Consider the following 110,858-nt stretch of genomic DNA (forward strand, 5'->3'; position numbering starts at 1 on the left):
AGACCATCGACATGACCCAGACCGAGCTGGATTTCCAGCCTGGGGATGCGGACAAGGCGGGTGGACATGACAAGACCGAAGGCCAGCAGAGCGGTGGCGATACCGCCCAGGAGGCCCAGAAGGCGCAGGAACAGTCCAACACCCTGGCCAAGGCACTGGCGGAGCAGATGCAGGCCCAGATCCAGGATGGGGCCATCGAGATAGAGGCGCTGGGTCAGCAGATCATCATTCGCATTCGTGAGAAAGCGGCGTTCCCGGCGGGATCCGCCTTCCTGCAACCCCAGTTCTGGCCGGTGATCCGCAAGGTGGCTGCGCTGCTCAAGGATGTGCCGGGGGAGATCACCGTCTCCGGCCACACCGACAATGTGGCCACCGAGGACGAGTTGTTCCAGTCCAACTGGGAGCTTTCATCCCAGCGGGCGGTGGCGGTTGCCCACCAGATGATCAAGGTGCCCGGTTTTGACGGCAACCGTCTGGTGGTGCAAGGGATGGCGGATTCCCAGCCGCTGGTGCCCAACAACAGCCCGGAGAATCGGCGCATGAACCGACGTGTCGAGATCGCCATCATGCAGGGCAAACCAACGGTGTCGGCTCCGCTTGGCGTCTCGGAATCCAAGTAATGCTGGCCCAAAGCGGGATCCCGCTCGCAGGGGCTGACATGGATTTTGTGGCGGCTTCATATTAAGATGCCCCATCCGAACCGACAGCTGCGGCTCTCTTTTGATTGCCGCAGCTTCTCTTTATAAAGCAACCCAGGTTTCGACTATGAATCATACTCCGATGACTGTTCGCGGCGCTGAAAAGCTGCGTCAAGAGCTCGATTATCTCAAGACCGAGCTGCGTCCCCAGATTATCGAAGCGATTGCTGATGCCCGTGAACATGGCGATCTGAAAGAAAATGCCGAATACCATGCCGCCCGCGAGCAGCAGGGTTTCTGTGAAGGCCGCATTCAGGAAATCGAAGGCAAGCTCTCCAATGCCCAGATTATCGATGTCACCAAGATTGCCAACAATGGCCGCGTCATCTTCGGCGCAACCGTGACCCTGCTCAAAAGTGAAACGGAAGAGGAAGTGGTCTACCGCATCGTGGGAGACGACGAGGCGGACATCAAGCAGAACATGATCTCTGTGAACTCCCCCATTGCCCGTGCCCTGATCGGCAAGGAAGTGGATGACGTTGCCATCGTCAAGACGCCGGGTGGCGATGTGGAGTACGAGATCCTGGAAGTTGCCTATCTCTGATTGAACGTCGGGGAAAGAGACAGGGGAGCCGGGCTCCCCTGTTGTCTTTAGTCACCCTGATAGGCCTGGACGAAGGCGTCCTGGTGGCGCTGGAAGAGCCAGTCCCGCAATTGTTCCTGATCCTCCTTGCCCAGCCGGAACTGGACGGCCCAGTCATGGTGATGTTGATTGGCATCCACGTGCCTGACGAGGGTGCCTGTCATGGCCAAGGGAGGGAGATCCTCGATGCGAAGGTATCCGCCAAGTGGATCTCCCTTGGCAAAGGAGTCCGGTAAGCCGGCCACGATGAGACCGCCAAGGGAGAGGCTGTATACCTCGTACTCCGCGTCTTCGGTGCAGAGCACGGCCTTTTCGTCGAGTCGCCAGGCGCGCAGATGGGGCGAACCCAGCTCGGTAATGGTCGGTGCGGCGATGCGCAGCTCGGCGTGGCCCTCCTCTGCCTGGGTGCAGTGGAGCGGGAAACGCAATTGGTAGCCGGCGATGCGGGCTTCGAGTGTCAGAGGCTTGGCTCGCTGCAACAGGCTTTGGAGAGGAAGGGGCAGGGTGCCGCGCAGGTATTGGCTGGTGGCAATGTCTTCATCGTTTCCCAGGTCCCGCAGCATGGCCAGTTCTTCATCGGTGAGGAGCTGATGCTTGTCCATAGTGGGTGTCCACGGCTATTCATCGCAGGTTAAGGGCCTGGCAACTATTTTGGCAAGCGACTTGGGAAGAAGGGAAATGAAGGAAAGAGCGAATGCTCTTTCCTGTTACTTGCGCGGCAACTGGATCTTGGGCTCTTTGGCCTGACGGTAGATGGTCAGTACATGGCCCATGCTCTGTACCTTGATGGCGCCGGTCTCGCGAACGATGGCATCCATCACCAGCTGTTTCATCTCACGATCTTCAGACGCAACCTTAACCTTGATCAGCTCGTGGTGGTTCAGGGCCAGATCGATCTCGGCCAGCACCCCTTCGGTCAGACCGTGTTGTCCCAGCAGGACGACCGGCTTCAGACTGTGGGCCAGGCCCTTGAGGTACTGTTTCTGTTTATTGTTGAGAATCATGGCAATTTCTTCATAAGTCAGGGTTGAAAGGGGCGTATTCTACCCCCACTTAGCCCTTAATACTAATAACCCTTGTGGTTTTTTAAAGTCGACAATCATGACCCAGAAAAAACGTTCCCCCAGTTCAACCCGCTGGTTAAAAGAACATTTCGACGACCAATACGTCAAGAAAGCCCAGAAGTTGGGACTGCGCTCTCGCGCCGTTTTCAAGATCGACGAGATCCAGGGCAAAGACCGGCTGCTCAAGCCGGGGATGACGGTAGTGGACCTGGGGGCTGCTCCCGGTGGCTGGTCCCAATTTGCTATCGACCAGGTCGGTGACAAGGGGCGCGTCATTGCGTGTGATATTTTGCCGATGGATTCCATTGCCGGTGTCGATTTCCTGCAAGGGGACTTTCGGGAGGAAACTGTACTCGGCGCCTTGCTGGAGCGAGTCGGCCCCGACAAGGTGGATGTCGTCATGTCCGACATGGCGCCCAACATGAGCGGTACCCAGCAGGTGGATCAAGCCCGTGCCATGTACCTGGTGGAACTGGCGCTGGACATGTGCAATCAGGTCCTGAGCAGTAATGGCAGTTTTGTAGTCAAGGTGTTCCAGGGGGAAGGGTTTGATGCCTATCTCAATGAAATACGTAGACTTTTCTCTGTCGTCAAGATTCGAAAACCAGACTCGTCCCGTGCCCGTTCACGAGAAGTCTACATTGTGGCTACCGGTTTTAAACTGTAGTACCCTAACCCTCATCGTTAACTGTCAGTCTGCGAGGTCATTGATTTGAGTGACATGGCGAAAAACCTAATCCTGTGGCTGGTCATCGCCGTCGTGCTGATGTCGGTGTTCAATAGCTTCAGCCCCAGCGATACCACCAGTCGCCAGCTGGACTATTCCAGCTTCGTGAAAGAAGTGACCCAGGAGCAGATCCGTGAAGTGCGGATGGATGGCAAGGTCATCAATGGCGTCAAGCGCACCGGTGAACGTTTCACCACCATCATTCCTGCGCCGGATCCCCAACTGCTCAACGACATGCTCAACCATAACGTCAAGGTGATGGGTGAGAAGCCGGAAGAACCATCTCTGATCACGTCCATCTTCATCTCCTGGTTCCCGATGCTGTTGCTGATCGGTGTCTGGGTCTTCTTCATGCGTCAGATGCAGGGCGGCGGCGGCAAGGGTGCCATGTCGTTCGGCAAGAGCAAGGCTCGCCTGATGAGCGAAGATCAGATCAAGACTACCTTCGCCGACGTAGCCGGTTGTGACGAGGCAAAGGAAGAGGTCAAGGAGCTGGTCGACTATCTGCGTGACCCGACCAAATTCCAGAAGCTGGGTGGCAAGATCCCGACCGGCGTCCTGTTGGTAGGTCCTCCCGGTACTGGTAAGACCCTGCTGGCCAAAGCCATTGCAGGCGAGGCCAAGGTGCCGTTCTTCACCATTTCAGGTTCGGACTTCGTGGAAATGTTCGTGGGTGTCGGTGCCTCCCGGGTGCGTGACATGTTCGAACAGGCCAAAAAATCCTCCCCCTGCATCATCTTCATCGATGAGATCGATGCGGTCGGTCGCCAGCGTGGCGCCGGTCTGGGAGGTGGTCACGATGAACGTGAGCAGACCCTGAACCAGATGTTGGTTGAAATGGATGGTTTTGAAGGCAATGAGGGCATCATCGTCATCGCCGCCACCAACCGTCCCGACGTACTGGATCCTGCGCTGCTGCGTCCGGGTCGTTTCGACCGTCAGGTCGTGGTCGGCTTGCCGGATGTTCGCGGTCGTGAGCAGATCTTGAAAGTGCATATGCGCAAGGTACCGCTGGCGGATGATGTCAATCCGGCGCTGATTGCCCGTGGTACCCCTGGTTTCTCCGGTGCCGATCTGGCCAACCTGGTGAACGAGGCTGCCCTCTTCTCTGCTCGCGAGAGCCGCCGAGTGGTCTCCATGCTGGAGTTCGAAAAGGCGAAGGACAAGATCATGATGGGGGCGGAACGTCGCTCCATGGTGATGAAAGAGTCCGAGAAGGAGATGACGGCCTATCACGAAGCGGGTCACGCCATCATTGGTCGCGTGGTGCCGGATCATGACCCTGTCTACAAGGTCTCCATCATTCCGCGCGGCCGTGCGCTGGGTGTGACCATGTACCTGCCGGAGCAGGACCGCTGGAGCCACTCCAAGCAGCATCTTGAGTCCATGATCTCCAGCCTGTATGGCGGTCGTCTGGCGGAAGAGTTGATCTACGGTGCCGAGAAGGTATCGACCGGTGCATCCAACGACATCGAACGTGCGACCGACATCGCCCGCAAGATGGTCACTCAGTGGGGTATGTCCGAGCGTCTCGGCCCCATGCTCTACGCAGAAGAGGATGGTGAAGTCTTCCTCGGCCGCAGCATGGCCAAGGCCAAGCACATGTCTGACGATACCGCCCGCATTATCGATGCAGAGGTCAAGCAGGTCATCGATCGCAACTATGATCGTGCCAAGCAGATCCTGCTGGACAACATGGATGTGCTGCACACCATGAAAGATGCATTGATGAAGTACGAGACCATCGATGCCAAGCAGATCGATGATCTGATGGCGCGTCGCGAGGTCCGTGCTCCCAGCAACTGGCATGATGAGCACGGTGACACCCCGCAAGGTGGTGCCAGCGTGAACAACGGGCCGGAGGCCACGGCGCCGGCTGAAGAGGGCAGTGCACCTCTGAGTGACATCGACAAGGCGAACGATGTCCCGGCCAAATAAGTTGCCATGATACAAACCCCGGGCTTGCCCGGGGTTTTTCTTTGCACGAAGAGTTTGCCGCTCTTGTTGGAGGTAGTTGAAGCAATGCAGTTAATCAGCAAGGGACGTCCCCTTTCTCTCGACCGTCCCCATGTCATGGGCATTCTCAATGTGACGCCGGACTCCTTTTCAGATGGTGGCCGCTTCAAGCAGATCGATCTGGCGTTGAGTCATGCCCGCGACATGGTGGCCGATGGGGCCACCCTTATCGATATAGGTGGCGAGTCGACCCGCCCGGGCGCCCCCGACGTGAGCGAGCAGGAGGAGCTGGACAGGGTCATCCCCGTGGTGGAGCGCATGGTCGCCGAGCTGGATGTGATGATCTCCCTCGATACCTCCAAGGCGATTGTCATGCGGGAGGGCTGTGCTGCCGGTGGTCACCTCATCAACGATGTCCGCGCCCTGCAAGAGCCGGGAGCGCTGGGCGCGGCGGCCGAGGCTGGCGTACCGGTATGCCTCATGCACATGCAGGGGCAGCCCCGTACCATGCAGGTGGAGCCGCACTATGACGATCTGGTGGGGGAGGTGAGAGCCTTCTTTGACGAGCGGATTGCCGCTTGTCTGGGGGCCGGTATCCCGCGTGAGCATCTGGTACTGGATCCAGGCTATGGCTTTGGCAAGACGCTGGCGCACAACTATCAGCTGCTGGCACAGCAGGCGTCACTGCTCGATTACCAACTTCCGCTCTTGGTGGGCATGTCACGAAAGTCTATGATAGGCAACCTGCTTGACCGCCCGGTAGCCGAGCGGTTGGCTGGTAGTCTGGCCTGTGCCCTGATCGGGTTGCAACATGGCGCCAGGATCATCCGGGTGCACGACGTGCGGGCCACCATGGATGTCTTGCGTACAGGCTGGATGACCATGACGGGACAAGATTTCATATCCAAATAGAAAAACGAGAAACAGACAATGACCAGAAAGTACTTCGGCACCGACGGCGTGCGCGGCAAAGTGGGTGAATACCCGATCACCCCGGATTTCGTCATGAAACTGGGCTGGGCCGCCGGCAAGGTGCTCTCCAAGAAAGGGACCAAGAAGGTGCTGATCGGCAAGGATACCCGTATCTCCGGTTACATGCTGGAGTCGGCACTGGAGGCGGGGCTCTCCGCCGCCGGTCTCAAAGCCATATTGATGGGACCCATGCCCACCCCGGCGGTTGCCTACCTGACTCGCACCTTCCGTGCCGAAGCCGGCATCGTCATCAGTGCATCCCACAACCCCTATTACGACAACGGCATCAAGTTCTTCTCCGCCGACGGCACCAAGCTGCCCGATGATGTCGAGCTGGCCATCGAAGCCGAGCTCGACAACGAACTCAAGTGCGTGGAGTCCGCGGAGCTTGGCAAGGCGCAGCGCATCGATGATGCGGCTGGTCGCTACATCGAATTCTGCAAGAGCACCTTCCCCTCCAATCTGAGCCTGGAAGGGCTGAAAATGGTGGTGGATTGCGGTCATGGTGCCACCTACCACATCGCCCCTTCCGTCTTCCGCGAGCTGGGTGCCGAAGTCATCGCCATCGGCTGCAGCCCGGATGGGCTCAACATCAATGACGGCGTCGGTTCCACCGCACCGGAGGCGCTGGCCGCCAAGGTCCAGGAATGCAAGGCAGATCTCGGCGTCGCCTTCGACGGTGACGGCGACCGTCTGGTGATGGTGGACAGCACTGGTTACATCATCGACGGGGATGAGATCCTCTACATCATCGCCCGGGATGCCCTGCGCCATGGCCGCCTCAAGGGCGGAGTGGTGGGCACCCTGATGGCCAACATGGGGCTGGAGCTTGCACTTCAGACCCTGGGCATCCCCTTTGCCCGTGCCAAGGTGGGTGACCGCTACGTGCTTGAGATGATGAACGAGAAGGGCTGGCGCATCGGGGGCGAAAACTCCGGTCATATCATCTGCCTGGATCAGACCACCACGGGGGATGGTATCGTCGCCGCCCTGCAGGTGCTGACGGCCATGCGCAGTGCCGAGATGCCGCTGGCCAAATTGCGTTCGGGCATGAGCAAGTTCCCGCAAGTGCTGGTCAATGTGCGCTTCGCCGAAGGCAAGGATCCGCTGACCTCCGGTGCCGTTCAGCAGGAAGTGGCGGCAGTGGAGCAGGAACTGGCCGGCCGTGGCCGGGTGCTGCTGCGCAAATCTGGCACCGAGCCCCTGATCCGGGTCATGGTCGAAGGTGAACACGAACAGCAGGTGCGCGATATGGCAGAGCGCATCGCCAAACAGGTCGAATCGGCGTTTTAATGAACAACCAAGGCGGCTTTTTAGTCGCCTTGGTTGTATCTTGTTCAAGCGATTCGAAAATTTGAAAATAGCACTTGTCAGCTGAGCATCCTCTGGATATTATCAGCCCCGCTTTCGCAAGGGAGTTGCCGATGGGACATCGCAAGCCGTTTGTAGCAGCCAACTGGAAGTTACACGGTAGTAGGTCGCAGTTAGAGCAGTTTACGAGTCAGTGCACAGAGTGCATTGATGAAGACGTAGATGTGGTCTTGTGTCCATCCCATGTGCATCTCGGTTTCACGGCCGAACTGCTCGGTGAGCATGGAAGAGTGAAGCTGGGGGCTCAGAACGTGAGCCAGCACAGACAAGGCGCTTATACGGGTGAAATCTCGTGTGAGATGCTGGTCGAGGCAGGTTGCCGATATGTACTTGTTGGCCATTCCGAGCGCAGGCGTCTCTTTGGTGAGACCAGTTTCATCGTCGCAGAGAAGTTTGCGGCAGTCAGAGCAGCAGGTCTGATACCCATACTTTGTCTGGGTGAGTCAGGAGCGGCGAGGCAGGCAAGACGAACCTTTGAGGTGATTGCCGAGGAACTGGATATCGTCATAGAGAAAAATGGCGCGATGGCTTTCGATAATGCTATCATCGCCTACGAGCCAATCTGGGCTGTAGGTACAGGTAAATGCGCCACACCCGAGCAGGCACAAGAGGTTCATTCCTTTATTCGCGGTCGCTTGGCGGAGGATACTCCGGTAATAGGTGAGAAAGTTAGAATCATCTATGGTGGGAGCGTGACACCGGCCAATGCAAAAGATTTGTTTGCGCAGCCCGATATCGATGGCGGTCTGATAGGCAGAGCAAGTCTTGATGGCGATGCGTTTTTAGGAATAGTTGAAGCGGCAAAGGGTGCAAGTTAAATGTACGAGATTCTTTTGGTCGTTTATCTGCTGGTATCGCTGGCTCTGATTGGTCTGGTGATGATTCAGCAAGGTAAAGGGGCTGATATGGGCGCCTCCTTCGGCGCAGGGGCATCGAATACTGTATTCGGCTCCGGTGGTTCAGGCAGCTTCCTGACCCGCACAACAGCGATTTTGGCTACTCTGTTTTTCTTGATTAGTCTGGTTCTGGGTTCCATGTCCAGCAACAAGGTCAAACAGGGTAGTGAATGGGAAAATCTGCAACAGACTCAACAAGTTGAGCAGAGCAAAGCGCCAGTGAAGAAAGATACTGACGTTCCCGAATAAGAGTTTTGCCGTGGTGGTGGAATTGGTAGACACGCTATCTTGAGGGGGTAGTGCTCTAGGGTGTGCGGGTTCGAGTCCCGCCCACGGCACCAATTAAGCAGTGAACCCGGGTAACCGGGATGTTATAGCCGCTGAGTCTTGTCTCACGAGAGTGAAGTGGCTATAATCTCGCACGATTTCGGACGCGGGGTGGAGCAGCATGGTAGCTCGTCGGGCTCATAACCCGAAGGTCGTCGGTTCAAATCCGGCCCCCGCAACCAAATTTCACGCATTTCCTACGCTCAGGAAGGCGGTCGCTGCGAGGCGACAATCAGGGTAAAGCGCCAAGCCCCGATTTGACATCGGGGCTTTTTGTTATGTGCAATTTACTCTGAATCTATTTCTATCTGGGCTATATGCCCTTTTTTCGTTTTTCGGAGGGTGACTTTGGCTACGTTGGAACAACGTTTGACCGATCTGCTCGAGGCTCCGGTCGTTGCCTTGGGTTTTGAACTGTGGGGTATCGAGTTTATCCGTGCGGGTAAGCACTCGACCTTGCGCGTTTTCATCGACTCGGAGCAAGGCGTGACGGTGGAAGACTGTGCCGAGGTGAGCCGCCAGGTCGGCGCCATCATGGATGTCGAAGATCCCATCACCGAGGAGTACTACCTTGAGGTGTCTTCCCCGGGTCTGGATCGTCCACTGTTCAAGGTCGCCCAGTTCGAAAAATACGTTGGCCAGGAGGCGGCGGTAACGCTTCGGATGGCAACAAACAACCGCCGCAAGTTCAAAGGCGTAATCAAAGCCGTGCAGGGGGACATGATCACTCTGACGGTAGATGGTAAGGACGAGGTGTTGGCTTTCACCAATATCCAAAAAGCGAACATAGTGCCGAACTTTGGTTAACGAGGCTATCGGATATGAATAAAGAGATTTTGCTGGTCGTTGACGCTGTGTCCAACGAGAAGGCTGTCCCCCGCGAGAAGATTTTCCAGGCTCTGGAGACTGCGCTGGCGACTGCGACCAAGAAAAAATACGAAGGCGAGATTGAAGTGCGTGTCGAGATCGATCGCAAGACCGGTGACTATGACACCTATCGCCGTTGGGTCGTGGTGGCCGATCAGGCTTCCATGGAGAACCCGTACGGGGAAATCACTCTCGAAGCCGCTCAGATCGAGCAGCCGGATATCCAGATCGGCGACTATGTTGAAGACCAGATTGACTCTGTGACCTTCGACCGTATCACCACCCAGACCGCCAAGCAGGTCATCGTGCAGAAAGTGCGCGAGGCTGAGCGTTCCCAGGTCGTTGACCAGTTCAAGGACAAGGAAGGCACCATCATCAGCGGCGTGGTCAAGAAGAGCAACCGCGACAACGTGATCCTGGATCTGGGCAGCAATGCCGAAGCCGTGATCTTCCGTGACGACATGCTGCCCCGTGAGACCTTCCGTCCCGGCGACCGTATCCGTGGCCTGCTCTACGCCGTGCGTCCGGAAGCCCGTGGTTCCCAGCTGTTCGTCAGCCGCTCCAGCCCGGACTTCCTGAAAGAGCTGTTCCGCATCGAAGTGCCGGAAATCGGCGAAGAGATGATCGAAATCATGGGCGCCGCCCGTGATCCGGGTTCCCGCGCCAAGATCGCGGTCAAGACCAACGATCGTCGTATCGACCCGATCGGTGCCTGTATCGGCATGCGTGGTGCCCGCGTTCAGGCCGTCTCCGCCGAGCTGAGCGGTGAGCGTGCCGACATCGTGCTGTACGATGACAACCCGGCCCAATACGTGATCAACGCCATGGCGCCAGCCGATGTGGCTTCCATCATCGTTGATGAAGACAACCACACCATGGACATCGCCGTGGAAGCCGCCAACCTGGCCCAGGCCATCGGCCGCAACGGTCAGAACGTGCGTCTGGCCTCCCAGCTGACCGGTTGGGAACTGAACGTGATGACCGTCGAGGACATGCGTGCCAAGCACCAGGCCGAGAACGACCGCATCCTGACGCTGTTCACCAGCACCCTCGATATCGACGACGATTTCGCCGGCCTGCTGATGGAAGAGGGCTTCTCCACTCTGGAAGAGATCGCCTTCGTCCCGGTCAACGAGCTGCTGGCCATCGACGGTCTGGATGAAGACATGGTCGAAGAGCTGCGCAAGCGTGCCAAGGATGCCCTGACAACCAAGGCCCTGGCCAAAGAAGAATCCTTTGAAGGCGTCGAGCCTTCCGAAGAACTGCTCAATCTCTCCGGCCTCGGCCGTGAAATGGCCTATGCCCTGGCCGCTCGCGGTGTCGGCACCCTGGAAGATTTGGCAGAGCAAGGTATCGATGACCTTGCCGACATCGAAGAGTTGACCGCCGAGAAGGCTGGTGAGCTCATTATGGCTGCTCGCAATATCTGTTGGTTCGGAGAAGAGCAGTCTGAATAAGGTCAAACGGAGGAAAATGAATGGCAGAAGTATCAGTTAAGCAACTTGCCACTGACATCGACACGCCGGTTGATCGTCTTCTCCAGCAGTTTGTCGATGCCGGCATCGTGAAGAGCAAGGCCGACGACATGGTCAGCGAGTCTGAGAAACAGACTCTGCTGGCACATCTGAAGAAACAGCATGGAGGTGACGAGGTCACCGCACCTGCTCGCATGACCTTGCAGCGCAAGACCAAGAGCACTCTGAGTGTTCAGGGGACTGGTGGCAAGAACAAGGAAGTGCAGGTAGAAGTGCGCAAGTCTCGCACCTATGTAAGACGCTCGGCGCTGGAAGATGAACAGCGCCAGGCGGAAGCCGAGGAAACAGCGCGTTTGGAAGCAGAAGAAAAAGCTCGTCGCGAGGCCGAAGAGAAGGCCCGCCTCGACGCTGAAGAGAAGGCTCGCCGTGAGGCTGAGCAGGCTCGTCGTGAAGCTGAGGAAAAGGCGCGGATCGAGGCACAACAGAAGGCTCGACAGGCTCAACAGCCCGCCAAAGCAGCCGGTAGCACAGCTCAGCAAGAGGCAGAAAAGATGGCCAAGCGCGAAGCAGAAGAACTGAAGCGCCAACAGGAACAGACAGCTTTGCAAAAAGCTGAAGAACTCGCCGCGAAGAAAGCCGAAGAGGCTCGCATCATGGCGGAACAGAATGCGGCCCGCTGGGCTGAAGAAGAAGCGGCTCGCGCCAAAGAGAGCAGCGATTACCATCTGACCACCAACAAGCACGCGCAAGCGGCCGAAGATGAGTTGGATCGTAAGGAAGAGACCAGCCGTCGCACGGCTGCCGCTGCCAAGGCGCCGAAGAAAGTCGGCCGTCGCGAAGACGACCGCAATGACCGCAACTCCCGCGATCCGCGTGCCCGCAAAGGCAAGCGTGGCAAGATGGCCATGCCGAACGCCATGAAACACGGCTTCAACAAGCCGGCTGCCGTGGTCAACCGTGACGTCGTCATCGGCGAGACCATCACAGTGGCGGAGCTCGCCAACAAGATGGCCGTCAAGGGCGTTGAAGTCATCAAGGTGATGATGAAGATGGGTGCCATGGCCACCATCAACCAGGTGATCGACCAGGAGACCGCTCAGCTGGTCGCCGAGGAGATGGGTCACAAGGTAGTGCTGCGCCGTGAGAACGAGCTGGAAGAGGCGGTACTTAGCGATCGTGACGAGACCTCCGAAGCCAAGCCGCGTGCGCCGGTCGTGACCATCATGGGTCACGTCGACCACGGCAAGACCTCGCTGCTGGACTATATCCGTAAAGCCAAGGTCGCCGCGGGCGAAGCCGGTGGCATTACCCAGCACATCGGTGCGTACCACGTCCAGACCGACAGCGGGATGATCACCTTCCTGGATACCCCGGGTCACGCGGCGTTTACCTCCATGCGTGCTCGTGGTGCCAAGGCGACCGACATCGTTGTTCTGGTTGTTGCAGCTGACGACGGCGTGATGCCGCAAACCATCGAAGCCATCCAGCACGCCAAGGCGGCCGGTGTGCCGCTGGTTGTTGCGGTGAACAAGATCGACAAGCCTGAAGCGGATCCGGATCGCGTCAAGACCGAGCTGGCCCGTTACAACGTCATGTCCGAAGACTGGGGTGGCGATTGCCAGTTCGTGCACGTCTCCGCCAAGTCTGGCGAAGGCATCGACGACCTGCTGGAAGCCATCCTGATCCAGGCCGAAGTCCTGGAGCTGAAAGCGGTGGTTGACGGCATGGCCAACGGCGTCGTGATCGAATCCTTCCTGGATAAAGGTCGTGGTCCGGTTGCCACCGTGCTGGTACAGGAAGGTACTCTGCGTCAGGGCGACATCGTTCTGTGTGGTCTTGAGTACGGCCGGGTTCGCGCCATGCGTGACGAACTGGGTCGTGAGATCAAGGAAGCAGGTCCCTCTCTGCCAGTGGAAATTCTGGGTCTGTCCGGCGTTCCCTCTGCCGGTGACGAAGCCACGGTCGTGCGTGACGAGAAGAAAGCCCGTGAAGTGGCGCTCTACCGTCAGGGCAAGTTCCGCGAAGTCAAGCTGGCTCGCCAGCAGAAGGCCAAGCTGGAAAACATGTTCGCCAACATGACCGAGGGCGAAGTGTCCGAAGTGAACGTGGTGATCAAGGCCGATGTACAAGGCTCTGTGGAAGCGATCTGCGATGCGCTGGTCAAACTCTCCACCGACGAAGTGAAGGTGAAGATCGTGGGTTCCGGCGTAGGTGGCATCACCGAAACCGACGCGACCCTGGCCGCGGCTTCCAGCGCCATCCTGGTGGGCTTCAACGTCCGTGCCGACGCTTCTGCGCGCAAGGTCATCGAATCCGAGAGCCTGGATCTGCGTTACTACTCCGTCATCTATGACCTGATCGACGAAGTGAAGCAGGCCATGAGCGGCAAGCTGGCTCCTGAGTATCGTCAGGAGATCATCGGTCTGGCTGAAGTGCGTAGCGTCTTCAAGTCGCCGAAGTTCGGCGCCGTTGCCGGCTGTATGGTTACCGAAGGTGTGGTCAAGCGTTCCAACCGCATTCGCGTTCTGCGTGACAACGTGGTTATCTATGAAGGCGAGCTGGAATCCCTGCGCCGCTTCAAGGATGACGTCAACGAAGTTCGCAACGGCTACGAGTGTGGTATCGCGGTCAAGAACTACAACGACGTGCGTGAAGGCGACCAGATCGAGGTGTACGAGACCGTTGAAATCCAGCGGACTCTGTAAGCCGAGCGTTAGACAAAATAGGGGGCCGCGGCCCCCTTTTATCGCAGGATAGAATATGGCCAGAGAATTCAGCCGGACCCGTCGGGTCGGGCAGCAGATCCAGCGTGAAATCGCGCTGATCCTGCAGCGCGAGGTGAAAGACCCGCGCATCGGCATGGTGACCGTCTCCGACGTGGAGGTCTCCAAGGACCTCAACTATGCCAAGGTTTATGTCACCTTCTTGCAACTGGAGAATGACGCCGAGCGCATCAAGGAAGGGCTCAAGGGCTTGACCGAGGCTGCCGGTTACATCCGCAGCCTGCTGGGCAGCGCCATGCGTCTGCGGGTGGTGCCCGAGCTGCGTTTCTACTACGACCAGACCCTGGTCGAGGGGATGCGCCTCTCCAACCTGGTGACCAACACTGTGCGTGAAGACAAGCGTCGCATGACTGAAGCCGGTCGTGACGAAGAGCAATCCGCACCGGATGACACGACTGAGGATAACGCCTGAGATGTCTCGTAGACGTCGTTTCAAAGGCCGTGACGTACACGGCATCCTGCTGCTGGACAAACCGACCGGCCTGACTTCCAACGATGTGTTGCAGAAGGTCAAGCGGATCTACAACGCCGCCAAGGCTGGCCATACCGGCGCCCTGGACCCCCTGGCCACCGGCATGTTGCCGATCTGCCTCGGGGAGGCCACCAAGTTCTCCCAGTATCTGCTGGAAGCGGACAAGCGCTATGAGGTGACCGCCAAGCTGGGCGAGCGCACCAATACCAGCGACTCCGACGGCGAGGTGGTCTCCACCCGCCCGGTGAACGTGGCCGTGGGTACCCTGATCGAGGCGCTGGACCAGTTCCGCGGCCCCATCATGCAGGTGCCGTCCATGTACTCCGCCCTCAAGCACAATGGCCGCCCGCTCTACGAATATGCCCGTGAAGGGATCGAGATCGAGCGGGAAGCCCGTCCCATCACCATCTTCGAACTCAAGCTGCTCGGCTTCGAGGGGGACGAGGTGAAGCTGGAAGTGCATTGCAGCAAGGGTACCTATATCCGCTCCTTGGTGGACGATCTGGGGGAAGTGCTGGGCTGTGGCGCTCACGTCACCCAGTTGCGTCGCACCCAGGTGGCGAGCTACCCCTACGAGCGGATGCTGACCCTGGAGCAGCTCGAGTGTATCTTCGAGCAGGCCAAGGCCGAAAGCATTCCGCCACGGGAGCAGTTGGATCCCCTGCTGCTGCCGATGGACACCGCCGTGGCCTCTCTGCCCGAGGTGAACATGCTGGTCGCCGTGGCCGCCTATGTGAACCAGGGTCAGGCCGTGCAGGTGGCAGGTAGCCCCCAAAGCGGCCAGGTCCGCATGACGGTTGGCCCGGAGCGCGAATTCATCGGAGTTGGCGAGATCGATGACGAGGGGCGCGTGGCGCCCAAGCGTCTTGTTCGCTACCACGACGAGGAGTGATCCTCAGGCGGTATCGGTCTGTCACGCGTCTTTCCCGTTGCGAAAAGGGGCGGGGACGATTATGATACCGCCCTCATTTCACGGCTGAATTAGAGATTGGCTGTGAACCTTTAAACACTCTACTGGAGTAATACCATGTCTCTAAATGCTGAGATCAAAGCTCAAATCGTTGCCGACAACGCTCGTGGCGCCAACGACACCGGTTCCCCCGAAGTGCAAGTTGCCCTGCTGACTGCCCAGATCAACCATCTGCAAGGTCACTTCAAGGAGCACGCCAAGGATCACCACGGTCGTCGCGGTCTGCTGCGCATGGTTTCCCAGCGTCGTAAGCTGCTGGACTACCTGAAGCGTAAAGACGTTCAGCGTTACGCTGCTCTGATCGCCAAGCTGGGTCTGCGTCGTTAATCGACCATCAGATTTCGCAAAAAAGGGGAACCGCGAGGTTCCCCTTTTTTATTGCCCGTTTCAAACAGGATGCAGGCCGTTGCCTGCCTCACAGAATTGACGTCCGCGCTTACCTTTTGATGCGAATCAAGTATACTTGCACGCGAATTTAAAGCGCCAAATTGTTAAAAGGAAATTCACGTGAATCCTATTGTAAAGTCATTCCAGTACGGTCAACACACCGTCACACTGGAAACCGGTGTGATGGCCCGTCAAGCCACTGCGGCCGTCATGGTCAGCATGGACGATACCTGTGTCTTCGTGACCGTCGTTGGCAAGAAAGAGGCCGATCACGGCCGTGATTTCTTCCCGCTGACCGTCAACTATCAGGAGCGTACCTATGCTGCTGGTCGTATCCCGGGTGGTTTCTTCCGTCGTGAAGGCCGTCCGAGCGAGGGTGAGACCCTCATCTCCCGTCTGATCGACCGTCCCATCCGTCCGCTGTTCCCGGAAGGCTTCCTCAATGAGGTTCAGGTGGTTGCCACCGTCATGTCCGTGAACCCGGCCGTTTCTCCCGACATCGTTGCCATGATCGGTGCCTCCGCGGCCCTGGCCATCTCCGGCATCCCGTTCGGCGGCCCGATCGGTGCAGCCCGCGTGGGTTACATGAACGGCCAGTACGTGCTGAACCCGACCACCACCGAACTGCCCCAGAGCGATCTGGATCTGGTGGTTGCCGGTACTGCCAATGCGGTGCTGATGGTGGAATCCGAAGCGGCCATCCTCTCCGAAGAGGTGATGCTGGGCGCCGTGGTCTACGGTCACGAGCAGATGCAGACCGTGATCAACGCCATCAATGAATTCGCTGCCGACGTCGGTACCAAGCCCTGGGACTGGACCCCGCCTGCCGTCAACGAAGCGCTGAAAGCCAGAGTTGCCGAACTGGCCACCGCTGAGCTGGGTGAAGCCTACCGTATCACCGAGAAGGCTGTTCGTTACGAAACCATCGCTGCCATCAAGGGCCGCGTGGTCGAGCAAGTCATCGCATCCGGCGTGGAAGAAGATGCCAAGAAGATCGGCGAAGAGTTCCACAGCCTGGAGAGCCGCATCGTCCGTGGTCGCGTCGTACGTGGTGAGCCGCGTATCGACGGTCGCGATCCGGAAATGATCCGCGCCCTCTCCGTCGGTACCGGCATCCTGCCCCGTGCCCACGGTTCTGCCCTGTTCACCCGTGGTGAAACCCAGGCCATCGTGGTGGCCACTCTGGGTACCGAGCGTGACGCCCAGAACATCGACGAGCTGACCGGCAACCGCGCCGATCGCTTCATGCTGCACTACAACTTCCCGCCCTACTGCGTCGGCGAGACCGGCATGATGGGCAGCCCGAAGCGTCGTGAGATCGGTCACGGTCGTCTGGCCAAGCGCGGCGTTGCTGCCGTGATGCCGAGCGCCGCCGAGTTCCCGTACGTGGTGCGCGTAGTCTCTGAAATCACCGAATCCAACGGTTCCTCCTCCATGGCGTCTGTCTGTGGTTCCTCCCTGGCGCTGATGGATGCCGGTGTGCCGATCAAGGCCTCCGTTGCCGGTATCGCTATGGGTCTGGTGAAGGAAGAAGAAGGTTTCGTCGTGCTGTCCGACATCCTGGGTGACGAAGATCACCTGGGCGACATGGACTTCAAGGTAGCCGGTACCAGCGAAGGTGTGACCGCGCTGCAGATGGACATCAAGATCGAAGGCATCACCAAAGAGATCATGGAGATTGCGCTGAAGCAAGCTCGTGGCGCTCGTCTGCACATCCTGAAGGTGATGGACGAAGCTATCCAGGCTCCCCGTGCCCAGATCTCCGATTTCGCACCGCGCATCCACACCATCAAGATCAATCCTGAGAAGATCAAGGACGTGATCGGCAAGGGTGGTTCCGTGATCCGTGCCCTGACCGAAGAGACCGGCACCAACATCGAGCTGGATGATGACGGTACCGTTCGCATCTCCGCCGTGGCCAACGAAGCCGCCATGGAAGCGATCCGCCGCATCGAGGCCATCACCGCCGAGATCGAAGTGAACCGCATCTACGAAGGCAAGGTCGTGCGCCTGGCTGACTTCGGCGCCTTCGTCAACATCCTGCCGGGTAAAGACGGTCTGGTGCACATCTCCCAGATCACTGATGCCCGCGTGCAGAACGTGGCAGACTTCCTGAAAATCGGCGACGTGGTGAAGGTGAAGGTACTGGAAGTGGACCGTCAGGGCCGTGTGCGTCTCTCCATCAAGGAAGCGAACGCACCGACAGAAGCGGCTGCTGCTCCTGCTGCCGTTGCTGTCGAAGAGCCAGCTGCCGAATAAGGCTGCCGTATGTGAAAGAGCCGACCCTTGGGTCGGCTTTTTTGTGCCTGTCGCCCGGCATGGCGCAGATTGTCTCCTTGTTCCTTTTGGCGCCCCTTGATATAAGGGACGACCCCGCTTCGTTGGCAAAAGGAATTGCAGCATGTCATGGGCCTACCTCAGGCAGTTTCCTTCCCTGGTCTGGATCGTCATCCTGGGCACTTTCATGGTGCGTACCACCTTCTTCATGGTCTGGCCCTTTCTCTCCATCCTGCTCTACCGTGACTACGGACTTTCGGCGACCCTGATAGGCCTGATCCTGGGGGCCACGGCGGCGCTTTCCACTCTCGTCAGCTTCTATGGCGGCTGGCTCTCGGACAAATGGGGGCGGCGCAACATCCTGCTGTTCGGCTGCCTGGTTTCCGCCGCCAGCGTGGCCCTGCTCGGCCTCTCCCACCAGGTGGGCTGGCTGGCACTCGGAGTGATCGGCAGCGGACTCTCCTACGGGCTCATCGACTCACCGGGCAAGGCACTGATGGCCGACAATCTGGCCGAGCCCAAAGCCCGTGAGCTGGCGCTGCACCTGCGTTATTTCCTGCTCAACCTAGGGGCGGCCATCGGTCCTCTGCTCGGCGTCACCTATGGCCTGAGCGCGCGTCAGGAGACCTTCCTGTTGCTCAGTGCCAGCTATCTGCTGCTTGGCATCGTCTTTGTCATCGGGTTCAGGCTGGCAGGTTGCCACACCAGCCAGGCGGCCGGGCCCGGCATGCGCGCCGTGCTGCGGGTGCTCTGGCAGGACAGGGGGTTTCTGCTGCTGATCATGGCCAATCTGCTGCTGATGCTGGTCTATGCACAGTTCGAGTCGCCCCTCATCCAGTATCTGACCCGCGCGGGGACGCCGGAGGTGGAGCGGCTCATCGGCTGGCTGGTGACGACCAACGCGCTGACCATAGTGATGCTGCAGTTCCCCCTGCTGCACCTGACTGCCCGCTGGTCCACGCGGCGCAAGCTGCAACTCGGGGTGGCGCTCTTTCTCGGCGCCCAGTTGCAGTTTGCGCTGGGGGATACCGCCATCTGGTGGCACTGGATAGTGGCGGTGATCCTCCTGAGCGTCGGGGAGTGCATCCTCTTCCCCTTGCTCAATGTGCTGATCGATCAGATGGCGCCTGGTCATTTGAAGGGGAGCTATTTCGGGGCGGCCTCCATCTCCGGACTCGGGGTGGCCATGGGGGCCTTGCTGGGAGGCTGGGTGCTGGCCCACTGGGGCGGGAGCTGGCTTTATGCCCTGATGGCGCTGCTCTGCCTGGTGATCCTGATGCTCTATGGTCTGAGTACCCGGACCTCGCGCACTGCGCTGGTCCGGGTCGGGCCCTGACGGCTAGAAGGTCAGCACCTTGTCGGCGGCCAGAGTCCATTGAGCCAGCAAGAGGAGGGTGCTTATCTCTATGCCCTCGACAAGGGGTAGCGGGGTGATGCCGCGCGCATCGGTGCAACTCTTGCAAAGCCGGATCCGGGTGCCCTGAGCCAGCAGTATCTCCAGCATCTGGCGCAGGTTGTAGCCCTCGGCCGGAGCCTGCCCGGCCAGAGCAGCAGTGACGGCATCCGACATCAGGAAGAGGTTGAGGTCTACCTTCCCCTCCTCTTTGAGGGCGATGCCGAGGCGCAGGGCATTGAACAGGGACTCGCTGCCATAGGGGGCGCCGTTGGCAATGATGAGAATGTGTTGGGTCATGTGGCTCTCCTGATTGAAAGGGCCATTGTAGCCTCGGCGAAAGCGGCCCGGCATGATGCAGAGCACACTCTGTCGTAGCCCGGCCCCGTGTGTCTTGACCTCACACAGGGAGTCAGGTCTCATGGACGGCCATCCAGTATGACAGAACAAAGAGGTTGTTATGTGGAAGAGCGCCGGAATAGGCTTATTGTTGTTGGCCGGACAAGCCTATGGTAGTGAAAACATCGGCTGCAAGGCCAGAGAGCAGGCCGTGACGGATCAGCTTGCGTTCGCCAGGGCGCACAACAACCAGGAGCAGGTCGCCGGCCTTGAGCGGGCACTGCGCAATCTGGAGGCCCATTGTACCGATGCCGGGCTCCTTGAGGAGCAGCAACGCAAGGTGGTCAAGCAGAGGGAAGAAGTGGAAGAGCGGCTGGCCGAGTTGCAGAGCGCACGGGTATCGGGCAAGCCGGACAAGATTGCCAAGAAGCAGTCCAAGCTGGAGGAGTCCCAGGCCGAGTTGCTGGAAGCCCAGCGCGAACTCGAGGCGCTGCAAAAACTGGTCAAACCCTGAGGGAAGGGCAGCGCAATAGAAAAAGCCGGGCATGCCCGGCTTTTTCTATTTTTGGATAATGCACTCCGCGCGTGTCAGACGCGGACTGCCTGTGCATCCGCACGAATTTCTCCATCAACTGATCTTCGGTTTCCACCCTATGGACGGGATCCCGGAGGATGCCGTCCATGGGGCGCAGACGCTGATGCAGGTGCTACAGCTACTGCATGTGCATCCGCACGAATTTCTCCATCAGCTGATCTTCGGTTTCCACCTTATGGACGGGATCCCGGAGGATGCCGTCCATAGGGCGCAGATGCTGATACAGGCTTACTGCCTGTGCTTCCGCACGAACTTTTCCATCAACTGATCTTCGGTTTCCACCCTATGGACGGGATCCCGGAGGATGCCGCACATGGGGCACAGACGCTGATGCAGGCGTTACTGCCTGTGCATCCGCACGAATTTCTCCATCAGCTGATCTTCGGTCTCCACATGGGCGGGATCCCAGATGATGCAATCGATGGGGCAGACGCTGATGCAGGTCGGCTTCTCATAGTGGCCGACGCATTCGGTGCAGCGATCCGGGTCTATCTCGTAGATCTTGCTCCCCAGGGTGATGGCCTGGTTCGGACACTCCGGATCGCACATGTCACAGTTGATGCACTTGTCGGTGATGAGCAGTGCCATCTCAGGCCGCCGAGTGAGGTTGACGGGTATCCTCTCGCTCGCCGAGATTGCGCAGCAGGATGCCGTAATTCACGTCGATCTCCTTGGGAACCGGCACGTAGACCACGTGGCCGTTACCCGGTGCGGTGTCGATTAGCTCGCCCTTGCGGTTCTGCATCTGCTCCAGGTTGAAGCTGAGGTTGCCCTGGGGGGTCATCAGCTCCAGGCTGTTGCCCAGCAGGAACTTGTTCTTCACCTCGACTTCGACCATGTCACCGTTTCGACCGGTGATCTCGCCGACGAACTGCTGGGTGTCGGAGACGGAGTAACCGTAGTCGTAGTTCTGGTATTCGCTGTGGTTGTGACGGCGCAGGAAGCCCTCGGTGTAGCCGCGGTGGGCCAGGTTCTCGAGGGTGCCCATCAGTGTCGGATCGAACGGACGGCCAGCCACCGCATCGTCGATGGCCTTGCGATAGACCTGGGCGGTACGGGCGCAATAGTAGAAGGACTTGGTGCGGCCTTCGATTTTCAGGGAATGAACGCCCATTTTGGTCAGGCGCTCGACGTGCTCGACGGCGCGCAGATCCTTGGAGTTCATGATGTAGGTGCCGTGCTCGTCTTCAAACGCGGTCATGAACTCGCCCGGGCGGTTGGACTCTTCCAGCAGCACCAGGGCATCGGTCGGCTTGCCTGCGCCCAGGGTCGGATCCACCTTTTGCACGGCGATGGGCTCCTGGCGGTGGACGATCTGGCCCACGTCATCTTCCTTGCCCTCGTGCACCTTGTACTCCCAGCGGCAGGAGTTGGTGCAGGTACCCTGGTTGGGGTCACGCTTGTTGATGTAGCCGGAGAGCAGGCAGCGGCCGGAGTAGGCCATGCACAGCGCCCCGTGGACGAAGACTTCCAGTTCCATCTCTGGCACCTGCATGCGGATCTCCTCGATCTCGTCGAGAGACAGCTCGCGGGAGAGGATGGCACGGGTCAGGCCCATCTGATGCCAGAACTTCACCGTGGCCCAGTTGACCGCGTTGGCCTGCACCGAGAGGTGGATAGGCATGTCGGGGAAGGCTTCGCGCATCATCATGATGAGGCCGGGGTCTGACATGATGAGTGCATCCGGCTTCATATCCACCACGGGGCGCATGTCGCGGATGAAGGTCTTGAGCTTGGAGTTGTGGGGCTGGATGTTGGCCACCACATAGAACTGCTTGCCGAGGGCATGGGCCTCGTTGATGCCGAGCTGCAGATTCTCGTGATCGAATTCGTTGTTGCGTACCCGCAGGCTGTAGCGCGGCTGGCCCGCATAGACGGCGTCTGCGCCATAGGCATAGGCGTAGCGCATGTTCTTGAGGGTCCCGGCAGGGGAGAGCAATTCTGGTCTGAACATGTTGGACTCTTTTATCTGATTGCAAATCAGGACGGCGCCACCTGATGGCGTCGTGTGGGTTCATCGGTGGCGCGACCGTCTTCGACGCACGGCCATCCGATGGGGGTACATCGGAGCAGGAGGTGACTCGATACTCCGGATATACGGGGTGCGAGATTGTACTCGTGACCGCCTCGTCATGCAATTTGGGACGGCCTTGACATGCCTGCGCCATGTTCATTTTACGCTCAGACTGGGGTTGCTAGAGTGCAAGGGGTGAAAGATGCCCCAGAGTTGGCAGTGAAATGGATCTTTTCGGCGAAAAAGACCATCTCCAAGTTGAAATTTTGCCCTGCTCGGGAAAGAATGCGCGCTCGGTTGTTGGTCCCCGGTGACGGGCCCACAAGAGACCGATGATGAGCAGGGCAAAGGCCCACAGGAACAGGAAACCATACAGGAATTTTATGAATCCCCTTCGCATTGCCGCTTCGGCTCTTTTATGTACGCTGGCGCTGGTCAGCCAGCAGGCCGCCGCCGTTGAATACCAGCTGCCTGCAGCCAACAGCCGCCTGATCGGTGAGAACCAGGAATACGTGGTGCCCGCAGACAACCGTCCGCTGGAGCAGATCGCCTCCGACTTCCAGCTGGGTCTGACCAACATCATGGAAGCCAACCCCGGCGTCGACCCCTACCTGCCCAAGGCGGGCAGCACGCTGATCATTCCCCATCAGCTGATCCTGCCCAACGCTCCCCGCGAAGGGATCGTCATCAACGTGGCGGAGATGCGTCTCTACTACTACCCGAAGGGCAAGAACGTGGTGCATGTGCTGCCCATCGGCATCGGCCAGCTCGGGGTCAACACCCCGGAGAACTGGATCACCAAGGTTGAGCGCAAGCGTGCCAACCCGACTTGGACCCCGACCGAGAATATCCGTCGCCGCTACGCCGCCCAGGGCAAGACCCTGCCCGCGGTCTGGCCGGCCGGCCCGGACAACCCCATGGGCCTGCACGCGCTCTACATCGGCAACCTGTACGCCATCCACGGCACCAACGCCACCTTCGGCATCGGTTTGCGGGTGAGCAGCGGCTGCGTTCGCCTGCGCGCCGACGATATCAAGTACCTGTTCGATCACGTGCCGGTCGGCACCCGCGTCCAGTTCGTCAACCAGCCGGTCAAGACCACGGTCGAGCCGGATGGCGGTCGCTACATGGAAGTGCACGAGCCGCTGTCGCGCACCGAGGAAGAGTTCAACTCCACCGCCTCCGTGCCGCTGCCCATGACCCCGGCTACCACCCGCTTCATCGCCCACGCTGACAGCGATTCCAACGTGGTCAAGCAGGTGCTGGAACAGCGTACCGGCATCCCGACCCGCCTCAATCCAGAGGCGTAATGGCCGGCAAGTGCAGTTAAACAACAACGGCGACCATCAGGTCGCCGTTGTTGTTTCTGCATATCCGGACGTCAGCTGGCTGGCGGAGCATAGAGGGCCAGCCAGTTGCCTTCGGTATCTTCGATGATGACCCGGGAGCCATGACCGCTGCCGATGCTGTGCAGAGGCTCCAGCACCCGCCCGCCGAGCCGGGGGACCAGCAGCTCCGCCTCCTGCAGCCTGTCACCGAGGGAGAGATAGATGAGGGGACCGGCACCGCCGGGCTGGTGATATTTGTCCATGGGGCCGAGACAGGCCGCCGCGTTGCTGCCGTCGTGGCGCAGCATGGCAAAGCGCATGGTCTCTTCCTGGATGGGGGTGACCTGCACATCGAGCAGGGCCGAGTAAAAGTCCATGGCGCGATCCAGATCCCGTGTCGGAATGTCGGCCCAGACCAGGGTGTTGTCCATCGTCGTATTCTCCAGAGTTCCCGGCCAACGCGGTCGGTGGCTCTTTGAGGTTAGAAGTGGCGGTCGGGGGGCGCCATGGATAAAAAAGCGGCGCCTAATGGCGCCGCTTTAAGGGGGGAAGAGCCGAGTAAGGCTCCCCCTCTTATTTGCCGGCAATGCTGAGCCCGCCAAAGCGGATCAGCGGGGCATAGAAGTCCTTGCCATCGTCGTGGTGCAGCTGGTTGCCGATCGCTTCCAGCTCCCCGAGCAGGCGATAGAAGTTGCCCGCCACCGTGATGCCGCGTACCGGCGCCACGCGCTCGCCATTTCGGCAGAGGAAGCCGGAGGCGCCGAACGAGAAGTCGCCGCTCACCGCATCGGCCCCGGAGTGCAGGCCGTCCAGCTTGACCAGCTCCAGGTACTCACCGCTTTGTACCTCGGCCTCGCCGTGGGGGCCGAGCCCGAACACCAGGTGACGAGGGGCCACGTCCAGGGCACTGCGGGCACTGCGGGCGGCTGCACCGTTGCTCGTCACGCCGAAGTGACGGGCGGTGGCGCTGTTGTGCAGCAGGGTCTTGAGCTCCCCCTCGCCGATGAGCAGGAGATCCGAAGTGGCGGCCCCTTCGCCGTCAAACGCCTTGATCTTCATGCCCCCCGGCATATAGGCACGACTCTCCAGGGTGAGCCAGCGAGAAGCCACGCTTTGGCCCAGCTTGTCGCGCCAGGGGTTGATCCCCTGCTGGGCCCACTTGCCAGACAGGGCGGACTGGAAGCAGCCAAACAGGCTGGCAAAGCAGTGGGTGCTGAAGATGACGCTGTAGCGACCGCTCGGCATCGCCTCACCCATCAGCAGGCCATCGGCCACGGCGTGGATCTGGTGGATGAGAGGCTGGCTCTCCAACTCGTCGAAGCGCCGTGCGTACTGTCCCTGGTAGTGCATGGACTGGCGGCCCTCCCGCTCGATGAGAGCGGAGCTGTGGCAGCCGACGCTGAATTCCTGATGTTCGCAGAGGCTGCCCTGGCTGTTGGCAAACCAGAGGCGGCTCTCCCCCTCGAAGAAGCCGTTGTAGGGGGCGCCGGTCACGTCCGGCAGGGCCAGCATGTCGGACTCGAGGCGCAGGGTCAGGGCGATCTTCTCTTCCACCGCCGTGGTGTCGGCCTGATGTATCTCGGCGCAGTCGGTGATGAGCCTGCTCTGCTGCACTGTGATGCGCTGATCCGGGTCCACCTTGGCGAAGCGGCTCGCATCGAGCGCATCCTGCACCATGGCGTCCAGGGCCGACGCGTCGAGGGACTCGGAATAGGCGATGCCGACCCGGCCTTCCTTGATGAGGCGAATGCCGATCTGTTGGCTGCTGGTGACCTTGTATTCACTGAGTTCGCCCTTGTCGGCCTTGAGGGAGAAGGCTTTCTCCTGATTGGCGATGACGTCAGCCTCGGCACCCAGATCGGCGACCTGGTCCAGCAGACGGGCAAGCAGTTGGTTCATGTCGAGTTGGCTCATCAGGCGTTCCCTCCGACCAGGATATTGTCAACCTTGAGCGGCGGCTGGCCGACCGAGGCTGGAATGGATCCGGAGACCGAGCCGCACATGCCGGCGGAGAGGGCCAGATCGCGCCCCACCATGGAGATCTCCTTCAATACCTGCGGGCCGGTGCCGATCAGGGTGGCCGACTTGAGGGGCCGGGTGATCCTGCCCCCCTCGATGAGGTAGGCCTCCTGCACGTTGAAGTTGAACTCGCCGGTACCGGGCTGCACAGAGCCACCCCCCATCCGCTTGGCATAGATGCCGTGTTCCACGGTTGCCAGCATGTCGTCGAGGCTGTAGTTGCCCGGTTCTATATAGGTGTTGCGCATGCGGGAGGCGGGGGCGAACTTGTAGGATTCCCGGCGCCCGGAACCGGTGCGGGCGTAGCCGGTGCGAAGGGCCCCCATTCTGTCCACCAGGAAGCCGGTCAGCACGCCGTCCTTGATGAGCTGGGTGTGCTGGGTCGCCATCCCCTCGTCATCGACGTTGATGGAGCCCCAGGCGTTGCCCTGCAAGCCCTCGTCCACCGCGCTGACCGCGGGGTTGGCGATGAGCTGGCCCATCTTGTCGTGGAACACTGATGCCTTCTTGGCCACCGAGGTGGTCTCCAGCAGGTGACCGCACGCCTCGTGGAAGATGACGCCGCCAAAGCCGCTCTCCATGATGACCGGCAGCTTGCCGCTCGGGCAGGGGGCGGCTCCCAGCTTCACCAGTGCCTGGCGGGTGGCGGTGAGAGCCAGCTCGCGGGGATCGATGCTCTCGGCATGCTCCCATCCCTTCATGGCACCGGGGGCTTCATAGCCTACACTCTGCTCGCCCCCGTCCAGGGCGATGGTCTGGGCCATGATGCGGTTGTAGTGGCGGCGATCGCTCACCTGGGCCCCTTCGCTGTTGAAGATCTCCACCTCCTGCTCCCAGCCGAGCACGTTGCCCGAGAACTGGCTCACCTTGTCGCTCTCGGCGCGGGCCGCAGCGTCCATGGCATGCAGGTAGGCGATCTTCTGCTCCAGCAGCTTGTCGGCCGACAGCGGCAGAGCGATCGGGTTGCGGTCGGTCAGGCGGGTGAAGTCAAAGGCGGTGGCGGTGACCACGGGGTCACGCCTGTCCTTGGCCGCCAGCAGGGTAACGATACGCAAGAGCTCGTTGCGATCGGCCAGGTTGGTGTAGCCGTAGAGCACCTTGTGGCCGTAGCACAGGCGAACGCCGATACCGAAGTCGAGACCACCGCTGATGTTCTCTATCTGGCTGGAGAGCAGGCTGAGCTGGCTGCGGCGCTTGCGCTCCACAAACAGCTCGGCGAAGTCGGCACCCAGCGCCAGCGCGTGATCGAGCACGTCGCGGGCGATGGCGGGGGCCAACAGGGAGAATGAAGTCATAGAATATCCTTTTCTGGTCTGTCCGTTTGCTTCCGACACCCGGCGTTGTGTTGTTATGGGGGGTCGACCTCATTGTTGCAGACCAGAAGCAAAAAGTCGCTATAGCGTCAGCCGATGATACCAAACGAGAAAATCGGTGCGATTTATGCGCCCGGCAGCCCGAGCGCAGGCTACCGGCAGGGGAGGTTGGCGCCTCTCATGGCGCTCGCTTGATATCTGGTTGACCCACGGCTCGATACGGGGTCGATCTGGTCGTCCATTGGTTGGCGTCGTCGAACATCCAGGCTATCAGGGTCAGAGCAGTTCGTGGATCTCGCTCAGGATCTGGTCGACCCACTGCTCGATGCGGGGTCGGTCTGGTCGTCCATTGGCTGGCGTCGTCGAACATCCAGGCGATCAGGATCAGAGCAGTTCGTGGATCTCGCTCAGGATCTGGTCGACCCACTGCTCGATGCGGGACTCGGTCTGGTCGTACTGGTTGGCGTCATCGAGGGCCAGCCCGACGAAGTGACGGCCATCGTCGATGAGCGCCTTGGAGGCGTCAAACTCGTACCCCTCGTTGGGCCAGTAGCCCACCAGCTTGACCCCCTTGGGGACCAGCTGATCGTGCAGCAGGCCGAGGGCATCCTGATACCACTCCCCATAGCCCAGCTGATCGCCCATGCCAAACAGGGCGATGATGCGTCCCTCCAGATGCAGGTCGGCGATGTCTTCCCAGCGGGATTCCCAGTCCTCCTGCAGCTCGCCGAAGTCCCAGGTGGAGATGCCCAGGATCAGGATGTCGTACTCCTGCATGCGGGCGAGGGGCACATCCTTGATGTTGTGGAGATCGACCAGCTCGGGGCCGATGAGGGCGCGGATCTTCTCGGCGGCCATCTCGGTGTAGCAGGTGGTGGAGCCATAAAACAAACCTATCTTCATCGCTCTTCTCTTGATCGCAGTCGGCAAGGGGCGTGACCGGCACAGCGGCGCCCGGGGGGAGGGCGCCAGTCTAGCAGATTGCGCCGGGCTCTTCACCGCCTGAGGGGATGTGCAGCCTTGCCTTGCGGCCCGGGTGGGTCGGCACGTTACAATGGCGACCTGTTTCCCTGAGCGCGGCGCACCATGAGCAAAGCAGAATCCCATCCCCTGATCGAGCCGTTTCTCGACGCCCTCTGGCTGGAGCGGGGGCTTTCCGACAACACGGTCAGCTCCTATCGCACCGACCTGGAAAAATTTGCCCTCTGGCTCGATGAACAAGGCGGTTCCCTGCTGCTGGCGGGGCTGGATGACATCCAGCACTACCTCGCCTGGCGGGTGGACCACCAGTTCGCGGCCAGCAGCACGGCCCGTTTCCTCTCGGCCCTGCGCCGCTTCTACCAGTACCTCAATCGCGAGAAGCTGCGCAGCGACGATCCCACCGTGCTGCTGGAGGGGCCAAAGCTCCCCAAGAAGCTGCCATCGGATCTGAGCGAAGCCGAGGTGGAGGCGCTGCTGCAAGCCCCCCTGGTGGACGATCCGCTGGAGCTGCGGGACAAGGCGATGCTCGAGCTGCTCTACGCCACCGGGCTGCGGGTGTCCGAGCTGGTGGGGCTGACCGCCGAACACGTCAGCCTGCGCCAGGGGCTGGTGCGGGTGGTGGGCAAGGGCAACAAGGAGCGCCTGGTGCCCATGGGGGAGGAAGCAGTGCACTGGCTGGAGCGCTACTACCGGGAGGGGCGCACCCTGCTGCTGGGTGGCACCAGCTCGGACGTGGTGTTCCCCTCCAAGCGGGCCCGGATGATGACCCGCCAGACCTTCTGGCACCGCATCAAGCTCTATGCCCTGAGAGCCGGCATCAGGGGGGAGCTCTCCCCCCACACCCTGCGTCACGCCTTCGCCACCCACCTGCTCAATCACGGCGCCGATCTGCGAGTGGTGCAGATGCTGCTGGGCCACGCGGATCTCTCCACCACCCAGATCTATACCCACGTGGCCAACGAGCGGCTCAAGGCACTGCACGGCCAGCACCACCCCAGAGCCTGATCGCCTCACCGGCCTTGCAACAAAAAACCGCCCGAAGGCGGTTTTTTTCAGCACACGACAGGGAGGAAACGGTTATTTCCCCTGCTGGGATTTCAGCAAGTCGCGGATCTCGGTCAGCAGCTCCTGATCCTTGGTGGGGCCGGCCGGGGCAGCGGCTTCCTCTTCCTGCTTCTTCTTCAGGGTGTTGATGGCCTTGAGCCCCATGAAGATGGCGAAGGAGATGATCAGGAAGTCGATACAGGTCTGGATGAACTTGCCGTAGGCGATGACCACGGCAGGGGCATCCCCTTCGGCGGCCTTCAGGGTCACGGCGAGATCGCTGAAATCCACGCCCCCCAGGATCAGCCCGATGGGGGGCATGATCACGTCTCCCACGAAGGAGGAGACAATCTTGCCAAAGGCGGCACCTATGATGATACCGACAGCCATGTCGATCACATTGCCCCTGGATGCAAAGGCCTTGAACTCTTGAATCAGACTCATTTTTCCCCCTAGAAATGGACGACGTGCCACCTGAGCGCACGTCGATTTGAATAATAAAACATCAGCAAAACAGAGGGATGACTAAAGATGTCTCCCGTCGTCCTGATTAGCTTGCGGGGCTCAAGCCCGATTGGCAACCTGTCATCCCGTGATTTTTTCTTGCGGACGTTATTAATCGATCACTAATTAAGGTCTTTGGGAGAGGGAATTGTCTGGGTTACCTTATGAGACCCTTCAATCATGCCAAGTGAATGAGCTGATGCGATATTTACTGCTGGGAATGATGCTGCTGTGCGCTTTTGCGGCCAGCGCGGGGATGGACCCCCATGTGTTGAAACAGACCATAGAGCAGCGCCTCGGTGTGCAGGTCTACCTGGTGGACGAGACCCCCATGCCGGGCCTCTATCTGCTGGGCACGGCCCAGGGACTGCTCTACAGCGATGCCAGGGGAGACTATGTGCTGCAGGGCTCCATGCTGGATCTGGCCCACGACATGAGAAACCTCACCCGGCTCAGCCAGCAGCAGCAACGCAGGCTGGCGCTCTCCCAGATAGGGGAGGCCCGGCTCTGGCTCAAGGCCACCCCTGAACGCCACCGCCTCACCCTGTTTACCGATCTCGCCTGCGGTCCTTGCCGCATCGCGCTGGAGGAGTTGCCCCGCTTGCAGGCGAGGGGCGTGAGCGTGCAACTGCTGCCTGCGCCTGTCGCCGCCTCGGATCAGGCTAGCTGGTGCGATCCCGGGCTGCTGCGCGAACTCAACTTCAGCGATCGTTTGCCTGAGAGCGGCTGTAATGCGATCCTTGCCCATCATATCGGCCTGAGCCAATGGCTCGGGATCAAGGCGTCACCGAGCTGGGTCCTGCCCAATGGCGACCTGGTGCGTGGTTACCAGAGCCCCGAACAACTGCTCAAGATACTGGATCACATCAATGCCCCTGCAAATCCGTCGTCGTCCGCGAGTTGATGATTCCCATCTGCCCGCCACCCTGCACCCGCTGCTTCGCCAGATCTTCGCCAGCCGCGGGGTAGAAGACCCTGCCCTGCTGGAGCGCAGCGCCAACCAGCTGCTGCCGCCCCAGCGCCTGTTCGGCATGGCGCAGGCGGTACCGCTGCTGGCCGAGGCGCTGACGGGGCAAAAACGCATTCTCATCGTCGGTGACTTTGACTGCGACGGCGCCACCAGCTCGGCGCTGTGCGTGCTGGCCCTGCGCGCCATGGGCGGCCGCCACATCGATTTTCTGGTGCCCAACCGCTTCGAGTTCGGTTATGGCCTCACCCCGGAGATCGTCGAGCTGGCGGTGGCCCGCGGCGCCGAGTTCCTGATCACGGTGGACAACGGCATCTCCAGCATCGCCGGGGTGGCGGCGGCCAAGGCGGCCGGTATGCAGGTACTGGTTACCGATCACCATTTGCCGGGCCTGGAGCTGCCTGACGCCGACGCGATAGTGAACCCCAACCAGCATGGCTGCGACTTCCCCTCCAAGTCGCTTGCCGGGGTCGGGGTCGCCTTCTATCTGATGGCGGCCCTCAACACCCATCTGCGCCAGAGCGGCTGGTATGAGCGTCAGGGGCTGCGCGCCCCCAACGTGGCGGATTACCTGGATCTGGTGGCCCTCGGCACCGTGGCCGACGTGGTAGCGCTCGATGGCAACAACCGCATCCTGGTTCATCAGGGTTTGCAGCGGATCCGGGCCGGCCGTTGTCGCCCCGGCATCCAGGCGCTGGTGGATGTGTCGGGCCGCGACGGTCGTCGCCTGTGCGCTGCCGATCTCGGCTTTGCGCTGGGGCCGCGCCTCAACGCGGTGGGCCGGCTCGATGACATGTCCCTCGGGGTCGCCTGTCTGCTCTGTGACGACATCAACCTGGCGCGCCAGTTCGCTTCCGAAATGGACAGCCTCAACCAGGAGCGCAAGGAGATCGAGCAGGGGATGCAGCAGGAGGCGCTCGCCACTTTGGAGCAGATCCGTTTTCGTGACGGCGAGGTGCCCTCCGGCATCGTGCTGCACCGGGACGAGTGGCATCAGGGGGTGGTGGGGCTGGTGGCCTCCAAGGTGAAGGAGAAGTACTACCGCCCGGTCATCGCCTTTGCCGAGAGCAGCGAGACCGAGCTCAAGGGCTCCGGGCGCTCCATCCCGGGGGTGCACCTGCGCGATGCGCTGGAACTGCTCGATACCCGCCACCCCGGCTTGATGGGCAAGTTTGGCGGCCACGCCATGGCGGCCGGGTTGACCCTGCCCAAGGCCAATATCGAGGCCTTCGGGCGGGCTTTTGAGGCGGTCATCGGCGAGCTGGTGACCCCTGAGCTCTTGACCGGGGTGCTGCTCACCGACGGCGAACTGCTGCCGGACGAGCTCACCCTCGAGCTGGCGGAGCTTATTCGCGCCTCCGGCCCCTGGGGTCAGGCCTTCCCCGAGCCGCTGTTTGACGGCGAGTTCGTGCTGGTGCAGCAGCGGCTGGTGGGGGAGAAGCACCTCAAGATGATGCTGACAACCGATTCCGGCCACGCGGTGGATGCCATCGCCTTTGGCGTCGACTTGCAGCGCTGGCCCGATGCCTCGGTGAAGCGGGTGCGGCTGGTCTACCGGCTCGACGTCAACGAGTGGCGCGGCAACCGCAGCGTGCAGTTGCTGGTGGAGCATCTGGAAGCTGCCGGCCTCTGATTCCCGCGAGTCTCTCTTGCTGCCGATGACGGCCACCTCAGGGTGGCCGTTTTTTTATGGTGTGAACCCGGATGTGGTCGTTGACCCGTCTATTGCTTCACAGTTTAAGCTTCCCTTCATCGGGTCACGGACCCCTCAGCGAGTGGTTGTCATGAAAATATCCGAACTGGCCCGGCGCTGCGGCCTGGCCCGCTCCACCCTGCTCTATTACGAGAAACTGGGGGTGATTGCGGGCACGAGGGGCGCCAACGGCTATCGCCACTACGACGATGACGATCTGCAGCGGCTGCGGATGGTACAGGCCCTGCAGGCCGGTGGCCTCAGCCTCAAGCAGTGCCTCGCCTGTCTGGCGGGCGAGCTGGAGCAGGCGACACTGGAAGCCCGGGTCAGGGAGCTGGATGAAGAGCTGGCGCGGATGCAACGCGCCCGGGATCTGCTGGCGGATCTCGCCGGTTTGCGTGCGCACTCCGGCGACGAGTTCAAGGCCTGGCAGCGGCAACTGCAGCATCAAGCCCCGCAGGCCTACTTTGCCTGGGTGATGAAGCAGGGATTCAGTGAAAAAGCGCGTTACCACCTGCAGTGGCTCAGCAAAGACATGAACGAACATGAGCGCTACATCCGGGATTTCAAGCTGCTGCTGGACGGCATGAGCTATTGGGGGCCGGGCGATAGCCTCTTCACACAGCAGCAGTTTGCCGCGCTGCCCAGCCAGCCTCGCCGGATCCTCGACATGGGCTGCGGGCGCGGCGCCGCCACCCTGGCGCTGGCACAGGTGACGGACGCCACCATCGTAGCCATCGATCTGGACGAGGAGGCGCTGGCCGCCGTGGCGAGATCGGCCAGCGCGGCTGGCTTTGAGCAGGTCACTACCCTGTGCGCCAACATGGCGGCGCTGCCGGCAGACCTTGCCCCCGCCGATCTCATCTGGGCCGAGGGGAGTGCCTACACCATCGGGGTGGCCAACGCCTTGCAGGCATGGCGGCCGTACCTTGCCGGCCCTGCTGCCTACCTAGTGCTGAGCGACCTGGTGTGGCTGACTGACACGCCCCCAGAGGAGGCGCTGGCGTTCTGGCAGCGAGATTATCCCGCCATGCAGACCCTGGCGGGCCTGCTCAAAACGGTGCAGGAGGCGGGTTATCGCTGTCTGTGGCATACCCCGTTGCCGCAAAGGGCCTGGGACAACTATCTGGACCCCATCGAGCGCAATCTGGCGCGCCACCGTGCCGAGCTGGGGGATAGCCCCGCCTGGCAGGATCTGAGCCGGGAAGTGGCCATCCACCGCCAATACCTGGGCAGCTACGGTTATGTGATCTGCTGCCTGCAGACAGTCTGATCAGGCCATCCATTGCAAGATAACAAACGGAGAAAACTTATGAACATCATCATTCGGTCCGAAACAGGCGCCGATCACGACGCCATTGAAGCGCTGACCGTGGCCGCGTTCCTCAATGCCCCCCATACCGATCACAACGAGCAGCTGATCGTGCGTGACCTGCGCCAGGCCGGGGCACTCAGCCTGTCGCTGGTGGCGGAGCAGGCGGGACGGGTGGTCGGCCACCTCTGCTTCTCGCCGGTCACCATCAGCGATGGCTGCCCGCACTGGTATGGTCTTGGTCCCATTTCGGTCTCTCCTGCGCTGCACGGCAAGGGGCTGGGGTCACGGCTGATGGAGGTGGGTCTGGCCGAGCTCAAGGGGATGGGGGCGGCCGGCTGCATGGTGCTGGGGGATCCCGGCTTCTACGGCCGTTTCGGTTTCGTGCCCGAGCCGGGGTTGACGCTGCCCGGCGTGCCGCCCGAGTACTTCATGACACGCTCGTTCGGCGCTGCCATGCCCAGTGGTGAAGTGTGCTACCACCAGGCCTTCCAGCAGGGGTGAGCCCTCACCTTGAGGAAGACGCAAGTCGCTTTCTCAAGGTGGTGCAACCTTGTCGGTTTTAGGGAATGAGGCGGTGTTTAATATCAACCTTTCTGATATCTCATGGTGGAAAATGCAATAAGTGACGGTATTGTGATATATTCCACCTGTAATTTTTCTTGACGGACAGCCCCCTTGTCATCCTCTCGCCGCCCCTCGTCATGGCCGATGGTGCTTGCCATCGCCTGCCTTCTCTGGCTTGCCGCTGCGGCGGCGGCAGGGGTCGTTGCAACACCGGGAATGGAGACGCAAGGGCAGGAGCGGCCGATGCTGTTCCATGAGCCAGCTAACCCGGGGCTTGCCGACAACGTCAGCCTGCCGCCCGCTTCCCAGTGGCGGCTCGGTTTCGAGCAGGGACGGCGACTGGAAGGGGCCGCTCATGCCGAGCTCTACCAGATGCTGCTGGCCTGGTTCCAGCACGAGATCCTCGGCCTGCTCTGTGGCCTGCTGTTCTTCCTGCCCCTCATCTACCTCAGGCAGCGGCCCGACTACTTCGGCGCTCTGCACACACGGCGGCTTCGCTGCCACCACCTGCAATATCGCTTCTGCCAGGGCGACTAGGTTCACCAGCCGGGCGCCCGCCCGTTTGAACCCCGTCATTGAGTACCGCTGACCGGGCTGCTCGGCAGTCTGGCGGCTGCCGTGGTCATTACCGGGTGCTGCGCCAGCTCTCTCTGTAAACGTCATCTTCGCGACTGGCCGTTGGCCGGGCGCGGACGTGCTCTTATTGCAACCAAGTGGTGAACTCATTCATGGACTATTACGTCAATCTCTTCATCCAGTCGATCTTTGTGGAAAACCTGGCGCTGGCCTTCTTCCTTGGCATGTGCACCTTTCTGGCCGTCTCGAAAAACATCAACACCGCCTTCGGTTTGGGCATGACGGTGCTGGCGGTCATGGTGATCGCCATCCCCCTCAACAACCTGATCTACCGCCATATCCTGCGTCCCGAGAGTACCTTCCTCGGCGAGTTTGATCTGAGCTTTCTCGATTTCATCGTCTATATCGGGGTGCTGGCGGCGCTGGTGCAGGTGATGGAGATGGTGCTCGACAAACATTTCCCGGCGCTCTATCACGCGCTCGGCATCTATCTGCCGCTGCTGACGGTGCATTGCGCCATCTTCGGCGGGGTGATGTTCATGGCCCAGCGGGATTACGACTTCATCGAATCCGTGGTGTACGGGGCGGGCTCAGGGCTGGGCTGGCTGCTGGCCATCGTCGCCATCGCCGGTCTGCGCCAGAAGATGAAGTATTCGGATGTGCCAGAGGGGCTGCGCGGTATCGGCATCACCTTCATCGTGGCGGGGCTGATGTCTCTCGGCTTCATGTCTTTTTCCGGCATCTCGCTCTGAGCCATGGGCCGGGTGGTGGCCCAATGAAGGTGCTCAATCCAGACGCTTTGCCATGTTGTAGCCCGTGATGGTGAAGCCCAGTGCCTGATAGAGCGCCAGTGCCCTCGGGTTGTCATGGGCCACCCTCAGCTTGATCTGGTGGATGCCTAGGGGGGCGAGCTGCGCTTCCAAGGCGGCCATGGTTGCCTTGCCGAGGCCGCGACCACGATGGGGCGGTGTCACATAGAAGTCGTAGATGAAGGTGGTGCCGGCGGCGGCGTCGATGGCGTGCCAGAGATAGCCCAGAGGCTCGCCCGGCGCGTTCGAGGCTTCAGGTACCATGGCGAGCAGGTGATGACCCGGGGTGGCGGCACCCAGTGGCAGGAGCTGCTGCAACGAGGCGTCGGCCTGACGGTGGGCGTCAGGCAGCGCCATCCCGTGGTTGCTGGCAAGATCCTGGGCGTAATCCTCGATGAAGTAGTCGCGATAGGCGGGAAAGTCTGCGTCACGCAGGGGGATCAGGCGAACGGTGAGAGTCGGCATCCGGCACAGCACTCCAGAGAAGGGGAGTGGCCACGTTACGCCAGAACGGCGCCAATCACAAAGGGACAACCGCTGCCTGCGAGGTGACGGCGATAAAAAAAAGAGCGCCCAGAGGCGCTCTTTTTTCTGCCAGCAGGAAAAGAGGCTTATTTGACCTCTTCCCCCTTGGCTTGCAGGTCTGCGTGGTAGGAGGAACGCACGAAGGGACCGCAGGCGGCGTGGCTGAAGCCGAGATCCATGGCCACATCCTTGAGTTCGTCGAACTCTGCGGGCGGCACATAACGCTTCACCGGCAGGTGGTGGCGGCTCGGTTGCAGGTACTGGCCCAGGGTCAGCATGTTGACGCCGTGCTCGCGCAAGTCCTTGAGTACCTGCACGATCTCTTCGTTGGTTTCGCCCAGACCCATCATGACGCCGGACTTGGTCGGCACGTGGGGGTGCATCTCCTTGATGCGGCGCAGCAGCTCCAGGGACCACTTGTAGTCGGCACCCGGCCGGGCGACCCGGTACATGCGCGGGGCGGTTTCCAGGTTGTGGTTGAACACGTCAGGCGGGGTCTCGCGGAACACTTCCAGCGCCTGCTCCATCCGGCCACGGAAGTCCGGGGTCAGGATCTCGATGCGGGTCTGGGGGCTGTGCTCGCGGATTTGCTTGATGCAGTCGGCGAAGTGCTGGGCACCGCCGTCCCGCAGATCGTCGCGGTCCACCGAGGTGATCACCACGTACTTGAGGTTCATCTCCTTGATGGTGAGTGCCAGCTTCTTCGGTTCCTCCGGATCCAGCGGCAACGGACGGCCGTGGGCCACGTCGCAGAAGGGGCATCGGCGGGTACAGATGGCGCCCATGATCATGAAGGTCGCGGTGCCGTGGTTGAAGCACTCCGCCAGGTTGGGGCAGGAAGCCTCTTCACACACAGAGTGCAGCTTGTTTTTGCGCAGGGTGCTCTTGATGTGCTCGATCTTCTGGCTCGACGGCGGCAGCTTGATCCGCATCCACTCCGGCTTGCGCAGCACTTCCTCGTTGGGATCCGGCATGAATTTCACCGGGATCAGGGCCATCTTGTCGCCATCGCGCAGCTTGACGCCCGGCTCCATACGAACGGGTTTGCTCATGATTCACTCTCGGTGTTTGTTATTGTCTGGTTGACGGTCACCAGGGGCCTTGCGGCTCCCTCGTGACCACGGGGCATGGGGTTGCTCATGCCGCCTCTTCGGTATTCGTGATCTCTTGGTAGCCAATCAGGCGGGCCAGCTCCGTCACCAGCAGGGACTGTGCCTCGGCGACGCTCTGCGGGCCGCCCAGGGCGCTGGTCTGGGTCATGGCCATGCCCGCATAGCCGCACGGATTGATGCGCAGGAAGGGAGTCATGTCCATGTTGACGTTGAGGGCCAACCCGTGGAACGAGCACCCCTTGCGAATGCGCAAACCCAGGGACGCCAGCTTGGCTTCCATACCCAGATCGCTCTTCACGTAGACGCCCGGGGCATCGGCCTTGGCGTAGGCCTCGATATTGCTTTTGGCGAGCGTGTTGATGATGGCGGTTTCGAGGCAGGTCACCAGCTCCCGTACAGAGAGCTTGCTGCGGCGCACATCCACCAGAACGTAGAGCACCAGCTGGCCCGGGCCGTGATAGGTCACCTGGCCGCCGCGATCACTCTGCACCACCGGGATGTTGCCGGGGGCGAGCAGGTGTTCGGCCTTGCCGGCCTGACCCTGGGTGTAGACGGGGTCATGCTCCACCACCCAGAACTCGTCCGGGGTGTCGGTGGTGCGATTGTCGGTGAACGCCTTCATGGCGTCCCACACCGGCTGGTAGGGGCGACGGCCCAGCTGTCTGACGAGCAGTTGGCCGGCTGACGGTTGTGGCTCGGCGGGCGTTTCGAGTGACATCTTTCCTCACTGGCGGCGCGGTGTCGGTACGGTCGCCGCTGCGACCGGGCGGCAAATAATCAGTCGCCCCGGTGGCGGGGCGAGAGAGGCAACTTACAGGACGTAACGAACCAGCTCGATCTTGCCAAGGGCGGTATACATGGCCTCGATGTGTTCCTTGCTCTGGGCGGTGACCGTCACCCGTACCGAGTGATAGTTGCCCTTGGAGCTCGGTTGAACGGTCGGGCTGTAGGTGCCGGGAGCATGTTGCTGCAGCACTTCCACCACCATGTCGGGCAGGGCGGGATCGGCCACGCCAAGCACCTTGAACGGGAACTTGCAGGGGAACTCCAGCAGTTCATCAAACTTGGTATTCATCTACTTCACCTTTCTGGGTCGCCGGGAAGCGACGTCATCTTTACGTCTTTGAGGGCCGCCGAAACGGTCCCCTCATCTGCCCCCAGGGGGCAGTTCCCAGTCTATATGGGCATGAGCCGCCTCGGGATCAAGACCCGGCGGTGCGGCAAGACGTGGAAATGCTGCTTTTTACCACAAATCGTCAGTCGGCGGAACCTGCAGATTACAGGGTTATTGACTGGACAGACCGCAAAAGACAGCAGCGGCGCCTGTTGGCGCCGCTGCTTGAGGAAGGGTCTGTTACTTGAACCAGCTGGAGACCAGCATCACCAGGTAATCCCACAGGCGGCTCATCAGGCCACCTTCCTGCACCTCTTCCAGGGCAACCAGGGGAACCTGCTTGATCTCCTTGTCCCCTTGCTTGAGGTACACGGTACCGACGCGCTGGCCCTTGGCCAGGGGCGCCTTCAGCTCGCTCTCCAGCTGGAAGTCCGCCTTGAGGTTGTTGCCCTGGCCACGGGTGACCAGCACGGAGACGTCTTTGTCGACCCCCAGCTTCACTTCAGACTTGTCGCCCATCCAGATCTTCTGGGTGACCAGTTCGGTGCCCGCCTTGTAGGGGGTCAGGCTCTGGAAGAAGCGGAAGCCGTAGGTGAGCAGCTTCTTGCTCTCGGCGGCGCGGGAAGCCTCGCTGTTGGCCCCCATGACCACGGCGATCAGGCGCATGCCTTCGTTGTTGGTGGCGGAAGAGACCAGGTTGTAGCCGACCTGGCTGACGTGACCGGTCTTGATGCCGTCAACCTGCAGGGATTGGTCCCACAGCAGGCGGTTGCGGTTGTGCTGGGTGATGCCGTTGAACACGAAGGACTTCTGGGAGTAGATCTTGTACTCCTCCGGCTGATCGTGGATCAGGGCCTGACCCAGGCGGGCCATGTCGCGGGCGGTACTGTAGTGGCCCTCTTCATCCAGGCCGTGGGGGTTCTTGAACTGGGAGTCCCTCATGCCGAGCTTGGCGGCCCAGGCGTTCATCAGGCTGGCGAAGGAGTCGGTGCTGCCTGCCAGGTGCTCGGCCATGGCGACGCAGGCGTCGTTGCCGGACTGGATGATGATGCCCTTGTTGAGATCATCGACGGAGACTTGCTTGCCCACCTCGATGAACATCTTGGAGGAGTCGGAGTAGTTTTTGGACCAGGCGTTCTGGCTGATGGTCACCATGTCGGTGCCCTTGATGTTCCCCTTGTGCAGCTCGTCGCCGACGATGTAGGAGGTCATCATCTTGGTCAGGCTGGCGGGGGGCAGACGCTCGTCGGCGTTCTGCTCGGCCAGCACCTGGCCGGAGAAGTAGTCGATCAGGATGTGGGCCTTGGCGGAGATTTCGGGCGCGGCAGGCACCACCATGGGGGCGCTGTTCAAAGTGGGGACCGGCTGGGCACTCGGCAGGGCCGAATCCGGGGTCGGAACAGGCTGGTTGGCCTGAGCGGTGGCGCTTAACAGGGAGGCCAGAATAACGGAGCGGGCAAATTTGGACATCTTGAAATTCCTGGTGCCTGGATGGGATGTACCCAAGTTGAAAAAAAGCGGGCCCCACTATACCAGATGTGCGTGTCGGTCATAGTCCGAGATGCGACCTGGACGGGATTTTATGGGATGGTCCCCGACCTCGCGTCGTATCCCGGCGCGAGGTCGTGGCGGGTATCAGGGCACGATGAAGGCCTGCTCCAACCCACCCTGGCGTATCTGCTCGAGCAGGGGGGCCTGCTTGTCGCTGGCCACGGGTCCGAGCAGGACGCGGAAGACGGCGCCATGTGCCACCACCTGGTACGGCACGCCATAGCGCTGGGTCATCACCTTGCCCATGGCCTCGGCCCGCGCCTGCGAGCCGCTGGCGAGCACCTGGATCATCTTGCCCTGGGTCGCACCGGCCTTGGGGGTGGAGACGGTGGTGGTTGCCGTGGCGGCAGGAGCAGGAGCAGGGGCGGCCTTGGCCGGTGCCGTGGGGGCCGGCGTCTCGTTCACGAAGGAATTGGCGGCTGGCGCCGCAGGCTCCATGGGCGTCATCGGGGTCATGGGCACCATCTCCACCATCTGATCCGGCTGATCGGTGATGAGTTCGAGGCGCACCCGGGCCTCACCCCCTTCCACCATCTCCAGCTGCGCGGCGGCGGCGTGGGAGAGATCGATGAGGCGATCGCTGCCGAAGGGACCGCGATCATTGACGCGTACTATGGTCTCCAGACCGTTGTCCAGATTGGTGACCCGCACGTAGCTTGGCAGGGGCAGGTTGCGGTGGGCGGCGCTGAACAGGGTGCTGTCCTGCACGTCGCCGTTGGCAGTCTTGTTGCCGTCCAGATCCCGGGAGAGCCAGCTGGCAGTGCCTTCCTCGCTGTAGTGCTTGATGTCGCGCCACACCTCAAACTTCTGCTTGCCGATCCAGTAGTCCCGGTTGCCGCTCTCGCTCATGGGTTCGGGGCGGGGAATGGCGCCGGTCGCCTGGGGGATCTCGATGACCTGGGGCTTCTCCTGGGGGACGGGCTCCGGGGGCAGCGGCTGGGGTTCGGGTTGGCTGCTACAGGCGGCCAGCAACAAGGTCAGGCTGAGGGGAAGAAGTTTGTGGCTGTAATGCATAAGCGTCCTGGATTGCTTGACTGAGTTGATGCACCGCCATCGCATAGAGAGGGCTGCGATTGTAGCGGGTGATCACGTAAAAATTGTGGCGCGCGACCCAGTATTCCGGTCCTTCGGCCTGCTCCATCGCCAGCAGTTTTACCGGCGTCTCGGGTGACGGCGGTGTGGCGACTTCAATGCCCGCTGCGGCCAGCTCTGCCCAGCTGTGTCTTAGCTCGGGCTCGGGTGCAAGCAGGGTACCTACTGGCGCCAATCCGATCAAGGCGGGCTCCACCACCGGCTCGCCCCAGCGCCAGTGGTGCAGGGCGAAGTAGTTGGCCACGCTGCCGATGGCATCTGCCGGGTTGGCGAAGAGATCCCGCTTGCCGTCTCCGTCGAAGTCGACCGCGTAGTGGCGGTAGCTGGAGGGCATGAACTGGCCCATGCCCATGGCGCCGGCATAGGAGCCCTTGAGTGTGGTGAGCGGCCACTTCTCTTCCCGAGCAAGCAGCACCAGCTGGGCAAACTCCTTGGCGAAGAAATCCGCCCGTTCGGGGTAGTGGAATCCCAGGGTGTAAAGGCTGTCGAGCACCGGGTGGCGGCCCATCTGTCGACCGTAAAAGGTCTCGATGCCGATGATGGCGACGATGAGGGAGGCGGGGACCTGGTAGGTCTGCTCGGCTCGTGCCAGGGTGGCGGCATGGCGCTGCCAGAATCCCACTCCGTCCCGGATGCGCTCCGGGGTGACGAACAGCGGCCTGTAGCGGTGCCAGGGCTTGGCTTCCCAGGGGCGGCGGATGGTGTCCAGCACCTCCTGGCGCAGGCTGGCCTGGGCGGCGGCGGCCTGCAACTCTGCCAGCGGCACCTGCTGCTGCTCGGCCAGCAGGCTGAGCCGGGCCGGCGAGACGGCAGCACCCGCCGTCAGGGTGCACAGAGATAGAGCCAGCCAGCCGAGCCGCATCAGGCGAGCAGCCGCCTGTGGGTCTGGATGGACATCAGAACGCCGAAGCCCGCCATCAGGGTCACCATGGAGGTGCCGCCGTAGCTCACCAGTGGCAGGGGAACCCCTACCACCGGCAGGATGCCGCTTACCATGCCCATGTTGACGAACACATAGACGAAGAAGGTCAGGGTCAGGGCGCCCCCCAGCAGGCGTTCGAAGCTGTTCTGGGCCTGCATGGAGATAAACAGGCAGCGGCTGATGATGTAGAGGTAGATGACCAGCAAGAGGGCCACTCCCACCAGACCGAACTCCTCGCTGAAGACGGCGAAAATGAAGTCGGTGTGGCGCTCTGGCAGGAATTCGAGCTGGGACTGGGTGCCTTGCAGCCACCCCTTGCCGAACACGCCGCCGGAGCCGATCGCAATCTTGGACTGGATGATGTGATAGCCGCGACCGAGCGGGTCCTTCTCCGGGTCCAGCAGCATCAGCACCCGCTGGCGCTGGTAGTCGTGCATCAGGAAGAACCAGAGTACCGGCATGAAGGCGCAGATGAGCAAGACCGCGAGCCCGATGAGCCACCAGCTGATCCCCGCCAGGAAGATGACGAAGAAGCCGGAAGCGGCCACCAGGATGGAGGTGCCGAGATCGGGTTGGGCCGCGATCAGCAGGGTGGGCAGCAGCACCATCACCAGGGCGATCATCACATGGCTGAACTTCGGCGGCAGGGAGTGCCGGCTGAGCCAGGCGGCCACCATGATGGGCATGGAGAGTTTCATCACCTCGGAGGGCTGGAACTTCATGAAGCCGAGATCGAGCCAGCGCTGGGCCCCCTTGCCGATATGGCCGAACACGTCCACCGCGATGAGCAGCAGCACCACCACCGCAAACAGGGGCACCGACCAGCGGGCATAGAGGGAGGGCGGCAGCTGGGCCATGCCGATCATCAGACCGAAGGCCAGGGCGCCGCGCACCAGTTGGCGCACGATGGAGTCGAGATCCTGCCCCGAGGCGGAGTAGAGCACCACCATGGAGAGGGCCATCAGGGTCAGCAGGCCGAGCAGCAGCGGCAGGTCGATGTGCAGCTTGTACCAGATGCTCTGCTGGCGGGCAGAATTACTCATTGGGAAACGACCTCACTCGGTTGGGACGGCTTTTCCGGTGCCGGTGGCAACTGGGGTTCCGGCGGCAGCAGATAGGCATCCAGCATGTGGCGGGCGACCGGTGCCGCCATGGCGCTGCCGCCCCCGGCGTTTTCCAGCACCAGGGCGACCACCGCCTTGGGTGCCTCGAAGGGGGCGAAGGCGACGAACAGGGCGTTGTCGCGGTGCTCCACCTTGGTGGTGGCCGCGTTGTAGACCTGGTTCTCCTTGAGGCCCACCACCTGGGCGGTACCGGACTTGCCCGCCGCCTTGTAGGGGGTATTGGCGAAGGCGCGGCGCCCCGTCCCTTCGTGGCCGTTGATGACGCGCCACATGCCGTCCTTGGCCACCTGCCAGTAGGTATCGCTCTTGGCGGCGATGGCCACGTTCGGGTTGATGGGGGCGTTGACCACGCCATCGGAGGAGGCGGTGCTCTTGAGCAGGTGCGGCGTCACGTCGTGACCGTTCTGGGTCAGGATGCTGATGGCCTTGGCGAGCTGGATCGGGGTGGCGCTCCAGTAGCCCTGGCCGATGCCGATGGAGATGGTGTCCCCCTGGTACCAGGGTTGACGCCAGCGGGCCATCTTCCAGTCCCGGGAGGGCATGACGCCCCGGGTCTCTTCATAGAGGTCCACGCCGCTGTACTGGCCGAAGCCGAACTTGGTCATGTAGCTGTTGATCTTGTCGATGCCGACCCGGTAGGCGAGATCGTAGAAATAGGTATCCGCCGAGACCTCGATGGCGCGATAGACGTCGAGCCAGCCGTGGCCCCAGCGGCGCCAGTCCCGGAACTTCTTGGTGGTGCCCGGGATGGAGAAGCTGGGCCCGCCGAAGTAGCGGTAATTGGGGGTGATCGCCCCCTCGTTGAGCCCCATCACCGCCATCATGGGCTTGACGGTGGAGGCGGGGGCATAGATGCCCTGGGTGGTGCGGTTGACCAGCGGCCGGGCGGGATCATTGAGCAGCGCCGAGTAGTTGGCGCTGGAGATGCCGGTCACGAACAGGTTGGGGTCGTAGCTCGGGCTCGACTCCATGGCCAGGATGGCGCCGGTGTTGGGCTCCATCATCACGATGGCGCCCCGGCGGCCGGCCAGCAGCTCCTGGGCTTTCAACTGCAGGCGAATGTCGATGTTGAGGTAGATGTCCTTGCCGGGCTCGGGGGGCTGGAATTTCAGGGTGCGCACCACCCGGCCGCGGTTGTTCACCTCGACCTCCTGATAACCCGCCACGCCGTGCAGCTGATCCTCGTAGTACTTCTCCACCCCCTGTTTGCCGATGTCCTTGGTGGCGGCATAGTTGGCGAGCTTCTCCTCCTTCTCGAGGCGCTCCACGTCACGGGTGTTGATCTTGGCCACGTAGCCCAGGGCATGGGTCAGGGTATCGCCGAACGGGTAGTAGCGCTTGAGGTAGGCCTCGATGCTGGCCCCCGGGTAGTTGTGCTGGTTGACCGAGAAGAGGGCGACCTGGTATTCGGTCAGCTTCTCGAACAGGGGCACGGGCTTGAAGCGGCGCTGACGCTTGACCTCGGCCAGGAACTTCTCCTTGGTCCCCTCCGGCAGGGCCAGCAGGGTGATGAGGTCGTCCGCGGTCTTCTCCAGGTTCTCGGTCTCTTCGGGCACGATCTCCAGGCTGTAGACCGGGCGGTTTTCCGCCAGCAGGACACCGTTGGCGTCGTAGATGAGGCCACGGGGCGGCGCCACCGGTACCACACGGATGCGGTTGTCGTTGGAGCGGGTCTGATAAGTTTCGTAAGACTCTACTTGCAGGTAGTAGAGGTTAGCCAGCAGCACCAGCATGAGGGTGACCATGCCGATGTAGGCGACCAGGGTGCGCCGGAAGAACAGACGTCCCTCGGCACTGTGATCGCGCATTTCAATGCGATTCTTCAGCATGCCGTTACCTTGTGGCTGACGTGCGGGTGAGAGAGGAGAAATGCATGCTCAGGGTCGGCATGGGTCACTCTCTGTGATAAGGGTGATTGGTGGTGATGCTCCAGGCGCGATAGAGGCTCTCGGCCACCAGTACCCGCACCAGGGGATGGGGCAGGGTCAGGGGCGAGAGCGACCAGCTCTGCTCCGCAGCAGCCTTGCACTCGGGGGAGAGCCCCTCCGGGCCACCCACCAGCAGCGCCACGTCCCGGCCATCCAGCTTCCAGGCTTCCAGTTGCACGGCGAGCTGCTCCGTGGTCCAGGGCTTGCCGGGAATGTCCAGGGTGACGATGCGGGAGCGACCGGCAGCGGCCAGCATGGCTTCCCCTTCCTTTTGCAGGATGCGGGGAATGTCGGCATTCTTGCCGCGCTTGCCTGCGCCGATCTCGACCAGCTCGAACGGCATGTCTTTGGGGAAGCGGCGACGGTACTCTTCGAAGCCATGCTCTACCCAGGCAGGCATCTTGGTGCCCACGGCAATCAACTGGATCTTCATCTTTGGTTACGCTGTCGCCCTTTATTGCGAATTGACCTGGGCGGCGCCGCTCCAGAGCTTTTCCAGCTGGTAGAAGTCGCGGTACTCATCCTGCATCACGTGGACGATGACCGACCCCATGTCCACCAGCACCCACTCACCGGTGAGTTCCCCTTCCACGCTCAGCAGGTCGAGCCCCGCATGACGGGCCTCGCTGGCGAGGTTGTGGGCGATGGCACTGACGTGCCGATTGGAGTTGCCGGAGCAGATGATCATGGTGTCCGTGATGCTGGATTTGCCGCGCACATCGAGGGTGATGATGTCGCGGCCTTTCATGTCATCGATCTTGTCGACGATAAAGGCGAGCAATTCTTGGCCTTGCAATGTCTTCTCCTATCTTCCGGCGCCAGAGGGCGGCGGATTATATCATGGTCACTCCCGTTTCCCAGCCTGGCAAAGGGAGCGTCGCCCGGGGAGCCGTCCCGTAGGGGAGGGGCCCCTTGACGATCACTATAGTGTGCAACCCGGCCTGGCAATAGTCAGGGCCGGGCCCGGTGCGCCCGGACGTGTCGGCTGACCCGCCTGCGTGGCGCCGTTTACTGCGTTGCCGATGAGCGGTAGAGCCCGTGGCGCCGAATATAGTCGGCGACCGGGTTGGGCAGCAGGTATTTGGGATCCTGGCCTGCCGCGAGCAGGGCACGCAGGCGTGTGGCCGACAGCTCGACGGGCAGGTTGTCACAAAGCCAGACATGACCGTGGCGCTGGCGATGGAGATCCTGAATGTCCCGGGTCTGGTGGCGGGCCAGCAGCGCGGCCACCTGGACGGGATAATCCGGTTGCCAGCCTGGGCGGCAGCTCACCACCAGATGGGCGTAATCGAGCAGCTCCTGCCAGCGGTGCCAGCCCGGCAGGCCGAGCAGGGAATCCATCCCCATCAAAAAGCAGAGCGGGGTGTCCGGCAGCTCGCTCCTCAATTCGACAAGGGTGTCGATGGTCCAGGAGGGAGTGTCGCGTTTCAGCTCCCGCTCATCCACCACGAATCCCGGGTTGTCCGCCGCAGCGAGCCGGACCATGGCGAGTCGCTGCTCGCTGGAGCAGAGCGGATTGGCCCGGTGGGGCGGGATATGGTTCGGGAGCAGGCGCACCTCGGCCAGACCCAGGGCGTCCCGTGCCTCGATGGCGGGCCTCAGGTGGCCGATGTGAATGGGATCGAAGGTGCCGCCGAGGATCCCGATGGGCGTTGTCAGCATGATTCCGTCTCCAGCAGGGGGAGCGGGGTACCGTCACGAAAGCCGAGGGCGATGGTTTGCAGCATCAGCCAGGCCTGCTCGGTGTCGAAATGGCGCTGGGCATGGTCCAGCTGGGCCATCAGTTGCCAGAGTTGCCGGATCTTGGGGAAGGGAAGCCGGGTCAGCGCCTGCTGGATGAGCTGCTGGCGGCTCTGCCAGATGCGCAGGCGGCTGAAATGCTCCACCAGGGGCTGTCCGGCGCGGGCGGCCAGCGCCAGCTCGGTGAGCTGCTCCAGTTCGCGGCACAGGGTCCAGGCCAGCATGCCGGGTTCGGTGCCCTCGGCGCGCAGGGCCAGCAGGATGCGCTGGGCCCGGTTCACCTTTCCTTCCAGCAGGGTATCGACGAGCTGGAAGGGAGTGAAGTGGGCGTGGCGGATGATGGTCTCCTGCAGATAGGCGACGCTGATGGGCTGGGGCGGCGAGAGCAGGGTCAGCTTCTCGATCTCCTGGCTCGCGGCCAGCAGGTTGCCCTCGTAGGCGTGGCACATGAAGTTGACCGCATCCGGCAGCGCCTTGAGGCCGAAGCGCTGAAAGCGGGCGCTCATCCAGCGCGGGAAGAAGCGGGGTTCGGGGTGGTTGACCGGCACATAGGTGCCGCTCTGGCTCAGCTTGTCGAACCAGGCCGCCTTCATCTGGGTCTGGTTGAGGCGGGGGCCCGAGAGCACCAGCAGCAGGTCGGGGTGGAGCTGCTTGCCAATGTCGCTGATGCGGGCGGCGAGATCCTTGTCGATCTTGGCGGGCAGCTCCAGCTCGATGATCTGGCGGGCCGAGAACAGGCTCATGGCCTGGCAGGCATCGTAGACCAGGTTCCAGTCCAGCCCCTGTTCCACCACGAAGCTGTGGCGTTCATCGAAGCCCTGTTTGCGTGCCACCTGGCGCACGGCGTCGACAGCTTCCAGTTTGAGCAGGGGCTCGTCCCCAAAAATGAGATAGCAGGGCTTGAGCCCTGCCTTGAGGTGATCCGCAAACTGCTCGGGATAGACTCTCATCAACACCCTCTCATCAAGATACGCGCATCAGAACTTGACCTGACTGAGCTGGCGAATAACCAGGTTGGCGGCCTGCTCCTGCATCTCCTTGCCCAGCTGCTCCTGCTCGCGGGAGGAGGCGAGTGCCGCATCCGGCTTGTTCAGGAAGCTGCGGTTGAAGGTGATGGGGAAGACCTGGGTCGGTTTGCCCGGCATGACCACGGTGAACTGGGTGCTGTAACTGAGCAGGTATTCGCGGTCCTGGCCGATGGAGTCGACCGAGGCGACCTGGCTGCGGCTACGTACCCCGGCCAGGGTCAGCACCGGGATGCCCTCCTTGTCGGCGAGTTCGACGCCAGCGGCCTTGAGACGGGTGGTGACCAGTCGGTAGAAGTCGCTCTTGTTGTCACCGACCACTTTCATGGTCATCAGCTCGGGGGGAATGGCGGTGCCCCGCATCTGAAAACCGCAGGCCTGCAGAAGCAGTCCTGCCAGCACGATGGCCATCCAGCGCGTGAAGATGGTGCCCATAAAAAAATCCTCTTTGCATGAAGGGAAGAGCGGCGGGCGCAGGGCCCGCCGTCATCATCCGTGTGTCGTCAGCCCCTGGCCCAGACTGTCGGCCGCCGCCAGGGGAGGCGTCATCAGTTGGCCACGATGTTGAGCAGCTTGCCCGGCACGTACACGACTTTGCGCACGGTCAGACCGTCGGTGAACTTCTGTACGGACGCATCGGCCATGGCCAGCTTCTCGACGTCGGCCTGGCTTATCTCGGCCGGCACGGTCAGCTTACCGCGCATCTTGCCGTTGATCTGCACCACCACCAGCTTCTCGGTCTCGACCATGGCCGCTTCGTCAGCCACCGGCCAGGCCGCGACATCGATGTCCCCTTCCTTGCCCAGCATCTTCCACAGCTCGAAGCCGATGTGCGGGGTGATGGGGTAGAGCATGACCACGACCGCTTCCAGCGCTTCCTGCATCAGGGCGCGATCCTGAGCTTCGCTGCCCAGTTTTGCCAGGTTGTTCATCAGCTCCATGATGGCAGCGATGGCGGTGTTGAAGGTCTGACGGCGACCCACGTCGTCGCTCACCTTGGCGATGGTCTTGTGCAGCTCGCGGCGCACGGCTTTCTGGTCGCTGGTGAGGGCGGCGACGTCCAGTGCGGCAACGGCGCCACCGGATACGTGCTCGAAGGTGATGCGCCACAGGCGACGCAGGAAGCGCTGGGCACCTTCCACGCCGGAGTCGGACCACTCCAGGGTCATCTCGGCCGGAGAGGCGAACATCATGAACAGACGGACGGTATCGGCGCCGTAACGCTCCACCATCAGCTGCGGGTCGATGCCGTTGTTCTTGGACTTGGACATCTTGGTCATGCCGGAGTGCATCACTTCACGACCTTCGAGGTCGACCGCCTTGGTGATGCGGCCCTTGTCGTCGCGCTCAACCTTGACGTCGAGGGGGCTGACCCAGACGTTGCCGCCCTTCTCATCCTTGTAGTAGAAGGCGTCGGCAAGCACCATGCCCTGGCAGAGCAGGCGCTTGAACGGCTCGTCGCTGTTCACGAGGCCCGCATCACGCAGCAGCTTGTGGAAGAAGCGGGCGTAGAGCAGGTGCATACAGGCGTGCTCAATGCCGCCGATGTATTGATCCACCGGCAGCCAGTGGTTGGCAGCCGCCGGATCCAGCATGCCCTTGTCGTAGTCCGGGGAGCAGTAGCGGGCGTAGTACCAGGAGGACTCCATGAAGGTGTCGAAGGTATCGGTCTCGCGGAACGCTTCCTGGCCATTGTAGGTGGTCTTTGCCCACTCGGCGTCGGCCTTGATGGGGCTCTGGATACCGTCCATCACCACGTCTTCCGGCAGCAGAACCGGCAGCTGATCTTCCGGGGTCGGCACCACGGTACCATCCGCCAGGGTCAGCATGGGGATGGGGGCGCCCCAGTAGCGCTGACGGGAGACACCCCAGTCGCGCAGACGGTAGTTTACGGTGCGCTTGCCCTTGCCGAGCCCTTCCAGCTTGTTGGCGATGGCATCGAAGGCACCCTGGAAGTCGAGGCCGTCGAACTCGCCGGAGTTGAACAGCACGCCCTTCTCGGTATAAGCCGCTTCGCTCACGTCGACGTCACCATCAACCGGCTTGATGACAGGCTTGATCTCGAGGCCGTACTTGGTGGCGAATTCGTGGTCACGCAGGTCGTGACCCGGTACCGCCATCACGGCGCCGGTGCCGTAGTTCATCAGCACGAAGTTGGCGACCCAGACGGGCACCTTGCGGCCATCCAGCGGGTGAATGGCGTAGAGGCCGGTTGCCATGCCCTTCTTCTCCATGGTGGCCAGTTCAGCTTCGGCTACCTTGGTGTTCTTGCACTCTTCGATGAAGGCGGCCAGCTCCGGATTGTTCTGGGCTGCTTGCAGCGCCAGCGGGTGACCGGCGGCGATTCCCACATAGGTCACACCCATGAAGGTGTCCGGACGGGTGGTGTAGACCTCGAGGTGCTCGGCCTGACCGTCGATATTGAAGCTGATGTTGACCCCTTCGGAGCGGCCAATCCAGTTGCGCTGCATGGTCTTGACCATCTCAGGCCAGCCTTCCAGATTGTCGATATCGTTCAGCAGTTCTTCGGCGTAGTCGGTGATCTTGATGAACCACTGGGGGATCTCTTTCTGCTCCACCGGGGTGTCACAGCGCCAGCAGCAGTTGTCGACAACCTGCTCGTTGGCCAGTACGGTCATGTCGTTCGGGCACCAGTTGACGGAGGAGGTCTTCTTGTAGACCAAACCCTTCTCGTAGAGCTTGGTGAAGAACCACTGCTCCCAGCGGTAGTAGTCCGGCTTGCAGGTGGCCAGCTCCCGATCCCAGTCATAGCCCAGACCCAGCATCTTCAGCTGGTTCTTCATGTATTCGATGTTTTCGTAGGTCCAGGGGGCCGGCGCCGTGTTGTTCTTGATGGCGGCGTTTTCTGCCGGCAGGCCGAAGGCGTCCCAACCGATGGGTTGCAGCACGTTCTTGCCATTGAGCCGTTGATAACGGGAGATCACATCACCTATGGTGTAGTTGCGAACGTGCCCCATGTGTAGACGACCAGACGGATAGGGGAACATGGAGAGGCAGTAGAACTTTTCCTTGTCTACTTTCTCCACCGCCTTGAAGGTTTTCTTGGCATCCCAGTGCTTCTGCACTGCTGGTTCTATGGATTGGGGAACGTATTGCTCTTGCATTGGTGACATCCGGATCTGTGAAATGAATAGATAAAACGGCTGGGAAATCCCGATAGAATACCCATATCCTGCGGCGGCAACAACCGCCAGCATCCGCCCGGTCTCGGGCCAGGTCCGGTACCCGCGAGGATTTGCAGAGTCGCAAGAGCCGCGAGAGTCGCAACGAAGTGAGAATGGCAACCGCCGCCCGTATCCGCCGAGCCCGAGGTCAGGGTCTGGCTCGATCGGGATTCAGCAGAGGAGTGATGGCCATGGACAAACGTCGACAAGGGTATGAAGCCTTTATCGCCCAGCTCAAGAAGCAGTGGGAAGAGACGGAAGCGTTTCAGGGAGAGCGCCTCAACCGGATGATCGCCAAGGTGCAGGCCTATCTGGAGGCGGCCGGGGATCTGACCCAGGACGAGCTGGCGCTGATCGCCGAGTATGTGAAGCGGGATCTGGGCAACTATGACGAAGGGCGCAAGGATGAGCAGGTGGAGGAGTCTGCCTTCATGCTGGCGCTCAAGGACACCGCCTGGTCCTGGTTGGCAGACGTGACCGACCGCACCCAGGTGGAGTGGCAGGAGTTGGCGGACGAGCTGGAACACAAGGGGGTCTACCGGGCGGGGGACTGGGTGGGACTCGGGGTGCTGGTGTGCGACCACTGCGAGTGGCGCCATACCGTGCTGCACCCGGAGCAGCTTGACACCTGCCCGGAGTGTGGGGCCGATGAATATCATCGCGAGCCGCTGTCTCCTTGAGCCGCCAGACTGTGCCAAGCCATAAGCCAAACCATAAAAAGAGGCGCCCAAGGGCGCCTCTTTTGTTTATCGGCGTTGTGTGGTCTTAGCCCTTGCGTGCCCAGGGGTGGGCACGTGGGCGCAGCCACAGGGCCAGCCCCAGCAGGGCGGCGGCCAGGCCATACATGGGCCAGCTGCCAAAACGCAGATAGGGGGTCTGGCCGTGGGCGGGGCGTACCTCGGCACGCAATACTCCAGCCTCGAACTGCGGGATCTGGGCGATGATGCTGCCGTCTATCTCGGTGACGATGGTGATGCCGGTGTTGGTGTCGCGCAGCAGCGGGCGGGCCAGCTCGAGGGCGCGCATGCGGGCGATCTCCATGTGCTGCCAGGGGCCGATGCTGGTGCCGAACCAGGCGTCGTTGGAGACGGTCAGCAGAAAGTCGGTATCCGGCTGCACGTTGCGGCGCACCTCGTCCGGGAAGATGATCTCGTAACAGATGGCGGCGGCAAACTTGAGCCCCTTGGCGATCAGGTTCGGCTGCACCTCGTCACCCCGGCTGAAGGAGGACATGGGGAGGTTGAAGAAGGGGGCGATGGGACGCAGCAGATCTTCAAAGGGCACGAACTCGCCGATGGGCAGCAGGTGGTACTTGTAGTAGCGGTTCTTGTGCTCGTAGTAGTAGGACTCCTTGCCTTCTGCATCCTGCACCCCCATGCCGAGCACGGTATTGAAGAAGCGCTGCTGTTTCAGATCGTAATGGATGATCCCCGCCAGCAGGCCGGTGTCGTTCACCTTCATCGCCTTGTCCAGGCTCTCCAGATAGGTACCCATCTCCTTCTCGATGGCCGGGATGGCGGACTCCGGCCAGACGATGATGTCGGCATCCTGGTTCTCGCGGCTGAGATCCTGATACTTGCGCACGGTCGGCACCAGGGCCTCCGGATCCCACTTGAGGGACTGCTCGATGTTGCCCTGCACCAGCGCGACCTTGACCGGTTCACCCCGGGTCACCCAGTTGAGCTGCATCAGCCCCTGGGCGGCGCCCACCAGGGCGACGGGGAGCAGCAGCCAGGCCGGCTTGCGGTGTTGCCATACCAGCCAGAGGGCGGAGGCGGTGAGCAGCAGAGCGAGGGTGATGCCCTGCACCCCGAGAAGGGGAGCGAAGCCCTTGAGGGGGCCGTCTATCTGGGTGTAGCCGAACCAGAGCCAGGGGTAGCCGGTCATCACCCAGCCCCGCAGCCAGTCGGCCATCAGCCAGAGCGCCGGGAAGGCGAGCAGCCAGCGGCTCCAGTGGCGGCCGGCAAAGAAGCGGGCGAAGAGCCAGCAGGCCAGGGTCGGGTAGAGGGAGAGATAGGCGCAGAGCCCGGCCAGCAGCACGAAGGCGGCCGGCAGCGGAATGCCGCCAAACTCCGTCATGCTGACGTGGATCCACCACTGCCCGGGCAGGAACAGACCCATGGCGTAGCCGAAGCCGCGCCAGGCTGCCTGTTTGGGGGTGGCCTTGTCCAGCAGGGCGTAAAGGCCGAGCAGGGAGGGGATCACCAGGGGCCAGTAGCCGAAAGGGGAGAAGGCCAGCACGGCGATGGCGCCGCTGGCAATGGCAAACAGGCTGGTCAGGAGTTTCGATTTCACGGGGGATCGGGGCTCGAATTGGACTGAATGGAAACACAATGGCCGACATCTTAACCGCAAACCGGGTCAACGGCGAGCCTCGCGGTCGGCGTGGGCCCAGGGGCGGTCGCGCGGCGGGAGAGAGGCAAAAAAAGCGCCCCTGACGAGAGGGGCGCGGGATGTGCGTGGTGCTGGGCGGGATCAGGACTCCGGCTGCGCCGCCGCATGATGCTCGGGGATCTTCACCTGCAACTGTTGCAGGCGACGGCGATCGGCGTGCATCACCTTAAACAGGTAGCCGTCGAGTTCGATCTCTTCACCCTTCTTGGGCAGGTGGCTGAAGGCGTGCATCACCAGACCACCGACGGTGTCCACCTCTTCATCGCTGAATTGGGTGCCGAAGAAGTCGTTGAAGTCCTCGATCTCGGTCAGCGCGCTCACCGAGAAGACCCGCTTGCTGATGCGGCGGATCTCTTCCGGCTCGTCCTCGATGTCGTCGAACTCGTCGTCAATCTCGCCGACGATGAGCTCCAGAATGTCCTCGATGGTCACGAGACCAGAGACACCGCCAAATTCGTCCACCACGATGGCCATGTGGTAGCGCTCTTCCCGGAACTCCTTGAGCAGGCGATCGACCCGCTTGCTCTCCGGCACGATCACCGTGGGACGCAGGATCTTCTCCAGCTGGAGCGGTTCGCTGGCATGCTGGCCGCCAAACCCGAACGGCAGCAGATCCTTGGCGAGCAAGATACCCTCCACGTGATCCTTGTCTTCGTTGATCACCGGGAAGCGGGAGTGGCCGGATTCGATGATGACCGGCAGGAACTCGTCCACCGGCTGGGACTTCTCGATGGTCACCATCTGGGAGCGGGGGATCATGATGTCACGCACGCGCAGCTCGGCAATTTCGAGCACGCCCTCGATCATGTCCTTGGTGTCCTGATCGATGAGGTCCCGCTCTTCGGCATCGGCGATGACCTCTACCAGATCGTTGCGGTCTTTTGGCTCGCCCTGGAAGAGTTGGCTGAGTTTGTCGAGCCAGGTTTTCTTCGGCGAGCCGGTACTAGGGTGATCGTCGGTCATTTTCTCTCTTGGTTACTCGTATGAACACACTTGAAATCGTTGTGGCTATATGAGGATGGGCATCGGCTGTTTCAAGACGATGACCATCCGGTTCGTTACTCTTCGTCGTTCATATAAGGATCGGCGAAGCCCAGTTCCTGCATGATGTCGCGCTCGAGCTGCTCCATCTCTTCGGCTTCCTCGTCCTCGATATGGTCATAACCTAGCAGATGCAGACTGCCATGCACAACCATGTGAGCCCAGTGGGCCATCAGGGGCTTGCCCTGTTCGACGGCTTCGGCCTCGACCACCTGGCGGCAGATCACCAGATCCCCGAGCAGGGGCAGCTCGAGACCCGGCGGCGCCTCGAAGGGGAAGGAGAGCACGTTGGTGGGCTTGTCCTTGCCGCGATAGGTGTGGTTGAGCTCGCGGCTCTCCGCCTCGTCCACCAGGCGCACCGTCACCTCGGCCTCCTCCTGGAAGCCCAGAATGGTGCCGTCGAGCCAGCCTTGCAGCTGGGCCTCGGTCGGCAGGCCGTCCGGGCTGGCACAGGCCAGTTGCAGATCCAGGGTCACGCTCATTGGGCACTCTCTTTGCTGGTGTTTTCGTTGCGGGGAGTGGCTGCGCTCTTCTCGGCCGCCTGCTGGGCATCGAATGCCTCGTAGGCCTGCACGATGCGGGCCACCACGGGATGACGCACCACGTCCTTGGACTCGAAGAAATTGAAGGAGAGGCCATCGACCCCTTGCAACACCTCCAGGGCGTGGCGCAGACCGGATTTGGTGCTGCGAGGCAAGTCCACCTGGGTGATGTCGCCGGTCACCACCGCCTTGGAGTTGAAGCCGATGCGGGTCAGGAACATCTTCATCTGTTCCGTGGTGGTGTTCTGGGCCTCGTCCAGGATGATGAAGGCATCGTTGAGGGTGCGGCCGCGCATGTAGGCAAGCGGCGCCACCTCGATGACGTTGCGCTCCATCAGCTTCTCCACCCGCTCGAAGCCCAGCATCTCGAACAGGGCGTCGTAGAGGGGGCGCAGGTAGGGGTCCACCTTCTGGGAAAGATCGCCGGGCAGGAAGCCGAGCTTCTCACCGGCTTCCACCGCCGGGCGGGTCAGCAGGATGCGGCGGATCTCCTGGCGCTCCAGGGCATCCACGGCGGCGGCCACGGCGAGATAGGTCTTGCCGGTCCCGGCGGGCCCGATGCCGAAGCTGATGTCGTGGCGCACGATATTGGCGATGTACTGGGCCTGGTTCGGGCTGCGGGGCTTGATGAGACCGCGCTTGGTCTTGACAGTGACCTCCTTGCCGTAGGGCAGGGAGGGGGCGGGTTCGTCGTCCTGCTCCAGCACGCGGGACTCCTGCACCGCCAGGTGCACCATCTCGGGGGTGATGTCGCTCACCTTGCTCCCCTTGAGGGGCTGGGTTTCCACATAGAGGTGCTTGAGGATGACGGCAGCCGCCTCCACCTGGGCCTGCTTGCCGATCACTTGGAAGTGGTTGTCCCGGTAGCTTATCTCGATGCCGAGACGGCGCTCCAGCTGCTTGAGGTTGTCGTCAAAGGGTCCGCACAGGCTGGCGAGGCGCTGGTTGTCGGCGGGTTCAAGGTGCAGATTCAGGGTGGAGATGTGTCGGCTCAAGGTGTCCTCTTATCGGTTGTTCCCCCGCCAGGGGGCGGGGGAGAGAGTCATCAATGGGGTCTGAAGGCCGCAACGCCCAGATCATCGGGCACGTTGTCAGGACGACGGGCGAGGATCTCGCTCGGAGCCGTGGCGATGCGCAGGTTCATTTCGTCCTCGCCGCGGATGAAGCGGCCGCGCAGGGAGTAGGGGCGTACGTCGGTGATCTCCACGTCGGCGAAGCCGCCGATGAGGCGGTGCGGCCCCTCGAAGTTGACCACCCGGTTGTTCTCGGTGCGGCCACTGAGCTGCATGGGATCCATCTTGGAGGGCCCCTCCACCAGGATGCGCTGCACCGAGCCCAGCATGGCGCGGCCGATGAGCATGGACTGGTGATTGATGCGGTTTTGCAGTCGGGTCAGGCGGGCCTTCTTCACTTCCATGTCGACGTCATCGGGCAGATCCGCGGCCGGGGTGCCGGGGCGCGGGCTGTAGATGAAGCTGAAGCTCATGTCGAAGTTGATCTCCTCGATGAGTTTCATGGTGGCCTCGAAGTCTTCGTCCGTCTCGTTCGGGAAGCCGACGATGAAGTCGGAGCTCATGGTGATGTCGGGACGCACGGCGCGCAGGCGGCGGATCTTGGACTTGTACTCCAGCACGGTGTGCGGGCGCTTCATCATGGTCAGGATGCGATCCGAGCCGCTCTGGATAGGCAAGTGCAGGAAGCTGACCACCTCGGGGGTATCACGATAGACCTCGATGATGTCGTCGGTGAACTCGACCGGGTGGCTGGTGGTATAGCGAATGCGGTCGATGCCGTCGATGGCAGCCACCAGGCGCAGCAGCTCGGCGAAGGTGCAGACCTCCCCGTCGAAGGTCGGCCCCCGGTAGGCGTTGACGTTCTGGCCGAGCAGGTTCACTTCGCGCACCCCTTGCTGGGCGAGCTGGGCGATTTCATAGAGCACGTCATCCAGCGGCCGGCTCACCTCCTCGCCACGGGTGTAGGGCACCACGCAGAAGGAGCAGTACTTGGAGCAGCCTTCCATGATGGAAACGAAGGCGGTCGCCCCCTCGGCACGGGGTTCGGGCAGGTTGTCGAACTTCTCGATTTCGGGGAAGGCGATGTCCACCTGGGCACCGCGCCCCTCCTGCACCTGCTTGATCATGGTCGGCAGGCGGTGCAGGGTCTGGGGTCCGAAGACGATGTCCACATAGGGCGCCCGGCTGCGCAGGTTCTCCCCTTCCTGGGAGGCGACGCAGCCGCCCACCCCGATCACCAGCCCCGGTTTTTTCGCCTTGAGCTTCTTCCAGCGACCGAGCTGGTGGAACACCTTCTCCTGGGCCTTCTCGCGGATGGAACAGGTGTTGAGCAGCAGCACATCTGCCTCTTCCGGCTCCTCGGTAAGCGTGTAGCCATTGCTGGCATCCAGCAGGTCCGCCATCTTGGACGAGTCGTACTCGTTCATCTGGCAGCCCCAGGTCTTGATATGAAGTTTCTTGCTCATTGCTTCTCGTGACTGGTTTTGAAATCGGCAGGGTCAAAGGACCGGCCATTTTACTCCGCAATCCCGGTGCTGACCAGTCTGGGGCCGCCCGCCGCCATCAGGGCCGGCTTGTCGTCGGCAATTGCGCATCCCCCTCACTGTTTCTGCCGCCTCCTTGCGCTATCATGCCCCATTCGGTTCGGCCCTTGCCCCTTATCGCGGGGACTCCTTGCAGGAATCAAGTTATGGAACAGTGTGATATCGCCATCGTCGGCGCCGGCATGGTGGGTGCCGCCACCGCCTGCCTGCTGGCGGCAGAGGGGCTCTCGGTGCGGGTCATCGAGACCCGGTTGCCCGAGCCCTATGCCCCCGAGCAGTCGCTGGATCTGCGGGTTTCCGCCATCAGTCAGGCCTCGGTGGCGCTGCTGACCCGGGCCGGTGCCTGGCAATATCTGCAGCAGATGCGGCTGTGCCCCTATCGCCGGCTGGAGACCTGGGAGCTGGACGGCTTCGCTACCCGCTTCGACGCGGTGGATCTCGGGTTGCCCCAGCTCGGCTACATCATCGAGAACCGGCTGATCCAGCTCGCCCTGCTGAAAAGGATGGAGGATTTCCCGACCATCCAGACCCATACCCCGGCGGCGGTGACGAGTCTGCGCCAGAGTGCGGATGACGCCGTGCTGACCCTGGATGACGGCACCGAGCTGCAGGCGCGCTGGGTGCTGGCCTGTGATGGTGCCGAATCCCACACCCGGCGATTGGCCGGCATCGGGGTGTCGCGTTTCGAGTACCGCCAGCACTGCATGCTGATCAACATCGACACCGATTTTGCCCAGGAAGACATCACCTGGCAGCAGTTCACCCCGAGCGGCCCGCGCGCCTTTCTGCCGCTGCCGGGCCGCCATGGCTCCCTGGTCTGGTATGACAGCCCGGCCCGCATCCGGGCGCTGGCCGCCATGAGCAACGAGGCCCTGGCCGTCGAGGTGCGCCGCCACTTCCCCAGCCGCCTTGGCGGTTTCACCGTGACGGCCAAGGGGAGCTTCCCCCTGGTGCGCCGCCACGCCAACGACTATCACGCCGGGCGAGTGGTGCTGCTCGGGGATGCGGCCCACACCATCAACCCGCTGGCGGGGCAGGGGGTCAACCTCGGTTTCAAGGACGTGGCCTGCTGGGCCGGGTTGCTCGGCAAGGCGGGGGCACAGTGGCATGAGCTGGCGCTGGCCGGGCGTTACGAGGGGCGACGCCGCCCTGACAACCTGCTGATGCAGTCGGGGATGGATCTCTTCTACGGGGTCTTCAGCAACGAGATAGGCCCCCTCAGGCTTGCCCGCAACCTGGCGCTGAATCTGGCGGACAAGGCGGGCCCCCTCAAGGAGATGGCGCTACGCTATGCGCTTGGGCTGGTATGAGGCAGTGCGTGGCACTGCCAGGTGCCAATCGGATGGCATATCAATCCGTGTGATGGTGCCAGCCGGTTTTTTATATGGCCGCGAGGAGTGATCCAGGCGGCGCAGGGGCAAAACGGCCTCAGGCAAGGGGGGAGCACACCATGAACAAGGCATTGCTGGTGATCGATTTCATCAACGACATCGCCCACCCGGACGGGCGCATCGCCGCCTCGGCGGCCCAGGTGATCGAGCAGGACGCCATTGTGCATGCCAATCAGGCGCTGGCCCATGCCCGCGCTCACGGCTGGCTGGTGGTGCTCATCAAGGTGGGGTTTGACGAGGGCTATCTGCTGCAACCCAAGGGTTCCCCCATGTTTGGCCGTGCCCGGCAGTTCGGGGCCCTCTCCCTGGCGGACAGCGGCACCGACTTTCACCCGGATCTCGATGTACAACCCGGGGATCTGGTGCTGACCAAACCCAGGGTCAGCCCCTTCTACGGCACGGCGCTGGAGCCCGCGCTACGGGCCAATCGCATCGAGCATCTCTATGTGTGCGGCGTGAGCACCAGCTGGGCCATTCAGGGGGCGGTGCGAGATGGCCACGATCGGGACTACGCCATCACCATCCTGGAAGATGCCTGCGCGGCGGCGGATGCCGCAGAACACCAGGCTTCCCTGCGCATGCTCGGTCGCATTGCCGAGATCATCAAGGTCGCGGAGCTGGCGGAACGGGACTGAGCCCGGCCATCTCCTCCAGCAGGTATCTCATGCACCTCATGCGGGCTCGGGGTGCGTCTCTCTCACCATGGCGAGGAAGCGATCCCGGATGGGATCGGCAAATTCCGGGTTCCACACCAGGCTGATTTCCCATTCCGACCAGGGGCCGGAGAGAGGGTAGAGGGTCACCTCCTTGCCCGCGATGAACCCTACGCTGCGCGGCAGGATGGCGTTGCCGATACCGGCGGCCACCAGGGCGACCAGGGTCTGGATGTCTTCCGCCTCCTGGATGAGACCGGTCAGCCGGTTGGCGCCGAGAAAGCGGGCGATCTGCTGGCTGAGGCCCGGACAGCGATGGCCCACCATCTGCAGCAAGGGATCGCGGATCAGCGCCCGCTCCAGGTCGAAGTCCGGCCCTGCCACCTGGGTGGGGACGGCCAGCACCAGTCTGTCCGTCAGCAACCTGTGCTCCCTCAGCTGCGGCGCATCAGGCCGTCGCATGAAGCCCAGTTGCAGCCGACCCGCCAGCAAGTGCTCCTGCTGGATGGCGGAGGTGGTGTCCCGTAGGTGGACCAGCACGTCGGGGGCCTGCTGTTTGAAACGGGCCACCAGGGAGGGGGCCAGTGCGAAGCTGGAGAGCCCGAACCCGATGTTGAGGCGTCCGGCGGCACCGCTTGCCAGCGCCAGGGCATGCTGCTCGAATCCCTTGCCGTGATCCACCAGAGCCATGGCCTGGGGCAGCAACTGGAGGCCGATGGCGGTCAGCTCGGCCCCGTGGCGGCCCCGGTTGAACAGGGTGCTGCCGAGGGCCTGCTCCAGCCCCTGGATCTGCTTGGTCAGGGCCGGTTGCGTCACAAAAAGCCGGCTGGCCGCCTCCCGGTAGTTGGCACTCTCGGCCAGCATGACGAAGGCCTGCAATTGTCTCAGGTCGAATCTCATTCCATTTGGTTATCCAATGTGGCGATTTATTGATTATAAATTATCTAATCTCCTTGTTCTAATGGTCTCGAAACGGACCTGCTTGCCCGCTGTTCAGCCACAAGGAGTCATGTCATGTCGAGCGAACGCTATCTGTTTTTGATCAAGGGGAGCCTGGTGATGGCTCAGCCGCTGGCCGCACCGGAGACCGGGGAGCTGCTGACCAGTCTGTTGCAGCAGGGGTTCGTCGTCGCCCCCTTGCCGGTGTGGGCCAGCAATGCGGAGCAGGCGCTCGCCTGTTACGAGGCCGCTGCCCAGCGGCAGGTCTTCGCCGATGCGCTGGCGGGGAGAGCCCTGTGAGCGCGGTGCGCGTGAAGGCCGCGGCCCTGCTGCTGGACATGGACGGGACCCTGGTCCACTCCACCGGCGACGTGGAAGTCGTGTGGCGGCGCTGGTGTCAGCACCATGGGCTGGATCCCGCTCCCGTGCTCGCCATGTGTCACGGCGTGCGCTCACGGGAGGTGATAGGGGCCCTGGCTCCCCAGTTGGACATGGCGGTGGAGGTGGCCCTGCTCGACGATCTGGAGATGGCATACGCTGCGGCGCCGATACCCCTGGACGGTGCCCGGCGACGGCTCGAACAGCTGCCGTCGACGCGCTGGGCGCTGGTGACTTCCGCAAGCCGGAGAGTGGCAGAACACCGGCTGCTGCACGCCGGATTGCCGCTGCCCCGACTCCTGGTGTGCGCCGGAGATGTGGTACGGGGCAAGCCGGATCCCGAGCCTTATTTGCTGGCTGCCAGCCGGTTGGGACTGGCTCCGGCCGATTGCCTGGTGTTCGAGGATGCACCAGCGGGCATTGCCAGCGCCCTGCAGGCGGGTTGCCAGGTGGTGCAGATGGGGGGAACAAGGCGGTATGACGACAGGCTCAAGGGCTGGCTGCGGGACTGGCGCGGGATCGAGATCGAGGTGGCACCGGACGGGCTCCATCTTCATCTGCCCGCCCCGCTGCCGGCAGAGGCAGGATGATGACGACAAGGGGCACGCCATTCAGGCGCCGCAAGATTGCCCGATGCTGGGGGAAGCCTGCTCGGCCGAATAGCGTTCCACCCGGTTGCGGCCATTGTGCTTGGCTAGATAGAGCGCCTGATCGGCGCGAGAGAGCAGCTCGTCCAGATTGAAGGGGCCCTCTCTCTGGGAGGCGATACCGATGCTGACCGTGATGCAGACGGCGGGCTCGGCTCCCTTTTCTTCCCCTGGCTGCGCGACGATTTTTCGCAGCCGCTCGGCTACCGCCATGGCCTGCTCCTCGCTGAGGCCGGGCCAGATGGCCACGAACTCCTCTCCCCCCAGGCGACAAAAGAGATCTCCCGGTCGAAGCTGGTCGCGCACCCGGGCCGCGAAGCTGCTCAACTGGTTGTCACCCTCTTCGTGACCGTGACGATCATTGATGCGTTTGAAATGATCGATGTCCAGCATGCAGATCGCCACAGGGTAGCGCTGCACCGTGAGGTGCTGGAGCAGTTCATTGGCGGCCGACCAGAAGCCGGCCCGGTTCAGCGCGCCGGTCAGGTGATCGTGGTGGGCCAGGTGTTTCATCTCCCGCAGCAGGCTGTTGCGGGCCGCCATGATGCTGGCGGCGGTCAGGGGGGTGAGAGCGATCAACATGACCCCTATCCGGACGGAGAACATCCAGTACTGGGTCTGGACATCGTGATTGATGACGAGGTTGCCGTTTGAGAGGGCGATAAGGATCAGGGTGCTGTAACTCAGGGTCAGCAGGCTGGTGGCGAAGACGGAGTAGGTGACGGCGCACCAGAGCAGCGCCGGTACCGGGAAGGCGATGGATCCCGGCCCCTCGACGAGCAGGGTGAGCAGCAGGGAGGCCACCAGGCTCAGCAGCGGCATCAATCTGGCCCAGGAGAACTCGGTGCGGTAAAGGAGGGTGCGCCAGGGGGGCACGCTGTCATGGGGAGGCAGTGTCAGGAGCACCGGCAGTATGGTCATGTAGTTCACCAGCTCGCTGGCAAACCAGAAGCCCAGTCCGTAGAGCGGGGGGCCCAGAGACAGGATGGGATTGATGATGGCGCCGACCACGCCGGCGGCGAGGGAGGCGGCCAGGGTGTTTCGCAGCAGGAGCACGAGGGAGGTGGGGCGCCTGAGGAGCTTGTCGGCAGGCGCGAGCCGATGCATCAGCAGATACCCGACGCCGATGCCGGCCAGGTTGCCGCAGGTCAGCAGGATGGTTTTGAACAGGGGCTCGCCGGTGAAGAGGGCGGCGAGAAAAAAGCCCAGTATGCCGCCGGCCCAGCCCGCCGGTGTGGCCAGGCGTGGATAGCGCACCATGCAGCCGAGCAGGACCGCATTGGCAGGCCAGAAGGCCGCCAGCAGGTTGGGGGGGCGGGTGAAGATGCCGATCAGCGAGAACAGCAGTACCAGGGCGGCGACACACAACAGAGCGGACAAGGGCGTCAATGTGCATGAGGTACGTTGGCGTGCGATGTCCCCCATGGGGACCTCCTGACAAGAGAGCGTTTGTTCAGAGTATGGCTGGCACGTGACAAGGGTGAACGAGGGGGAGAGAAGAAAACGCCCCCTGGTGGAGGGGGCGTGAAGGCTTACTTGAAGACCCGGAAACGCACGTCGTCGTCGATGAAGGTCTTGTCGCCGGCAGGTTGCTCTATGCTGCCAAAAGGCATCTGGGCACGAAGCAGCCAGCTGACGGGCAGGTCCCACTCCTTGCGCACCGCATCGTCGATGAGCGGGTTGTAGTGTTGCAGGGAGGCGCCGATGCCCTCCTGGGCCAGGGTGGTCCAGACCGCGAACTGGGCGATCCCGGTGGCATGTTCGGACCAGATGGGGAAGTTGTCGGCATAGAGAGCGAATTTCTGCTGAAGATCCTCGATGACGGCGGTGTCTTCGAAGAAGAGCACGGTGCCAGCCCCGGCGCGGAAGCTGCCGTTGATCTTGGCTTCACTCTGGGGATAGGCCTCCGGCGGCACTATCTTCTTGAGCTCCGCCTTGACGATGTCCCACAGCTTGTGGTGCTGCTCGCCGAACAGGATGACGGCGCGGGAACTCTGGGAGTTGAACGAAGAGGGGCTGTGCTTGACGGCATCCTTGATGAGGGCGGTCAGCTGGGCCTCGGAGTGGGTCACCCGGTTGCCCAGGGCATAGATGGTACGACGTGCTTTGATCTGTTCGATAAACGGACTGCTCATAACATCTCCTTGGTTGATGAATCATCACCGCCAGCGTTGCCGACAAAGGTCATCTGGCTCCGATTTCTCGAGTCATCGACTATAGCACCTTGCGGGCAATAAACCGTCAACGACGAGTAATGACTGTTTCTACTTTTTATGGATATTCACATGACGGATGTGAATATGGCCGTGAGACACCTTGATATCTTTTTTATCATTAGCAGTGGATGTTAATGACTTCAATCAATATCTTTTGCAGATTTTTAATCTATAAAATTCATCCAATATGACATTTTATAGAGAGTGACATGACGGCGGCGCTGATCAAGGAACGCTATTACATACTGACTCCGCTGTCGTTTCTCCTGGGAGGGCTGGTGCTGATCGCCACCCTGTTGCTGGCGGCAGCCAGCTACCTGAGCAGCATCGACAAGACGGTGGCGGGTTACGGTCACATGCTGGCCGCCCTCGACGCCACCCTGCTCCAGGACATGGCGCAGGACAACCGCCGCCAGCTTGGCGTGCTGGAGGCGTCCCTGGACAAGCAGGCCATCGCTGCCGGGGCATCGGCCATCAATCCCATCTGGGCCATTGCCCATCAGTTCAAGTACGACGCCCACTTCCTCTATTTCTACAATGCGCGCACCCATCGGCTCGACGGCTATCCCGACTGGCAGCAACCAGAGGGCTACCGGGCACAGGCGCGGCCCTGGTACCAGACCCTGTCCGGCGAGGGCGATGATCTCGTCTGGTTCGGTCCCTACCCGGAGTTCGATTCGGCCCGGCAGGTACTGACTCTCATCAAGCGGGTCAAGGATGATGAGGGGCAACTGCTTGGGCTGCTGATGGTGGACATGTCGTTCAGCGCCTTGCAGGGGGCGTTGCACCGGGCGGTGGGTGAGGATCCGGTGGCCCTCTACATCACCGAGCGCAAGGGCGGCAAGCTGGTGGTGGGGCACAATTTGTCGCTGTTGCCGCCCCGCCTAGAGCGGGAGACGCAGGCGGCCGGCCTGGACGGGTTCTGGGCAGGTCGCCACCTGCAACACGCTCTGGAGGGGATGGAGTGGGATCTCAACGTCTATCTCCCCCCCTCCCATTTTCATGAAAACCTGCAAGACACCCTGCTGATGGTGGTGCTGCCCGCCCTGGCATTGCTCTGCATCTGGCTGTGCAGCCTGTGGTTTCTGGTGCGGATCTTTCGCCAGGAGCAGGCGCTGGTGCAGGGCTCGCTCAGCGGCCTCATCCGGGATGAGGCGAGAAAGGAGATCCAGCGGCGTCAGCGAACCTGGTTCGTGCACGGCAGCCTGGGAGAGATAGAACAGGTGCGAAACAGCCTGCTGCAAGGGCAGGATGCCCTGCTCCACGACCCTCTCACCGGCATCCTGAACCGGCGAGCCTTCGATCAGCAGCGGGCCGGACTGGAGCAGGCGGGGACACCCTACTGGCTGGTGCTGTTCGATGTGGACAACTTCAAGCGCGTCAACGACAGCTGGGGACACGGTGTGGGGGATGCGGTGCTGTTTCGGGTAGCCACCATCATGGCGAGAACCCTGGGGGATGAGCAGGTCTACCGCATCGGGGGCGATGAATTTGCGGCCTTGCTGCCCTGGGAGCAGGCGGAGGTGGAATGTCGCCTGACCCACCTGCTCGGTCGGGTGAAGGCCCTGAAATGGCGGGAGTTCGCCGACGCCATCACCCTGAGCGCCGGCGGCGCGCGCTATCCGGATGATGCCCTGACGCTGCTCGAGCGGGCGGATGCCTGCCTTTACGAGAGCAAGCACCAGGGGCGGGATTGCTGGCATCTGGCGGCGTCGTCGCCCGTTGACGGGGAGGTTGTGACAGTATCTGTCTGACGGTGATCGCTGCAAAAAAGGGCCTTTGGGCCGGGAAAAGGGTCATGACGGGGATGATTTCTCGTGTGACCTTTTTTTTTGATGTGGTTTCAGGTGGTTAGCCTGCTTTCTTGCATCGTGTCGCGAACCGGAGACAGGGAGGGCTGGCCGTGAGGTGCCCCTTGCGGCAGTGGCGCAGGTGAGGGGGCTTTGTATAGTGCAGGGAAAAATAATCAATCATCAGGTTTGACAGGAGTACCCCATGAAAATGAAACCGTTTGGCATGAGCGCACTGGCGCTGCTGGGGGCGTTGCTGTTGGGCACAGGACAGGTGCAGGCATCCGAGACCCTCAATACCATTCTCGGCGGCGGAGCCGGCGGGGTGGCGGGCACCATGATCGGCAAGGAGCTGGGTGGCGACACCGGCGCCCTGGTGGGGGCCGCCCTGGGGGGCGCGGCCGGTGGTGCGGCCACGGCCAATAGGGGCAACAAGAACGAAGCTGCGCTCGGCGGCGCCGTCGGTGCCCTGGGCGGGGCTGCCATCGGCAAGAGCGTCGGTGGCAGCACGGGCCAGCTGATCGGCGCCGGTATCGGTGGTGCCGGTGGCTCCGCCATCGGAGCCAGGACCGGGGATGGTCACGAGAGCCGCGGCGATCGCTATTACGATGACAGGCGCTATCACAAGCACCACAAGAAACACAAAAAGCACCGCAAGCACAGATGGCATGACGACTGATGCCGCGGCAAGCTGACCGACAAAAAGGGGCCTTTGGCCCCTTTTTTTGATCCCGCTGCCGGCCCGTGAGGGGCGGCGAGCGGCCTCTTACACCAGCCGGTGCTGGCGCCTGCCAAGGGAGAAGGCGTTGATGTTGTCGATGAGCTGATCCGCGAGGCGCTGCATCGACTCTTCGCTGGCCCAGGCCACGTGGGGAGTCAGGATGAAATTGGGGTAACGCAGGGCCTGCATCAGGGGGTGATCCGGAGGCGGCGGCTCGACACTCGCCACATCGAAACCGGCGCCGCCCAGACGGCCGTTGCCGAGGGCTTCGAGCAGCGCCTGCTCGTCCACCAGGCCGCCACGGCCCACGTTGATGAGCAGGGCGCCCGGTTTCATCAGGGCCAGCTCCCGCTCCCCGATGAGATGGCGGGTGTAGGGGGTGAGCGGGCAGTGCAGGCTGATCACATCCGAACTTTGCAGCAGGGCATCCAGGGGCAGCCTGTCGTCATCCCCCGGGGAGCCGACCTGGCTCTGGGCATAGTAAACCTCCATCCCGATGGCGCTGGCCCGCTGTCCCAGTGCCTGTCCCAGGGTTCCCTTGCCGATGATCCCGAGGCGCTTGCCATGCAGATCCGTGATGGGGTGGTCGAAGAAGCAGAACTGGCCGCTTTGTTGCCAGCGCCCCTCCAGCAGGGACTGGCGCCAGGCGAACAGGTTGCGCGACAGGGCGAGCATCAGGGCCATGGCGTGCTCGGGGACGGAAGGGCCCGAGTAGTTGCGGATATTGCACACGGCGACATTGGCGGCGCGGCACGCCTCCAGATCCAGGTTGTCGCTGCCGGTGGCGGCCAGGGCGATCAGGCGCAGTTCGGGCAGCTGGGCCAGTTCATCGGCCCCGATGCGCACCTTGTTGATGATGGCGATGCTGGCGCACTTGAGCCGCTCCACCACCTGATCCGGTGCCGTGGTCGGGTAGCTTTGCCAGTGATGGGGAAAATCGGGGCGGCGCAGATTGATGCCGGTGTCCAGGGTGTCGCTGTCGAGAAACACGATTTGCTGCATGAAGCCTCCTGCCATTGATGAGGCCATCATGCCAAAGATGGGGGCGGGATGACCAGTCCGCTGGCCTGGGGGGCAACTTTGGTTTGGCCCAATCCTTTTGATACTCAGTGATTGGGTCAGATCCAGCCGAGGTGGGTCAGCCAGCCCTGGATGCGCCCCGGCGTCTCCTCCAGATCCATCAGGGCATAGGGGCGGTAGTTGAGCTTGTGGCTGCGGCGGCTCTCGCTTCTGCGGGCTTCGGCCGCCAGCAGGGGCCAGCGTCCTCCCTCCTCCTGATAGAGATCCAGGGTAGGGATGCTGCCCTGGGCTATCTGCTTGGCGAGGGTCTGGTTGCTCAGCTGGTTGGGGAAGAAGCCGTCGAGCAGCACCAGGGCATCGGGGGCGGGCAACTGTTCGCTGGCGATGAGGTTGGCGGCCCAGGCGGCGCTGGTACCCTGGGCCAGCAGCAGCTTGAAGCCCCCCTCCTGCAGCTTGGCATCCCCCAGCTTGCTGATGCGGGAGGCAAACTGCTTGCGAAAATCGTCGATGACCTGCTGTTTCTTCTCGGCGGCGGGGTCGAGCTCGGTCTGCTGCGGCGAGGGGAGCAGCAGCAGGGTATCGAAACCGAGGCGCCCCAGCTCCCGGGTCAGTTGCCACAGCTGGCCGCTGCGCTGCCAGTCGGGCAGCAGGATGACCAGACCCACGTAGTTGTCGCTGTCGTGCTTGGCAAACAGTACCTGTTGTTTGTCCACCCTGGTGCTGTCGGGTATTCCCTGCCAGTCGCTGTTCTGCCAGTAGTCGGGGGGAACCAGGGGGGCTGGATCCGGGGCGGCGCCTGACGGTGCCTGCCCGGCGCCGTGGGCGGCAAAAGCAAGCAGGGTCAGCAGCAGATAGGGGCGAAATGTCATGGGGGATCCTCCAGCACTCCCTCATAGCGGCCTCGCCGGGGGTTTCTTTAGGGCAAGGGGGCACATCGGCATCGGCGGTGGCGAAGAGGGTCTGACCGGCGGGCCGGACACGGGGCCGGGATTGTTCCAAATGGCAAAGCATTCCCGGTTTTGATTGTTCCATCCCGTGACCCATACATGGTTCAGTAAGGGCAGACAGACAAGGGGCCGGGGCATGTCGCCACTGGCCGCAGGCGGAGAATTTTCCCCCCTGTCTCGTCAGAACGAGAGGTTCACCCTCACTTTCCATCGACAGGGAGCGTTATCGCCATGAGCACCTTGGTTCACTTGCCCATCCTCGACCTGAGGCAGCTGGATGCCTCGCCCGACGCCCGGGCCGATTTTCTGGCATCGTTGCGCGATGCCGCGAGAGAGACGGGATTTTTCTACCTGACCGGCCACGGCATCGATCCCGAGCTGCAACAGGAGGTACAGCAGCTATCGCGGGCCTTCTTTGCGCTGCCTCTGGCGGCCAAGCAGCAGGTCGCCATGATCCACTCTCCCCATTTTCGTGGCTACAACCGACCGGGGGCGGAGCTGACCCGGGGTCAACCCGACTGGCGAGAGCAGTTTGATATCGGTGCCGAGCGCCCTGCCTTGCCGCGCGCGGCGGGCGATCCGCCCTGGTGGCGGTTGCAGGGGCCGAATCAGTGGCCGGAGGCGCTGCCGACACTGCAACCCGTGCTGACGCGCTGGCGTGGGCAGATGACCCGCATGTCCCGTACCCTGCTCGGGGCTTTTGCCGAGGCGCTCGCACTGTCGCCAGATGCCTTCGATGCCCTGCACGGAGAGCGTCCCAACGAACATATCAAGCTGATCCGCTATCCCGGTGAGCGGGGCGCCACCCAGGGGGTCGGTCCCCACAAGGATTCGGGCTTCCTGAGCTTCCTGCTGCAGGATGACCAGCCCGGCCTGCAGGTGGAGGTGGCGCCGGATAACTGGATCGACGCGCTCCCGCTCCCCGGCACCTTCGTGGTCAACATCGGTGAGCTGCTGGAGCTCGCCAGCAACGGCTACCTGCGGGCGACCGTGCACCGGGTGGTGCCGTCGGCGCCGGGGCAGGAGCGTCTCTCCATCGCCTTCTTCCTGGGGGCCCAGCTCGACGCCGTGGTGCCCGTCTATCCGCTGCCCGAGGCTCTGGCCCGTGAAGCCAGGGGGCCTGCCACCGACCCGCACAATCCGCTGCTGCGGGAGGTGGGCTGGAACTACCTCAAGGGGCGGCTGCGTTCTCACCCTGATGTGGCATTGCGCCACCATGCCGATCTGTTGCCGGCGCCCCGGGCGCTGGCGGTCGGCGAAACCACCCATTGATTACATGGCAAGGAGCACAAGATGAACAAGCACGGACTGTTTTCCCTGAGCGGCCTGGTATTGGCCCTCGGACTCTCTCTCTCCGCCCAGGCAGCCCAGGCGCTGCGGGTTGCCGCGGATCCACTGCCCCATGCGGACATCCTCGGCGAGGTGAAACGCCAGGACCCTTCGCTGGATCTGCAGGTGATCGAGCTCAGCGGCGGCATCAATGCCAATGCCCTGCTGGTGGCGGGTGATGTGGATGCCAACTACTTCCAGCACGTACCTTACCTGCGGGATCAGGAGAAGGCGCTCGGCACCGAGCTGGTGGTGGCCGCGACCGTACACGTGGAGCCTCTTGGCATCTATTCGAAGAAGTTCAAGCACCTGAGGGAGGTACCGGAAAAGGCGGTGATCGCCCTGCCCAACAATGTCACCAACCTGAGCCGGGCCCTCTATCTGTTGCAGCACGAGGGGCTCATCACCCTCAAGGCCGGCCATGAAGATCCGGCGCGGGATCTGGCGACGGTGCACGACATCGCCACCAACCCCAAGGCGCTCAAGATCCTGGAGATCGAGGCGCCGCAGCTGCCGCGCTCCCTCGATGACGTGGATCTGGCGGTGATCAATGGTAACTATGCCCTGGAGGCGGGGCTGGAGCCTGCTCGCGATGCCCTGGGGCTGGAGAGCGCCCAGAACAATCCCTACGCCAACATCCTGGTGACCACCCCGGCGCTCAAGGATGATCCGCGGATCCGCCAGTTGGCGCGGGATCTGGAGTCCAGGGCGATCGCCGACTTCATTCGCAAGAGCTACAAGGGGTCGGTGATCCCGGTGGCCGGGCGGCAGTCATGATCGTGCTGGAGGGGCTCGGCAAGCAGTACCCGGGGCACGGGCAACCCGCTCTGGAGGGAGTGTCGCTCGAGATTCCGGATGGGGCCATCTACGGCATTCTCGGGCGCAGCGGCGCGGGCAAGAGCACGCTCATTCGTTGCCTCAATCTGCTGGAGCGGCCAAGCCGGGGCCGCATCCTGTTCGATGGCCGCGACATCACGGCCCTGGAGGGGGCGGCCTTGCGCCGCCACCGTCAGGGGACCGGCATGATTTTCCAGCACTTCAATCTGCTGCACGCCCGCAGCGTAGAGGAGAACGTGGCAGTCCCGCTGGAAATCGCCGGAGTGGCGCGCCGGGAGCGGGTTGCCCGGGTCAGCGAGCTGCTGGAACTGGTGGGGCTTGGCGAGCAGCGTCGCGCCTTTCCCTCCCAGTTGTCGGGGGGGCAGAAGCAACGAGTGGGCATCGCCCGCGCCCTGGCCGCCAATCCGCGCCACTTGCTCTGTGACGAGGCGACCAGTGCCCTGGATCCGGAGACCACGGAGTCGGTGCTGGCGCTGCTTGCCGACATCAACCGCCGCCTCGGGATCACCATAGTGCTCATCACCCACGAGCTGGAGGTGGTCAGGGCCATCTGCGATCACGCGGCATTGCTTGAACGGGGTCAGCTGGTGGAAAGCGGCGCTCTGGGCACCCTGCTGGCCAACCCCGACTCCCGCGTGCGGCAGGCCCTGTTGCCGGATCCCGAGATCCTGCGGCGTTTCATGGCGCGTCACGGAGTCACAGAGGAGGTGCGTTTATGCAGAGTCGCCTGAGTGCCGATGCCTTGCTCGAACTGATCTATCAGGGGTCGCTCGAAACGCTCTACATGGTGGGAGTGGCAGCCGTGTTCACCCTGTTGCTGGGGCTGCCGACCGGGGTGCTGCTGGTGGTGACCCGTCCCGGGGGCGTGCTGCCCTTGCCCCGTCTCAACATGGTGCTGGGGATCGGTATCAACATCGGGCGGTCGCTCCCCTTCGTGGTGCTCCTGATCGCCCTGATCCCCCTGACCCGGCTGGTGGTCGGCACCTCACTGGGCAGCACCGCCGCCATCGTTCCCATTACCCTGGGGGCCTTCCCCTTCTTTGCCCGGGTGGTGGAGAGCGCCCTCGATGAGGTGGACAAGGGGCGCGTCGAAGCCGTGCTCGCCATGGGGGGCAGCGGCTGGCACGTGGTCGTCAAGGCGCTGCTGCCCGAGGCCTTGCCGGCGCTGCTGGCCGGACTCACCCTGACGGTGGTGATGCTCATTGGCTTCTCCTCCATGGCGGGGGTGGTCGGTGGCGGCGGGCTCGGGGATCTGGCGATCCGCTACGGCTACCAGCGCTTTGACGACAAGGTGATGGCAGGGACCGTGGTCATGTTGCTGCTGCTGGTGCAACTGGTACAGGGGGTGGGGGACAGGCTGGTGCGGGCACTGGCCCATCGCCGCTAGGGGCACGTCTTCTCATCAGGCTGGCCGTGAGGTGCCAGCCAATAAAAAAGCGAGCCTTGGCTCGCTTTTTTTGCAATCACATCAAGGGGTCAACTTAGTTGACGCGACGCTTGAATTCACCGGTACGGGTGTCGATTTCGATCTTGTCACCGATCTCCACGAAGGCGGCAACGGCCAGCTCGTAGGAGGTGCCCTTCAGGCGGGCAGGCTTGGTCACTTTACCGGAGGTGTCGCCACGGGCGGCCGGCTCGGTGTACTCGACTTCACGCACGATGGTGGTCGGCAGTTCTACGGAGATGGCTTTCTCGTTGTAGAAAGTCACTTCGCAGAGGTCTTCCATGCCGTCTACCAGGTAGTTCAGGGCATCACCCAGGTTGTCTTTCTCGACGTCGTACTGGTTGTACTCGGTGTCCATGAAGACATACAGCGGGTCGGAGTAGTAGGAGTAGGTGCACTCTTTACGCTCCAGCTGAACGACTTCCAGCTTGTCGTCGGCCTTGAAGACGGTCTCGGTGGCGCTGCCGTTCAGCAGACCCTTCAGCTTCATCTTGACCACGGCGGAGTTACGGCCGGATTTGTTGAATTCAGCCTTCTGGACCACCATCGGCTCGGTGCCGATCATGACTACGTTACCAGCGCGGATTTCCTGTGCGGTTTTCATGTAAAAAATTCCTGTTCGTGAAACGGACGGATAAAAACTGCCAGATTATATACGGCTTTCTAAAAATTTCACCAACCTCGTGACGAGATCCCCGTCCGCCAGCAGCCTCTGTGGCCAGGTGCGCCCATGTTGCTGCCATATGGCCGCGTATTGCGGCCATTGTGCCCAGAGTTCACCGGTGTGTTCCCCCCGGTTGAGGGCATGGTTGAAGCGGCGCAGCCACTGACCGGCCGGCGCTGGCAAGGGGGAGAGGTAGTGGTCGAGAAAACCGTCCAGCTTGACCATGTGGGCATCCTCTTCCTGCTGGTAGATATGCCAGAGGAAGGGGCGCCCCGCCCATTGGGCCCGCACGAAGGAGTCCTCCCCGCGCACCAGGTTGAGATCGCAGCTCCACAGCAGGCGATCGTAACCCCTCTGATCGGTCATCGGCAGCAGCTTGATGGTGAGGTTGCCCGCCTGGAGCAGATCTCCGGCCCGGGCACCGGGAATGGCCTCTGCCAGCCCTGCGCCGATGAGCACGTCGTCGAGGGAGCGCCCCAGCGGCAGCAGCAGGGTGACGGGGGTGACGCTCTGGCGCCAGCCCTCGACCAGGCTCCTGAGCGCCTCGCTCTCGTAGGTAAAGAGGCTGACCCGCAGCTCGTCTTCTCGTTGGGGTGGCAAGCCGAGGCTGGCCCAGTAGGCGGCCAGTCCCGCTTCATCCTGTTGCCAGCGCTCGCGCTCGACGATGAGGCCGTGCTCGCACAAGAGGCCGCCCGTTTTCTGCGTGAAACCCGGGAAGAAGAAGTACTTGTCGAGGCGCCGGCTGCCGACCTGCTGGGGCGAGGCGAGGCCATGGCAATCCTCGACCCAGCTCTCGGCCGAGAGGTATTCGAGGTTGATCCAGCAGGGGGGCGTGGTCTGCTCGGCCATGCGTTCGATAAAGGGGGCGGGCAGCTCGCAGGCAAACGCCTCGATGACCACCCTGGCCGGGGTCATGTCGGCGGGGAGGCGCTCGTGCCAGTGCTGGACATAGATGCCATCGACCCACTGACCGTCCTGTGCGGGGTCGAGCGCCGGGCAGATGCGGGCGAAGCTAACCAGATCGTCCACCCAGAGCCGCACCTGCACCTCACTCTTCTGCGCCGGGAGCGCGCCTTCCTGTTTGAGCTGGCGGGCGAGTCGCCAGGTGACGCCGATGTCACCGAAGTTGTCGACGACGCAGCAGAAGATGTCCCAGTCGAAGGGGGGGAGAGGGCTTGTCATGGCGCGGGATCCCAGATGCAAAAAAACCGGTGCGCAGGGTAGCACACCGGTTGGTCGGCTTCTAACCGTCAGCGCGTGACGGGGTCTGTGGCAGGTTACTCCTTGCCGTAGACGTTGTTCTCCTGCTCGCGCACCCGGATGAAGGTGGTGCGTTTGGTGAGCTCTTTCAACTGGCTGGCCCCCACATAGGTGCAGGTGGATCGCACCCCGCCCAGGATGTCGCGCACCGTGTTCTCCACCGGGCCGCGGTAGGGCAGCAGCACGGTTTTGCCTTCGGAGGCGCGATACTCGGCGACGCCGCCGGCGTGCTTGTCCATGGCGCTGGCCGAGCTCATGCCGTAGAACTTCATGAAGGGCTCGCCATCGACCTCGACGATTTCACCGCCGCACTCTTCGTGAGCGGCCAGCATGCCCCCCAGCATCACGAAGTCGGCGCCGCCGCCAAATGCCTTGGCCACATCCCCCGGGCAGGTGCAGCCGCCGTCACCGACGATCTGGCCACCCAGGCCGTGTGCCGCATCGGCACACTCGATGATGGCGGAGAGCTGCGGGTAGCCGACCCCGGTCTTGACCCGGGTGGTGCAGACCGAACCCGGGCCTATGCCCACTTTGACGATGTCGGCGCCGGAGAGGATGAGCTCCTCCACCATCTCGCCGGTCACCACGTTGCCCGCCAGGATGACGTGGTTCGGGCAGGCCTCGCGGATCTTGCGCAAAAACTCGACGAAGTGCTGGGAGTAGCCATTGGCCACGTCCACGCAGATGAAGCGCAGGGCGCTGGACATCGCGAGGATCTGGCGGGTCTTGGTGAAGTCCTCCTCCGAGGTGCCGGTGGAGACCATTACGTTGCCCAGCAGGGCCGGGTCGGTCTCATTGACGAAGGTTTGCCACTGCGCAAGGCTGTAGTGCTTGTGCACCGCCGTCATCATCTCGAAGCTGGCCAGGGTACGCGCCATGGCGAAGCTGCCGACGGTATCCATGTTGGCGGCGATGACGGGCACGCCCTGCCATCGGGTCTGGGTGTGCTTGAAGGTGAACTGGCGGGTCAGGCTGACTTGGGAACGGCTCTTGAGAGTAGAGCGCTTGGGGCGAAACAGGACATCCTTGAAACCGAGCTTCAAGTCTTCTTCGATACGCATTGCGAATTCCTTATTGAGCCTTGTGTGAGAGGTCACTTTGCAGTGGCAACTTTTCGGCAGGCGCAAAAAAACCGGTGGTTTTCAGGCCCTCCGGTTTACAGCAGTGTAGGCAAAAATCCCGTCAGAACAAGACTGATAATTCACGCACCGCTGTGGTAGCCTTTGGCGTCACAACCTGAGGATGGCCGCCAGCGTCATCCAGCACCCTGTTTTCCCCTAGTTTTCCTGCTGCATTCCCCACTCACGCGCCGTGCCCGGCATGGATTGTCGCCTGTTGGCACCGCGTCCAGAGCCAGCTCCCCTGCGCGCCAGAATCCGGTTGACCCGGTAGTTGGCTGTGATACATCTGGGCGCAAGACTGACAAGGCGAGAGAGCATGATGGGCAAGAGAATGGTGGCGGCGGCCATGATGTGGGCGCTGTGCGGCAGTGCGATGGCGGCCCAGACCAGCTATGGCTGGATCGAGAAGGGGGTGCTGATGCCCTACGGGGTGGCGGTCAAGATGAAGCTCGATACCGGTGCCCTCACTTCGTCGCTGGATGCCCGCGACCTGAAGCATTTCAAGAAGGATGGCAAGCCCTGGGTGCGCTTCAACCTGGTGCTGACCGATGCCAATACCGACAAGGTGGTGCGCCGGAGCGTGGAGCGACCGGTGGAGCGCAGCGTGACGGTGCGCGGGGCGGGCGGCATGGAGCAGCGCCCGACGGTGACCATGTCCGTCTGCGTCGGGGACCAGGTCTACAAGGAGTGGTTCACCCTGCGGGATCGCAGCAAGATGATCTACCCGGTGCTCCTGGGGCGCCGTCTGCTGGCGGAGCTGGGACCGGTGGATTCAAGCCGGACCTTCACGGTACAGCCCACCTGCGACTAGGGTGGTGCAGCCATGAAAAACGGGGGCCAGGCCCCCGTTTTTCATGGCGTGCGCAAAGGCTGACCCGTCATGCCTGGCGCGAGGCGGGCAGCAGCACGCTCACTTCGAGCCCCCCTTCAGGCCGATTGTGGATGTCGAGATCCGCTCCGTGAAGCTGGGCGATGCGCGAAACGATGGCCATGCCAAGGCCCACGCCATCCCCCTGCTGGGGATTGACCCGGAAGAAGCGCTCGCACAACCGGGAGAGGGCGGCGGTGGGGATGCCGGGGCCGTTGTCCCGCACATCCACCCGGATCCGGTTGCCCACCTGGCTCACCACCACGGCGACCTCGCCGCCCACCTGGGTGTAGCGCAGCGCATTGTCGATGAGGTTGCCGAACATCAGCTCCAGCAACATCGCCTGTCCCATAACCTGCACCTGTTCGGCGCCCTCCAGGGACAGCTGCTGATCCTTTTTCAGGGCGATGGGGGCCAGGGTCGCCAGGGTGCCCTGCAACAAGGGGGACAAGGGAAGGGCGGTGAGGGCCGGGCTCTGCTGGTTGTCGATGCGGGCCTGGGTCAGCAACTGGCGGATAAGCCGGTCGCTGCGATCGAGGGCCAAGAGCATCTTGCGCAGGGCCTGCTCCCGGCTCTGATCATCCTCGGCCGTCATGGCGTTCTCGCTGTGGATGCGCAGCACCGCGAGGGGCGTGCGCAGCTCGTGGGCGGCCTCGTTGGTGAACTGTTTCTCCCGATCCAGGGTGTCAGCGAGGGCGTGCATCAGCCGGTTGATCTCCCCCACCAGCGGCGTCAGCTCCTCGGCCTTGATGGCGAGATTGAGGGGGCTCAGGTTGGCGGGATGACGCTCGCCGATGGCTTGCGCCAGCTGGTGCAGCGGTGACAGTCCCCGGGTGATCAGCCACCACAGCAGACCGAGCAGGAAGGGCAGGGTGATGAAGAGGGGCAGCATGGTGAGGGTGGCCATCTTGCTGGCCAGCTCGCTGCGTTCGTCATCCCGCTCCGCCACGATGAGCCAGGTCTGTTCACCTTCGTTGTAGAGGGTAAAGGTGCGCCACTCGTGGTGATCCTTGGTCTCGCTGTTGAAGCCCCGCTCCAGGGTGGTCAACGGTTGGGCCGGGGCATTGGGCGAGCGCAGCAGCACGGCGCCCTGCTCGCTCAGCAACTGGAAGTAGAGGTTGTGTTCGAATTCATGGCCATAGGGGGTGAACTCGTTGTCCTGGCCGAACTGGAAGAAGCCGCCCTTCTCGATGTGGGGCGTCTCGGGGACGGCCTGCACCCACTCCTGGTACACGGTGCCGTTGCGCGGCAGCTCGCCGCTCTGCTTGAGATAGCGGCTGAGCAACTGGTTGGTGATGCGGGCGGACTGGGCGAGACGGGCATCAAACAGCTCTTCCATCTCGTGGTTGGCCTGCAGGTAGCCGATAAGGCCGCTGATGGCGAGGCTGAGGCTGACCAGGGCTAGGATGCCGGAGAGCAGGAAGCGGCGGATGGAACGGACACGGCTCATGGGGCGGAGGCTCCTCTTGCGCCCTGGACGTCGAGCTGGGGCACGATGTAACCGACGCCGCGAATGTTGCGGATGAGCTCGGGGAAGAATTTCTTGCGCAGGTGGTGAATGTGCACCTCCACCGCGTTGCTCTCTGCCCCCTCGTCCCAGCCGTAGAGGCTCTGTTGCAGTTGATCCCGGCTCAATACCCGGCCGCTCTGGGTGATGAGCTCCTGCAACAGTTTGTACTCGTGGGGGGTGAGCTTGACCGGCTCGCCCCGATAGGTGACCTGTTGTGACGCGGGGAAGAGCTGCAGCTCCCCGTACTCCAGCACCGCCTGGGCCTGCCCCTTGCTGCGCCGCACCAGGGCGCGCAGCCGGGCGTTGAGCTCCTGCAGGGCGAAGGGTTTGACCATGTAGTCGTCGGAGCCTGCATCCAGCCCCAGTACCCGGTCGTCCAGGGCATCACGGGCGGTCAGGATGAGCACAGGCAGGGTCTGCCCCTCCCGGCGCAACTTGCGCAGCAGGCTGATGCCGTCGATGTCCGGCAGGTTGAGATCCAGGACAAGGGCGGCAAACTCCTCGCTCTTGAGCGCCGAGAGGGCCGGCATCCCCTGCTGGAGCCAGTCCACCGTGTAGCCGCTGCTGCGCAGGGCATCCACCATGCCGTCTCCCAGCATCACATCATCTTCCACCAACAGGATCCGCATTGTTCTCTCCCTCAAACGACACTGCCCACCAGTATGCAAGCTGGTGGGCAGAGTTGAAATAGCACACTGTGCTGCTTGTGTTTACAGCTTGGCGAGACGCTCGCGAATTTCCATTCTGCGGCCCTCGTCCGCCACCTCGCGGCCAGGGCGCGCCGGGGCGGCCAGGGCCTTGTCCAGATAGACTTTCGCCTGTGCCTTGTCACCCTGATCCAGCAGGAAGTCGCCGTAGAAGAAGTTGGGGTCGATGCCGGTGGGATTGATGGCCAGCGCCTGCTTGAGCAGCTTCTCCGCCTTCTCGTCGTCTCCAAAGCCCACCGGCCAGCCCGGCACCTGGTAGTAGAGGGAGCCCAGGCTGGTGTAGGCCGAGCCTTCCAGCGCCTTGGGATCCTGCTTGATGGCGATCTCGAGCTTGGCCTTGGCCTCCTTCACCAGGCCAAGGGCGCCGAGGCCGCCCTTGGCCCCCGCCCAGGTGCTCTTGACGATGGCGGACCAGATCAGCAGATCGGTGCGAAATGCCTCCTTGGCGCTCGCCTCATCGGCCTTGGCACTCAGGCTCTCCAGGCAGCTCTCCTTGGCTTTTCCGGTCTGCTGGTACTGGCAGTGGGCCCATTCCTGCTGAATGGTGGGCAGGGCATCGGCGGCCTGTGCCAGACCGCTTGCCAGCAGGCCTCCCAGGACGAGCAACAGGGGGCCGTGACCAAATCGGGGACGGAAAGTGGTGTGCTTCATCTCAATGTTCCTTCTCGTTTGTCGCACAGGCGGGATCGCTCCTGTGATCGGAGGCAGGGGAGGCGGTGCGGCGGGCGTGGCGCTCGATGATCGGGCGCTGCTTGGCCAGGGCCATGTCCACCAAGGCGGGCAGCAGGCCGTTGAGCCGCACAAAGAGCTTTTCCGGCCAGCCGAGCCAGCGGCGGCGCGTTTCGTTGCACAGGGCGATGACGGCCTCCTCGGCCACGTCCTGTGGGCTGTCGGTCCGGGTGCCGAGCTCGGCATTCATGGCATAGGCCGCCTCGGAGTTGAGGTGGGTGCGGGTGGCGCGGGGGGCAAAGTGCAGCACCTTGATGCCGGTTCCCTCCAGCTCCCGCCCCAGGGACTCGCTGAAGCCGCGCATGGCGAACTTGCTGGCGCAATAGACGCTGTAGCCGGCAAAACCGATGGCCCCGAGGCTGGAGCCGATGTTCATGATGATGGCGGGCTTGCGCAGCCGGGGCAGCAGGGCCCGGGTGAGCTGGATGGGCGCCTCGACGTTGAGCAGCAACTGGCGTGTCACCTGCTCGCTGCTCTGATCTTCCAGCCAGGCGAACTGGTTGCATCCCGCACTGTTGATGAGCACGTCCAGCCCCTCGTCCAGGGCCGGATGTTGCAGCAGTTGCGCCCGCTCATGGGGAGAGCCGAGATCGGCCGTCACCGTCTGGTGGCGATCCGGATGAGGCAGCTCCCGGCGCAGGCGCTCCAGGGCGCTGGCCCGACGACCGTGCAGCAGCAGATGGGCACCCTGGGCCGCCAGTTCATGGGCCAGGGCTTCACCAATGCCGCCACTGGCGCCAGTCAGCAGTATGCGTTTGCCTTCAAGCTTCATTGGCATGATCCCGTGAGCTGATAGAGCATGTCGCCATAGAGGCGGTAGACCACCTTGGCGGCGTGAATGATGGCGGCCTGATCGGCGGCATCTTCCACCCGGTTCATCAGGGATTCGAAGAACTTGAGGTGCTCCTGGTCCAGGGCCCCGTGGGAGCTCAGGTAGCTCATGGCCTGGGGCGGCAGACCCAGACCGCTCTTGAGCTGGTCGGCGACGGTCAGGGCGATGGCGACGCTGGTGCCTTCCAGCACCTGCACCATGCCGAAGAAGCCCATGGGGTTGCCGCGCTGGATCTGATCGTAGAGGAAGGCCACCATCAGCTCGATGGGCAGGCCCGGCTGGCCGTGGCGCACCGCCTCGGCATCACCGCCGCAGGCACGGATGTCGTTCAGGATCCACTCCTGATGGCCGTACTCCTCGTCGATGTACTCCCTGATGGCGCCACGCACCCATTCGTACTCCTGCCCCAGCTTGCCGCCGGTGGCCATCAGGAGCGGCACCGTGTGGCGCACGTGGTAGTAGGCCTGTGCCAGGAAGGCGAGGTAGGTGTCACGGCTGATGTCGCCGCGGCGGCAGGCCTCGATGATGGGGGCGTTGAACAGGCGTTCGCGCTCGCAGGCGGTGGCTTGTTGCAGGGTCTGGTAGAAGCTCATGAGGTCTCTCCTGTGAGGCATTGGCTGATCTGCCGGGAAAAATGGTGATAAATCTCGTTGCGACGGGGGCGCCCGTTGGCCGTCAGCAGGCCGGGGAGCTGATCCAGGGCGACCGGCAACCAGTGATGGATGCGGGCGTAATCGGGCAACTGCTGGTTGAGCCGGGCAATCTGCTCTGGCAATTGGGACTGGCTGCCCGGCAGCGGCTGGATAAGGGCCACGTTGGCGGGCTGACCGTCACCGAAGATGACGATGCGGGCGATGGCCGGGCAGAGCTGGGCCTGGGCTTCCACCCACTCCGGGGAGAAGTTGCGACCAAAGGCGGTGATCTGCACGTTCTTCTTGCGCCCCGTGATATGGAGATAGCCCTCCTCGTCGATCCGACCCAGATCCCCTGTGGCGATCTGGCTGCCCGTCTCGCCCTCTTCCCCCAGGTAGCCCAGCATGGCGCTGCCGCTGACCATGACTTCGCCGTCTGCGGCGATCGTCACCTGGCAGTGGGGCAGGGGCAGGCCGACGCTGCCGGGACGATCCCCGTGGGGGCCGTTCAGGGCGACCACGGAGCCGCATTCGGAGAGACCGTACCCCTCGTAGACCGGCAGCCCCGCCGCACGGGCGTGAGCGATGAGTTCGGGGGCGACCTTGCCGCCACCCACGGCGACGAAGCGCAGAGTGCCGAGCTGTGTCGCCAGGGCAGGGGTATTGAGGCACAGGGCCAGCAGCAGGCGCAGCAACTCGGGTACCAGCACCAGGCTGTGGCTGGGCCAGCGCAGCAGTGCATGGGCCAGGGCCGCAGGATCCAGCTTGCTGGAGCCCGAGAAGCCGAGTTCCCCCAGGGAAGGGATGCGGCTGCAGGCGCCGGTCAGCAGCGGTACATACAAGCCGGTCAGGTTCTCCAGCAAGGTGGTGAGGGGCAGCAGGGTCAGGTGTTTCTCAACCCGGGCAGGGGCCACCCGCAGGGCAAGGGATCCGCAGACCGCCGTCATCTGTTCCAGCGACAGGCAGACGCCCTTGGGTTGCCCCGTGGTGCCCGAGGTATAGGTGATCTTGGCGGTGCCTGCTGGCAGCTCGGGGAGGCGGGCCGGGATGCGGCGCCACAGGGGCACGGCCTGCTCATCGGGCCTGCCTGCCATGAGCACGAGGGGTGAGGCTGCTTGCCACCCCTGGTGCTCCGGGCCGACCAGGGCGTCTGCTCCGCTGCTTTCCAGCAGCCACGTCTGCTGCGCCGGACTGAAGAAGTGGGGAACCGGGATGACCACGATGCCGGCCCAGGTGCAGGCGAGATCGATCAGTGCCCAGGGCAGGCCGTTGTCGAGTTGCAGGGCCAGGCGGCGGATGCCGGCCCCTTGCAGCACGCCTGCCAGTTGCTGGATCTGCTGCCACAGGCTCTGGTAATCCAGCTCACCCTGGCTGCCTAGCAGCGCAGGCTGGTGCGGGGTCTGGCTGGCATGGTGGGCGATGGTGTCGAACAGCGTCATTGCGCGCACCTCCTGTCGATGTCGGCATGGTTAAAAAGGCGGGGCATGGGCCCCAGCAGGTTGAGCAGCAGGCTGCTCTGTGCGAGCACCTCGCGCCCCTGGTTGATGTCGCCTGCCATCACCTTGGGCTGGCAGCGGTAGTATTCGCCCCAGGCACTGGCATCCTCTCCCACCTGATGGGCCTGGGCGGGGGCCAGCTCCACCGGGTTGAGACGCAGGCGGGTAAAGCTGTTGCGCAGCTTGGCGGTGCCGGTGAACACCACGTAGTCCAGGGCGTTGTCACACAGCAGACGACACAGCGCGGCAAACATCAGGCGGGCGTGACCCGGTTCGCTGCAAGCAAGATTGCCCACTTCGATGATGCGGTGGCGGGCCGGACGTACCCCGAGACGGGTCTCGATGGCGGCCTCGACAGGCTGCTCCAGATATTGCTCCAGATAGAGCGGTTGCTCGTGCTCGCCATGGCAGGCCTGATTGAGGCCGCAGGCACCGACCAGCACGCCATCAGCCCGGTAGAGCCCGAGCAGGCAGGGCAGGAAATGGGGAATGCGGGCGTTGAACTCGAGGGTGTAGGCGGCCTGGATATAGGTTTGCAGCGCCATGACCTGCTGCGGGGATTCGGTCAGGATCAACCGGTAGGGGGCTTGGATCTCGATGGTCATGGTTGGCTCCTTCTCTTGCGATGGGATGAGAGTAAAAGGGCAAACTTAAGAAACCCTTAAGGCGCAAAAAAAGACGAAAAAAACTGGCGGGGGGTGAACGGGGGCGATGGGGGCACCAGACAAAACAGTTGCCAGCAGCGGGCGTGGCAGGCAATCTGCCCCGCTGTCGCCACCCGAGGAGCTGCCATGTCATCCCCTGTTCACTGTCCCCTGTGTCTCTCCCCTCGGCACCATGCCCTGCCGGTGGCGGGCAAGGGCTATTACCGCTGCCTGGCGTGCGAGCTGGTCTGGATGGACGAGGCGGACCACCTGGACAAGGGGGCCGAGAAGGCGGTCTATGACGGGCACGACAACCGGGTGGACGATCCCCGCTACCGGGCCTTTCTGATGCGTGCCTTTGGCGAGGTGCTGGCCCGGGTGTCGCCTCCTGCCAGCGGCCTCGATTTTGGCTGCGGCCCCGGGCCTGCCCTCATCGCCATGGGGCGGGAGGCGGGCTTCGAGATGGCGGGCTACGACAAGTTCTATGCCGACGACCCCGAGTGCCTGACAAGGCAATACGACTTCATCACCAGCACCGAGGTGATAGAGCACATCGCCACCCCCCGCGCCGTGCTGGACACGCTCTGGTGCTGTCTCAAGCCCGGCGGGGTGCTGGTGTTGCAGACCCAGCGGGTGCTGGGGGACGAGCGCTTCAAGACCTGGCGCTATCGTCACGATCCCACCCACATCGTCTTCTTCGCCGAGGCCTCGTTCCGTGCCCTGGCGGTCCGCTGGCAGGCTGAGGTCGAGTTTCCTCATGCGGATGTGGCGGTGTTCACCAAACCCTGAGCCGGGCGTTTTCATTTGGCCATGAGTTGGGCATGCTGGTGGCCTGATACCCAGGAACGGATGCCCCTATTTCCATGTCGATCCCCCACCTCTCATTGCAAGACGCCCGCCACCTGCAACTGGCGGCCCAGGGGCTGCTGACCCCGCGCCGCGCCAGAGCAACCCCCGCCGACCTGCTCGCCTGCATTCGCCGCATGGCGTTGCTGCAGATAGACACCATCTCCGTGGTGGCCCGCAGCCCCTATCTGGTGCTGTTCAGCCGTCTCGGCCATTACGATCCGCGCTGGCTGGAACAACTGCTGGCCGATGGTGACCTCTTCGAATACTGGGCCCACGAGGCCTGTTTCGTCCCCCGGGAAGATTACCGGCTGCTGCGCCATCGCATGCTGGATCCCGCCGCCATGGGCTGGAAGTTCTCCGCCCAGTGGCTCAAGACCCACGGCGGCGAGATAGCGCAGATAGTCGAGCGCATTCGCCAGGATGGCCCGGTGCGGGCGGCAGACTTCGAGCGCAAGGGGGGCAAGGGCAACGGCTGGTGGGACTGGAAGCCGGAGAAGCGCCATCTGGAGGTGCTGTTTACCGCAGGTCAGCTGATGGTGCGCGAACGGCGCAATTTCCAGCGGGTCTACGATCTCGCCGAGCGGGTCATGCCGGAGTGGAATGACGAGCGGGATCTGCCGAGTCCTGATCTCGCCCGGCGGGACATGGTGCGAGCCAGTTGTAGGGCGCTGGGGCTGGTCAAGACCGGCTGGGTGGCGGATTACTATCGCCTTAAACGGGGGAAATACGACGCCCTGCTCCACCAGCTGGCGGACGAGGGGGAGCTGTTGCCGGTACGAGTGGAGGGGTGGCAGCACGGAGCCTTCGTTCACGCCTCCCTGGCCGATGAGCTGGTCCGGGCCCAGGCGGGCACCCTCAAGGCGAGCCACACCGCCGTGCTCTCGCCCTTTGACCCGCTGGTGTGGGATCGCAAGCGGGCCAGCGAGTTGTTTGGCTTTGACTATCGCATCGAGTGCTATACCCCGGCCCCCAAGCGCCAGTACGGTTATTTCGTGCTGCCGTTGCTGCATCGCGGCAAGCTGGTGGGCAGGATGGACGCCAAGGCCCATCGCAAGGAGGGGGTGTTCGAGGTCAAGAGCCTCTATCTGGAAGACGGGGTCAGGATCACCCAGAGCCTGGCCCAGGATCTGGGCAAGGCCATCCAGAAGCTGGCGGAGTGGCACCAGACCCCGACCCTGCGCTACGGCGCCATTCCTGCGCCCTTGCTGGCTCAATGGCAGGAGGTGGCATGCTGAAGAAGGACGCCTACCCTCGCATCAAGCCGGGCAGCACCAGCGCAACGGCCGCGGTGATGCGCTCGCGAATGTCGCTGCCCGGCGCCAGCAAGCCGAGCGCCATCTGGCGCAGCGGCTCCGCCATGGTCATCGCCAGCAGCAGATCGCTGGTCTGGGCGGCGTCCAGCTCGCGCAGCCAGCCCAGTTGCTGCTGGCGCTGTAGCCACGCCGCCAGCGTCGCTCTGCCGCGGGCAATGCCGTTCTCCTGATAGGCCGCCAGCAGGGCATCCCGCCCCGCGAACTCATGTTGCAGCAGCCGGAACATGCCCACCGCCGGTGCGCTCAGCACCTGTCCCGCTATGGCCTGCAAGCCCAGCTCCAGCATCTCCCCCAGCGCGCCTGGATGAGCGGCATCCTGCTCGAAGGCCGGCTGGAAGGCATCGGTCCAGCTGCGCACCGCCTGCGCCACCAGCTCGTCGCGATTGGCGGCGAAGCGGTAGAGGGTCTTCTTGGCAACCCCCGCCTCTTTGGCCACCGCATCCACGGTCGCAGCGCCGTAGCCCCCCTTGAGCAACAAAGTCAGCGTCGCCTCGGCGAGGGCGGCGCGAAGGTCGGCTTCCGGGGTGACCGGACGGCCTCGTGAGCGTGTTTCTTCATCGTTCTGGTGCGACATATGGGCTCCTGGAAAGCATTGACAGACCCAGCATACAGGCATAGCGTAATTTAGGAAACGAACTTCGTTTCCTAAATTTATGGGAGTCATATCATGCATCCTTCTGCCCTGTTTGCCCCTTGGGGCGTCAATAACATCAATGAGTTGCTCAGGCCGCAACCCCTTCGCCTGGAAATGGGTCTGACCCGCAGCACCGACGGCCTGCTGACGGTCGCCATCCGCACCGATCTGCACGGTTGCAAGGGGCGCATGCTGGATTGGTGGTTCACCTTCTTCGAGACGACCCAGCACATCAGGTGGTGGCACCCCCACGATCATGTCGAGCACCGGGGCTGGGATCATCACTGGAAAAAAGGGGAGCGCTATGTGGGAGCCAGCATAAAGGCGGTGGAGTGGCTTGCCGAGCTGCCGCCGGTGGCAGCTCGCCTCAAGTTCCACGGTGCCGAAGAGGTGTTCGCCCCGCAATCGCTACAGGAGGCGCGGGAGACGCAGGCTCTCTCTGCCGCCATCTGCGCCCGTATCGGCTTTGGCAACGAGGTGGCGCTGGATGACAACGGTGCGCCGCTGGATGGCGAGATGCTGCACCTGGCGCGGGATACCCCCTATGGCTGTGTGCTGCGCAGTCGTTTTCTGCTGGGCAAAGCCTGCGCCAACCCGCTTGACGAGGTGCCGGACGAGGTAGGTTTCAACCTGATGCGCCACTGCTACAGCGAGTTCAGCTATCTGGCGCAGTTTCTGCCGTCGCTCTACTACGCGGAAAACGGTCGTGAACCGGCACCGCGACTCTGGTGACGGATGCCGAACGAGCGTGCAGGCCAGCTGCCGGATGGAGATGAACCGCGGAAGATGGTCATAAAAAAACCGGGCACTGGGCCCGGTTTGTCATGCAGTCAGGATGTGCTTACTGGAGCACCAGCACCATCAGCAGGCCGACGGTGATGGCGGACACCAGGAAGGCGAAGCCATAGAACACATAGTGGTGCAGCTTGGTGGTGTGGATCCCCAGATCATGCAGGCCGTGGTAGATGCGGTGCATGCCGTGCCAGACGGGCAGGGCGATGATCACCAGCAGGATGCAGGCACCCCACCAGGAGCTGGCGAATGCCAGCACGCGCTCGTAGCTCATGGTCTCCACGTCCATGATGCCCATGGGCACCAGCAGACCTGTGATGAGGACAATGACCGGCAGCAGCATGGCAACCACCATGCCACCCGCACCAAACAGACCCCAGTAAATTGGCTCGTCAGAACGTCTCATATTTTTTCCTCAAATCATGATTGAGTGATCGTGGCCAACGTTTCTGAGTGAGAGCCCGGTACCAAACAGACACCAATAACCGGGTTCGTCAGAACGTCTTATGGTTTTCTCCTCAGGCCACGATGATCAGGACAAGCAGGGATACCGCCGCCAGCGCCACATACTGGGCGATGACGATCGGCTTCTCCGGCACCAGGTCTTCGCCACGGAAGATGCGCATGGCTTTCGGTGCCAGGGCGAACCAGGTCTTGGCGTGGAACAGGCAGGCTGCCAGGGCGATGACGTGGAACAGGATGGCAATGGGGCTCTGCAGGGATTCCAGCCAGCCGTTGAATGCCTCCTGACCCTGTACCAGCCGCAGCAGACCCCACATCAGCACGACGGCGTAGATGGAGACGAAGATGCTGGTGCCTTCGCGGATCATGTAACCGGTGTAGAAGGCATTCTTCAGCCACCAGTCTTTTTTCATCTCGCGCACGTAAGGCTTACGTTTGCTCTCAGTGTTGTTCATGGTCTCACTCCTGGTCTCAGTCCGGCTTGAACATGGCGATCATGTAGTCCTTGGCGCTCTCGACCTTGCCAAGCTGGATGGCGGCGGCCGGATCCACGCCTTTCGGGCACACTTCGGAGCAGTAGCCCACGAAGGTACAGCCCCAGACGCCCTCGTCCTGGCTGATGATCTTCATCCGCTCCCTGGACGCGCTGTCGCGGTTGTCGGCGTTGTAGCGATAGGCCAGTGCCAGGGCCGCCGGACCGGTGAACTTCTTGTTGATGCCATATTGCGGGCAGGCCGCGTAGCACAGACCGCAGTTGATGCACATGGAGAACTGGTGATACTTCGCCATGTCAGCCGGCGTCTGGGTGTACTCGCCATCGCACAGGCTGCGCGGCTCGGACGGGATGATGTAGGGCTTGATGCTCTCCAGCTTCTCGATGAAGTCGGACATGTCGACCACCAGATCGCGCTCGATGGGGAAGTTGTTGAGCGGTTCGATAGTCATCTTGCCCGGCAGGTAATCCCGCAGGAAGGTCTTGCAACCGAGTTTCGGAATGCCGTTGACCATCATGCCGCAGGAGCCGCAGATCGCCATCCGGCAGGACCAGCGGAAGCTCAAGGTAGAGTCCAGATGATCCTTGATGTATTGCAGCGCATCCAGCAGGGACATCTCTTTGAGGTAGGGCACCTGGAAGGTCTGCATCCAGGGCTCGTTATCCTGCTCGGGACGGTAGCGCAGGATTTCAATTTCGATCATCTCAGCCATTCTTCTTAGCCTCGTCTTGTTTCTCACCCTCGGAACCGTACACGCGCTTGGCCGGTTGGGATTTAGTGATCTTCACATCGGAATAGTCGATGGTCGGGGCCCCTTCGCCGTTGTAGAAGGAGAGAGTGTGCTTGAGGAAGTTGACGTCATCGCGCTCCTCGTAACCGTCCAGACGCTGGTGGGAACCGCGGGACTCTTTGCGGTTGATGGCGGAGTGCGCCATGGCTTCCGCCACGTCCAGCATGTAGCCCAGCTCGATGGCGTACAGCAGGTCGGTGTTGAAGACCGAGGACTTGTCGTTGATCTTGATCTTCTTGTAACGGGCTTTCAGCTCGTTGATCTTGTCGATGGTGCCCTGCATCAGCTCTTCGGTACGGTAGATACCGACACCGGCTTCCATGGACATGCCCAGTTCGTTGCGGATATCCGCCGGGTTTTCGGTGCCGTCGATCTCCAGCAGGGAGAGGTGCTGCTTGATGAGCGCCTCGGCCTTGGTGACCAGCGCCTGGGTGTTGCCGTGTTTCTGGGTGGCGGCAAACTCGGCTGCCTGCTCACCGGCCACCTTGCCGAAGACCACGATCTCGGACAGGGAGTTGGAACCCAGACGGTTGGCGCCGTGCAGACCGACGGAGGCACATTCGCCAGCGGCATAGAGACCGGCCAGACGAGTGGCGCACTTGCCGTCGGTTTCGATGCCACCCATGGTGTAGTGGGCGGTCGGACGTACCGGAATCGGCTCTTTTACCGGATCCACACCCACATAGGCCTTGGCCAGTTCGCAGATGAAGGGCAGACGCTCTTTCAGGTACTTCTCGCCAAGGTGGCGCAGGTCGAGGTGAACCACGTCGCCCATGGGGCCCTGGATCACGCGGCCTTTTTGCTGCTCCTGCCAGAAGGCCTGGGAGAGACGGTCGCGGGGACCCAGTTCCATGTGCTTGTTCTTCGGCTGGCCGACCGGGGTTTCCGGGCCCAGACCGTAATCTTGCAGGTAGCGATAGCCATCCTTGTTGAGCAGGATGCCACCCTCACCACGGCAACCTTCGGTCATCAGGATGCCGGTGCCCGGCAGACCGGTCGGGTGATACTGGACGAACTCCATGTCCCGCAGCGGTACGCCGTGGCGGTAGGCCAGGGCCATGCCGTCACCGGTGACGATGCCGCCGTTGGTGTTGTAGCGATAGACACGACCTGCGCCGCCGGTGGCCAGCACCACGGACTTGGCCTGGATGAAGCGGGTGATGCCGTTCTGGATGTCAAAGGTGACGACACCCTGGACGCGGCCATCTTCCACGATGAGATCCAGACAGAAGTGCTCGTCGAAGCGCTTGATGGTCGGGTACTTGATGGAGGTCTGGAACAGGGTGTGCAGGATGTGGAAGCCGGACTTGTCGGCGGCGAACCAGGTGCGGGGGATCTTCATCCCGCCGAAACGGCGCACGTTGGCCTTGCCATCCGGTTTGCGGCTCCAGGGGCAACCCCAGTGCTCCAGCTGGATCATCTCGTTGGTGGCGTTGTTGACGAAGTACTCGACTACGTCCTGCTCACACAACCAGTCACCACCGGAGACGGTGTCGTTGAAGTGGTTTTCCAGGGAGTCGTCATCACGGACGACGCCTGCGGCGCCACCTTCGGCGGCCACTGTGTGGCTGCGCATCGGATAGACCTTGGAAATCAGGGCGATTTCCAGCTCCGGGTGGGCTTCTGCAATGGCGATTGCGGCACGCAGGCCACCGCCACCGGCACCGATGATGGCAACATCGGTCTTGATAATATCCACATCTGCCTCCTTAGGGATAGATTTGCTGGGCACGATTTTGCTCTATGAAAAAAATTCAGGCTTGATGCAAGTCAAACTGCTTTGTTTTAGTGCTTGGCAACGGTGATTTTTATTACAACCACCCCATTCCTTGGATGAAAATGCCGTCATTATCGCCATCCATCAGTGATCTGGATCAGCCGTACTCGCTACTCTGGTGATTTTAACTCCAAGATTATACGTAGTTTTCTTTCAAAAAAATGAGAAATGCCTCTCTTTTTGGGTATTACCCATAAAGTTTTTAAGTTTTTTATCAAGACAGTTTAATGATAACTATTATCACGATGACATATCGAGGTTAGGCATCAAAAAAGTAATGCGAATATAGCCATGACAGACTGGGCCCGTCTCCCACACATGGGCAAAAGGAGATGTCGATCACAGGATTGAGGGTCTCGAAAGGGGATTATAACCGTTGAAACAAAAAGGGTTTATAAAAAAAGGGGCCTAACGGCCCCTTTCTTCCCATGGTCGATCAGATGCGGAACATGCCGACCTGATTATTCAATTCACCTGAAATATTTTTAAGCTGGGCCGACAGATTGCGGGAGCTGTCCGCATCCACTGCCAGCTCGTCCGAGACATCCTTGACCGCCTGGATGTTGCGGCTCACCTCGTCGGTGACGGCACGCTGTTCCTCGGCGGCGCTGGAGATCTGGGTCGCCATGTCGGAGATCTGGTTGATGGAGGTGGTGATCTGCTCCAGCGCCTGGGTCGCATCGTTGGCATCTTCCACGCTGTTCTGGGCCAGCAGCTGACCCTCGTGCATGGTACTGACGGCGCCCTGGGTGTTGCGCTGCAGGGTCTCGATCATGCTGCGGATCTCGACGGTGGAGCTGTGGGTGCGCTGGGAAAGCACCCGCACCTCGTCGGCCACCACGGCAAAGCCGCGTCCCTGCTCGCCAGCCCGGGCGGCCTCGATGGCGGCGTTGAGCGCCAGCAGGTTGGTCTGCTCGGCGATGCCCTGGATGGTGGAGAGGATGGTGTTGATCTCCTGGGCGTTCTTCTCCAGTTCCTGAATGATGCCGGAGGCCTGCTTGACCTGGGTGGCCAGATCCGTGATGGAGCGCTGGTTGCGGGCAATCACCTGCTTGCCGTGCTCGCAACTGCTGGAGGAGCTGCGGGCCGCTTCCGCGGTCTGCTCGGCGTTGCTGGCCACTTCGACGGCGGTGGCGGACATCTCGTGCACTGCTGTCGCAATCTGGGAGATCTCGTTTTGCTGGCGGGCCAGCCCCTGGTTGGATTTCTCCGCCATGTCGTGGGAAGACCTGGCCTGCTGGTTGAGCTGGGTGGAGGAGTTGGAGATGTCCTGCACCATGACGTGGATGCGCTCGATGAAGGTGTTGACGTGCTTGGCGACGGTACCGACCTCGTCTTCACGCTCGATCTTGATGCGACGGGTGAGATCGCCGTTGCCGCGGGAGAGATCGGCAATTGCCTCGCCCAGGGTTTTCAGCGGCGCCAGGGAGCCGTTGATGGCGACATAGGAGAAGCCCGCCACGATGAGGATGGTCAGCAATCCCTGGATGAGGGCGGAGGTGACCATGCGGGAGACGGACTGGTAGGCGACCGCTTCATCCACCACGATGCCGAAATACCAGTTGGTGTTGGGGATCTCGGTGAGGTCGAACACGCTCGCCTTGCCGCTGATATCCATCTCGGAGATGGTGTTGTCATGGGCCAGCTCGTTGACCTTGGCTGCCGTCAGTTCCGGGGAGATGGCGGTGGCGGGTTTGAGGGTCAGATCCTTGTCCGGGTGGGCGATGATGGTGCCGTTGCTGTCCACCAGAATGGCATAGGTGCCTTCCGAGTTCATGGCGAGCACGTCTTTCACCAGACCGTCGATGGAGACGTCACCGGCGATGACGCCGTCGGTGTTGCCGCGACTGAAGGGCTCGGCGATGGTGATGATGAGCTGGCCGGTGGTGATGTCGGCATAGGGGGCTGTGATGGCGAGCTTGCCGGCGGCCATGGCGTCCTTGTACCAGGGGCGCTGGCGCGGATCATAGCCGGCCGGCAGATCGGTCGGCTTGCTCTGGATCATCCGGCCATCCTTGGTGCCCACGTAGACGAGATCGAAGTTGCCCGCATTCATGGACTGGGCCAGGTGGCTGAGGGGCTCGTCTTCCTTGGCGAAGGCTTCCTTGGTGGCGGTGACGAGATTGATGCGGGCGTCGAGCCAGCGGGAGATCCCCTTGACGTTGGCGACCGAGCTGTCGTCGATGAAGCTCCAGATCAGCCGCTGGGTTTCACTGCGCAACTGGGAGGTGTTGTACCAGACCTGCAGGCCGGTGATGACCAGAATGATGGCCCCGATGGAGAGGACCAGCTTGTTCTTGATGGATAGGTTCATGTTTACATCCTTGTGAGCGTCAGTCAGAGATCCATGGTGTTTGTTATTGTTATGAGCCAACTCTGTATCGGCTGGCTATGGACTTTATGTATCCCGGTGCACCGCATTTTTTCAATTCTTTTCACCTCCTTGTGGCCTGCCAGGCCGCGCCGATACTCAGCTGAATCGATCTGGCCGGTTGGTGAAGATGCCATCGACACCCATGCTGGCGAGGGCGCTCCCATCACTCACTTCGTCGACTGTATAGACCAGGATCTTGAGCCCCCGGCGATGGGCATCCGCCACCAGGGTCTCGTCGACGAAATCCACGTCGCAGTTCAGTGACCAGGCCCCCAGCGTCTCGGCGAAGGCGGCGCCGTCGAGGGGCAGGCTGGCCGTGAGGGCGCCGATCCTGATTTCCGGTCGCAGTCCCTTGAAGCGTAACAGCTCGGGATGATGAAAGGAGGAAACGATCCAGTGCGCCTGGGTAAAGCCAAGCTCGGCCTCGGCCCGCCTGGTCAGGGCGGCCACCGGCTCGGCGGTGTGGGCGCCCTTTAGCTCGATGTGCAGTTCGCAGCGCCCCGCCACCAGTGCCATCACCTGCCACAGGGTCGGGATCCGCTCCCCGTCCCCCGCATCCAGGCTCGCCAGGTACTCCCGGGATTGCCCGGTCAGCACACCCTGGCCGTTGGTGCAGCGCTCCAGTCGCCGGTCGTGGAAGACCCAGAGCTCTCCGTCGGCCCACTGCACGTCCAGCTCGATGGCTTTGGCACCCAGATCCAGCGCCAGGCTCATCGCCTTGAGGGTATTCTCCGGGGCCAGGCCGCTGGCACCGCGATGGGCAATGATCTGCATGATGGCTCCTGTTGTCGTCTTTGGCGGCTTCATCCCCGGCTCATCCGGATGTCGATCTGCTGATGTGGCAGATGCATGCCGACCTGGCCGAGTTTCTCCAGGATCAGGGAATGTACCTCGTGTGTAATGGGCATCCGGTGATCCATGTTGTTGACGTAGAGCCGGATCTCGTAGATGAGGGCCGAGTCGGTGAACTCGATGAGGAACACCTCCGGGGCGGGCGTATCCAGCACCAGGGTGGACTCGCGCACGCTCTGCTCCAGCAGTTGCTGTACCTGCTTGGGATTCTGCGTCAGGCCGATGCGAATGCGCAAGCGGACCCGGGTGATGGCATCGGACAGGGACCAGTTGATGAACTGCTCGGTGATGAAGGCCTTGTTGGGGACGATGATCTCCTTCCTGTCCCAGTCCACTATGGTGGTGGCGCGGGTCTTGATCTTGGTGACGGTGCCGGTGAGATCCCGGATGGTGACGGTGTCACCCAGGCGGATCGGTTTTTCGAACAGGATGATGAGGCCGGAGACGAAGTTGGCGAAGATCTCCTGCAACCCGAAGCCCAGCCCCACGGAGAGTGCTGCCACCAGCCACTGGGTTTTGGACCAGTCGATGCCGAGCATGGAGAAGCCGGTGAGGGCGCCAATCAGCAGTACCAGGTACTTGCTCACCGTGGTGAGGGCGAAGCCGGTGCCTGGGGAGAGGCTCAGGTGCTGGAGCAGGGTGAGCTCCATCAGCCCTGGCAGGTTGCGGGCGGTGACCACCGTCAGGATGAAGGCGAAGACGGTCAGCATCAGATCCTGCAGGGTGATGGCGGAGAGCTGCTCGATGCCGGCCACCTTGCTGCTCACCTGCCACACCTCGATGCTGCTGAGGAAGCTGAATGCCGAGTTGAGATCCGACCATTGCACCACCACCAGCATGGTGAAGCCCAGCATCAGCAGGGTGCGTACCAGGCCGAGGGACTGGGCGCTGATGGTATCCAGATCCAGTTCGGGCTCCTCCACCACATCGGGGATCTCGGAGCTGAGATCGTCCTCTTCCCGCTCCCGCTGCGCCAGGATCTCGGCCCGCTTCTGCTTGGCGCGATCGAAGGCGAGTCGGCGGCGCTGGATCAGCATCCAGCGGTGGGCCAGATAGTAGACGAGCAGGCAGCCGAGCCCCGCCAGCAGGCTCAGCTCCAGCTGGCGCAGCAGGGTGCGGGAGGTGTAGAAGTAGCCGAACAGGGCGCCCAGCACCGCCAGCAGCGGGGCCAACATCAGGCTGTTCCAGATGAAGTGGTGCAGCAGATGGGGCTTGGTCATGTCTGCCTGACCCCAGGTGAGGGGCAGTTTTTCCCGGTTGAGGCGGGCAAAGAAGAGCAGCAGCCAGAGGGCCCCGATGATGAAGGCGAGGCGTCCCAGGGAGTCGTAGAAGGCGTGCTCCTGATAGCTGCTCGCCATGCCCTGCACGAAGAAGCTCGGGATCAGCACCAGCAGCAGGGTACGAAATTGTCCCCACACTCGCTGCACCCGCTCCTTTTGCCAGCGGAAGTGGAGGATGAGGATCCCCTTCTCCAGAGTGAGGTGGCGCGCAACCAGCAGGGCCAGCAGCAGGAACCAGATTTCACCCAGGCCCCGGGCCACCGCCACCGCGAAGGGATATTGCCAGGCGCCGTCCAGCAGGCCGTGCACCATGAGCACCATGGCGGGCAGCGGCAGGGCGGCGAGCACGGAGCGCACCAGCAACCGGCTGGTGAGGCTGAACTTGTCCTGGGTCACCTTGCCGATGCGCGGGGCAATGTACTGGCTGTATTGAAGGAGGTGGCGGGCCAGTTTCAGCCAGCACCAGGCCAGCCCCAGCAGCCCGAGGCCAGCCAGGGTCAGGCTCAGGGGGTTGTTCTCGGCGATGGCCCTGGGCAGTTGCAGCCAGTTGGCCGGGTTGAAGGCAAGGCCGAGGGCGGCCGGGACGCCGAGCAGCACCGCCGGGCTCAGGGGGCGCACGTCCGGCATCCAGAACAGATGGCTGGCGCTGAGTTCGCGGATCTCGTCGATCTTGCTGTTCTGACGGCTGTAGAGCAGCTTGAGGCGGGTCTGCTCCTGAATGAGGGTGTCGGAGGCATCGTTGAGCCGGGTCAGCAGTTGCCGCCTCGCCTTGAGCAGGTTGTCCAGCACGGCGCGCTGGGCCCTGTCCAGGGTGATGCCGTCTCCACTGAGCAGGCTGTTGCGCAGTTGCACCGGATCCTTCAGGGCATCCTGCTCGGTCTCGTACTGGTATTTGGCCATGCGCGCCTTGACGATGGCGGACTCCAGCCGCTCCAGCGGGAAGTAGGCGGGCAGATCGGCCAGCTTGCTGCGCAGGTTCTCGCCGTAGGCGTTGCTTATCTGCAACCACTCCAGCTGTTCGCGCACCGAATTGACCAGCTCGTTGAGCCCGGAGAGGGAGGTGTCCACCCCCCGTTGCTCGTCCTGCACCCGTTCAATCTGGTCCTCGAGGGCCCCCAGTTGGAGGGAGAGGGCCTGGTTTTGCTGTTGCTGCTCCTGCAAGAGGGGCAGATCCGAGGTGAGCTGCCGGCGCAGGCGTTCGCTCTCGGCCAGGGCCTGCTCGGTCTTGTCCCGGCGCAGCTGGTTCTGCTGGGCAAGCAGACTGGTCTGCCACTCATCCTCGTCGGTGATGGCGAGGTTGAGCTCCTGCAGCTTGAGCTTGCCCAGATCGTTGCGCTGCTGGGCGGAGAGCTGCTCCAGCTCCAGCATCTGGATCCGGTCGGAGAGGCTCTGCTCTTTGAGTCGGGTGGCCAGTTGCTGGGCCTCCTGCAACCTGTCCGACTCGTTGCTGAAGCTCAGGCGATCGAGCAGGGAGCGGGTCTGGAGCAACTGCTTGCGCAACTCGTCGACCCGCAGGTGATACTCCTGGCCCGTGCTCTCAAGCTGGTTGAGGCTGTCGGTCACCGCCTGACGCTCCTTGCGCAGGTTGAGCTGGCGGTTGCTGCTCAGGCTGATGGCCTGGCGCAGGGCATCCTCCTTGAGGGAGGAGAGGGACGGGCGGGACTGGGGCTGATAGTTGTGCAGCCCCTCCTTGAGACGGGCGGACTCCTTGGGGTAGTCGATGAGGATCTGCTGGTAGGCCTTGCCCTGTTCCCGGTAGCGCTGGGCATCCCGGGCATATTGCAGCGCCTGCTGGTAGCTCTCCCGCAGTTGCTGGTTTTCCGGGGTATCCGTCTTGGGGATGCTTTGCAGCAGCTCCTCTACCTGAGTGATGGCATCATCAGCCTGGACAGCGGAGAAGGGGAACAGGCTGAGACAGAGCATCAGACAGAGCAGGCGTTGCAACATGGCGCACGTTTCCGTTCAGGAGAAGTCGCCCTAGCCTAAAGCAGGGGCCGGGGCGGGTAAAGCCCTCAAGATGAATGATCCACGGCACAAATAACGGGTGATCCGGGTCTTGTTTGGCTATTATTCTGGCCGTTCCCCTTCATTGAGCAATTTATGTCCTCCGTCGATCTGGGCACGGCCCCCCTTTCCCGCCTCTTCTTGCGTTACGTCACCCCCACGGTGGCCGCCATGCTGGTCACCGGCATCTATGTCACCATAGACGGCATCTTCGTCGGCCATATCCTGGGCCAGGACGGGCTGGCCGGCATGATGCTGGCGTACCCCATCTGCGCCGTGCTCTACGCGGTGGGTGCCCTGATCGGCATGGGATCCTCGTCGCTGGCCTCCTTCTATCTGGGCAAGGGGGAGCAGGCCAGGGCGCGCCACATCGTCGGCAATGCCCTGGTGATGGTGCTCATCGCCTCCGCGCTGCTCGCCTTCATTGGCATTCGTTACGGCAAGGCCATGCTTGTCTGGATGGGGGCGCAGGGGGTCATCTTCGACGCAGGCTTCGCCTATCTGCAGTGGTACGCCTGGCTCGGGGTGTTCGCGGTGCTCTCCATGGCCTTTACCGCCCTGTTGCGCAACGACGGGCGACCCGGCCTCACCACCTGGATCCTGGTGGGGGGCGGCGTGCTCAACGTGCTGCTCGACTACCTGCTGATGGCGGTGATCCCCTGGGGGCTGGCGGGGGCCGCCATCGCGACCATGCTCTCCCAGGCGGTCACCGGGGGCCTGTGCCTGTGGCACTTCTTCACCCCCCGCAGCCAGTTGCGCATTCGCTGGGATACCCTGGTGCCCGACTGGCGGTTGATGGGGGAGACATTGCGACTCGGGGTGTCGAGTTTTCTGATGTACCTCTACCTCTCGGTGGTGCTGGCGCTGCACAACAAGGCGCTGCTCTCGGTGGGCACTTCGCTGCACGTGGCCGCCTATGGGGTCATCAGCTACAGCGAGGCCTTCTTCTATCTCATCTTCGAGGGGATCGCCATGGGCATCCAGCCCATCGCCAGCTTCAATGCCGGGGCGGGCAACTGGGCACGGGTGCTGCGGGTGCGCAACCTGGCATTGGGAGTGACCATGGCGGTGGCACTGTGCGGGATGATCCCGCTGTATCTGTGGCCAGAGGCAGTGGTTTATCTGTTTGCGGGGGACAATGCAGCCCTGTTGCCGGTGGCGACCCTCGGTATCTGGCTCTACTTCTGGGGGCTGCCCATGGAAGGCTTGCTGCTGGTGGGGGCCACCTACTTCCAGGCCATCAACCGGGCCCGCATCGCTTCCCTGCTCACCGGCGGCAAGCTGGTGCTGATCGGCGGTTTCCTGTGGGGCTTCTCCTCCCTGTGGGGAGTGGCCGGTGTCTGGCTGGCGCTGCCCACTTGCAGCACTCTGCTGGTCCTGGTGATGTGGCGGGCGATGAACAGGGAGGGGCGCCAGCACAGCGCTGCCTGAGATGTGGTCAGGCGTCCATGAAAAAGGCAGCCTCGGCTGCCTTTTTCATTTTGAGTGCCCCTGCCTGTGGGCGGCAGGTCGCCGGCCTCAGGGCTTGAAGGCGCCGATAAAGATGGCGGGGTCGACGCGGGCGTCGTTGAGGCTGACGTTCCAGTGCATGTGGGGGCCGGTGGCGCGGCCGGTGGCGCCGACCCGGCCGACGATGCCGCCGCGGGGCAGGCTCTGGCCCAGCTTCACGTCCACCTTCGACATGTGACAGAACATGCTGATGAGGCCTTGGCCGTGGTCGACGAACACCGTATTGCCGTTGAAGAAGTAGTTGCCGATGAGGATGACCTTGCCAGCGGCTGGTGCCTTGATGGGAGTGCCGGCTCCGACCGCGAAGTCGAGGCCGGAGTGGGGGTTGCGCTCCTCGCCGTTGAAGAAGCGGCGCAGCCCGAAGGGGCTGGAGAGCGGGCCCTGGACCGGCTTGTCAAACAGTAGGTTGCTCGGCTGAGCCGGGCTGAAGGTCTGGTAGGCGCGGGTCTGTTCGGCAAGCTCCCGGTTGATGCGGGTCATGTCTTCAGCCAGCGGATTGACCTGGCGGCTGTTCTTGAGCTTGATGTGCTGCTCACGGTAGTGCTTGGTGCCGACCGTGAAACTCAAAGTGCGGCCATCGCTGGTGGTCACCTGATGGGGGCCGGGCGCGCTCTTGAGCGGGATGCCGACGATGGCAATCCACGTCTTCCCGTCTTCCTGTACCACCAGCACAGGTTTGTCCTGATAGCGCACTGCGGGCGCCTTGGCCCCGCTTCCCAGTGGTACCACGGCCACGCCCCCCGGCACTGGGTGGTTGAGCAGGCGGCTGATAAACCCCGGTTCGGCGTGAAGCGCAGGGCTGCCGAGCAGCAGGAGAAGAAAGAAGAGGCGGCGCATGATGGCTCCATCGGATCAGGGGGAAAGCAAGAGGGGGAGATGATGCCACATTCTGGCGGTGCTGTCCGTCAACCGTGGCCGATAAACTCGTCGGATGCGGCCCAGAAAGACGCAACGGACACGCCATTGCAGCGAGGTGAGCGGGGAGCCGCTTTCCCTTCGACCTTGCCAGCCTGAGCAGGGGGCCGCTGCGCTACAGCTTCTCGGGGGTGCTCGCGAGCGACAACCGCTTCATCACCACCAGCCTGGCCGGTGTCGGGGTGGGCATGGTCGAGCAGGGGGCCCTGACCCCTATTCCATTCGATACCGCCATCGCGGTACCCTACTCGGCGGCGACCCAGGCCACCGACTACAAGGTGAGGCTCTACCCGACCCGGCTGCCGGGCCAGGTAGTACGCACCGGCCCCTACACCGGCACCATCATGGTCACGGTGAGCGTGCCCTGAGGAGACGCCGCTTCGCCCCTATTTTTCGACGAGGTCAATGATGAACAGTGACAGGGCCCTGCGCCACGAACCCAAACGCCATGGCATAGGACAGGGCTGGATCTGGATCCGCACCGGATTCGACATCTTCAACAAGGGGATGGGTGCCAGCGTGGCCATGATAGTGCTCTGGTTTTTGGTGGGCATCGTGCTGGATCAGCTGCCGGCGGGGGGCTTGATCTCCCAGTTGCTCTACATGGTGTGGGGGGCTGGCTGGGTGGCGGTGGCGCGGCGGGGGCACCATGGGGAGGCGCTGCAGTTTGGCGACTTCTTTGCCGGTTTCCGCCATCGGTTGACCCCCTTGATGCTGGGGGGCCTGATGGTGCTCGGCCTCATCATGGGGATCCTGATGATCTGCGTGTTCCTGCTGCACCAGTGGGGACTCACCGGCCTGTTGTCCGCGGATCCGGGCTCCCTGGCGCTGACCCCGGAGCAGGCACAGGGCTTCCTCGTCTGCGCCCTGGTGGGATTGGCACTGTTCGTTCCCGTGCTGATGGCCATCACCTTCGCCCCCGCCCTTATCCTCTTCCATCAGGTCGGGGTCTGGCAGGCAGCCAGGCTCAGCTTCAAGGGATGTCTGCGCAACATGTGGCCCTTCCTCTGGTGGGGGCTGCTCGGGGCCGTGCTGATCTTCTTTGGCGCACTCCTGATGCTGGTGGGCCTGCTGGTGGTGCTGCCTGCCATCAACTACTCCATCTATGCCGCCTATCACGACATCTATCTGGAGGATCAGGAGGCCGAGGAGGGAGAGACCCCGGTCAAGGCATTCGGTTTCGAAGCCTGACCGGGCACAGGATGGAGCAAAGAGGGGCCGCGAGTCCCCTTTTTTGTGCGGCTCGCAGGGATCAGAGAGAGGGAGGGGCTTCCTGCCACAGGGGATCGTCCGCCATCCGCTCCACGAGAAAGTCGAGGAAGCTGCGCAGCAGGGGGGACATCTGTTTGCGGGTGCCATAAACGGCATAGACGCCGAGGCGCTTGGGCTGCCACGGGGTGAGCAGGGGGACCAGGGCGCCGCTTGCCAGATGGGGCTGAACCGAGTAGGCGGGTTGCAGGCTGATCCCCGCCCCGTCCAGGGTGGCGGCCAGCAGCAGGTTGGAGATGTTGGCGCTGAGGTTGCCGCTCACCGGGACGGATTCGGGACCATCGGGCCCCAGAAACTCCCACAGGCTCTTGCCGAAATAGGTGTAGGTGAGGCAGTTGTGCAGTGCCAGATCCTGCACCTGCTGCGGCGGAGCATGGCGGGCCAGGTAGGCGGGGCTGGCGCACACCACCGAGTGGCAGGTGCCGAGCCTGCGGGCCACCAGGTTGGGATCGAGGTCGTTGGTGATGCGCAGGGCGAGATCGATTCGCTCCTCCACCAGATTGACCGTCCGGTCCAGCAGCAGGATGTCGATCGCCGTGCCGGGGTAATGGGCCAGGTAGTCGTTCGCCGCCTCGACCAGCAGGGCTTCGGAGAGAGAGTAGCTGCTGGTGATGCGCAGTTGCCCCTTGGGGGCCTCGTCATGGCGGATGGCCAGGTGTTCCATCTCTTCCCCCAGGGCCAGCATGGCTCTGGCCCGGTTCAGCGCCTCTTCTCCCGGCCCGGTCAGGCTCAGCCGGCGGGTGGTGCGGTGCAGCAATCTGGCCCCCATCCAGCGTTCCAGTTCGGCCAGGTAGCGCGACACCATGGCACGGGACATCTCCAGTTTCTCCCCGGCGCCGCTCAGGCTGCCCTGTTCCACTACGCAGACAAAGACCCGCAATGCGGTCAGCCTATCCATCTTGTGCCCCTATATGCTCGGTTTGTGCAACAGTGATGCGCCTATTATGCGGTATTTGTATCGATGGTGATGCAATAAACTGCGCTCATTCCATTAATCCACACCGATGAGCGTTATCTGATGAACAACACACTGCGTACCCTGACCCTGACCAGCCTCCTGATGACGGGTTCCGCCCTGGCGGCCCCCCTGACCGTGACCGTCTACAACCCCGGCGAGAAGGCGATCTTCCCGGTCTCCTCTTCCCTGGTGACTGGCGACAAAGAAGCCATCCTGATCGATGCCCAGTTCGATGTGCAACATGGCCAGGCGCTGGTGGACATGATCAAGAAGAGCGGCAAGAAGCTGACCACTGTCTATATCAGTGCCGGTGACCCCGACTTCTACTTCGGTCTGGAACCCGTCATGGCGGCGTTCCCGGATGTCAAAGTGTTGGCCGACCAGCATGTGGTCGACCATATCAAGCAGACCAAGGATGCCAAGCTGAGCTACTGGGGCCCGATCCTGGGCAAGGATGCACCCAAGAGCCTGACCGTGCCGCAAGTGATGACGGCCAGCCACCTGACCCTGGATGGCGAGAAGATTGAAATCAAAGAGATGAACACCCCGAATGCCTACCTCTGGGCCCCTTCCATCAAGACGGCCTTTGGTGGTGTGCCGGTCTACAGCGGCGTGCACGTCTGGATGGCGGACAGCCAGTCCAAGGCCGCTCGCAGCAACTGGGTCAAGGCGCTGAACAACCTGCTGGCGCTGAAACCCGAGCGTGTGGTGCCGGGTCATTTCCTGGGGACTGCGCCCAAGGGTACCGAAGCCGTGACCTTCACCCGTGACTACGTGCAGCGCTTTGAGCAAGAGCTGGCCAAAGCAAAGCACTCCGGCCAGCTGATTGAAGCGCTGAAGAAGGCTTACCCCTCCCTGCCGGTCGACGATGGCCTGGCCATCGGTGCCAAGGTCAATACCGGCGAGATGAAGTGGTAACTCCCTGACGCCTACTTCCCTGTGTTTTTTACCGGGCCCGAGGGCCCGGTTTTTTATCCTGCATTGAAGCGAGAATGATGATGAACGAAGCGCAAACAACCCTTCATTATGTCTATGACCCCCTCTGTGGCTGGTGCTATGGCGCCGCCCCCCTGCTGAAAGCCGTTGCCGAGATCCCGGGCCTTCGCATCGAACTGCATGGGGGGGGCCTCTGGATGGGCGCCAGGCGCCAGGCCATGGGCCAGCCCCTGCGGGACTATGTGCGCCCCCATGACGAGCGCATCCACGCCCTCACCGGACAGCGCTTTGGTGAGCGCTACTTCAACGAGCTCCTGCTCAACGAGTCACTGCTCCTCGACTCCGAGCCGCCCATTCGCGCCGTTCTGGCGGTGAGCGAGCTTGGCGGCGACGGCCTTGCCTTGTTGCACCGCATCCAGGAGACCCACTACCGGGATGGGGAATGGGTCGGTTCCCCGACACGGCTGGCGGCGCTCGCGCGGGAGCAGGGGCTGACACCGGAAGCATTCGCCCTGGCCTTTGGTCGGGTCGATCTTGTGGGCCATCTGGCCACAAGCCAGGCGTGGCTGCGCCGGCTCGGCGGGCAGGGGTTCCCGACCCTGGGATTGATGCAAGGGGAGCGCGTCGTTGCGCTGCCTGTCTCCTCCTATCTGGGAGAGCCAGCGGCGTTCGCGGATCACATCACCTCCCTGATGGGGTGAGTCTCTCGCCCATCGCCTGCGGCTTGTCAAAGGAGAGGGAGAGGGCAGACCCGTCTGCGCGCCTCCCTTGTCCCCCGCACCGTTCTTGTGCATGCTATCGGCCTCATTGAACGGCAGGATGCAGTACCTATGAACCTTCGCGATCTCGAATATCTGGTAGCGCTGGAAGAGGAGAAACACTTTCGTAAGGCAGCGGAGCGCTGCTTTGTCAGCCAGCCGACCCTGAGTGGCCAGCTGCGCAAGCTGGAAGATGAACTGGGAGTGATCCTCATCGAGCGCACCTCCCGCAAGGTGCTGTTCACGCCCGCCGGCGATGCCATGGCCCGTCAGGCGCGCAAGGTGCTCAAAGAGGCGCGAGAGCTCAAGAGCATAGGCCAGCACTTCGCCGAGCCCATGTCCGGCGAGATCCACATCGGTTTCATTCCCACCGTGGGCCCCTACCTGCTGCCCCACATCATCCAGGATCTGCGTGAACACTTCCCCAAGCTGGAGTTCTACCTCTACGAAGATCAGACCCAGGTGCTGCTCAAGCGGCTGGAGGAGGGGGAGCTGGATTGCCTCGTGCTGGCGGAGCTGGAAGGGATGGAGGGGTTTGGCGCCATCCCCCTCTATCAGGAGCCCATGTGGCTGGCCGTGCCTCAGCATCACCCGGAGGCGAGCGCCAAGGCGGTGCCCCTGCACAATCTCAAGGGCAAGAAATTGCTGATGCTGGCCGACGGTCACTGCCTGCGGGATCAGGCGATGGGTTACTGTTTTGCCGCGGGCATCGGTGAGGATCAGCGCTTCAAGGGCACCAGTCTGGAGACCTTGCGCAACATGGTCGCCGCTGGCAGCGGCATGACGCTGGTGCCCAGGCTCGCCGTGCCCGCCAACCCGGAGGAGGGGGGCGTCAGCTATCGTCCGGTAATCAACCCCGTGCCGGGGCGCACCATCTCCCTGCTCTATCGTCACTACTCGGTTCGCCGCCCCTGCTTCAATGAGCTGGCGGCCCGCATCTCGAGTCTGATGAAAGCCCTGCTGGGCTGACGCAGCCCGCTCGTCATCCCGAAACAAAAACCGGCGCCTGGGCGCCGGTTTTTGTTGTTTCTAGGGGGACCTAGAAGATGTCGTCGGTGGAGACGGGACCGTCTGTGGTCGCATCGTCACCGCCATACACCTGGTTGCCATCGGAGATCTGGCTCGCGTAGCGGGTGGGCTCTGTGCCCTCCTTGAAGAACTCCTCCGTGGTACTGCCATCGGCGCGATTGGTCAGCAGACCGGTTTCACGATCGATGCGGACCTGCATGATCCCTTCGGGGACCGGCATCTTGCGCTCGGGCACCTGTTGCAGAGCCGTCTTCATGAAGTCAATCCAGATGGGCTGGGCGGCACCACCGCCAAACTCGGCCCGGCCCAGACCGCGCTGGTGGTTGTCAAAACCGATCCAGGAGGTGGCCACCAGATTTGGGGTATAGCCGGAGAACCAGGCATCCCGGGATTCGTTGGTGGTCCCCGTCTTGCCCGAGATGTCGTGACGCTTGAGGTCACGGGCTGCCCGCCAGCCGGTACCACGCCAGCCATTGCCACCCCAGATGGCGGTGGTCAGGGTGTCGGTGATGAGGAAGGCGCTCTGGGCACTGATGGTCTGCGGTGCCATGTTGTTGGGCACGACAGGATCGATGGGGCACTGGGCCTTCCAGTCTGCCGTGGTATTGGCATAGGCATCCGCGCTGTCGAGACCGGCGGCGGCCAGCACGCCGCAGTCGCGGCAGGCGGCGGCCGGGTTGGCCTCGAACAGGGGGGTGCCGAAGCTGTCAGTCACTTCGGTGATGAAGTAGGGGGTGACCTGGAAGCCGCCATTGGCCAGCACCGAGTAGCCGCGCACCACTTCCAGCGGGGTGAACTCCGCCGCACCCAGCGCCAGGGATTCGTTGGCGGAAATGTGATCACGGGCGAAGCCGAAGCGGGTCAGGCCGTCGATATAGGTATCCAGCCCGATGGCGCGCATCAGCCGGACCGACATCACGTTCTTGGACTTGGCAAGACCGAGGCGCAAGGTGGTCGGCCCTTCATAGATGGCGGGCGAGTTCTTGGGCTGCCACATGGGGCCCTTGGCAGGATCCCACTGGTTGATCGGTGCATCGTTGATGAGGGACGCCAGGGTATAGCCCTGCTCCAGCGCGGTGGCATAGAGGAAAGGCTTGATGTTGGAGCCGACCTGACGACGGGCCTGATCGACCCGGTTGAACTTGGAGAGCTCGAAGCTGAAGCCGCCGACCAGGGCCTCGATGGCGCCGTCTTGCGGGTTCATGGCCACCAGGGCGGCGTTGACGTCGGGGATCTGGGAGAGCAGCAACTCTTCCCCTTTCTCCCTGACCCAGATCTGGGCGCCGACTTTGAGTACATCCCGCGCCGATTTCGGGGCAAAGCCCTGGCGATCGTCGGTGATGAAGGCACGCGCCCACTTGATGCCATTCCAGCCCAGTTCGGCCTGTTTGCCATTCTTGAGCACCAGGGTGGCGCTCTTGTCGCCAAGCTGGGTGACCACGGCGGCCATCAGGGGCTGATAGGTCGGCTGCTTGGCCAGATGGGCCATGATCTGCTCGTAGTCCCAGGCCGTTTCACCGGCTTTCCACAGCAAGGCGGTCGGGCCACGGTAGCCGTGGCGGGTGTCGTAGTCGAAGACACCGTCCAGCAGCGCCTGATGGGCGGCGCGCTGACGCTTGGCGGTGACGGTGGTGTAGACGTGCAGCCCCATGGTGTAGGCATCTTCACCAAACTGCTCCACCATCTTCTGGCGCACCATCTCGCTCAGATAAGGGGCGTTCAGCGTGGTCTCGGCACCGTGAAAACGGGCCTTGACCGGCATCTTGGAGGCTTCGTCATACTGGGCCTGGGTGATTTTGCCGGTTTCCAGCATGCGACCCAGCACCACGTTGCGGCGGGCGAAGGCGCGCTCCGGGGAACGGATCGGGTTCAGCATGGAGGGTGCCTTGGGGAGACCCGCGATGATGGCGATCTCGTCCAGGGTCAGATCCTTGACCTCCTTGCCGAAGTAGACCTGGGCGGCCGCGCCGACCCCGAATGCCCGGTAGCCGAGGGGGATCTTGTTGAGATAGAGGGTGAGGATCTCGTCCTTGGAGAGGTTCTGCTCGATGCGCCAGGCGAGGAACACTTCCTTGATCTTGCGTACCAGGGTCTTCTCGTTGCTCAGGAAGAAGTTGCGGGCCACCTGCTGGGTAATGGTACTGGCGCCCTGGCGCGCCTGGCCGGAGACGGCCCAGACGGTGGCGGCACGGATGATGCCGATGGGGTCTATGCCCGGGTGCTCATAGAAGCGGGCATCTTCGGTGGCGAGTACAGCATCGATCATGGACTGGGGAATTTCGTCCAGCCGCAGGGGGATGCGACGAATTTCGCCAAACTGGGAGATCAATTCCCCGTCCCGGCTGTAGACCTTCATGGGGGTAGCCAGTTTGACATCGCGCAGGGCGCTGACGTCCGGCAACTGGGGCTTGATGTAGAAGTAGATGCCGATGAGGCTGGCAACGCCCAGCACAGCACCCAGCATCATGACAATAAACAGGCGAACGAGCCATTTCAGCATGGAAGAACTACCAATCGTCTTAAAATTAGCCAACGGGCGCAGAGTATAGCCTTTTTACCCTCGCGGATTCGAGGTTTTCCTGTCCGCAAACAGGCGACCCCGAGAAGAGGCGGGAGGGTAGCACTCCAGGGCACAATTACCAAGGGGGCCGCAATCAAGGCCGAAAGGAGAGGGGCGTCAACTTTTGACACAAACTTTATGACATTGATAGATAGAGCATTATATTGAGTTAAGCCGTCACATCATGACGCGCTGTCCTACAATAAGTCCGAAAACCCAATAACGCATGGATGTGTATATGTTTGGGCTATTAAGTAAGGGATCCCTCGTCTCCATGGCGGGCATTGATTTTGGCAGTCAAACCATCAAGGCCGTCACCATCAGCGGACGTCCCGGCAAGGTGCACCTCGGTTCGGTTGCCGAGATTCCCATGCCAAGAGGAACGCTGGTCGACTATCAACTTCAGGACATTGAACGGGTCAGTCAGTCCCTCAAGTCGCTCAAGCGGCTCATGCAGGGGGATTGCCAGAACGTGGCCACGGCCGTGACCGGTTCCAACGTCATCACCAAGATCATTCAGGTCGATACCAACATCAACGAGAGCGAGCTGGAGAACCAGGTTCACCTGGAAGCAGAGCAGCTCATCCCCTTTCCCCTCGATGAAGTGAGCCTGGATTTTGAAATCCTCGGCATGGCGGGCGACAACGGGCGTCAGGAGGTCCTGCTCAGTGCCGCGCGGACCGAGAGCGTCAGTGGCCGGGTCAGTGCCCTGACGGAGGCAGGCATGACGACCATGGTGGTGGATGTGGGGGCCCATGCGCTCGGACGCGCCGTGCTGGCCTGCCTGCCCGACCTGCAAACCTCGGAGAAACCGGTTGGCATCGTCGACATCGGTGCCAGCGCTCTGACTTTCGCCGCCCTGCTACGGGGCCAGGTCATCTATTCCCGGTTGCAGAATTTTGGTGGTGATCAATACAGCCAGGCATTGGCCTCTTTTTACAGCATGAGTATGGAAGAGGCGGAACTGGCCAAGCTCCAGGGCTCCCTGCCTGCGGATCATGAGGTGGATGTCCTGTTGCCTCACCTCAGCACCCTGGTGTTGCAGATACGGCGCAACGTGCAGCTGTTTTGCAGCTCTTCGGGGAACAAGGAGCTCTCCAGGCTGGTGCTGACCGGAGGGGGGAGCCTGCTGCCGGGGCTGGCCGGACAAATCGGCAGCGAGCTCAACTGCGAGGTGCTGCATCCCGATCCCTTTGCACTCTTTGGCAAGCCGCAGGGAGAGGGAGGGCTGATTCATGGGGCCAAGTACATGACGGCGCTCGGGCTGGCACTGAGGAGCTTCACACCATGTCAAATATAAACCTTCTGCCCTGGCGGCAGGCTCGGGCGCAGCGTCAGAAGAAACAATTCGGCATCCTGTTCGGTCTGTTCCTGGCGGGGACGGCAGCCATCGCCTTTGCCGCAGACTGGCTGGTGCAGCAGCAGATCGGTTACCAGCAGCAGCGCAATCAGCGGTTGCAGCAGGAGATGGCAACCCTGGACACCCAGCTTGGGGAGATCAGGCTTCTCAAGGAGCGGCGCAAGGAGTTGATTGACCGCATGCAACTCATCGAGCAGTTGCAGATGCGCCGCAACATCCCTGTGCGTCTGTTCAATCAGCTGCCGGTGCTGGTCCCCAATGGGGTGTATCTTGATAGCCTTGCTCTGCAAAACAACAAGATAGACGTGAAGGGAAAGACCGAAGCCTATGGCAGGGTAGCCAGCATGATGCGCCGAATCGACGGTTCCGGCTGGCTGACACAATCCCAGCTCAGCACCATTTTCACGGCCGAGGTGGCCCCCATCGCCCTGAGCCAGTTCTCCATGATGTTCCAGATTGCCACGGCGCTACCCAACGTGGCTAAGGGGCAAAAATGAACCTGCAACAACTCAACGACCTGGATCTCAATGACATTGCCCGCTGGCCGCCGATCGCCAAGGGCATCTTTGTCTTCTTCTGCTGTGCTCTGCTTGGCGGGGCACTCTATTACTACGTGATTGCCAATTCCCTGGCGGCCCTGGGTCGTGAAGCCGCAAAAGAGACTGAGCTCAAGGGACAATTCGAGAGCAAGGCCATGCTGGCCGCGAACCTGGAAGCATACAGAAAGCAGATGGTCCAGCTGGAACATCTGGTCGACACCCAGCTCAAACAGCTGCCCAACACCCACGAAGTCGCCGGTTTGCTGGATGACATCAGCTTCATTGCCACCGACAACGGTTTGACATTGAGCAGGATCAACTGGGAGCCAGAGGTGAAACACGAGTTCTCCACCGAGCTGCCCATGCGCATCGAGGTCGTGGGCACCTATCACGAACTTGGCAAGTTCACGGCGGACATGGCTGCTTTGCCCCGCATCGTGATCCTGGATTCTTTCCAGCTCAGCCAGGGGAAGGGCGGTGAGCTGATCGGTATGTCCATGCAGGCCAAGACCTACAAGTACAACGGCAAAACCGTGGAGAAAAAGCCATGAGCATGAGAGCGGGCGTACTTCTCTTGTCGGCGCTGCTGTTGACGGCCTGTGGGGGACAGGAGGACATGGATGAGTATGTCAAACAGACCAAGGCCAGAAAGCCGGTACCGATCGAATCTTTGCCGGAGATAAAGCCCTTCTCTCCCATGGTCTATCAACGCAGCGATCAGCGTAGTCCGTTCATTGCACCCCAGCCGGAAACCAGTTCCAGGCTGGATGCCAAGGCCAAGCCGGACTGTGCCCAGATAGTGGCCAATCGGGAAAAGGAGGTGCTGGAACGCTACTCGCTTGCCAGCCTGAGCATGAAAGGCTCCATCGGCAAGCAGGGGCAGTTGTGGGCATTGATCAAAACCCCGGACGGGCAAGCCGTGCGCGTCGGGCTCAACCAGCACATGGGGCTGGATCAGGGCAGGGTCATCAAGATAACGAACACGCATGTTGACTTGATGGAGACGGTACCGGATGGCAAAGGATGCTGGGTCACCCGAGAAACCCAGCTGGCCATGGCCAATCTCGACGCAAAACTATGATCAGGGATGAGCAGAGATGAGAACAACAATAAGAAGGATGACCGGTGTGGCGCTGCTGTGGCTGGGCGGATGCACTCAGGTGTGGGCAGTACCCGCGTTGCAGGAGGTCAAGGTGAATCCCCTGCTGGCCGATCAACTCCTGCTGGAGCTCAGCTTCAGCGAACCGGTCAGCGGTTTTACGGACAGGTTGACCTATGAACCCAATCAGCTTCTGCTGCACGTACCCGGGGCCATCGGTGCCCTGACGGTCAATCCCCTGCCCATCAAGCAGCAAGGGGTGAACAACCTCCTGGTGGAGGGAAAGGGGCAGGGGCTCGACATCAAGATCGCCCTCGATCAGCTCACCCCCTATCAGGTCCATCAGCAGGGCAATAAATTGCTGGTGGCGCTGGGAGACAAGGCAGGGCAGCCGGTCGCTTCCTCGGCGGCGCCTGTTGCAGCCAGCCAGTCTGCGCTCGTCAGAAGCCAGCCGGTGACTCAGTCTGCATTGATTGACACCCAGCGAGTTGCCCAGAACCAGTCCCAGTATCAGGCTCAGCCTGCCGTGGCTTCTTCGCCCGTTGCCCCCGGCAAGCCGGTGTTGTCCGTGTCTCAGGCAAACATGGGTGGCGCCTACTTCAACTCGGTCAAGGGCGTGGATTTTCGCCGTGGCAAGGAGGGGCAGGGGGAATTCCTCGTGACGCTGGACAACAGTTCGGCGGCGGTGGATGTCAGCAGCCGTGGTCAGAAAGTGCTGGCCAAGTTCCACGGTACCCGGGTGCCTGATGATCAGCTCAACCTCATCAATGTGCAGGACTTTGCTACCCCGGTCTCCCAGGTGGAGGTGTTCCGCCAGGGCAATGACACCCTGTTCGAGCTCTCGGTGAACGGCCAGTTTGACTACCGTTATGATCAGGCCGACAAGATGTTCATCATCGAGGTGAAAAAACGGGTGGCCACCACGGCGGCGAAGCAGTACCAAGGCAAGCCCATCTCATTGAACTTCCAGGATATTCCTGTTCGTACCGTGTTGCAGATCATCGCCGATTTCAACAATCTGAACCTGGTGACCACGGACTCGGTCTCCGGCAACATCACGCTGCGCCTCGATGGCGTGCCCTGGGAGCAGGCGCTGGACATCATCCTCAAGGTCAGAGGGCTGGACAAACGGCTGGACAACAACATCCTGCTGGTTGCGCCGGCGGACGAGATTGCCGCTCGCGAGAAACAGCAGATGGAGAGTCGTAACCAGGTGGCGGATCTCGCTCCCCTCTACACCGAGTATCTGCAGATCAACTATGCCAAGGCATCGGAAGTGGCGGCCCTGCTCTCCTCCGAGAGTACCAAGCTGCTCTCCCCCAGAGGCGCGGTCAGCGTGGATGAACGTACCAACGTGCTGGTGGTCAAGGACACGGCGGATGTCATCAGCAACGTCAAGCGGATGCTGGATATCCTCGATATCCCGGTCAAGCAGGTGGTGATCGAGGCGCGCATGGTGACCATTGATGATGGTTTCGATGAGGCTCTGGGGGTGCGCTGGGGGGTGACCAAGACAGACGGTCATGGCAACGGCACCTCGGGCACCATAGAGGGCAATGATGGCGCCGGAAACAATGATGGCAGTTCCACCATCACTCGCCCCAACGTAGAAGACAGACTCAACGTCAACCTGCCGGTGACCAACGCGGCCGGCACGCTGGCGTTCCAAGTTGCCCGTCTTGCCAATGGCACCCTTCTGGATCTTGAGCTCTCGGCTCTGGAAAAGGAGAGCAAGGCCGAGATCATCGCCAGTCCGCGTGTCACCACGGCCAACCAGAAGCCGGCCCTGATCGAGCAGGGGACCGAGATCCCCTATGTGGAGTCCTCTTCCAGCGGGGCGACTTCGGTCACCTTCAAGAAGGCGGTGCTGAGCCTCAAGGTCACGCCGCAGATCACCCCGGACAACAGGGTGATCCTGGACTTGACCGTGACTCAGGATACCAAGGGGGAAACCGTGCCGACCGGGACCGGGGATGCGGTGTCCATCAACGCCCAGTCCATCACCACCCAGGTGTTGGTCAACAACGGTGAAACTCTGGTGCTTGGCGGCATCTATCAACAGACCATCAAGAGCGATGTCAGCAAGGTGCCGCTGCTGGGGGATATCCCCGGGTTGGGCTATCTGTTCAAGAAAACCACCAGTGAAAACAAGAAGCGTGAACTGCTGATCTTCGTGACCCCGAGGATAGTGACCGACGCCCTCTGAAAACTTTACTTGTGAGAGTAAAACACATATAACCTTACGCCCCGATGAGGCTGGGGCGTAAGGGCTGCGGTTGCCAGTCCTGGTTTCTACTGAGATAATCCCCCTCCTGATCCAACGCAAGATAAGGTTCATAGGTACCCCGGTCGAGTGTTTACCGGGGCCATACAGTTTGTAATTACTAACGAAAAGACAT

At 62.3% G+C, this 110,858-nt stretch carries 109 protein-coding genes and 2 tRNA genes (1 of these 111 running past the window's edge); 55 read left to right on the forward strand and 56 right to left on the reverse strand.

Annotation, left to right across the window (positions count from 1 at the left end):
- Positions 1-620 (forward strand): MotB family protein (locus AB5Y93_RS01190; protein WP_368228673.1); only part of this gene is annotated, 620 nt, incomplete at its 5' end.
- Positions 621-765: 145 nt separating this feature from the next.
- Positions 766-1,242, forward strand: a complete 477-nt coding sequence (greA, locus tag AB5Y93_RS01195) for a transcription elongation factor GreA (RefSeq protein ID WP_010675378.1) — start codon at positions 766-768, stop codon at positions 1,240-1,242.
- Positions 1,243-1,289: 47 nt separating this feature from the next.
- On the opposite strand, the gene AB5Y93_RS01200 is transcribed toward greA, so the two are convergent.
- Both AB5Y93_RS01200 and yhbY read right to left on the reverse strand, forming a co-directional pair.
- Positions 1,290-1,883 (reverse strand): PilZ domain-containing protein, encoded by a 594-nt coding sequence (locus AB5Y93_RS01200; protein ID WP_045525793.1) that lies wholly within the window; start codon positions 1,881-1,883, stop codon positions 1,290-1,292.
- Positions 1,884-1,988: 105 nt separating this feature from the next.
- Positions 1,989-2,285, reverse strand: coding sequence for a ribosome assembly RNA-binding protein YhbY (gene yhbY, locus AB5Y93_RS01205; RefSeq protein WP_010675376.1), 297 nt, complete (start codon positions 2,283-2,285; stop codon positions 1,989-1,991).
- 97 nt (positions 2,286-2,382) lie between these two features.
- On the opposite strand from yhbY, the gene rlmE reads away from it, so the two are divergent.
- The 16 genes from rlmE (at position 2,383) to AB5Y93_RS01285 (ending at position 19,161) form a co-directional block, all read left to right on the forward strand.
- Complete coding sequence (rlmE, locus tag AB5Y93_RS01210) at positions 2,383-3,012, forward strand: 23S rRNA (uridine(2552)-2'-O)-methyltransferase RlmE (RefSeq protein ID WP_010675375.1); 630 nt, start codon at positions 2,383-2,385, stop codon at positions 3,010-3,012.
- A gap of 45 nt (positions 3,013-3,057) precedes the next feature.
- Positions 3,058-5,010 carry an ATP-dependent zinc metalloprotease FtsH gene (gene ftsH / locus AB5Y93_RS01215; RefSeq protein ID WP_010675374.1) on the forward strand — a complete coding sequence of 651 codons (1,953 nt, stop codon included), beginning with the start codon at positions 3,058-3,060 and terminating at the stop codon, positions 5,008-5,010.
- An 84-nt stretch (positions 5,011-5,094) separates the two neighbouring features.
- Positions 5,095-5,940, forward strand: a complete 846-nt coding sequence (gene folP / locus AB5Y93_RS01220) for a dihydropteroate synthase (RefSeq protein WP_103244669.1) — start codon at positions 5,095-5,097, stop codon at positions 5,938-5,940.
- An 18-nt stretch (positions 5,941-5,958) separates the two neighbouring features.
- A complete protein-coding gene (gene glmM / locus AB5Y93_RS01225; RefSeq protein ID WP_069652095.1) occupies positions 5,959-7,293 on the forward strand; it encodes a phosphoglucosamine mutase in 1,335 nt (444 codons plus the stop codon).
- Between the two features lie 131 nt (positions 7,294-7,424).
- Positions 7,425-8,189 carry a triose-phosphate isomerase gene (tpiA, locus tag AB5Y93_RS01230; protein WP_368228674.1) on the forward strand — a complete coding sequence of 255 codons (765 nt, stop codon included), beginning with the start codon at positions 7,425-7,427 and terminating at the stop codon, positions 8,187-8,189.
- Positions 8,190-8,516: a preprotein translocase subunit SecG gene (gene secG, locus AB5Y93_RS01235; protein WP_010633113.1), complete on the forward strand. Its 327-nt coding sequence runs from the start codon at positions 8,190-8,192 to the stop codon at positions 8,514-8,516.
- 7 nt (positions 8,517-8,523) lie between these two features.
- Positions 8,524-8,608 (forward strand) — tRNA-Leu (locus tag AB5Y93_RS01240).
- A 91-nt stretch (positions 8,609-8,699) separates the two neighbouring features.
- Positions 8,700-8,776, forward strand: a tRNA-Met gene (locus AB5Y93_RS01245).
- Between the two features lie 166 nt (positions 8,777-8,942).
- Positions 8,943-9,401, forward strand: coding sequence for a ribosome maturation factor RimP (rimP, locus tag AB5Y93_RS01250; RefSeq protein ID WP_010675370.1), 459 nt, complete (start codon positions 8,943-8,945; stop codon positions 9,399-9,401).
- 14 nt (positions 9,402-9,415) lie between these two features.
- Positions 9,416-10,918, forward strand: a complete 1,503-nt coding sequence (gene nusA, locus AB5Y93_RS01255) for a transcription termination factor NusA (protein WP_039040286.1) — start codon at positions 9,416-9,418, stop codon at positions 10,916-10,918.
- A gap of 20 nt (positions 10,919-10,938) precedes the next feature.
- A complete protein-coding gene (gene infB, locus AB5Y93_RS01260) occupies positions 10,939-13,641 on the forward strand; it encodes a translation initiation factor IF-2 (RefSeq protein WP_043153231.1) in 2,703 nt (900 codons plus the stop codon).
- 55 nt (positions 13,642-13,696) lie between these two features.
- Positions 13,697-14,131, forward strand: a complete 435-nt coding sequence (gene rbfA / locus AB5Y93_RS01265; RefSeq protein ID WP_010675366.1) for a 30S ribosome-binding factor RbfA — start codon at positions 13,697-13,699, stop codon at positions 14,129-14,131.
- A gap of 1 nt (position 14,132) precedes the next feature.
- The gene (gene truB, locus AB5Y93_RS01270) at positions 14,133-15,083 is read left to right on the forward strand and encodes a tRNA pseudouridine(55) synthase TruB (protein ID WP_010675365.1); all 951 of its coding nucleotides are present in this window, start codon (positions 14,133-14,135) and stop codon (positions 15,081-15,083) included.
- 135 nt (positions 15,084-15,218) lie between these two features.
- Positions 15,219-15,488, forward strand: coding sequence for a 30S ribosomal protein S15 (gene rpsO / locus AB5Y93_RS01275; protein ID WP_010675364.1), 270 nt, complete (start codon positions 15,219-15,221; stop codon positions 15,486-15,488).
- Positions 15,489-15,668: 180 nt separating this feature from the next.
- The gene (gene pnp, locus AB5Y93_RS01280) at positions 15,669-17,807 is read left to right on the forward strand and encodes a polyribonucleotide nucleotidyltransferase (RefSeq protein WP_368228675.1); all 2,139 of its coding nucleotides are present in this window, start codon (positions 15,669-15,671) and stop codon (positions 17,805-17,807) included.
- Between the two features lie 142 nt (positions 17,808-17,949).
- The gene (locus tag AB5Y93_RS01285; RefSeq protein ID WP_069652097.1) at positions 17,950-19,161 is read left to right on the forward strand and encodes an MFS transporter; all 1,212 of its coding nucleotides are present in this window, start codon (positions 17,950-17,952) and stop codon (positions 19,159-19,161) included.
- Positions 19,162-19,164: 3 nt separating this feature from the next.
- Here AB5Y93_RS01285 and AB5Y93_RS01290 read toward each other — a convergent pair whose 3' ends face one another.
- Positions 19,165-19,518, reverse strand: a complete 354-nt coding sequence (locus AB5Y93_RS01290) for a DsrE/DsrF/TusD sulfur relay family protein (RefSeq protein ID WP_368228676.1) — start codon at positions 19,516-19,518, stop codon at positions 19,165-19,167.
- A 160-nt stretch (positions 19,519-19,678) separates the two neighbouring features.
- Between AB5Y93_RS01290 and AB5Y93_RS01295 the strand changes: the two genes are divergently transcribed.
- Positions 19,679-20,071, forward strand: coding sequence for a DUF1090 domain-containing protein (locus tag AB5Y93_RS01295; protein ID WP_319908788.1), 393 nt, complete (start codon positions 19,679-19,681; stop codon positions 20,069-20,071).
- Between the two features lie 91 nt (positions 20,072-20,162).
- Positions 20,163-20,420 (forward strand): hypothetical protein, encoded by a 258-nt coding sequence (locus AB5Y93_RS01300; protein WP_368228677.1) that lies wholly within the window; start codon positions 20,163-20,165, stop codon positions 20,418-20,420.
- A gap of 71 nt (positions 20,421-20,491) precedes the next feature.
- On the opposite strand, the gene AB5Y93_RS01305 is transcribed toward AB5Y93_RS01300, so the two are convergent.
- Entirely contained in the window at positions 20,492-20,740 is a 249-nt protein-coding gene (locus AB5Y93_RS01305; protein WP_010675358.1) for a YfhL family 4Fe-4S dicluster ferredoxin, read from the reverse strand.
- A 1-nt stretch (position 20,741) separates the two neighbouring features.
- Positions 20,742-22,106: a tRNA 5-hydroxyuridine modification protein YegQ gene (gene yegQ / locus AB5Y93_RS01310; protein WP_010675357.1), complete on the reverse strand. Its 1,365-nt coding sequence runs from the start codon at positions 22,104-22,106 to the stop codon at positions 20,742-20,744.
- A gap of 443 nt (positions 22,107-22,549) precedes the next feature.
- Here yegQ and AB5Y93_RS01315 point away from each other — a divergent pair, with 443 nt between their 5' ends.
- Complete coding sequence (locus AB5Y93_RS01315) at positions 22,550-23,476, forward strand: L,D-transpeptidase family protein (RefSeq protein WP_041212511.1); 927 nt, start codon at positions 22,550-22,552, stop codon at positions 23,474-23,476.
- 71 nt (positions 23,477-23,547) lie between these two features.
- Here AB5Y93_RS01315 and AB5Y93_RS01320 read toward each other — a convergent pair whose 3' ends face one another.
- The 4 genes from AB5Y93_RS01320 to fldB form a co-directional block, all read right to left on the reverse strand.
- Entirely contained in the window at positions 23,548-23,925 is a 378-nt protein-coding gene (locus AB5Y93_RS01320) for a VOC family protein (protein WP_010673739.1), read from the reverse strand.
- Between the two features lie 142 nt (positions 23,926-24,067).
- Positions 24,068-25,408 (reverse strand): TldD/PmbA family protein, encoded by a 1,341-nt coding sequence (locus AB5Y93_RS01325; protein WP_368228678.1) that lies wholly within the window; start codon positions 25,406-25,408, stop codon positions 24,068-24,070.
- Positions 25,408-26,808 (reverse strand): TldD/PmbA family protein, encoded by a 1,401-nt coding sequence (locus tag AB5Y93_RS01330; RefSeq protein WP_221366243.1) that lies wholly within the window; start codon positions 26,806-26,808, stop codon positions 25,408-25,410. Before AB5Y93_RS01330 ends, AB5Y93_RS01325 begins: the two co-directional genes overlap by 1 nt.
- A gap of 402 nt (positions 26,809-27,210) precedes the next feature.
- A complete protein-coding gene (gene fldB / locus AB5Y93_RS01335) occupies positions 27,211-27,729 on the reverse strand; it encodes a flavodoxin FldB (protein WP_041212516.1) in 519 nt (172 codons plus the stop codon).
- 183 nt (positions 27,730-27,912) lie between these two features.
- Between fldB and xerD the strand changes: the two genes are divergently transcribed.
- A complete protein-coding gene (xerD, locus tag AB5Y93_RS01340; protein WP_042014490.1) occupies positions 27,913-28,812 on the forward strand; it encodes a site-specific tyrosine recombinase XerD in 900 nt (299 codons plus the stop codon).
- A gap of 72 nt (positions 28,813-28,884) precedes the next feature.
- Here the strand turns inward: xerD and mscL are convergent, their stop codons facing one another.
- Positions 28,885-29,295 carry a large-conductance mechanosensitive channel protein MscL gene (gene mscL, locus AB5Y93_RS01345; RefSeq protein ID WP_010673746.1) on the reverse strand — a complete coding sequence of 137 codons (411 nt, stop codon included), beginning with the start codon at positions 29,293-29,295 and terminating at the stop codon, positions 28,885-28,887.
- 259 nt (positions 29,296-29,554) lie between these two features.
- Between mscL and AB5Y93_RS01350 the strand changes: the two genes are divergently transcribed.
- The 6 genes from AB5Y93_RS01350 to nqrE all read left to right on the forward strand — a co-directional run bounded on the left by AB5Y93_RS01350 (position 29,555) and on the right by nqrE (position 35,222).
- The gene (locus AB5Y93_RS01350) at positions 29,555-30,259 is read left to right on the forward strand and encodes a disulfide isomerase DsbC N-terminal domain-containing protein (RefSeq protein WP_039041117.1); all 705 of its coding nucleotides are present in this window, start codon (positions 29,555-29,557) and stop codon (positions 30,257-30,259) included.
- Entirely contained in the window at positions 30,225-31,955 is a 1,731-nt protein-coding gene (recJ, locus tag AB5Y93_RS01355; RefSeq protein WP_368228679.1) for a single-stranded-DNA-specific exonuclease RecJ, read from the forward strand. The genes AB5Y93_RS01350 and recJ overlap by 35 nt, the downstream gene beginning before the upstream one ends.
- A 151-nt stretch (positions 31,956-32,106) precedes the next feature.
- Positions 32,107-33,288: a MerR family transcriptional regulator gene (locus AB5Y93_RS01360; RefSeq protein WP_368228680.1), complete on the forward strand. Its 1,182-nt coding sequence runs from the start codon at positions 32,107-32,109 to the stop codon at positions 33,286-33,288.
- 39 nt (positions 33,289-33,327) lie between these two features.
- Positions 33,328-33,831, forward strand: coding sequence for a GNAT family N-acetyltransferase (locus tag AB5Y93_RS01365; protein ID WP_368228681.1), 504 nt, complete (start codon positions 33,328-33,330; stop codon positions 33,829-33,831).
- 306 nt (positions 33,832-34,137) lie between these two features.
- Positions 34,138-34,431, forward strand: coding sequence for a hypothetical protein (locus tag AB5Y93_RS01370; RefSeq protein ID WP_010673751.1), 294 nt, complete (start codon positions 34,138-34,140; stop codon positions 34,429-34,431).
- 191 nt (positions 34,432-34,622) lie between these two features.
- The gene (nqrE, locus tag AB5Y93_RS01375; RefSeq protein ID WP_368228682.1) at positions 34,623-35,222 is read left to right on the forward strand and encodes an NADH:ubiquinone reductase (Na(+)-transporting) subunit E; all 600 of its coding nucleotides are present in this window, start codon (positions 34,623-34,625) and stop codon (positions 35,220-35,222) included.
- A 33-nt stretch (positions 35,223-35,255) separates the two neighbouring features.
- Here the strand turns inward: nqrE and AB5Y93_RS01380 are convergent, their stop codons facing one another.
- The 15 genes from AB5Y93_RS01380 to leuS all read right to left on the reverse strand — a co-directional run bounded on the left by AB5Y93_RS01380 (position 35,256) and on the right by leuS (position 50,537).
- Positions 35,256-35,744 (reverse strand): GNAT family N-acetyltransferase, encoded by a 489-nt coding sequence (locus AB5Y93_RS01380; protein ID WP_368228683.1) that lies wholly within the window; start codon positions 35,742-35,744, stop codon positions 35,256-35,258.
- Between the two features lie 146 nt (positions 35,745-35,890).
- On the reverse strand, positions 35,891-36,856 hold the full coding sequence (gene lipA, locus AB5Y93_RS01385; RefSeq protein ID WP_316286410.1) for a lipoyl synthase: 966 nt from the start codon (positions 36,854-36,856) through the stop codon (positions 35,891-35,893).
- 85 nt (positions 36,857-36,941) lie between these two features.
- Entirely contained in the window at positions 36,942-37,634 is a 693-nt protein-coding gene (gene lipB, locus AB5Y93_RS01390; RefSeq protein ID WP_323953572.1) for a lipoyl(octanoyl) transferase LipB, read from the reverse strand.
- Positions 37,635-37,727: 93 nt separating this feature from the next.
- On the reverse strand, positions 37,728-37,991 hold the full coding sequence (gene ybeD / locus AB5Y93_RS01395) for a DUF493 family protein YbeD (protein ID WP_010673756.1): 264 nt from the start codon (positions 37,989-37,991) through the stop codon (positions 37,728-37,730).
- 279 nt (positions 37,992-38,270) lie between these two features.
- Positions 38,271-39,500, reverse strand: a complete 1,230-nt coding sequence (locus AB5Y93_RS01400) for a serine hydrolase (RefSeq protein ID WP_368228684.1) — start codon at positions 39,498-39,500, stop codon at positions 38,271-38,273.
- A gap of 165 nt (positions 39,501-39,665) precedes the next feature.
- Entirely contained in the window at positions 39,666-40,595 is a 930-nt protein-coding gene (locus tag AB5Y93_RS01405) for a septal ring lytic transglycosylase RlpA family protein (RefSeq protein WP_368228685.1), read from the reverse strand.
- Entirely contained in the window at positions 40,537-41,535 is a 999-nt protein-coding gene (gene mltB / locus AB5Y93_RS01410; protein WP_214004406.1) for a lytic murein transglycosylase B, read from the reverse strand. The genes AB5Y93_RS01405 and mltB overlap by 59 nt, the downstream gene beginning before the upstream one ends.
- A complete protein-coding gene (gene rodA / locus AB5Y93_RS01415; RefSeq protein WP_010673760.1) occupies positions 41,535-42,638 on the reverse strand; it encodes a rod shape-determining protein RodA in 1,104 nt (367 codons plus the stop codon). Before rodA ends, mltB begins: the two co-directional genes overlap by 1 nt.
- Positions 42,635-44,548 (reverse strand): penicillin-binding protein 2, encoded by a 1,914-nt coding sequence (gene mrdA / locus AB5Y93_RS01420; protein WP_010673761.1) that lies wholly within the window; start codon positions 44,546-44,548, stop codon positions 42,635-42,637. Before mrdA ends, rodA begins: the two co-directional genes overlap by 4 nt.
- A 64-nt stretch (positions 44,549-44,612) precedes the next feature.
- On the reverse strand, positions 44,613-45,080 hold the full coding sequence (gene rlmH / locus AB5Y93_RS01425) for a 23S rRNA (pseudouridine(1915)-N(3))-methyltransferase RlmH (protein WP_005298242.1): 468 nt from the start codon (positions 45,078-45,080) through the stop codon (positions 44,613-44,615).
- 21 nt (positions 45,081-45,101) lie between these two features.
- Positions 45,102-45,443, reverse strand: coding sequence for a ribosome silencing factor (gene rsfS / locus AB5Y93_RS01430; RefSeq protein WP_010673762.1), 342 nt, complete (start codon positions 45,441-45,443; stop codon positions 45,102-45,104).
- Positions 45,444-45,655: 212 nt separating this feature from the next.
- Positions 45,656-46,309: a nicotinate-nucleotide adenylyltransferase gene (nadD, locus tag AB5Y93_RS01435; RefSeq protein WP_368228686.1), complete on the reverse strand. Its 654-nt coding sequence runs from the start codon at positions 46,307-46,309 to the stop codon at positions 45,656-45,658.
- Entirely contained in the window at positions 46,303-47,337 is a 1,035-nt protein-coding gene (gene holA / locus AB5Y93_RS01440) for a DNA polymerase III subunit delta (protein WP_244812909.1), read from the reverse strand. The genes nadD and holA overlap by 7 nt, the downstream gene beginning before the upstream one ends.
- Positions 47,338-47,364: 27 nt before the next feature.
- Entirely contained in the window at positions 47,365-47,847 is a 483-nt protein-coding gene (lptE, locus tag AB5Y93_RS01445; protein WP_043153202.1) for an LPS assembly lipoprotein LptE, read from the reverse strand.
- A 113-nt stretch (positions 47,848-47,960) separates the two neighbouring features.
- On the reverse strand, positions 47,961-50,537 hold the full coding sequence (gene leuS, locus AB5Y93_RS01450) for a leucine--tRNA ligase (protein ID WP_368228687.1): 2,577 nt from the start codon (positions 50,535-50,537) through the stop codon (positions 47,961-47,963).
- Positions 50,538-50,788: 251 nt separating this feature from the next.
- Here leuS and AB5Y93_RS01455 point away from each other — a divergent pair, with 251 nt between their 5' ends.
- Positions 50,789-51,277 carry a zinc ribbon-containing protein gene (locus AB5Y93_RS01455; RefSeq protein WP_103243597.1) on the forward strand — a complete coding sequence of 163 codons (489 nt, stop codon included), beginning with the start codon at positions 50,789-50,791 and terminating at the stop codon, positions 51,275-51,277.
- Positions 51,278-51,362: 85 nt separating this feature from the next.
- Here the strand turns inward: AB5Y93_RS01455 and lnt are convergent, their stop codons facing one another.
- The 5 genes from lnt to miaB all read right to left on the reverse strand — a co-directional run bounded on the left by lnt (position 51,363) and on the right by miaB (position 57,053).
- Positions 51,363-52,892 carry an apolipoprotein N-acyltransferase gene (lnt, locus tag AB5Y93_RS01460; RefSeq protein WP_042014505.1) on the reverse strand — a complete coding sequence of 510 codons (1,530 nt, stop codon included), beginning with the start codon at positions 52,890-52,892 and terminating at the stop codon, positions 51,363-51,365.
- A gap of 180 nt (positions 52,893-53,072) precedes the next feature.
- Positions 53,073-53,954 carry a CNNM family magnesium/cobalt transport protein CorC gene (gene corC, locus AB5Y93_RS01465; RefSeq protein WP_010673769.1) on the reverse strand — a complete coding sequence of 294 codons (882 nt, stop codon included), beginning with the start codon at positions 53,952-53,954 and terminating at the stop codon, positions 53,073-53,075.
- A 95-nt stretch (positions 53,955-54,049) separates the two neighbouring features.
- The gene (gene ybeY / locus AB5Y93_RS01470; RefSeq protein ID WP_368228688.1) at positions 54,050-54,514 is read right to left on the reverse strand and encodes an rRNA maturation RNase YbeY; all 465 of its coding nucleotides are present in this window, start codon (positions 54,512-54,514) and stop codon (positions 54,050-54,052) included.
- Positions 54,511-55,569 (reverse strand): PhoH family protein, encoded by a 1,059-nt coding sequence (locus AB5Y93_RS01475; RefSeq protein ID WP_010673771.1) that lies wholly within the window; start codon positions 55,567-55,569, stop codon positions 54,511-54,513. Before AB5Y93_RS01475 ends, ybeY begins: the two co-directional genes overlap by 4 nt.
- Before the next feature lie 50 nt (positions 55,570-55,619).
- Entirely contained in the window at positions 55,620-57,053 is a 1,434-nt protein-coding gene (gene miaB / locus AB5Y93_RS01480; protein ID WP_010673772.1) for a tRNA (N6-isopentenyl adenosine(37)-C2)-methylthiotransferase MiaB, read from the reverse strand.
- Positions 57,054-57,277: 224 nt separating this feature from the next.
- On the opposite strand from miaB, the gene AB5Y93_RS01485 reads away from it, so the two are divergent.
- Both AB5Y93_RS01485 and AB5Y93_RS01490 read left to right on the forward strand, forming a co-directional pair.
- Positions 57,278-58,441 carry an FAD-dependent monooxygenase gene (locus AB5Y93_RS01485; protein ID WP_010673773.1) on the forward strand — a complete coding sequence of 388 codons (1,164 nt, stop codon included), beginning with the start codon at positions 57,278-57,280 and terminating at the stop codon, positions 58,439-58,441.
- A 140-nt stretch (positions 58,442-58,581) separates the two neighbouring features.
- Entirely contained in the window at positions 58,582-59,157 is a 576-nt protein-coding gene (locus AB5Y93_RS01490; RefSeq protein WP_368228689.1) for a cysteine hydrolase family protein, read from the forward strand.
- 36 nt (positions 59,158-59,193) lie between these two features.
- On the opposite strand, the gene AB5Y93_RS01495 is transcribed toward AB5Y93_RS01490, so the two are convergent.
- On the reverse strand, positions 59,194-60,075 hold the full coding sequence (locus tag AB5Y93_RS01495; protein ID WP_139737758.1) for a LysR family transcriptional regulator: 882 nt from the start codon (positions 60,073-60,075) through the stop codon (positions 59,194-59,196).
- 114 nt (positions 60,076-60,189) lie between these two features.
- On the opposite strand from AB5Y93_RS01495, the gene AB5Y93_RS01500 reads away from it, so the two are divergent.
- Together AB5Y93_RS01500 and AB5Y93_RS01505 are read left to right on the forward strand one after the other, a co-directional pair.
- The gene (locus AB5Y93_RS01500) at positions 60,190-60,414 is read left to right on the forward strand and encodes a hypothetical protein (protein ID WP_010673776.1); all 225 of its coding nucleotides are present in this window, start codon (positions 60,190-60,192) and stop codon (positions 60,412-60,414) included.
- On the forward strand, positions 60,411-61,082 hold the full coding sequence (locus tag AB5Y93_RS01505; RefSeq protein ID WP_368228690.1) for an HAD-IA family hydrolase: 672 nt from the start codon (positions 60,411-60,413) through the stop codon (positions 61,080-61,082). The genes AB5Y93_RS01500 and AB5Y93_RS01505 overlap by 4 nt, the downstream gene beginning before the upstream one ends.
- Before the next feature lie 21 nt (positions 61,083-61,103).
- Here AB5Y93_RS01505 and AB5Y93_RS01510 read toward each other — a convergent pair whose 3' ends face one another.
- The gene (locus AB5Y93_RS01510) at positions 61,104-62,564 is read right to left on the reverse strand and encodes a diguanylate cyclase (RefSeq protein WP_368228691.1); all 1,461 of its coding nucleotides are present in this window, start codon (positions 62,562-62,564) and stop codon (positions 61,104-61,106) included.
- 107 nt (positions 62,565-62,671) lie between these two features.
- Complete coding sequence (locus tag AB5Y93_RS01515; RefSeq protein WP_368228692.1) at positions 62,672-63,274, reverse strand: nitroreductase family protein; 603 nt, start codon at positions 63,272-63,274, stop codon at positions 62,672-62,674.
- Positions 63,275-63,564: 290 nt separating this feature from the next.
- Between AB5Y93_RS01515 and AB5Y93_RS01520 the strand changes: the two genes are divergently transcribed.
- Together AB5Y93_RS01520 and AB5Y93_RS01525 are read left to right on the forward strand one after the other, a co-directional pair.
- Positions 63,565-65,109 carry a sensor domain-containing diguanylate cyclase gene (locus AB5Y93_RS01520; RefSeq protein ID WP_124244809.1) on the forward strand — a complete coding sequence of 515 codons (1,545 nt, stop codon included), beginning with the start codon at positions 63,565-63,567 and terminating at the stop codon, positions 65,107-65,109.
- Positions 65,110-65,350: 241 nt separating this feature from the next.
- Complete coding sequence (locus AB5Y93_RS01525) at positions 65,351-65,824, forward strand: YMGG-like glycine zipper-containing protein (RefSeq protein ID WP_039041096.1); 474 nt, start codon at positions 65,351-65,353, stop codon at positions 65,822-65,824.
- A gap of 87 nt (positions 65,825-65,911) precedes the next feature.
- Here AB5Y93_RS01525 and AB5Y93_RS01530 read toward each other — a convergent pair whose 3' ends face one another.
- Both AB5Y93_RS01530 and AB5Y93_RS01535 read right to left on the reverse strand, forming a co-directional pair.
- Positions 65,912-66,868 (reverse strand): D-2-hydroxyacid dehydrogenase, encoded by a 957-nt coding sequence (locus tag AB5Y93_RS01530; protein WP_039041095.1) that lies wholly within the window; start codon positions 66,866-66,868, stop codon positions 65,912-65,914.
- A gap of 116 nt (positions 66,869-66,984) precedes the next feature.
- A complete protein-coding gene (locus AB5Y93_RS01535; RefSeq protein WP_048207118.1) occupies positions 66,985-67,755 on the reverse strand; it encodes a DUF3530 family protein in 771 nt (256 codons plus the stop codon).
- Between the two features lie 309 nt (positions 67,756-68,064).
- Here AB5Y93_RS01535 and AB5Y93_RS01540 point away from each other — a divergent pair, with 309 nt between their 5' ends.
- Genes AB5Y93_RS01540 through AB5Y93_RS01555 form a run of 4 tightly spaced genes read left to right on the forward strand, consistent with a single transcriptional unit; the run spans position 68,065 to position 71,386 of the window.
- The gene (locus AB5Y93_RS01540) at positions 68,065-69,105 is read left to right on the forward strand and encodes an isopenicillin N synthase family oxygenase (protein ID WP_201968655.1); all 1,041 of its coding nucleotides are present in this window, start codon (positions 68,065-68,067) and stop codon (positions 69,103-69,105) included.
- A 21-nt stretch (positions 69,106-69,126) separates the two neighbouring features.
- The gene (locus AB5Y93_RS01545) at positions 69,127-69,939 is read left to right on the forward strand and encodes a MetQ/NlpA family ABC transporter substrate-binding protein (RefSeq protein ID WP_010673785.1); all 813 of its coding nucleotides are present in this window, start codon (positions 69,127-69,129) and stop codon (positions 69,937-69,939) included.
- Positions 69,936-70,730: a methionine ABC transporter ATP-binding protein gene (locus AB5Y93_RS01550; RefSeq protein WP_368228693.1), complete on the forward strand. Its 795-nt coding sequence runs from the start codon at positions 69,936-69,938 to the stop codon at positions 70,728-70,730. The genes AB5Y93_RS01545 and AB5Y93_RS01550 overlap by 4 nt, the downstream gene beginning before the upstream one ends.
- The gene (locus AB5Y93_RS01555; protein WP_202040263.1) at positions 70,715-71,386 is read left to right on the forward strand and encodes a methionine ABC transporter permease; all 672 of its coding nucleotides are present in this window, start codon (positions 70,715-70,717) and stop codon (positions 71,384-71,386) included. Before AB5Y93_RS01550 ends, AB5Y93_RS01555 begins: the two co-directional genes overlap by 16 nt.
- Before the next feature lie 94 nt (positions 71,387-71,480).
- Here the strand turns inward: AB5Y93_RS01555 and efp are convergent, their stop codons facing one another.
- From efp to AB5Y93_RS01570, 3 genes are all read right to left on the reverse strand, one after another.
- Positions 71,481-72,047 (reverse strand): elongation factor P, encoded by a 567-nt coding sequence (gene efp / locus AB5Y93_RS01560; protein ID WP_010673788.1) that lies wholly within the window; start codon positions 72,045-72,047, stop codon positions 71,481-71,483.
- A gap of 45 nt (positions 72,048-72,092) precedes the next feature.
- Entirely contained in the window at positions 72,093-73,289 is a 1,197-nt protein-coding gene (gene earP, locus AB5Y93_RS01565) for an elongation factor P maturation arginine rhamnosyltransferase EarP (RefSeq protein WP_368228694.1), read from the reverse strand.
- Positions 73,290-73,384: 95 nt separating this feature from the next.
- Entirely contained in the window at positions 73,385-74,428 is a 1,044-nt protein-coding gene (locus AB5Y93_RS01570; protein ID WP_368228695.1) for a GMP reductase, read from the reverse strand.
- A 391-nt stretch (positions 74,429-74,819) separates the two neighbouring features.
- Between AB5Y93_RS01570 and AB5Y93_RS01575 the strand changes: the two genes are divergently transcribed.
- On the forward strand, positions 74,820-75,299 hold the full coding sequence (locus tag AB5Y93_RS01575) for an ATP-dependent zinc protease (protein WP_041201491.1): 480 nt from the start codon (positions 74,820-74,822) through the stop codon (positions 75,297-75,299).
- A gap of 67 nt (positions 75,300-75,366) precedes the next feature.
- Here the strand turns inward: AB5Y93_RS01575 and AB5Y93_RS01580 are convergent, their stop codons facing one another.
- The 7 genes from AB5Y93_RS01580 to AB5Y93_RS01610 all read right to left on the reverse strand — a co-directional run bounded on the left by AB5Y93_RS01580 (position 75,367) and on the right by AB5Y93_RS01610 (position 81,867).
- A complete protein-coding gene (locus AB5Y93_RS01580; RefSeq protein WP_368228696.1) occupies positions 75,367-76,806 on the reverse strand; it encodes an ATP-binding protein in 1,440 nt (479 codons plus the stop codon).
- A complete protein-coding gene (locus tag AB5Y93_RS01585; RefSeq protein ID WP_041215642.1) occupies positions 76,803-77,495 on the reverse strand; it encodes a response regulator in 693 nt (230 codons plus the stop codon). The genes AB5Y93_RS01580 and AB5Y93_RS01585 overlap by 4 nt, the downstream gene beginning before the upstream one ends.
- An 81-nt stretch (positions 77,496-77,576) precedes the next feature.
- Entirely contained in the window at positions 77,577-78,224 is a 648-nt protein-coding gene (locus tag AB5Y93_RS01590; RefSeq protein WP_368175935.1) for a tetratricopeptide repeat protein, read from the reverse strand.
- A gap of 1 nt (position 78,225) precedes the next feature.
- Positions 78,226-79,074, reverse strand: coding sequence for an SDR family oxidoreductase (locus AB5Y93_RS01595; RefSeq protein WP_368228697.1), 849 nt, complete (start codon positions 79,072-79,074; stop codon positions 78,226-78,228).
- Positions 79,071-79,727 carry a TenA family transcriptional regulator gene (locus AB5Y93_RS01600; RefSeq protein ID WP_039039563.1) on the reverse strand — a complete coding sequence of 219 codons (657 nt, stop codon included), beginning with the start codon at positions 79,725-79,727 and terminating at the stop codon, positions 79,071-79,073. Before AB5Y93_RS01600 ends, AB5Y93_RS01595 begins: the two co-directional genes overlap by 4 nt.
- Positions 79,724-81,205, reverse strand: a complete 1,482-nt coding sequence (locus AB5Y93_RS01605; protein ID WP_114522732.1) for an AMP-binding protein — start codon at positions 81,203-81,205, stop codon at positions 79,724-79,726. Before AB5Y93_RS01605 ends, AB5Y93_RS01600 begins: the two co-directional genes overlap by 4 nt.
- Positions 81,202-81,867 (reverse strand): thermostable hemolysin, encoded by a 666-nt coding sequence (locus AB5Y93_RS01610; RefSeq protein WP_368228698.1) that lies wholly within the window; start codon positions 81,865-81,867, stop codon positions 81,202-81,204. Before AB5Y93_RS01610 ends, AB5Y93_RS01605 begins: the two co-directional genes overlap by 4 nt.
- Before the next feature lie 186 nt (positions 81,868-82,053).
- Between AB5Y93_RS01610 and AB5Y93_RS01615 the strand changes: the two genes are divergently transcribed.
- Positions 82,054-82,695, forward strand: a complete 642-nt coding sequence (locus AB5Y93_RS01615) for a class I SAM-dependent methyltransferase (protein WP_368228699.1) — start codon at positions 82,054-82,056, stop codon at positions 82,693-82,695.
- Positions 82,696-82,769: 74 nt separating this feature from the next.
- Positions 82,770-83,990 carry a winged helix-turn-helix domain-containing protein gene (locus tag AB5Y93_RS01620; protein ID WP_368228700.1) on the forward strand — a complete coding sequence of 407 codons (1,221 nt, stop codon included), beginning with the start codon at positions 82,770-82,772 and terminating at the stop codon, positions 83,988-83,990.
- 10 nt (positions 83,991-84,000) lie between these two features.
- Here AB5Y93_RS01620 and AB5Y93_RS01625 read toward each other — a convergent pair whose 3' ends face one another.
- Complete coding sequence (locus AB5Y93_RS01625) at positions 84,001-84,642, reverse strand: TetR family transcriptional regulator (RefSeq protein WP_368228701.1); 642 nt, start codon at positions 84,640-84,642, stop codon at positions 84,001-84,003.
- A 93-nt stretch (positions 84,643-84,735) separates the two neighbouring features.
- Between AB5Y93_RS01625 and AB5Y93_RS01630 the strand changes: the two genes are divergently transcribed.
- Entirely contained in the window at positions 84,736-85,434 is a 699-nt protein-coding gene (locus AB5Y93_RS01630; RefSeq protein WP_368228702.1) for a hydrolase, read from the forward strand.
- 109 nt (positions 85,435-85,543) lie between these two features.
- Here AB5Y93_RS01630 and frdD read toward each other — a convergent pair whose 3' ends face one another.
- From frdD to mscM, 7 genes are all read right to left on the reverse strand, one after another.
- Positions 85,544-85,900 carry a fumarate reductase subunit FrdD gene (frdD, locus tag AB5Y93_RS01635; RefSeq protein WP_010673803.1) on the reverse strand — a complete coding sequence of 119 codons (357 nt, stop codon included), beginning with the start codon at positions 85,898-85,900 and terminating at the stop codon, positions 85,544-85,546.
- 112 nt (positions 85,901-86,012) lie between these two features.
- On the reverse strand, positions 86,013-86,411 hold the full coding sequence (locus AB5Y93_RS01640) for a hypothetical protein (protein WP_010673804.1): 399 nt from the start codon (positions 86,409-86,411) through the stop codon (positions 86,013-86,015).
- Between the two features lie 16 nt (positions 86,412-86,427).
- A complete protein-coding gene (locus AB5Y93_RS01645) occupies positions 86,428-87,162 on the reverse strand; it encodes a succinate dehydrogenase/fumarate reductase iron-sulfur subunit (protein WP_042065016.1) in 735 nt (244 codons plus the stop codon).
- On the reverse strand, positions 87,155-88,939 hold the full coding sequence (gene frdA, locus AB5Y93_RS01650; RefSeq protein ID WP_368228703.1) for a fumarate reductase (quinol) flavoprotein subunit: 1,785 nt from the start codon (positions 88,937-88,939) through the stop codon (positions 87,155-87,157). Before frdA ends, AB5Y93_RS01645 begins: the two co-directional genes overlap by 8 nt.
- Positions 88,940-89,453: 514 nt before the next feature.
- Positions 89,454-91,331: a methyl-accepting chemotaxis protein gene (locus tag AB5Y93_RS01655; protein ID WP_010673807.1), complete on the reverse strand. Its 1,878-nt coding sequence runs from the start codon at positions 91,329-91,331 to the stop codon at positions 89,454-89,456.
- 156 nt (positions 91,332-91,487) lie between these two features.
- Positions 91,488-92,165, reverse strand: coding sequence for a glycerophosphodiester phosphodiesterase (locus AB5Y93_RS01660; RefSeq protein ID WP_043156366.1), 678 nt, complete (start codon positions 92,163-92,165; stop codon positions 91,488-91,490).
- Positions 92,166-92,194: 29 nt separating this feature from the next.
- Entirely contained in the window at positions 92,195-95,470 is a 3,276-nt protein-coding gene (gene mscM / locus AB5Y93_RS01665) for a miniconductance mechanosensitive channel MscM (RefSeq protein ID WP_042014534.1), read from the reverse strand.
- 153 nt (positions 95,471-95,623) lie between these two features.
- Here mscM and AB5Y93_RS01670 point away from each other — a divergent pair, with 153 nt between their 5' ends.
- Complete coding sequence (locus AB5Y93_RS01670; RefSeq protein ID WP_201968665.1) at positions 95,624-96,958, forward strand: MATE family efflux transporter; 1,335 nt, start codon at positions 95,624-95,626, stop codon at positions 96,956-96,958.
- An 87-nt stretch (positions 96,959-97,045) separates the two neighbouring features.
- Here the strand turns inward: AB5Y93_RS01670 and AB5Y93_RS01675 are convergent, their stop codons facing one another.
- Positions 97,046-97,873: a M23 family metallopeptidase gene (locus AB5Y93_RS01675; protein ID WP_039039573.1), complete on the reverse strand. Its 828-nt coding sequence runs from the start codon at positions 97,871-97,873 to the stop codon at positions 97,046-97,048.
- Between the two features lie 209 nt (positions 97,874-98,082).
- Here AB5Y93_RS01675 and AB5Y93_RS01680 point away from each other — a divergent pair, with 209 nt between their 5' ends.
- The gene (locus AB5Y93_RS01680) at positions 98,083-98,319 is read left to right on the forward strand and encodes a hypothetical protein (protein WP_048207138.1); all 237 of its coding nucleotides are present in this window, start codon (positions 98,083-98,085) and stop codon (positions 98,317-98,319) included.
- Between the two features lie 40 nt (positions 98,320-98,359).
- A complete protein-coding gene (locus tag AB5Y93_RS01685; protein WP_368228704.1) occupies positions 98,360-99,142 on the forward strand; it encodes a BPSS1780 family membrane protein in 783 nt (260 codons plus the stop codon).
- A gap of 61 nt (positions 99,143-99,203) precedes the next feature.
- Here AB5Y93_RS01685 and AB5Y93_RS01690 read toward each other — a convergent pair whose 3' ends face one another.
- Positions 99,204-100,118 (reverse strand): LysR family transcriptional regulator, encoded by a 915-nt coding sequence (locus AB5Y93_RS01690; protein ID WP_368228705.1) that lies wholly within the window; start codon positions 100,116-100,118, stop codon positions 99,204-99,206.
- A gap of 120 nt (positions 100,119-100,238) precedes the next feature.
- Between AB5Y93_RS01690 and AB5Y93_RS01695 the strand changes: the two genes are divergently transcribed.
- The 3 genes from AB5Y93_RS01695 (at position 100,239) to oxyR (ending at position 102,841) form a co-directional block, all read left to right on the forward strand.
- Entirely contained in the window at positions 100,239-101,096 is an 858-nt protein-coding gene (locus AB5Y93_RS01695) for a Vmh family MBL fold metallo-hydrolase (RefSeq protein WP_124244328.1), read from the forward strand.
- Positions 101,097-101,170: 74 nt separating this feature from the next.
- On the forward strand, positions 101,171-101,815 hold the full coding sequence (locus AB5Y93_RS01700) for a DsbA family protein (protein ID WP_368228706.1): 645 nt from the start codon (positions 101,171-101,173) through the stop codon (positions 101,813-101,815).
- A 129-nt stretch (positions 101,816-101,944) separates the two neighbouring features.
- The gene (gene oxyR / locus AB5Y93_RS01705) at positions 101,945-102,841 is read left to right on the forward strand and encodes a DNA-binding transcriptional regulator OxyR (RefSeq protein WP_368228707.1); all 897 of its coding nucleotides are present in this window, start codon (positions 101,945-101,947) and stop codon (positions 102,839-102,841) included.
- A gap of 70 nt (positions 102,842-102,911) precedes the next feature.
- Here the strand turns inward: oxyR and AB5Y93_RS01710 are convergent, their stop codons facing one another.
- Positions 102,912-105,401: a penicillin-binding protein 1A gene (locus AB5Y93_RS01710; RefSeq protein WP_010673818.1), complete on the reverse strand. Its 2,490-nt coding sequence runs from the start codon at positions 105,399-105,401 to the stop codon at positions 102,912-102,914.
- Between the two features lie 298 nt (positions 105,402-105,699).
- On the opposite strand from AB5Y93_RS01710, the gene tapM reads away from it, so the two are divergent.
- From tapM to aroK, 6 genes are all read left to right on the forward strand, one after another.
- The gene (gene tapM, locus AB5Y93_RS01715; protein WP_368228708.1) at positions 105,700-106,761 is read left to right on the forward strand and encodes a PilM family type IVa pilus assembly protein TapM; all 1,062 of its coding nucleotides are present in this window, start codon (positions 105,700-105,702) and stop codon (positions 106,759-106,761) included.
- Positions 106,749-107,318 carry a PilN family type IV pilus biogenesis protein TapN gene (tapN, locus tag AB5Y93_RS01720; RefSeq protein WP_039039579.1) on the forward strand — a complete coding sequence of 190 codons (570 nt, stop codon included), beginning with the start codon at positions 106,749-106,751 and terminating at the stop codon, positions 107,316-107,318. The genes tapM and tapN overlap by 13 nt, the downstream gene beginning before the upstream one ends.
- A complete protein-coding gene (tapO, locus tag AB5Y93_RS01725; RefSeq protein ID WP_368228709.1) occupies positions 107,315-107,911 on the forward strand; it encodes a PilO family type IV pilus biogenesis protein TapO in 597 nt (198 codons plus the stop codon). Before tapN ends, tapO begins: the two co-directional genes overlap by 4 nt.
- A gap of 2 nt (positions 107,912-107,913) precedes the next feature.
- A complete protein-coding gene (locus AB5Y93_RS01730; protein ID WP_029314119.1) occupies positions 107,914-108,441 on the forward strand; it encodes a pilus assembly protein PilP in 528 nt (175 codons plus the stop codon).
- A 16-nt stretch (positions 108,442-108,457) separates the two neighbouring features.
- Entirely contained in the window at positions 108,458-110,665 is a 2,208-nt protein-coding gene (locus AB5Y93_RS01735; protein ID WP_069652139.1) for a type IV pilus secretin PilQ, read from the forward strand.
- 191 nt (positions 110,666-110,856) lie between these two features.
- Positions 110,857-110,858 carry a 2-nt sliver of a shikimate kinase AroK gene (aroK, locus tag AB5Y93_RS01740; RefSeq protein WP_010673824.1) on the forward strand. The gene runs 517 nt beyond the window's last position, so just 2 of its 519 coding nucleotides fall inside the window; its start codon straddles the right edge of the window (only 2 of its three bases are visible, at positions 110,857-110,858); its stop codon lies beyond the right edge, outside the window.

Origin of the sequence: Aeromonas sp. R10-1 (genome assembly GCF_040908465.1) — a bacterium.
Lineage (GTDB): Bacteria > Pseudomonadota > Gammaproteobacteria > Enterobacterales > Aeromonadaceae > Aeromonas > Aeromonas caviae.

What these genes read in the sequence shown, in the direction of transcription:
- mscM (WP_042014534.1), bottom strand. Translation starts at nt 95,470, where the DNA reads ATGTTGCAACGCCTGCTCTGTCTGATGCTCTGTCTCAGCCTGTTCCCC.
- AB5Y93_RS01655 (WP_010673807.1), bottom strand. Translation starts at nt 91,331, where the DNA reads ATGAACCTATCCATCAAGAACAAGCTGGTCCTCTCCATCGGGGCCATC.
- AB5Y93_RS01295 (WP_319908788.1), top strand. Translation starts at nt 19,679, where the DNA reads ATGTGGAAGAGCGCCGGAATAGGCTTATTGTTGTTGGCCGGACAAGCC.
- lipB (WP_323953572.1), bottom strand. Translation starts at nt 37,634, where the DNA reads ATGTCACTCGAAACGCCCGCCGAGCCACAACCGTCAGCCGGCCAACTG.
- tapO (WP_368228709.1), top strand. Translation starts at nt 107,315, where the DNA reads ATGAACCTGCAACAACTCAACGACCTGGATCTCAATGACATTGCCCGC.
- AB5Y93_RS01320 (WP_010673739.1), bottom strand. Translation starts at nt 23,925, where the DNA reads ATGGACAACACCCTGGTCTGGGCCGACATTCCGACACGGGATCTGGAT.
- oxyR (WP_368228707.1), top strand. Translation starts at nt 101,945, where the DNA reads ATGAACCTTCGCGATCTCGAATATCTGGTAGCGCTGGAAGAGGAGAAA.
- mscL (WP_010673746.1), bottom strand. Translation starts at nt 29,295, where the DNA reads ATGAGTCTGATTCAAGAGTTCAAGGCCTTTGCATCCAGGGGCAATGTG.
- ybeY (WP_368228688.1), bottom strand. Translation starts at nt 54,514, where the DNA reads ATGAGCGTGACCCTGGATCTGCAACTGGCCTGTGCCAGCCCGGACGGC.
- AB5Y93_RS01605 (WP_114522732.1), bottom strand. Translation starts at nt 81,205, where the DNA reads ATGACGCTGTTCGACACCATCGCCCACCATGCCAGCCAGACCCCGCAC.
- AB5Y93_RS01290 (WP_368228676.1), bottom strand. Translation starts at nt 19,518, where the DNA reads ATGACCCAACACATTCTCATCATTGCCAACGGCGCCCCCTATGGCAGC.
- AB5Y93_RS01710 (WP_010673818.1), bottom strand. Translation starts at nt 105,401, where the DNA reads ATGCTGAAATGGCTCGTTCGCCTGTTTATTGTCATGATGCTGGGTGCT.
- AB5Y93_RS01370 (WP_010673751.1), top strand. Translation starts at nt 34,138, where the DNA reads ATGCTGTTCCATGAGCCAGCTAACCCGGGGCTTGCCGACAACGTCAGC.
- AB5Y93_RS01555 (WP_202040263.1), top strand. Translation starts at nt 70,715, where the DNA reads ATGCAGAGTCGCCTGAGTGCCGATGCCTTGCTCGAACTGATCTATCAG.
- AB5Y93_RS01700 (WP_368228706.1), top strand. Translation starts at nt 101,171, where the DNA reads ATGATGATGAACGAAGCGCAAACAACCCTTCATTATGTCTATGACCCC.
- leuS (WP_368228687.1), bottom strand. Translation starts at nt 50,537, where the DNA reads ATGCAAGAGCAATACGTTCCCCAATCCATAGAACCAGCAGTGCAGAAG.
- yhbY (WP_010675376.1), bottom strand. Translation starts at nt 2,285, where the DNA reads ATGATTCTCAACAATAAACAGAAACAGTACCTCAAGGGCCTGGCCCAC.
- AB5Y93_RS01590 (WP_368175935.1), bottom strand. Translation starts at nt 78,224, where the DNA reads ATGAAGCACACCACTTTCCGTCCCCGATTTGGTCACGGCCCCCTGTTG.
- xerD (WP_042014490.1), top strand. Translation starts at nt 27,913, where the DNA reads ATGAGCAAAGCAGAATCCCATCCCCTGATCGAGCCGTTTCTCGACGCC.
- greA (WP_010675378.1), top strand. Translation starts at nt 766, where the DNA reads ATGAATCATACTCCGATGACTGTTCGCGGCGCTGAAAAGCTGCGTCAA.
- truB (WP_010675365.1), top strand. Translation starts at nt 14,133, where the DNA reads ATGTCTCGTAGACGTCGTTTCAAAGGCCGTGACGTACACGGCATCCTG.
- AB5Y93_RS01325 (WP_368228678.1), bottom strand. Translation starts at nt 25,408, where the DNA reads ATGAGCCAACTCGACATGAACCAACTGCTTGCCCGTCTGCTGGACCAG.
- rlmH (WP_005298242.1), bottom strand. Translation starts at nt 45,080, where the DNA reads ATGAAGATCCAGTTGATTGCCGTGGGCACCAAGATGCCTGCCTGGGTA.
- folP (WP_103244669.1), top strand. Translation starts at nt 5,095, where the DNA reads ATGCAGTTAATCAGCAAGGGACGTCCCCTTTCTCTCGACCGTCCCCAT.
- AB5Y93_RS01585 (WP_041215642.1), bottom strand. Translation starts at nt 77,495, where the DNA reads ATGCGGATCCTGTTGGTGGAAGATGATGTGATGCTGGGAGACGGCATG.
- AB5Y93_RS01625 (WP_368228701.1), bottom strand. Translation starts at nt 84,642, where the DNA reads ATGTCGCACCAGAACGATGAAGAAACACGCTCACGAGGCCGTCCGGTC.
- tapM (WP_368228708.1), top strand. Translation starts at nt 105,700, where the DNA reads ATGTTTGGGCTATTAAGTAAGGGATCCCTCGTCTCCATGGCGGGCATT.
- AB5Y93_RS01545 (WP_010673785.1), top strand. Translation starts at nt 69,127, where the DNA reads ATGAACAAGCACGGACTGTTTTCCCTGAGCGGCCTGGTATTGGCCCTC.
- AB5Y93_RS01330 (WP_221366243.1), bottom strand. Translation starts at nt 26,808, where the DNA reads ATGACTTCATTCTCCCTGTTGGCCCCCGCCATCGCCCGCGACGTGCTC.
- rlmE (WP_010675375.1), top strand. Translation starts at nt 2,383, where the DNA reads ATGACCCAGAAAAAACGTTCCCCCAGTTCAACCCGCTGGTTAAAAGAA.
- AB5Y93_RS01670 (WP_201968665.1), top strand. Translation starts at nt 95,624, where the DNA reads ATGTCCTCCGTCGATCTGGGCACGGCCCCCCTTTCCCGCCTCTTCTTG.
- AB5Y93_RS01360 (WP_368228680.1), top strand. Translation starts at nt 32,107, where the DNA reads ATGAAAATATCCGAACTGGCCCGGCGCTGCGGCCTGGCCCGCTCCACC.
- AB5Y93_RS01645 (WP_042065016.1), bottom strand. Translation starts at nt 87,162, where the DNA reads ATGGCTGAGATGATCGAAATTGAAATCCTGCGCTACCGTCCCGAGCAG.
- lptE (WP_043153202.1), bottom strand. Translation starts at nt 47,847, where the DNA reads ATGGGCACCATCTTCACGCGCTGGATGGCCATCGTGCTGGCAGGACTG.
- corC (WP_010673769.1), bottom strand. Translation starts at nt 53,954, where the DNA reads ATGACCGACGATCACCCTAGTACCGGCTCGCCGAAGAAAACCTGGCTC.
- AB5Y93_RS01510 (WP_368228691.1), bottom strand. Translation starts at nt 62,564, where the DNA reads ATGGGGGACATCGCACGCCAACGTACCTCATGCACATTGACGCCCTTG.
- AB5Y93_RS01315 (WP_041212511.1), top strand. Translation starts at nt 22,550, where the DNA reads ATGAATCCCCTTCGCATTGCCGCTTCGGCTCTTTTATGTACGCTGGCG.
- AB5Y93_RS01530 (WP_039041095.1), bottom strand. Translation starts at nt 66,868, where the DNA reads ATGCAGCAAATCGTGTTTCTCGACAGCGACACCCTGGACACCGGCATC.
- lipA (WP_316286410.1), bottom strand. Translation starts at nt 36,856, where the DNA reads ATGAGCAAACCCGTTCGTATGGAGCCGGGCGTCAAGCTGCGCGATGGC.
- rodA (WP_010673760.1), bottom strand. Translation starts at nt 42,638, where the DNA reads ATGAGTAATTCTGCCCGCCAGCAGAGCATCTGGTACAAGCTGCACATC.
- AB5Y93_RS01660 (WP_043156366.1), bottom strand. Translation starts at nt 92,165, where the DNA reads ATGCAGATCATTGCCCATCGCGGTGCCAGCGGCCTGGCCCCGGAGAAT.
- AB5Y93_RS01535 (WP_048207118.1), bottom strand. Translation starts at nt 67,755, where the DNA reads ATGACATTTCGCCCCTATCTGCTGCTGACCCTGCTTGCTTTTGCCGCC.
- AB5Y93_RS01615 (WP_368228699.1), top strand. Translation starts at nt 82,054, where the DNA reads ATGTCATCCCCTGTTCACTGTCCCCTGTGTCTCTCCCCTCGGCACCAT.
- mrdA (WP_010673761.1), bottom strand. Translation starts at nt 44,548, where the DNA reads ATGCTGAAGAATCGCATTGAAATGCGCGATCACAGTGCCGAGGGACGT.
- infB (WP_043153231.1), top strand. Translation starts at nt 10,939, where the DNA reads ATGGCAGAAGTATCAGTTAAGCAACTTGCCACTGACATCGACACGCCG.
- AB5Y93_RS01540 (WP_201968655.1), top strand. Translation starts at nt 68,065, where the DNA reads ATGAGCACCTTGGTTCACTTGCCCATCCTCGACCTGAGGCAGCTGGAT.
- tpiA (WP_368228674.1), top strand. Translation starts at nt 7,425, where the DNA reads ATGGGACATCGCAAGCCGTTTGTAGCAGCCAACTGGAAGTTACACGGT.
- AB5Y93_RS01630 (WP_368228702.1), top strand. Translation starts at nt 84,736, where the DNA reads ATGCATCCTTCTGCCCTGTTTGCCCCTTGGGGCGTCAATAACATCAAT.
- AB5Y93_RS01305 (WP_010675358.1), bottom strand. Translation starts at nt 20,740, where the DNA reads ATGGCACTGCTCATCACCGACAAGTGCATCAACTGTGACATGTGCGAT.
- AB5Y93_RS01690 (WP_368228705.1), bottom strand. Translation starts at nt 100,118, where the DNA reads ATGGATAGGCTGACCGCATTGCGGGTCTTTGTCTGCGTAGTGGAACAG.
- AB5Y93_RS01525 (WP_039041096.1), top strand. Translation starts at nt 65,351, where the DNA reads ATGAAAATGAAACCGTTTGGCATGAGCGCACTGGCGCTGCTGGGGGCG.
- AB5Y93_RS01575 (WP_041201491.1), top strand. Translation starts at nt 74,820, where the DNA reads ATGGTGGCGGCGGCCATGATGTGGGCGCTGTGCGGCAGTGCGATGGCG.
- AB5Y93_RS01350 (WP_039041117.1), top strand. Translation starts at nt 29,555, where the DNA reads ATGCGATATTTACTGCTGGGAATGATGCTGCTGTGCGCTTTTGCGGCC.
- AB5Y93_RS01570 (WP_368228695.1), bottom strand. Translation starts at nt 74,428, where the DNA reads ATGCGTATCGAAGAAGACTTGAAGCTCGGTTTCAAGGATGTCCTGTTT.
- AB5Y93_RS01365 (WP_368228681.1), top strand. Translation starts at nt 33,328, where the DNA reads ATGAACATCATCATTCGGTCCGAAACAGGCGCCGATCACGACGCCATT.
- AB5Y93_RS01695 (WP_124244328.1), top strand. Translation starts at nt 100,239, where the DNA reads ATGAACAACACACTGCGTACCCTGACCCTGACCAGCCTCCTGATGACG.
- earP (WP_368228694.1), bottom strand. Translation starts at nt 73,289, where the DNA reads ATGACAAGCCCTCTCCCCCCCTTCGACTGGGACATCTTCTGCTGCGTC.
- tapN (WP_039039579.1), top strand. Translation starts at nt 106,749, where the DNA reads ATGTCAAATATAAACCTTCTGCCCTGGCGGCAGGCTCGGGCGCAGCGT.
- nadD (WP_368228686.1), bottom strand. Translation starts at nt 46,309, where the DNA reads ATGCTGACAACGCCCATCGGGATCCTCGGCGGCACCTTCGATCCCATT.
- nqrE (WP_368228682.1), top strand. Translation starts at nt 34,623, where the DNA reads ATGGACTATTACGTCAATCTCTTCATCCAGTCGATCTTTGTGGAAAAC.
- ybeD (WP_010673756.1), bottom strand. Translation starts at nt 37,991, where the DNA reads ATGAATACCAAGTTTGATGAACTGCTGGAGTTCCCCTGCAAGTTCCCG.
- AB5Y93_RS01685 (WP_368228704.1), top strand. Translation starts at nt 98,360, where the DNA reads ATGAACAGTGACAGGGCCCTGCGCCACGAACCCAAACGCCATGGCATA.
- frdD (WP_010673803.1), bottom strand. Translation starts at nt 85,900, where the DNA reads ATGAGACGTTCTGACGAGCCAATTTACTGGGGTCTGTTTGGTGCGGGT.
- miaB (WP_010673772.1), bottom strand. Translation starts at nt 57,053, where the DNA reads ATGAGCAAGAAACTTCATATCAAGACCTGGGGCTGCCAGATGAACGAG.
- AB5Y93_RS01400 (WP_368228684.1), bottom strand. Translation starts at nt 39,500, where the DNA reads ATGTCCAAATTTGCCCGCTCCGTTATTCTGGCCTCCCTGTTAAGCGCC.
- holA (WP_244812909.1), bottom strand. Translation starts at nt 47,337, where the DNA reads ATGAGAGTCTATCCCGAGCAGTTTGCGGATCACCTCAAGGCAGGGCTC.
- AB5Y93_RS01380 (WP_368228683.1), bottom strand. Translation starts at nt 35,744, where the DNA reads ATGCCGACTCTCACCGTTCGCCTGATCCCCCTGCGTGACGCAGACTTT.
- AB5Y93_RS01500 (WP_010673776.1), top strand. Translation starts at nt 60,190, where the DNA reads ATGTCGAGCGAACGCTATCTGTTTTTGATCAAGGGGAGCCTGGTGATG.
- mltB (WP_214004406.1), bottom strand. Translation starts at nt 41,535, where the DNA reads ATGCGGCTCGGCTGGCTGGCTCTATCTCTGTGCACCCTGACGGCGGGT.
- efp (WP_010673788.1), bottom strand. Translation starts at nt 72,047, where the DNA reads ATGAAAACCGCACAGGAAATCCGCGCTGGTAACGTAGTCATGATCGGC.
- AB5Y93_RS01485 (WP_010673773.1), top strand. Translation starts at nt 57,278, where the DNA reads ATGGAACAGTGTGATATCGCCATCGTCGGCGCCGGCATGGTGGGTGCC.
- AB5Y93_RS01640 (WP_010673804.1), bottom strand. Translation starts at nt 86,411, where the DNA reads ATGAACAACACTGAGAGCAAACGTAAGCCTTACGTGCGCGAGATGAAA.
- AB5Y93_RS01455 (WP_103243597.1), top strand. Translation starts at nt 50,789, where the DNA reads ATGGACAAACGTCGACAAGGGTATGAAGCCTTTATCGCCCAGCTCAAG.
- AB5Y93_RS01495 (WP_139737758.1), bottom strand. Translation starts at nt 60,075, where the DNA reads ATGAGATTCGACCTGAGACAATTGCAGGCCTTCGTCATGCTGGCCGAG.
- AB5Y93_RS01600 (WP_039039563.1), bottom strand. Translation starts at nt 79,727, where the DNA reads ATGAGCTTCTACCAGACCCTGCAACAAGCCACCGCCTGCGAGCGCGAA.
- AB5Y93_RS01515 (WP_368228692.1), bottom strand. Translation starts at nt 63,274, where the DNA reads ATGAGCAGTCCGTTTATCGAACAGATCAAAGCACGTCGTACCATCTAT.
- AB5Y93_RS01520 (WP_124244809.1), top strand. Translation starts at nt 63,565, where the DNA reads ATGACGGCGGCGCTGATCAAGGAACGCTATTACATACTGACTCCGCTG.
- AB5Y93_RS01675 (WP_039039573.1), bottom strand. Translation starts at nt 97,873, where the DNA reads ATGCGCCGCCTCTTCTTTCTTCTCCTGCTGCTCGGCAGCCCTGCGCTT.
- fldB (WP_041212516.1), bottom strand. Translation starts at nt 27,729, where the DNA reads ATGAAGATAGGTTTGTTTTATGGCTCCACCACCTGCTACACCGAGATG.
- AB5Y93_RS01735 (WP_069652139.1), top strand. Translation starts at nt 108,458, where the DNA reads ATGAGAACAACAATAAGAAGGATGACCGGTGTGGCGCTGCTGTGGCTG.
- secG (WP_010633113.1), top strand. Translation starts at nt 8,190, where the DNA reads ATGTACGAGATTCTTTTGGTCGTTTATCTGCTGGTATCGCTGGCTCTG.
- recJ (WP_368228679.1), top strand. Translation starts at nt 30,225, where the DNA reads ATGCCCCTGCAAATCCGTCGTCGTCCGCGAGTTGATGATTCCCATCTG.
- AB5Y93_RS01580 (WP_368228696.1), bottom strand. Translation starts at nt 76,806, where the DNA reads ATGAGCCGTGTCCGTTCCATCCGCCGCTTCCTGCTCTCCGGCATCCTA.
- rpsO (WP_010675364.1), top strand. Translation starts at nt 15,219, where the DNA reads ATGTCTCTAAATGCTGAGATCAAAGCTCAAATCGTTGCCGACAACGCT.
- glmM (WP_069652095.1), top strand. Translation starts at nt 5,959, where the DNA reads ATGACCAGAAAGTACTTCGGCACCGACGGCGTGCGCGGCAAAGTGGGT.
- AB5Y93_RS01285 (WP_069652097.1), top strand. Translation starts at nt 17,950, where the DNA reads ATGTCATGGGCCTACCTCAGGCAGTTTCCTTCCCTGGTCTGGATCGTC.
- nusA (WP_039040286.1), top strand. Translation starts at nt 9,416, where the DNA reads ATGAATAAAGAGATTTTGCTGGTCGTTGACGCTGTGTCCAACGAGAAG.
- AB5Y93_RS01595 (WP_368228697.1), bottom strand. Translation starts at nt 79,074, where the DNA reads ATGAAGCTTGAAGGCAAACGCATACTGCTGACTGGCGCCAGTGGCGGC.
- AB5Y93_RS01730 (WP_029314119.1), top strand. Translation starts at nt 107,914, where the DNA reads ATGAGAGCGGGCGTACTTCTCTTGTCGGCGCTGCTGTTGACGGCCTGT.
- AB5Y93_RS01550 (WP_368228693.1), top strand. Translation starts at nt 69,936, where the DNA reads ATGATCGTGCTGGAGGGGCTCGGCAAGCAGTACCCGGGGCACGGGCAA.
- AB5Y93_RS01405 (WP_368228685.1), bottom strand. Translation starts at nt 40,595, where the DNA reads ATGCATTACAGCCACAAACTTCTTCCCCTCAGCCTGACCTTGTTGCTG.
- rbfA (WP_010675366.1), top strand. Translation starts at nt 13,697, where the DNA reads ATGGCCAGAGAATTCAGCCGGACCCGTCGGGTCGGGCAGCAGATCCAG.
- yegQ (WP_010675357.1), bottom strand. Translation starts at nt 22,106, where the DNA reads ATGTTCAGACCAGAATTGCTCTCCCCTGCCGGGACCCTCAAGAACATG.
- AB5Y93_RS01200 (WP_045525793.1), bottom strand. Translation starts at nt 1,883, where the DNA reads ATGGACAAGCATCAGCTCCTCACCGATGAAGAACTGGCCATGCTGCGG.
- AB5Y93_RS01620 (WP_368228700.1), top strand. Translation starts at nt 82,770, where the DNA reads ATGTCGATCCCCCACCTCTCATTGCAAGACGCCCGCCACCTGCAACTG.
- AB5Y93_RS01490 (WP_368228689.1), top strand. Translation starts at nt 58,582, where the DNA reads ATGAACAAGGCATTGCTGGTGATCGATTTCATCAACGACATCGCCCAC.
- AB5Y93_RS01610 (WP_368228698.1), bottom strand. Translation starts at nt 81,867, where the DNA reads ATGACCATCGAGATCCAAGCCCCCTACCGGTTGATCCTGACCGAATCC.